We start from the raw sequence: 115343 nt of genomic DNA, 5'->3' as shown, positions 1-115343 counted from the left end.
ATTGAACAATTTAAGCAAGAGGTAGACGTCACCAAGGGGAAAAACCAGGGATTAAAAGATGAGTTAATCGTGAGGTTTGTAGCATCCGCATTCGTCGGGGTAGTGGAATGGTGGTTTACTAATAATAAGCCGATCCCGCATCATGTCTTGGCTGAACATCTCGGGTTATTGTTTGAGAGGAATTTGTAAGGGATCTAACAACATCAGGGGGCTTGGAGGTTCATAATGTTGGTTAGTGTGTTTAGATCAGCAATTATTCTGTGAGGTGTGGAGTTTGCTTAACTGTCCATATTGCAATATTTTCGATGATAACAGTCATGAAGTCATATTGAGCAATGAAAGATGTATTTATACTTTGCTTAAAGAACAAGAAATTAAAGGTGCCGGTATTATTGTCCCTAAAGAACATAGGGAAACTGTTTTTGACTTAACTCAAGATGAATGGAATGAAACATATCAGTTACTACATGAAGTTAAGCTGTATTTGGATCGGAATTACAAACCAGATGGTTACAATGTTGGATGGAATTGTGGTCATGTGGGAGGACAACATGTTTTTCATTCACATTTACATGTAATTCCTCGATATGCTGACGAACCAATGGCGGGAAAAGGGATTCGGTACTTATTTAAAAACAATCAGAAAGTTAATGGCGAAACGCAGTACTAGCGGCTGAAAATGTTAGCAATTGCCTGCGAGAAGCAAATGATGGCGGTTAATATGCTTGCGGGGAGATTCAATTCTATCGGTACTTTCATTCGTACATGTCCGAATTACGGCGAGGAAGATTATACCGGCTGGGCTATCATTGATGAGTTAAAAGATAACGAAATAGAGAACCAGGTCGGAATAACTTCGACCTGGCTTTTTTATGTTTCGGTACAATGACTATTTTCATGTTGACAGCTTCAAAGAATCGTATTATATTTCATATTGTTAGAATAAATAATTTTAGGATATATAATTCTAGCTAATATTATACGGAGGAGTGGTTGTAGGATGCATATTTTATCTATTATTCTACAGAGTGTTTTGGGGCTTGGGTTTGTTTTATTTGGCCTCATGAAATTTGGCAAGCAGATGGTTGAGGAATTTAAGCGATACAGGCTGTCATCAGGAACAAGGATTTTTACAGGCATGGTCGAAATCATTTCAGCCGTTATTATTATTGTTGGCATTTGGGTTGATCCATATGCTCTGGTAGGAGGAATATTGATCGCAGTAACGATGGTTGTTGCAGTCCTTATCCATTTAGTTCGTGTTAATGATCCAGCGGCAAAAGCAATGATGCCTTTCATCTTGTTGATACTGGCCTTAGTTGTCATCAGCTTGAACTGGAATACTCTATAAAGGTGGTAGACGAATGACTGAAAGCGATGCTGAAGGGAAAGCTCTTGATTTAAGATCCCAAGCGGAAGCATCACGTACGTTATCGATAAATTAGAGAAAAAGGGGCTCGTAGAACGGCTTTTGAAAGCCACGGCAATCTGTTTAATAAAAAGTACTACTATTTCGCGTAAGGGGGAAATGAAAATGGAGATTGGTGTAGATACGTTTGTTGAAACCACACCGGATGCTCAAACAGGCGAAACGATAAGCCATGCACAGCGTTTGCGTGAGGTTGTGGAAGAGATCGTGCTCGCGGATCAAGTTGGGTTGGATGTCTTTGGCGTCGGTGAGCATCATAGGAAGGAATTTGCGGATTCCGCTACGGCTGTAATTTTGGCGGCAGGCGCGGCCTTGACGAAAAGAATTCGGCTTACGAGCTCGGTAACGGTACTCTCTGCTGTTGATCCTGTTCGGTTGTTTCAGCAATTCGCTACACTCGATGGGATTTCAAACGGCCGCGCGGAAATAATCGCGGGTAGAGGCTCGATGGTCGATGCCTTCCCATTGTTTGGGTATGATTTGAAAGACTATGAAGAACTTTTCGAGGAAAAACTGGAACTGTTATTAAAGTTAAGGGAGTCGGAGAAAGTGTCATGGCGAGGAGGACATCGTCCGGCCTTTACGAATCTTGGCGTGTACCCTCGTCCAGTTCAGGATCAAATGCCGATCTGGCTGGGCAGCGGGGGGAATACAGGCTCCGCTATAAGAGCCGGTATGCTTGGATTGCCTCTAGTATTGGCCATTATTGGTGGTAGTCCTATGCATTTTGCACCATTGATTCCAATCTATAAAAAAGCGGCCGCTCAAGCAGGACACGATCCAGCCAAATTAAAAATAGCTGTACACTCGCTAGGATTCGTTGCTGATAGTACTTCACTTGCAGTGGATCAGTTTTTTCCTCCCACTCAGGCATCGTTTAATTATTTTGCGAGAGAGCGCGGCTGGTCTCAATATACGCGTGCAGGTTTCGATGCCTCACGCACGCTAGAAGGTGCGTTATACGTCGGCGATTCCGAAACGGTGGCGAAGAAAATCATTTATATGCGCCAGCATTTAGGCTTCTCCCGTTTCTTCTTGCACTTACCTGTGGGCACCATGCCGCATGAGCAAGTGATGAGAGCCATTGAACTGTTGGGGACAGAAGTAGCCCCTCGCGTTCGGGAAGAGGTTGCAAGATTGGAAGCAATGGAGCAAAACGTCAGATAAAAATAACCATATGCTGAGTTTTTACAACAAAGGAGGATTCAACATGGGCATACTTGACAATAAAGTTGTATTGGTTACTGGTACCGGCGGTGGCTTAGGACGCGTAGCGGCACTTGCCTTTGCTCGAGAAGGGGCCAAGGTAGTTGGATCTGATATCAATGTGAATGCCAACAATGAGACTGTTGAACTTGTTCGTCAAGCCGATGGTGAGATGACGGCTGTTGCACCTATTGACCTTACGGATCCTGAACAGGCTCGGAAAATGGTGGAAGAAGCCGTGGCAGTTTATGGTGGGCTCGATGTCGTCTATAACAATGCGGCGATCCAATACTTCGGACCGATGCCAGATTTCTCTGTTGAAGATTGGCGGAAAACGATCGCCGGCGAACTCGACATTCCTTTCTTCGTCTCGAAATTCGCATGGCCGCATCTGGTTGAGCGCGGTGGTGGCGTCATTATTAATGTCGCGTCCATCTCAGGGATCATCGCCGGGGAAATTCCTCCGATGATCGGACACAGCGCAGCGAAAGCCGGCGTCATTGCCATGACGCGACAATTGGCACTTGAAGGCGCCCCCCACGGTATCCGTGCCGTGACGATCAGCCCGGGGCCATTTCTAACCCCGGCTAGTGATCGCGATCTTGGAGACAACCAAGAGGCCAGAGATGCGATAACGAAGAAGACGCTTCTCAAACGTTTTGGTAAACCGGAAGAGCTTGTAGAATTAGCAGTATTTCTGGCATCTGATCGGGCGTCGTACATCACAGGAGCTAACTACGTCGTCGACGGTGGAGCAACCGCTTGGTAAAGTTGAATATAAAGTTTACTCTCTAAAGACGCGATTTTTGCGTCTTTTTTTTATTGGGTTTTGGTGTAAGGCGAAATTCGTCTTTCGAAGTATCGGGCTGGATAGTTTAATGCATGATTTTTTTGAAAACATCTATGGGTGTATTTTTTCTTGTTTCCATGTTGTTCTTTCTATCACTGTTTGCTTTTACTGGTGAGGAATTTAAATAAGATGGATATCGGATATGAGCGAAGGGGAATTATAAAATATTGGATGTCACACATTCAAGTCGCCAATTGTCTTTATAGTATTAAACAAATAAGAAGAGAAAACATGACAAACCTTTATTAATAAATATAAACAAGGAGGCATCAATATGAAAATTGTAGTTATCGGCGGTAGTGGACTCATCGGGAAAAAACTTGTAAACAACCTGCGTCAGCTTGGTCACGAGGTATTGGCAGCTTCACCTTCTTTGGGTGTTAATACAATTACGGGTGAGGGGCTGGCCGAAGCGCTTAGCGGCGCGCAGGTTGTTGTCGACGTGTCAAACGCACCTTCCTGGGAAGACCAAGCCGTTTTGGATTTCTTCGTTACGTCAAATACGAACCTTCTTGCTGCTGAAGCAACTGCTGGCGTAAGTCATCATGTTGCGTTGTCAGTTGTTGGTACTGAACGCCTTCTTCAAAGTGGTTATTTCCGTGCTAAAATGGCTCAAGAAGAACTCATTCAGAATTCCAAGGTTCCTTATACAATCGTGCGCGCTACGCAGTTCTTCGAGTTCATCGGCGGTATCGCGGATGTGGCTACAGTAGGAGACACCGTTCGTTTGCCTTCTGCTCTTATGCAGCCTATCGTTTCGGATGATGTTGCAGCCGCGCTAGCCGATTTCACACTTGCTTCACCAGTGAATGGCATTGTCGATGTGGCTGGACCCGATCAGATTCGTATGGACGAACTTGTTCGACAATATTTTAAAGCAACGCAAGACAAACGCCAGGTTGTCACAGACCCCAATGCGGTTTACTACGGCTCCGTAGAAGTGAATGATCAATCCCTTGTTCCAACTGGTAGCAACCCGCGCATTACCACGACGCACTTAAACGATTGGCTTAAGCGTACTATAGTCCATGCGTAATCATCCAAAACAATAGCTGTGTGAAAAGAGAAGGAACCCCGAGTACTATGGGTTTCCTTCTCTTTGATTTTAAATAATCTTCCCTTTGAAGAGACACAATGAACTAGAAATTATGAGTAGAAAAGGTGATTAGAAGTGAATTCAGTCCCTCCATTATGGAAGGAGCTTAGTGATTCAGACGACTTCGTGTCCAAATAACTGACGATAAGGTTGAAATTATAAACTGTTAGTGATAATTTGATTTGCCTTTTATTCCATTTTTTATGCGTCTGGTGATTGCAGGCATCGGCTTTGTAGTTGCTGTTATATTGGGTATTATATTCTTACAAGATCGTTGGGCAAATAGTTAGACAAATAAACCAACAAATTATTACGCTAAGAATTATAGTTTAGGATCTGCTTTGCGGCAGATAGTCGAATTTTTCAATTCGAGACAAAAGTCGGAATGTAAATGGTTCGGTTTACTATCCACCATAGTCGTTTAATAATTTGCATTTCATAAATTGGACTTGATCCTGGAAGTTGTAGTTGAGGTCTTCGGCAAAGGTTGGGATGTCAGGAGATCAAACATCGGAAAGGTGATAAGATGAGAAAACTTATTCTGTCATTATTATTTATAAGTTCGTTGTTCCATTTTGTATGGAATGAACCTGTCCGTGCACTTTCATGCGTACCTCCAAAATCACTTAATGAAGAGTTAGCGAATAGTGAGGTTGTATTCATGGGTACAGCTCTTAATTCGAATACGTTAAATTACAATTTTACTGTAGCTTTTAGCGTGAAGACACTTTGGAAAGGAAGCGCAGATCGTATCGAAAAAGGGATTTTGGTAGGTAATATGTGGAAGGATATTAAGACAGGTCAAGATTACTTAATTTTCGCGAGTCAACGTGATGGTCATTTAGAAGCTAATATATGTGGTAATTCAAAGGAGTGGTCTGAGGTAAGCCAGAAACAAGTTAATGGGCTCGGAACAGGGAAACCCATATTTGAACTGTCTGGGAAAAATAAAAATCTATTCCAATGGTTTGTGTTCGTTACCTTCTTATTAGCAATTGGAGGTTATTTATTAATTCGATATTATCGTGAACGGAGAATGCGAAGATAGTTGATATCAGCAGCTTGCTCAAATGGGTTATATAGGGGTTGATAGAGATGATTCGTGGACAAGTGCTTTTAAACGAGAAGAATATGATGTGTCAGTTAGTAAGGGTTTTAAGATATATTTTTAATTTGAGGGGCTGCCGCGTGCAGCCCTTCGCTTGCTAAGGGGAGTAAACGGATTATTAGAATAGTAATAGCGGTCCTTTTTACCTTTAGTACCCTATGTATCCATCGGGATGTGGTCCCACTCCTCCTTGGTGCAACCAACCACCCAGAACAATCCCCTGCGTCTCTCCATCACGATGCTCTCATTCATGCCTGAGGAGGCTTCCTGCCCTTGGAGGCGACTGTTGACACACGCCCAATGTAGACGATAAGTTTTATCTGCCTCATCCAAAATCTCCTCCCGGCTGCGTAAGGAGGTCTGTTGATAAAAATTTCCGAATGATTCGCATCTTGAGACGACCTCAATTGCAAAGTTGCAGTTGCAGGTATGATCAGGGAAATCAAGAGTATCCACCAGATGCAGTGCCCAGATTAGAGTCCAATATGCTTCGTACTGCCATGTAATAGTAATGGCCTCTTGTGGCGACGGTTCCACTGCTTCCAAAAAGCGACGTTCTTCCACTGTAAGTCGGTTTTCTACGCAGAATTTGCGAAGCATATTTGTAACAAATTCTTTCGACGCAACTAGATCGCCTCCTTGGGCGACATCACATGCGTACTGGATTAGGATTAAAAGGGAAATTGCTCTCTCGGCAATCTCTTGCTGCGTTTTCCATTGACACATTGCTGCGGGGGGCAACTGCGGCAGCGTATCCAGATGCAGAATACCGCGTTGCTTAATATAGTCGATGGAAGCGTATTTTCTTCGTTCACCTTCCTCGGACGAAGCTACCTCCGCTCCCAATACTTTGTTTGTGCAAGCTCGTGGGCGGAAGTCGGCCGGACCTGATGTTCCGTCTGGATGTACAATGATTTGACCGTCATAATCAAGTAATGTTCCATTTTGAATAAAACCTATTCCTTCAATTTTGGACATAAGTTCCAGACACAGTTGCATTTGCTCTTCACTAAGCTCTTTCTCCGCCTCAAATGAAATCAGCATATTGAAAACAGAGATTTGAGTTAGAACAAGCTCCTTGAGCTTCGGATCCGCAAAAAGTATACGGTTATAAAAACCTATCATCCCAGGAATATTTGTTTCAAAATAAGCGGGATCTGTAATCTCAGTGGAGACCCGAATTGTAGTTTTCCTTTTGTTGAAAAACGATTTAGTTTTAACCATATAAATATTTTCGTTTTTCTCAACAGTATGGCCATAATTATATAGGTTTACAATGATATTACTGATATCGTCACTAGAATTTCTAGATGCAAAAATAGTGAAAAACTTCAAGCTCTAACCTCCTTTGTATGCGATAATTATGGCAAAAGTTATTCAGATTTGGCAAGGGGGGAATTATGTTAGGGGCAGTTATAGGGGATGTAATCGGATCCGTGTATGAGTGGCATAATACTAAATCTACTGAGTTTAAGCTCTATGATAGGTTTACGAGATTTACAGATGATACAGTTCTAACGGTAGCAATAGCTGATGCTATTCTAAACAAGAAAGAACAAAGTAAGCTGTTCGATCATTACGCAAGCAAGCGATTATATGCTAATAAATTAAGGCAATACGCTAGATGGTATCCCGACGCTGGGTATGGTCAAAAGTTTGAGGAATGGGTTTTGAGTAGCAATCCTAAGCCATACAGAAGTTATGGAAATGGATCGGCAATGAGAGTATGTCCAGTAGGATTTGCCTTTAGCTCTTTAGACGAAGTGATGACGGAATCCAGAAGAACAGCAATAGTAACCCATAATCATAGGCATGGTATCATGGGTGCTCAAGCAGTAGCTCAATTGGTGGTGACAGTGACACGATAGCTTGTATTACAGGAGGTATAGCACATGCGTACTATAAAGAAATTCCAAAGGAAATTGTATCGGAAGTCATGTTAAGACTCGATTTCAAGTTAAAGCAAATCATCGGACTATTCAATGACAAGTACAACATTGTAATATGATTGTTCAACTAAGTGGAAACGATAATTGAGGGGCTTGCTTCGCGGCAAGCTCCTCTTTCGTTATTGAAGTAAAAGCCAGAATTTTATTAGGGAATTTTATGAAAAGATCCGTTTGAAAGCGGAATTAATTAAATAACAAAAATCATACAGAAACACCTAAAGATTCTTAAGGCCTGGAATGGAGGAATCAAAGTACAGTGAAAGCATCCATGGAGCGAAGCTTTTAGCGGAAATGAAAGCGATTTATTTATGAGCGATCATTCCCTGTCAGCAATAAACTCCAAATAAAATTCCTGAAGGAGGAAATTGTTGCAATGAGGAGGATTGGACTGTTTGCTGTACCCCTGGTGGTAGTGATCGTAATGATGTTGACAAATATCGCTTATGCGGATGTCTCATCTCATTATCTTAACCCGCTGATGAAAGGCGCCGACCCTACCATTGAACGGCAAGAGGATGGATACTATTATTCCGCCGCAGGCGATGGCAATGTTGTATTGAAACGGCATGAAACCATTTTGGGCGTTTCCACCGCAAAGAGCAAAGAAGTATGGAAGTTACCTGAGAACCTGGAATTTATATGGGGGCCAGATGCACACAGAATTGATGGCAAATGGTACATCTATTTCGCATCCGGTCCGAAGAATAGTGATCAAGCGGGGCGCTTTGCTTATGGTCATCCCAGCTCTTATGTTCTGGAGAATAGCTCGCCCGACCCATTTGAAGGGACCTGGGAACTGAAGGGAAACTATGATAATGGAGACGGACTTACACCCCAGCAGGGGTTGTTGAATACGCAAAGCTATGGACTGCCTACCGGCTTTGTAACCATCAATGGACAGAGGTACCTTACCTATACCAAATATTTTTATTATACAGATCCAAAAACGGGGAACGAGAAATTTGATGAGTGTCCCACAATAGTAAAGATGAAAAACCCGTGGACACTGGAAGGCGAAGAGTTTACTTTAGCCAGGCCGACCTATGACTGGGAGAAGTATGTTGATAATGTTAATGAAGGCGCAGCCGTGGTGGAGCGGAATGGTAAAGTTTATTTTGCCTATTCCGCCAGCAGTTACACGCATGATAATTATGCGGTGGGCCTGTCCTGGGCTGACTTGGCCCAAAGTGTGGAGAATGAAGCGGCATGGAATAAACATCCCGAGCCGATCATGAAACGTTCGGATGAAAATGGTTCTTATTCGACTGGCTCGCCGTTATTTCTGAAATCCGAAGATGGCACAGAGGACTGGATTACATACCATGGCATACCGACCCATAGTCAAGGCGGTAAGAATAGAGAGGTTCGCGCCCAGCGGATCAATTGGGACGATAATGACTTCATCAATCTGGGCATTCCGTCCAACCCCGGCACCGTGCTTAGCCGCCCCTCCGGGGAGGAAAAGAGCGAAGTCTATGAAGCGGAAGACGCGCAACTATCAGGGGCTGCAAGAGCAACAATGAATAGTATCTATGCCTCGTCAGGCCGATATGCTAGGTATATCAATGGCAATGACAGCGACTATGTAGAATTTACAATCAACACGAATTCAGGGGGGACATATGCGCTGGACTTCCGCTACAACAATAATACGACAGAATCGATCACCATGAAGTTGGGCGTGAACCAGGAGGCTCCGGCTGCGCTTGTATTCCCGTCTAATGCCGGACCGGAGAACAAGCTGAACTTTGACTTAAAAACCGTTCACAACATCCGGCTGAATACAGGCAGCAACATCGTGCGTCTTTCCGGTAAAAGCGCATTGGGGCTGGACGCGATCATTGCCAAGAAAAGCGTCTTGTATGAAGCGGAGAGCGCGGAGCTGTCAGGCGGCGCGGGCATCGCTCAAAATCATGAGGGATATAGCGGTTCAGGTTTTGCCAGCGGATTCACGGAGCCGAACGCGGCGATCAGCTTTACCGTAAACGCTCCTCACGCGGGCAGCTATTCGGTCAAGGTGGCTTATGGCGCGGGAGGCGAGGACGATCGAACTTTGACCATGTATGTGAATGGCGTGAAGATCAAACAAGCGAATTACTTCGGTCTGAAGGAATGGGCTAAGTGGGCCGACCGCTATGACAACTTATTCCTGAAAGAAGGAAGCAATGTCATCACCTATAGGTATGAACATGGCGATACGGCGAATGTGAATCTCGATTATATCACCGTTACCGAAGCGGCGACCTGGACGTATGAGGCGGAATCCGCCACAACGACAGGCGGGGCGGATGCCGGAATCGTTCAGGCTCAGGATGGCAATACGGGAATCGGGTATGTGAGCGGCCTGACCCAGGTGAACTCGTCCTTGGAATTTACTGTAGAGGCCGAATATGCAGCCAGCTATGATCTCAAGCTGCGGTACGCCACTGAGCAGGTTGGCAAAACATTGTCGCTGGAGGTGAACGGCGCGCCTGTGCAGGACATCGTCCTTCCCCACGCTGGAGGCGCCGTGATGTGGAAGGAATATACGGTGACGGTTCCTCTGAAGAAAGGGAAAAACAGCATCGCCTATAGGAGCGCAGCCGAAGATTCAGGGGTTATCCAGATCGATCATATTCATCTGAATAAGCGCACGCCTTGGAAATATCAGGCGGAAGCGGCAACCCTCTCGGGCACGCCGGGGATCGGCAGAGACCGTCTATGGTTTGAAGGCAACGGTTATGTCGGCTTATTCCAGAAAAAAGGGGATGCTGTCCGATTTGAAGTGAATGTCCCCTATACGGCGGCCTATACGTCAACCTTGCGTTATTCGGGCGTACAGTCGTCGAATCGAACGATGACCCTGTATGTAAACGGCAACCAGGTTAAGCAAGTTTCCATGCCGCCGACAGTGAATTGGGATACCTGGATGGATGCGACCGAGACTGTCAATCTGCAGGCCGGAAAAAACATCATTGAATTTCGCCGTGAGGAAGCGGATACGGGCCAGCTCAATATAGACAGCCTGATCCTGGATAAATTCAGCGGTGGATTCATGAGCACGACGGCCAGGGAGCTTACCCCCGAGAAGATGGTGAAGATCCAGCCGAAGCATAGCGGCAAAGCGCTGAGCGTGGCAGGTGAGAAATACAATCAGGGAGCGGCAGTCATCCAATTTTCCAATGGCGATACCAATAGTCAATTGATGCGATTCGTGGATCTGGGAACAGGCTATTACCGGATTCTTATTATGCGTGGAGCACGTTTCCTCGATATCAAGCCGGAGTCGGGTATTCAGGAGCTTATTCTAAATCAGACTATTGAGGAAGCTCCGATTCCCTCCGATACCGAACAGTGGCGTCTGGAGAAGGATGGCGATTATTACAAAATCATCAACAAAAGCAATGGAAAAGTGATTACGGTCAATGAAGCATCCAAAGGAAACAACGCTGTTATACGGTTGGCCGATGACGAGGGGAAAGATCACCAGCGGTTTAAGATTGAGCTGCGCAACCTATATGACAATACCTTCTACGGAGTATCAGACATTACTGCTGTCCCGGAGGCGGTGCAGGCAGGCCAGGAGCTAACTCTCTTCGGAACAGTCTCACCGGATTGGACCACGCACAAAAGTATCGCCTGGAGCATCAAGGATGCCGGGCAAACAAGAGCTATCCTGGATGGGAATGTGCTGTCCGCCACAAGAGCGGGAACAGTCATTGTCACCGCTACGATAGAAGATGGAAGCGACATCGGCGTGAACTACTCTAAGTACTTCACCATTACCGTTACCAAGAAGGACGCGGATGTTAGTCCTGAAAAGGCCACCTTCGATCTTTATGTTCCTGGGGATATAAGCGCTAGCATCATATGGAATGAAGCCAAGACTGTTACCGGGGTGGTGTACGCAGCAACAGTAACAGGTGTCGTATATAATGGCACATTGGGAACAGACGGTTATACGGTCAATGGGGATATGTTGACCATCAAGCGCGAGACTATGGCCGGGCTGGAGTTGCAGAGCGGTGATAAGGCGGACTTCTCTATCCTGTTTAATCAGGGGAATCCGGCTGTGTTAAGTGTCAATGTGGTGGACAGCTATGCTTTGGCTAACCATAGTATTACAGTGACAACCGAGGGGCATGGCACTGCTAGCGCCAATGTATCGTCAGCGGTCAAAGATACGGCGATTACCTTGACCGCTACACCAGATTCTGGCCAGTTCTTCAAGGGCTGGCAGGTGAATAGTCCGAGTGGACTAAATGTGACTGGCAATACCTTCACCATGCCAGACGAGGTGGTGATGATCACTGCGATATTCGAAACGCAGTCCTACAGCGTTACCTATAACGGCAACGGCGCAGCAAGCGGTCTTGCGCCGGTAGATGACAGCAGCTATGGGCAGGGCGTCACGGTATCAGTCTATGGCAATACCGGCAATCTGAAGAAGCCGGGCTATTTCTTTGCTGGCTGGAATGTACGGGCGGATGGCAGCGGAACCAGCTACACGGAAGGCCAGGTATTCACAATAGACGGGGCGGACCTGACTCTGTATGCGCAATGGAAGGTTGAAAATTCGGGTGGTTCTTCTGGGGGAGGTTCGTATGATGGGGATTTTTCTGAAGATAGTTCACCAGCAACACCAACGAGCGAAGGCGTTATTCCAGCGAATAACAGCCAATTTACGGTTCAAGCAGATAAGAATGGCAAATTCGGCATAGGTGATGAGATTAAGATCGAGATCCCTGCAGGCGCTTCTCGAAAGGAGTTCCAACTTATCATCAGTAAGGTAACAGACACACAAAAGCTGCTTGCAGTCAAAGATGCAATGCTCAGTCCGGTGTTCGAGATTAGGAAGGACTTCCCAGGGAATTTCGATAAGGAGATCACTTTGTCCATTATTTTCGATCCGACCAAATTAAAGATGGGTCAAAAGCCGACTGTATTCTCCTATGACGAAATACGAAAAAACTGGATGGAAATTGGCGGACAGGTCAGTGAGACCACTTCCATTACCGTGAAGGTGAACAACGTTGCCAAGTTTGCGGTATTCGGCGTCGATCAGGCACCAAGCCTGATCGATCCGAAAGTGACGGTCAACTTGAGTGACATGGCGGCACATTGGGCGGAGTCCGATGTCAAACAAGCGATTGATCTAGGAATCGTCAGCGGTTATCCGGACGGTACGTTCAAGCCGGATCGAGCCGTAACACGCGCCGAGTTTGCCGCCATGCTCATTAATGCGCTCAAGTTGCAAGGGAACCCCCTTTACAGCGCACAGCTAACGTTCACCGATAAGGAGAAGATAGGCGTGTGGGCGCTGAATGCCGTGGCGCAAGCGGTGCAAAGAGGGATCATTACCGGTTACGAGGATGGTTCTTTCCGTCCGGATGCTGAGATTACCCGCAGTGAGATGGCTAAGATGATTGCCAATGCCCTGGATCAGTCTGACGAAAAGGTAACAACAGAGTTTGCGGATGACACGGCTATTCCTGACTGGGCGAAAGGTGCCGTTGCAAACTTGAGCAAGCAGGGCATTATTGAAGGTGAAGAAGGAAACCGATTCGCCCCAGGCGATCAAACAACAAGAGCAGAGGCAATCAGAGTGATGCTGAACATGCTGCACAACAGACAATAGAAGACGGAACGCCATTGACAACAGGATAATAGGATTCCAAGGAGGATTGTACATGGTCAAAAAACAATTCAGACATCTGTTGATTTGTCTTGCAGTGCTTCTGATGCTGCCGCAATGGAGCGGTTTGGCTGCGGCGGCAGAACCGAAGATAGCCAATACAGATTCGGCATTTGCGCAGGAGGGAAAGAATGTGTCGGATTTCTACAATGTAATCATGCAGACAGGAGCCGATCCCTGGGTTTACAAGCACACCGACGGCTACTATTACAACGTATTTGCCAACTCCAGTGGCATCGTGATCCGCAGAGCGAAAACGATCACCGGCATTGAGGCTGGCGAGAGGGGCCTTGCCTGGACGCCAGTTAAGGGCACCATGTACAGCTCCAATGTTTGGGCGCCTGAAATGCATTATCTCAAAGATACCGACGGCAAATCCAAATGGTATATTTACTTTGCGGCTGACAACGGAACTAACGCAAACCACCGCATGTACGTGCTGGAGAACGAAAGTGAAAATCCGTTGACCGGCACCTGGGAGTTCAAAGGGAAGATAACTGATTCTACCGACCGTTGGGCAATTGACGGCACTGTGCTGACTGTAAATGAGAAACACTATTTCATCTGGTCCGGTTGGGAAGAAACGGACGGAAGCTTCCAAAATTTATATATCGCGGAGATGAGTGACCCACGGACCATCAGTTCAGAACGGGTATTGCTCTCGACGTCTGAATATGATTGGGAATCGTCCCCGGCCAGAATCAATGAAGGTCCAGAAGTGACGATCAAGGGCGATACGATTAATCTAGTCTATTCTGCAAACGGAAGCTGGACAGACAGTTATTGCCTCGGGCTGATCACGGCCAAGATCGGCGATGATTTGATGAATCCCGACTCCTGGGTGAAAAAAGACACGCCGATCTTCTCCGGAGCCAATGGCGTTTATGGCCCTGGTCACCACAGCATCGTCACGTCTCCTGATGGCACAGAGGACTGGATCATCTACCATGCCGCCCGCTGGTCGGGAGCGGGTTGGACTCGAAAAGTCCAAGCGCAGAAATTTACTTGGAAAGCAGACAATACGCCGAACCTAGGAGAGCCCGCCGATCCGAACATACCGATTGCTCTGCCTTCGGGCGAGCCAGTACGGAAGCGCTATGAAGCGGAAAACGCGCTGTTGGTGAAAGCTCCGGGCGGTGAAACTTCTCCTGCTGTTCGGTTGGAAAGCACCGCTTCCGGCGGAAAGAAGATTGCCAATATCAAGAACGCCAATGATTATGCCCAGTTTACCGTAAACGTGCCGGAAACGGGATTTTATATGCTGTCTGTGCGCAATGCCAACGGTTCACCCAATGCGGCAGACGCTTCCCATATCTTGTCGATTAATGGGAGCTCTGGCGTCAATTTGAACATCGTTTATTCCGGCTTGAATCGTTGGGGGCTCTCCTCGGCGAAAGTATATCTTAGAGAAGGCAACAATGTCCTTCGTTTCTCGAAGGGGAACAATCTTGCCGAAATCGACAGCATGGATATATTTAAACTGGATGCAACGGAAATGTTATTCGATGCCCCGGGATACACGTTGGGGTTGAGTGAAACCCGCAGCTTGCCCCTGTATACCGTAACAGGCACTACCTATACCGCTGTTGACACAGGAGCAATCTTCAGTTCTTCGGATACGAAGGTCGCCGTTATTGACGGAGGCGTTAGGGTAAAGGCTGTAAGTGCGGGCAGTGCAACAATCACCGCTACAACTAATGGAAGAACGGCTACAACCACGGTTTCCGTTGCTGCAGAGCCTAAAGCTGTGCAGTCCGTTGCCATCAGTGGATTGGACAGTATCCTGACCAGTGGTCAGTCAAGCGGGTCATTGCAGGTAATGGCAGGCTATAACAACTACGAGGTTCATAATGTGACAGCGGCAGCCCAATTTACCAGCAGCGATCCTGAAGTGGCAAGGATTAATTCGGATTCTGTGACCCAATCGGTTTATGCGATTAAACCGGGAACAGCGCTTCTTACAGCCGAATACAACGGCAAGAAAGCAGCGCTCAACTTGACCGTTATTGCAGCTTCTGATGTGGTTCAGGTTGCTACCGTAGTAAAGGTTCCTTCCGGGGCGACTCCTAAGTTGCCTAGCATTGTTGATGTTGTCTACAACAACCAGTCGAAGAAGGCCGAGGTTGCCAACTGGGAGCGGGAGGGGCTTGATTTCAGCTCGCTTGGTACTGTTCAGGTGCCTGTCACCCTGAGGCTGGATGGTCGTGATGTTCCTTCCACCATTGCCGTAAACGTCATTCCGGGATGGGGCCTTGACGAGATTGTGATTCAACTCCGCAACAAGTTGGCTAACTTCTCTTATCCTTTGGGCGATGGGCTGGGCAACTATAGCCAATCCAAGTTTGATTCCTTAGTGACCGAAGTCAAAAAGGCGGAAGAGATGGCCGTAAACGCTGATCTGAGCAAAGAACAGTTTGATGAGGAACTGAATAAGCTTGCTCAAGAGGAAGCAGCTTTGTTAAATTCGCTGAACAGTATTCAGGACGGCGTCATCTATAACGCTTACCGTGATTTCTCCGGGGATACGGTTGGCAAGTACCCTTATGGCATTACCACCGAAGATCTGACCAATGGGGCTACTGCAACTGTGCAGGAAGAGGCCGGGAATAAATTCCTCAGGCTCACCACATCCGCTACTTCGGGCAAGGCAAACTTGTTCCTGCCGTATGCAGGCGAGGTAAAGGCTGAGGGGGATCAGCGCATCGTCATTGAATATCGTGCCAGACTAAACACTAGTTTCCAGTACGCCAATGGCGCCATGATGCGAAATGACAGCGGTACGGGCAATTATTCCATGGTCACGGCTTTTGATACGGGTAAAATTATAGTCCAAAACGGGCCATCTACGAAGGTCAAAGTCAAAGACTTTCAGTATAATACATGGTATAAAATTAAAATGGTGGCAAATGGAGACGCCAAGACTTATACCGTCTACATAGACGATGTCGAAGTGGCCACTGACTACAACTTCCGCCATACAGGCGGCGACAAGCTGACTGGGCAGCGGTTCGGCGTCGATGGCTATGCCAATGCCTCCATCGATTTTGACGATTTTAAAGCGATGGTTACCGGAGGACAGAAGGCTGCGCCCGGGGGGGTCAAGCACACCAATGAATCAGCGGTTGGGGCCAATGATGGATCCATCACCGGGGTCACCTCCTCCATGGAGTGGTCCTCCGACAATGGGAGCACCTGGTCAAGTGTCGAAGCGGATACCATCGCGAATCTCTCACCCGGGACGTATTGGGTTCGTTACTCGGAGACGGTTACCCATAAAGCCAGCCCTCATGTGGTTTTGACCATTATGGTCTATACTCAGCCGGTGCAAGTGACCGGGGTGAGCCTGAGTCAGACCATCGCTCAACTGTATACCAACCATGGAGACTCGTATGTCCAGCTCACCGCAAATGTGGAGCCCATTGACGCAGCCAACAAGACGGTGAGCTGGAGCAGTTCCAATCCAACTGTAGCTACCGTGGATGGACAGGGGCTTGTGACGGTTCATGCCGCAGGTATAGCCGTTATTAAGGTAACCACTGAAGACGAAGGCTTGACAGCTTCTTGTGTTGTAACTGTAGGTGTATATGATAACGACAGTGGTGGAAGCGGCGGAGGAGAGTCCCCAATTGACGGCAGCAATCCCATCGCCCCAACTGTGCCGACTACTGGAGTCACAAACGCGGATGGCAGCATGACCACCAGTATCACCGATCAAACGACCGGTACGGTGACGGAGACAACGGTCTGGCTGAATGGCGACCGTGAAGTTATAACGAAAGAACGCAATGGCACAATTACCGAGGTTGTCACCAAGCAGAATGGGAGCAAGCGCGAGACCGTGAACATGCCCGATGGAAGCAGCCGTTCTGTCACCACGGATAAACAGGGAGTCAAGGTTGAGACTGACACGACTTCTTTGGGTGTTGTAACTGCGTCTGTCCATCTGCCTGAAGGCGTAACGCAAGCGCGGGTCACAATTCCGTTTAAGAATGCTTCTGCTTCTACGGTGGCTTTTGCGATTCGGGAAAACGGAACCAAGGAAGTTATCGGAACGGTTATCACCGAAGCTGGATTGAGCTTTACAGCTAAGGGCAATATGACGGTGAAGCTGGTCGACAATAAGGTTGTTTTCCGGGATGTGCTTAACAGCCATTGGGCTGCGGAGGCGATTGCCTTCACAGCAAGCCGGGGATGGCTGCTCGGCATGGAGCAGGGAGTTTTCGCCCCCGACGCATCCTTGAGCCGGGCCATGTTATTTACCGTGCTGGCCCGCTTGCATGGAGTAGAGACCGAAGGTGGGGAGAATTGGTACAGCAAGGCGAAAGACTGGGCTACTACATCCGGGATTAGCGATGGTAATACCCCCGAAGCTTCGATCACTCGGGAACAACTGATTACTGTTCTGTACCGTTACGCTGGACAGCCGGCTGATAAGAACACTGTCAAGAGCTTTGCCGACAGCGAGGAAGTGTCCACCTGGGCAAATGATGCCATCGATTGGGCTGTATCGGCAGCTATTCTTAACGGCAAGCTGGGGAACCTTGTGGAGCCTGCCGCTGTTGTCTCACGGGCGGAGTTATCCGCCATGCTCGCACGGTTTATATCGTGGCGCAATAACTAGAGTGGTTGAGTAGTTAACAGGAAACCATGGAGCTAAGCGGGAACACCTGCTCGGCCCCTTGGTTTTTTTCGTAGATTTATTACTGTTCGGCAAAGAAGGACTACCAACGAGGATCTTGCCCATTTCGGGGAGACTTCTGCTCGTTGGAAGGAGAAACAAAAATCGCACAGAAAGACCTAAAGATTCTTAAGGCTCGGAATAGCCGAACCGCGGTACATTATAAACATCACATCCAATAAAAACTTTCAGCAGGAAGAAGGGGGAGCCATGAAAACAACGCCTGCCGTCGTAAGAACGGATAGGGCACCGGCAGCCAAAGAGGCTTTTTATCAGACAAAGCGGTTTCGGCAAAATATTCCGCTATTTGTCATGCTTATACCGGGAGTGCTTTATTATTTGATATTCCGTTACTTGCCAATGGGCGGTCTTGTAATTGCTTTCAAGAACTACAATTTTCACGATGGCATATGGTCAAGTCCGTGGGTCGGGTGGAAATATTTCGAGATACTATTCCAATCCCGCGTTACGCTGCAAATTATTTGGAATACCCTTACCCTGAGCGTTCTGAATCTGGTCTTCGGTTTCCCTGCGCCGATTATTATCGCCATTGCCTTGAATGAGGTCCGGAAGAGCTGGTTAAAGCGCTGGATTCAAACCATTATTTATTTGCCTCATTTTTTGTCATGGGTTATCGTTGCAGGTATTATTCTGACCCTGTTCTCCATCGATGGCGGTACCATCAACAAGTTGTTGGGCCATTGGGGGATGGAGAAGGTACCTTTCCTGTACCGTGCAAACTCGTGGATTGCCATCTTTGTCGGCTCCGGCATGTGGAAGGAGATGGGTTTCGGCGCTATTATCTATCTCGCCGCTCTCTCCGGTATTGACCCCAGCTTATATGAATCCGCGGGGCTTGACGGTGCAGGCAAGCTTAGGCAAATTTGGCATATTACCCTTCCGGGCATTCGTCCTACGATTATCCTACTTCTGATTCTTGGAATGGGACGTCTGATGGAAGTTGGGTTTGACCAGGTTTACAACTTGCAGAATCCCACTGTCATGCAGAATGCGGAAGTCATCAGTACCTATGTGTACAAAGTGGGGCTGCAGCAGGCGCAGTTTGGTCTGACCACAGCCATGGGCTTGTTTGAATCCTTTGTCGGCTTGGTACTTGTGTTGTCGGCCAATGCATTGGCCCGTAAATTCGATCAGGGATTATTCTGAAGAAAGGAGGGAATTCCTCTTGAGGGAATCCACAGGCGGTAAAATTTTCGTAAGCTTTATTCATGTGGTACTGATTATTATTTCGCTCACTTGCATCCTGCCTTTCCTGCATTTGATTGCGCTGTCCGTAAGCTCGGGGCATGCAGTTGACTTGGGTCAGGTTTGGTTCTGGCCGGTGGGGCTTGACTTCACCGTTTATAAATACTTTTTTGAGAATACACCGGCCTTGCGCGCCTTTAGCAACAGCGTGATCATTACCTTATGCGGAACGGCCTTGAGCATGCTTGCCACCGTGCTGACGGCCTATCCCTTATCCCGCCGTTACCTCTACGCTCGCAAGCCGATCACAACGGCCGCATTGTTCACCATGCTCTTTAGCGGAGGCATGATCCCGACTTATCTGGTCATCAATAGCCTGCATTTGACCAATACATACTGGTCGCTTTGGCTTGGTGGGCTGATTAGCACCTATAACATGCTGATTATGAAAAGCTATTTTGAGAGCACTCCGGGAGAAGTGGTGGATTCCGCCCAAATTGACGGCTGCGGCGAGGTCCAACTGCTGTTGCGTATCATATTGCCCTTGTCTCTTCCCATGCTGGCTACGCTGACGTTATTCTACGGAGTGGGTTACTGGAACATGTTCATGAGCGTTATTCTTTATATCAGTAAAACGAATTTGCAAAATCTTACTGTTATTGTTCAGGGAATGCTGCAAATTCAAGGGAACTTTAATATGTCGGCCATGGATATGATGCAGCAGCAGGAAATGGTATCCGAAAAGCTGAAAGCAGTTGGGGTCATGGTTATGGTTGTACCCATGCTGGTGGTATACCCGTTCCTGCAGAAGTATTTTGTCAAAGGTATTATGCTCGGCTCTATCAAAGGTTAGCGGCATTAACGAAATTAATTATAGATTGAGGAGGGTTCCACATGTTGAGACAAACATCCGCACCAAGAATGAAGATCACGTTGGCACTTGGACTATCTGCGGTTATGGCAGCAGGGTCAGTTGGTTGCAGTCAAAAGGAAGAGGGGACAAAGGGACAAGCCAAAGCGATAATTACCGTTTCCAACTACGACAGGGGCAATATTCCCGCAACGGAGGGAACGGTGGAGGAGAACCGTTGGACCAAGTGGATCAATGAACATTCTCCCGTTACGGCCAAGTATGTGCCTGTTGCCCGGGCAGAGTCAGTCAAGAAGCTGAATGTGCTGTTCGCATCGGGCAGTGCGCCGGATATTGTCAATGATTTTGATACGGGTTTTCGGAATTCCCTGTACCAGCAGAAGCAATTGATGCCTTTGGACGATTACTTGCAATATGCACCAGAATACCAAAAGCTGCTGGAAAAGTACCCCCAACTTCGCAAAATAGGCACCAAGGCAGACGGCAAGCTTTACGAGATCGGTAAAATTAATGAGCCACATTTGCAGAGTGTAGCCTTTATCCGGATGGATTGGCTGAAAAAGCTGAAGCTGGAGGTTCCGAAAACCACCGAGGAATTGCTTGTCGTTCTGAAAGCATTCGTTGAGCAGGACCCTGACGGCAACGGGAAAAAGGATACGTATGGAACCAATATGAGCTACACCTCGGACGGCATGGTGGATTCCATGTTCGGATCTTACGGCTGGAAAATATCCAGTGATGACAAGATTATCAGGACTTGGGACAATACGCTGGAGTCTCTTAAATTCAAGAAAAGGTTATTTGAGGAAGGCCTGATCGATAAGGATTACTTGGCGGACAAGAATGGGGCCAAAGCCAAGCAGGATTATCTGAACGGAAAAATAGGCATTTATCTTCCTCCTGTTGTCAGCTCCTGGTTTGAGAGTACTGTAACAGACCTCCAAACGCTTCGAAAGGTGGTTCCAGAGGCGGAGATTGCGCCGATGGCGCAGCCCAAGTCTCCCATGGGGCAATTCGTTCATCATGTCGTCAATCCGATTCAGATGACCACGGTGATCAATGCTGCTGCCAAAAATCCCAAGGCAGCTATGGAATATATCAACTTCATAATCAAGCCGGAGAACGGTTTGATTCTGAGAAAAGGCGTGGAGGGAGAGCATTGGAAAAAAGGTGCGGACGGCTTTCCTAAGGTCATTGATCCAGCAAAGAATGCCAAGGAACTGGACTGGGCCATGGACTACACCATGTTCTACTCGTTCCCCGAGAATCCGCTTCTGACTTCCATCACTGCGTTCGACGTGAGTGATCCTATTCAGAAGGCAGGACTGGAAATGCTGAAGAAAGCTGACGAATTTCTGCTTAATCCCGATGCCCAGTATCCCGCACTAAGTCATTACGAGCATATGCCTAACCTGCCGAGCGATTTGGTTGTAATCAATACCAATGTCGACAAGGAAATGAAGGACATCTACGCTAAAGGCATTATCGGCGGGGCCAAATATACTCCTGAGCAGGCCCTTGCAGATACCAAAGCTGCCTGGGAGAGAGGCGGCGGCAAACAGATTGAGGAGTTCATGAATACCTGGTACAAAGAAAATAAGGACAGAGCTTTCCTAGGTAAGGATATCCTGGAGATGGTTCGCTCCCAACACAAGTAAAGGTTGAAGGGCGTAGAATAGTAGGATGAATGAGGACTTGGTTCGGCAGAGGCTGGGCCAAGTTTGCTTTAGGGCCATTTAATACGAGAAGGAGTATATGAATCATGACAAATGAGATGTTGCTTCAAAAAATCGAACTAGTCGTGGACAAGCTTTTGAATTTGGGCGGCAGCGACTATGAAAAGGATAAGACCGTAGTCCAGGCTGATACAAGGAAAGGAATTGTCCAACGGGATTTCGGAATTGAAGAATGGGACTGGCCCCAGGGGGTTGGCCTTTACGGTCTGTACAAGCTGCAGAAGCATTACAGCGATCACCGATTTATGGCATTTTTTATGAACTGGTATTCCCGAAATTTGGAAGTGGGATTGCCGTCCAAAAACATTAATACGACCGCGCCTTACCTAGCTTTGGTTATGCTCTTGGATCAGTTGGAGCCTTCCAATCAGTTGGAACAACTATGCCGGGATCACGCGGATTGGCTCGTTCATGAGCTGCCCAAAACCAAAGAAGGCGGCTTCCAGCATACAGTCACTGCAATTGGCAACCGGAATGGCGTCCACTTGCACAATGGGCAGTTATGGATTGATACGCTCTTCATGGCGGTTTTGTTTCTAAACCAGGCTGGGCGAAAGTTTAACCGGCCGGAGTGGGAGCAAGAAGCCGTACACCAGATTCTGCTTCATATCAAGTACTTGTTTGACAAACATACCGGACTGTTCTTCCACGGCTGGAGTTTCGAGCGCAATGATAATTTTGGCAGCATCTTCTGGTGCCGGGGCAATTCCTGGTTCACCTACGGCATCGCGGATTACCTGGAAACTTGTCAGGATACGATTAACCCTGGCGTCCGTCAATTTCTAGTTGATACGTATAAAGCTCAGATCAATGCTCTCGTTCCGCTCCAGGCCGCTTCCGGTCTCTGGCACACAGTCCTGCAAGACATTACCAGCTATGAAGAGGTATCGGGATCGGCCGCAATTGCTGCGGGTATCCTTAAAGGCATAAAAGCCGGTATTCTGGATTCCTCCTATCAGACTGTTGCAGATAAGGCCATCCAGGCGGTTTGTCAACATATTAGCGGGGATGGAACTGTGCTGAATGTGTCAGCTGGAACCGGTATGGGAATGGATAAAGATCATTATAAAAATATTACCATCATGCCGATGGCATACGGGCAGTCCCTTGCTCTTATCGCCTTGTATGAAGCTTTAACATAATAGGAGTAAACCGGATTGGGGCATGATGCGCTTTCTTCTTACGTAGACAGGTAAAATGAAACCTTGTTTACTTGGAAGAAAGCGTTTTATAATACAGTATGAAAATCAAGGGGGGAGGGGAGCTGACTGTATCCCACACGCTGGCCGGGGAATATAGCTGGAAAGATTAAGGGCAGCTTTAAGATCAAACTGATCGTGCTGCTCTCGTGTATGGTAACACTTGCCTTTGCCTTAGCAGGCTGGATGGTTTACCGGTCAAATATCCAGTTAATGGAGGGTGAAATCAGCAGGCAGTTCTCCATCGCCAACGAACAGGCTTTGGCCCGACTGGAGATGTCCTTCCAGGAAATCAACCGGGTATCCCAATCGATTATCCTGAATCCGAACATCGAACAGTTCCTCAGGGAGAACACTGTTCCCGTAAGCGATTCCTACACTCAATTCAAGAACCGTAAGTATGTGGAAGAGCAATTGAATATGCTGCTGGTGGATGCGCCGTCTATCCGTTCTGTTTTCTTATACAATGAAAACGGGGAAATGACGGTTCTTTCTAAGAACGGAGCGTCGGGAGAGCCGGGAACAGATGACTTGACCAGGATGATGGATAAGCTTAAGCCCCATCGGGGGAATATGGTCTGGGGCCGGGCCGAGGCGGCAAGCACCATTGATCCCGACGGTCGCAGAACGGTTCTGGTTGCTGCTAGACGGATGCTCAATGAGAAGCTTATCCCATATGGCACCATGGTGTTGGTGATGGAGGAAAGCTTGATATCTAAGGTGCTGCGAGATCTTACGGAGAACGGCAGTGGCAAGGTGCTGCTACTGGAGCCTATGGGCGGTATGCTTTACTCCAATACTGACCAGAGCGAGATGGAGCAACTCTTGGAACTGACAGAAGCAAATTATCCCCGTTACGTCAAAATGAATGGCATCTCCTATTTGTTTGTCCGCCACGAGCTGATTCCGGCAGGATTTACCCTATATGGAGGAGCTTCCTTGCAAGAGATAAAGAGGAAAAATAAAGACATCATTCAGGTATTGGCATTTGCCGGAATCGGCGTGATTCTGCTAAGTGCACTCCTTATTACGATTTCCACCCGGACACTCCTGAAGCCTCTGGCCCATCTGATGCAGGGACTGCGTTTGCTGCGTTCCGGCGATTTCACGGTCCGTGTCAGAGTGGATTCCGGCGATGAGTTGGGCTACATCGGAGATAGCTTCAACAGCATGGCGGAGCAAGTGAGCGAGCTGATCAATAAGGTATATTTGGCGCAAATCAGCCAGAGGGAGTCGGAGTTGAAGGCTATCCAGGCGCAGCTGAACCCTCATTTCCTTCACAACCTGTTCAATGAGCTGTATTGGAAGCTGTATAGCGACGACCAAGAGGAGACGGCGCTTCTGATCAACGCCATCTCGGAGATGTTGAAGTATTCCCTGAAATCAGTTCAGACGGATACGACTCTTGGTGAAGAGCTGCATCAGATCCGCAATTACATCAAGATCCAGACAGAGCTGTTCACTGGCGAGATTGAAACCATAATTCAAGCTGAGGAGTCTCTGCTAAATCTGCGGATGATGCGATCCCTCTTGCTGCCGGTGGTGGAAAATGTTTTTGTGCACGCTTTCAGTGATATGGAGAGTGATCGAGTGCTGCGGATTAAAGCGTTCCTATTCAATGAAGCGCTGCATGTTCAGGTAGCCGACAATGGATGTGGCATGGATAAAGAAACCCTGCGAATTTTGACTGAGGAGGATGCTGTGCTGCCAGACTGCAATAAGACGGGAATCGGCTACAAAAGTGTGTTGAGGCGCATTCAACTTGTATACGGACCCTCTTATGGAGTGGAAATTATCAGCAGTATAGGAAAAGGAACGGTTGTTCACATGACGCTTCCTATTAAGTCCGGGACACTGGGGAGTCATGAGGAGGGGACGGATGAAGGGTAAGATGTTTATTGCAGAAGACCAGCCACACTTCCGTAAGGGGTTGAGGAGGCTGGTAGGGAAGCGGTCCGCCGAGTGGGTGGTCATGGGGGAAGCGGGAAATGGCAGGGACGCCTTGTTAATGATGGAGAAATGTGTCCCGGATCTCTTGTTGACCGATATCCGGATGCCCCATATTGATGGTCTGCGGCTGGCAGAAGAAATCAGAAAGCGCGGTTGGCTAACTAAAATTGTGCTCGTAACCGGATTTAAGGATTTTACATATGCCCAGTCTGCCGTCAAGTTCGGGGTGCTGGACTTTATCACGAAGCCTTGTGTGGAATCGGATATCTTATGTGTACTCGATCGGATTTATGTGCAGCTGATTAAAGAAAGCCAGTCCCAGCTCTTGGTAGAGGGCTGGAAGCGCCAGCATGAAGACAGCGAGCTACGCTCGGCGATCATGGGCATGCCCTGCAACGGTGAAGTGGTGGACGCTCTGCTAAAACGGATGAATCAATGCGAACTGCATTTTCTCCGTGTTCCTACCTATTTCCCGCCGGAGAAGCATTATTCAGACCAGGATGTCCCGCTTTTGCAGTTTGCTTTCTCCAATATAGTCGGGGAGCAGTTGAATAAATGGTTTCCCGGCGGCTTTCGTCTGTTTCCGTTGAACGCTTCGGAGTGGGCTTTATTGGTGGATCGGAGTGCTTCCCGGCAGGATACTTCCTCTTCATGGCTGCAGTTACTCACTGATTCTGTCCATCATTATCTAAGGTTAGTTCTTGAATATAATGGACAAGGGCAATGTACTAGTACAGAGGATTTACACCAAGGCTACAAACGGTATTGCAGGGAAGGGTATAAGCAACACGGTTCTGCGAATGAAGCACTACTCAACCAGACAGCGTTATACGAGAAGGAGAAGGAGATTGTAAGCTGGCTTATGTCGGAGGATAACAGTTTGCTGAGCCGGGAGATGCAGGGGCAAGCTCTCCGGATATGCTATTTACCTCCGCAATCCGCAAAGATCGAAGCGCTGCTGCTGGCTGCTGCCATTCTCCGGCTGGTTCAGGTCCAGTTTCCCGAATGGCAAATGACCGTTCGCCCTATAGAGTGGGATTCTATCTACAAATGTACAACGTCTGAGGAAATTGTAGAATGGCTGAAGGGATACATTCATGAATTCCTGCAGTCCCACAATAACTGGCTTGCTAGTAAGAATGATAATCCCGTCAAGCAGGCCATTCGGTTTATCGAAGAATCATACATGGGGGTATGCGGCTTGGCTGAGGTGGCAGCCCATGTTCATCTCAACCCCAGCTATTTCAGCAATTTGTTTAAAAAGGAGATCGGGGAAAGTGTAACCGTGTACGTCCAAAACCTGCGCGTACAGAAAGCGAAGCTTCTGCTGAAAAGCACGGAAATGAAAATATTCGAAATTTCCGAGGCTACCGGATTCAACGATTCTAATTATTTCACGCATATGTTCAACAAAATAGCGGGAGTCTCCCCGAAGGAATACCGCAAGCAAATGGCTGGACAGTGACTCTTCCAAGAAACCAGCAATCAAACAAACACACTCGTTCCCAATAGGCGGGTGTGTTTGTTTGATTTTGAAATTTTTCGCTCGCGGCAACTCTTCTTTAGTTTCAAGTCAGACTACTCCGAATCCCCCATCCCCCCTGTAGGAATTTGGTCCACCGTCTGCAGTAAGCGGTACTGTCCAGGCGTAGTCCCCATGCGAGATTTGAACAGCTTGCTGAAGTAGCTGACGTTGGCATAGCCGATTTCACGGCAGATATCCTCGAGCGAATACTTGGGCTGCCGCAGCAGTTCGCAGGCTCGTTTGATACGCAGATGAATCAAATGGTCGTTGATCGTTGTACCTGTTGTTTCCTTGAAAATACGGCTCAAAAAGGATGTGCTTCGCTGCACGTGCCCAGCAACCGTCTCGATGGTGATGTTGTTATTATAATTATTTTCCATAAATTCGGTAGCAAGCTGCAGGGTCATATCGTTGAGTTTCAACCGTTTCTCTCGATTGTGCGTGATAATTTGGACGCACATGTCCATCAAGCGTGCCTCCATATCGCGCAGCGTCTGGATACCAGACAGCACGAACGGTCGATCGCCGAGTACGGCGGTCATATCTCCTCCGGTTTGCACCAGCGTTTTGACGATCTCCCCGCTCAATTGGAAGAAAAGTTGCTGCACATTGGCTTTCCTCAGCCTGCGGGCAGTCACTTCTTGCGTGATGCGGCTGATCGTTTCCGCACATTCTTCCTCATGCAACTGAAGCAGCGCCTGAAGCAGCTTGGTCTCTAGCTCGTAGGGATAGTAATAGGTCTCCTCATCCTGCTTCCAAGAGCTGACGATGGAATAGGGCACGATTTCGCCCTTGCCGACATACATTTTCAGGCTGAGCGCTTCGACCGATTCTTCATAGGCGGTTTGGGCCGAATAAGCACCTGAGTGGGTACGACTAACGCCGATCGTAGCCATGATGCTGTAACGGCTCTCCATAGTACGCTGGAGCTTTCTCGCAAGCTCGGTTGGATAATCGTCTTGATTGGTTGGCACAGCAAGAATGATGATCATGATGCGTTCATCGTCTCTAGCGAAGATTTCGCCGTCAATTTCGGGTCCTAGCTCTTCAATCAAACCATATTGAAAGAGATGAAAGTGAAGATTGCCAGTCGAGTCACTCAGCAGAGATTGTTCCTCCAACTCGATCGTCAGGATGGCAAACCGTTCGAAATCCAATTGGAGTCCCAGTAGCTCCGCTGCATCTTTCTCCTGCCCATTGCCCTGATTAGAAATAGCCCTCCCCTTGATAAGATCGCTCAAATATTTCTCCTTAATCGCTGAACGGTTATCCCCAAGTAATGTTTCTACCCGTTCCTTCTCGCTGAGAATCGTCTCCCGGCTATGACGAAGCCGTTCGAAAGCCATCTGAATGAAGCTCGCTTCATCAGCGGCTGGCTGAGGAGCTTCTTGACTCGCACTCTCACCCGTAGAGGGCACAGCAGCCGCATTGGCTCCGCTTATATAGGCGACAACGCTTTTAAGCGGTCGATATAGTCGCTGAGAAATGTAGATCAGCAGCAATATAGCAATGCTAACGTAAATCGCAGATATGGCAGCCACAATCATTTTGATACGGTTAAGGCCCTGAAGCAGAACGGAACGTTTGGTCAAATTAACAAACTTCCACCCTGTCACACTAGAGGTGGTGTAGGTCACGATCCACTGGCGATCGTCAACGTAGGAACCGCTCCCTGGAGCGGATAGCGCGCTTTGATTAAATTTCCCAATGAGGGCTGCTGCCTCTTCCGTTTCACTATAGAGCGGTTCTCCATTGGATCCGAGAACAAGCGTCAGTCCCTTTTTATTATGATAATGGCTCAAATATTCTTTGAAGAGAAGGTCGAGCTTCAAATTGATTACAATAGCTCCATCAACGGGACCGATGAGCGGCATTTTCTGCATTAAACTGGTGGCTAATGTTCCTTTGGCCGCAATACCAGGACGATTGGTTAGCCAAACAGTCCGGTTCGCGGTGTCTTCACTCATTGTCGTTATCCAAGAACGGTCGGTGAAGGAAGAGAGTGGAGACATTTTCATATCGGAACGAGAGGTCAGTACGAGATCAAGCTTATTGTAGACGAGATAAATGGAGTCAATATAAGGATTTAGCTTCTGCTGCTCCTCCAGAAACCGCGTTAAGTCAATAAGTGAAGAGACACTGAGCTTATCATTTATTTTATGAAACAGGTAGGATTGGGTCATGACCATGCTCGAGGCGATATTCTGTATCGCAGTAAGTTCTTTATGAATCAATTCTCGCTGCTGCTCCATGATGGATTGATTATATTCAATGGAATTCTGAATGCTGGTATCGGCAGAAATCGTATAGGTGACCGAGGAAATAAGAATGACCGTGACAACGACGATCGCTGTCATGGACAACAGCAGTTTGACGAAGAGAGATCGGTTGCGAATGAGTTGAAGACTAGGCATCCAAACCCTCCTTTCGTAGTGTTAGCGTTTTCAAGATTAGGTGGATAACGTACTCAGCACCATGCAAATTATAGCACAGAATGAGGGAAGGGGAAGGCGAGAGGCGAAAAACATACGAAAAATCGGATAACATAAGGGGATAAAAACAGCCTCAGAAAGGAAAAACATAAAGAAAATCGAATGAGATCATTGTGTAGTTGTCTGCCACGGGATATCGTAAAGGATGTAACCGTTCCCAATTCCCGGCCGGGGTAGAGCGCGTTAAGGAACGGAAATCATGATGTGAAGCAGGGGGAGATTATTGTGCCTAACTATAAAATGAAACCAGTCGCACTCACCGTATTAGCAGCTAGTATGGCTGCAAGCGTACTTAGCGGATGTGCCGCAGATAAGAAAACAACTTCCGAATCGAGTCAACCGAGTAGCACTGCTGCTGCAAAACCAATTGAAATTACGTGGGGCATTCAATTCCAAGCACCGGCCGTTGTGGCTGATACGCCAGTACAGAAGTGGCTTGAACAGAAATTCAATATCAAAATCAAACCGGTCAAAGTGACCGATGCCAGTATCGCTTCAGGTGACGTACCGGATGTGTTCATGCTGGGAGATCCATCCAATGTATCTGCTTACCAAGCGCAAGGTGTTCTGATGGACTTAGATCCGAATATGGTGAAAGACAAAATGCCGGAATACTATAAAGATGTGATGCAGTCGAAGGCGCTTTTCCAGACGGTAACGTTTAGCGATAAGCTCTGGGCAGTTCCAATGTTTATCGATTTGAAACCATACGACCTCACGATGTTATGGCGCAAAGATTGGCTCGACAAAGTAGGCATCACGAAGCTTCCAGAGACATTAGATGAATTCGAACAGGCGGCTTATGCGTTTGCGAAGAAAGACCCAGACGGCAATGGCAAGAACGATACCTACGGATTAACTGGTACGGCGACGTCAACGTGGTCAACGGGCTTCTACTCGATATTTGGCGCATTTGGCGTACAACCAACGATGTGGCACGAGAAACAAGGAGCGATTATGAACGGTTCCATCATGCCTGAAGCCAAGGCAGCTCTTGAGAAACTGCGCAAATGGTATGCAGACGGCGTGATCGATCCTGAATATATTACGGATACACAAGATTCATACCGCAAGAAGCTGTATAACAGTCGAATTGGTGTGATTGAGGAGCAAGTCGGCAAAGCAGCGCTCGCTGATGGAGCGACAAATATAGCGATGAAAGACATCAATCCGAATGCCAAGCTCCAACTGGGTAAAAATCCGAAAGGACCTGGCGGCAGCGGCAGCTGGGATTGGGGCGTGAAAAGTAATTACATCGTGCTGGGCAACAAGGTGAAGAATGATCCAGCTAAGCTGAATAAGATTTTTGAAATATTGCGAGCAGAGAGCAGTGACGAAGAAACAATCAATATGACGAGTTTGGGTGTCAAAGGGACACAGTGGGATTTTGCAGCGAGCGGAGCGACTTCTGGCGCAACGAAAATCTTAACGGGTTTCGAAAAGCAGGAACAACGTGATGCAGTTGGCATCCGGTTGTTCTCCCTTGGCAATATCACGACTCGGGCTTATCGGGATAAATATTCTAACCCGCAGTTGAACGAAGCGGTTCGTACCTATTCTTCCGCACCGAATCAGACAGATGCGCTATTATTCGCTGCGCTTCCATCCGATGGCAAATATAAGAAGGATTTGACAGCGCTGACGCAAAAATATTTTGCACAAATCATCAGTGGAGAAGTGCCGCTTAGCGATTTCGATAAGTATGTGACAGAGTGGAAAGCCAAGGGTGGAGACGAACTGACCAAGGAAGCTAATGAGATGTACCAGAAGCAGTTCAAAAAATAATCAGCTTGAGAAGCGATTCGTATCCTCGGTAGTACATCGTTAAACGCTGCCGGGGAGGCATCGCAACTGGCCCTGAGGAAGTGCACAAGATATGAAGACGATAATGAAAAATAGGGAGCTGTTTGCGCTCTATTTGTTTGCCTTTGCCTTTTTTCTCATATTCAAATATGGCCCGATCTACGGGGTACTGATCGCTTTCAAAGATTTTCGCGTTGTCGATGGCATCTGGGGCAGCCCCTGGGTGGGCTTTAAGCATTTTGAAGCGCTCTTTCATTCATCCGATTTCTACCGATTGCTAAGTAATACACTGCTGCTGAATCTCTACTTGCTGCTGTTCGCCTTTCCTGCACCGATTGTGCTGGCGCTTCTGCTGAATGAAATTAGATCCCGCTTTTTTCAGCGCTTCGTACAGATGACGATGTATCTGCCGCATTTCGTTTCGTGGGTCATTATGTCCGGCCTTGTCATCTACTTCCTGTCGCCGACCACGGGCATTGTGGCTGAGATCGTGAGTTGGTTCGGTGGGAAACCGGTATTTTATATGGGACATAAGGAATATTTTCGCTCTATAGTGGTGGGTTCAGCCATATTGAAGGATATCGGCTGGGGATCGATTATTTATTTTGCTGCCCTATCGGGCATTAATCCCGAGCTTCATGAATCAGCAACGATGGATGGGGCGAATCGCTGGCAGCGTTTGTTTCATATTAATATTCCGTCGATTATGCCAACCATTGCAATTATGTTCATTCTCAGCCTAGGGGGCTTCTTGAGCGCAAACTTTGAACAAATTATCAACTTGCTCAATCCTGTCACCTTTGATACGGGAGATGTCATTGACACTTACGTCTATCGCGTTGGACTACAACAATTCCAATACAGTTATACAGCTGCGATTGGCTTGTTCAAGTCTTTAGTAGGTTTGCTGCTAATTCTGGGGGCTAACTTCACGGTGCGCAGATTAAGCAAGGGAGAGAGCGGCTTATGGTAGGAGGATTCGCAACATGAGAACTGGAAACTGGCAAGATCGATTAAGCGTTAGTCTTATTTATATTGTACTTGGCATACTTGCCATTATTGTCGTCTACCCTTTTATTCACGTGCTGTCGGTATCGCTAAGCGGGAGGGGAGAGGCGCTTCGCAGCGGCTTTCACTGGATTCCGAGGGATCTCACGCTGACGCCATACAAGGAATTGTTGACGTACCCATTCATCTGGAAAGGATACAGCAATACGCTATTCCGGATGGTTGTTGGCACAGCGCTTACCTTGATCGTTACCGTGTGCGCAGCGTATCCGCTGTCTCGCAATGAAATGCCATGGAAGCGGGTATTGGTACTGCTCCTGCTCTTTACCATGATTTTCGATGGTGGGATCGTGCCGAACTATTTGCTAATCAAGGAGCTTCATCTATTGAATACGCGGTGGGTCTATGTGCTTCCGCATGCGGCGAACGCATTCCAAGTGTTGGTGATGATTTCGTTCTTCCGCTCGATTCCGGATGCGCTAATTGAAGCGGCGAAGATTGACGGAGCGCGTGATCTGCGAATTCTTATTCGTATTATTTTGCCACTGTCTGTCCCTGTTCTAGTTACGATTGGACTATGGTCGCTTGTGTATCACATTAATGCCTTTATGGACAATTTGCTGTATGTGACAGATCAATCCAAGTTCGTGCTGCAGCAGATTGTTCGGCAAATTCTGATCGAGAATAGGCTCGATCCGTTTACAACGGCTGTGAATGAGGTTCCCCCTGCTCCAGAGAGTTTGAAGATGGCAGCGGTTATTGTATCCGCTCTTCCCGTGTTGATCATGTATCCATTTCTGCTGCGCTACTTTGAGAAAGGTACAATGATTGGATCGGTAAAGGGTTGACGCTGTCCTTAATTCGTCTCTCCTGTGAGGAGTAAAAATTTCTTTACGAAGGGATGTAGAGCTATGTTTAGAAATAAAGCAATCATTCTCGCAATCACAGCTATGATGTCGAATTTGTTTATGTTACCTGCCATACAGGCCGAATCCGGATTACCGGAAACGGCTTTCTATGTGGCCACTAATGGAAGCGATTTCAATTCAGGAGGGATCAATGAGCCTTTTCAAACGATAGAAAAAGCCCGCGATGCCGTTCGTCAGTTGAAGGTCACTTCCGGCTTGCCCGATGGGGGTGTGACCGTTTATTTGCGTGGCGGTACGTATAATAGAACAGCTAGCTTCCAGATTGAGGGGCAAGATTCCGGTACGGCTGACAGTCCGATTATCTACAAAGCTTATCCGAATGAGAAGGTAAGTTTATCCGGCGGTCAATCGCTCGATAAGAATTGGTTTACACCAGTTACCGATTCAGCCATTCAGCAGCGGATTATTAGTCCGGATGCACGTACCAAAGTGCTGCAGGTGGATCTGAGTAGTCACGGCATTTCGGATTACGGCGTGATGAGCCGACATGGTTACTATAAGGCAAACGATGTCAGTCAGGTTCCTCCCATGGAGCTGTACGTGGCTGGCGAGGGCATGACGCTTGCGCGCTGGCCGAATAACGGTACCGTGCAAATGGGCGACATCATCGATGCGGGTCCGACACGTAAGGATGGGGATCTGCAGGATCGGGGAGGGACGTTCAGCTATACGTACGACCGGCCGCAATACTGGACGAATGCCAACGACGTTTGGTTGGACGGTATTTTCGGTTACAGCTGGGAATGGTCGTATAACCAAATCGCTTCGATTGATGCCGTGAATAAGCAGATCACATTGCGCTACGGCGAAATGAGCGGCTTATTCAAGAACTGGTATCCGGATTTCCATTTTGCACAAAATTTACTTGAAGAAATCGATATGCCTGGCGAATATTACATCGACCGTACGCAGGGCGTCTTATATTTCATGCCGACCGCAGCGTTTGAAGCGGCGCATCCCGAGATTACCGTTACGATGCTGAAAACACCCATGATTAATGCGGTCGGCGCTTCCTATGTCACGTTCGAAGATCTAACGTTGGAGAATGGACGCGATTCCGCCGTGGTGATTATGGGTGGCAATCATGTGCTGCTATCCCATTGCGAAATCCGTAACTTTACAAATGGCGGCGTGCAGATCAATACACAAAGCCGATGGTTATACAATGATTTTGCGACAGCAACGGGGGTGAATCACGGAATAACGAATAGTCACATCCATCATATCGGTGGGACAGCGGTCACGTTGAACGGAGGCAGCCGCGTCACCCTGGAGCCTGGCAACAACTATGTGGAAAATTCGCACATTCACGACTTCGCCTATTATCACAAGGCGTACAATCCGAGTGTCATTCTGACCGGTGTCGGCAACCGTGTGTCGCACAACGAAATTCATGATGCTCCGCATCCTGGCATTCTGATCTTCGGCAACGATCACCTCGTAGAATACAACAACATTTATGATGTATGCAAAATGTTCTCCGACCTCGGAGCCATCTATATGAACGCAGGCGAAACACCGCAACAGCGGGGGACCGTTATTCGGGGAAATTATTTCCACAACATTGGCGAATCCAAAGCTGGGGTTGAGGGCGTTTATCCAGACAATTTCACGATGGGGCTGACGATTGAAGATAATATTTTCTACAAAATGGGCAATTCCGCTATTAAGAATAACGGTGGTGCACATATTAAGACCCAGAATAATCTGTTTATCGATAGCGAAGTACCCTATGATTATGCCGACATCTATCTAGGTGATGCACCAGATAAGCAGATTCCGAAGAACTACATGCCGAAATGGCAGGCATTGTTTGCCCAAAATAATAACTTTGTAGGGACGCCGTATTTGGTCAAATATCCTGAGCTTGCAGACTTCTTTACGGAAAATCGGTATTATCCGACCACGAATACGTTACAGAACAATGTGATATACAACCCTACCATGGCTCGCAGCTCCATCACTAACGCGCAAGGGGCGTACGATAAGTTTAATTTGCTGCAGTATGCGAACAACTGGGTAACGAACAGTGATCCTGGCTTTGTTAATCTAGCGGGCGGCGATCTCAATCTGAAAAGCGATGCAGCAGTGTTCCAGCAGATACCTGGCTTTCATCCGATTCCTTTTGACGATATCGGGATTATTGGCAAAGCAGGACCTTATCTGGCGCCAGATACCATACCCGTACAAGGAATTCGAGCTTATGACGCAACCGTGACGATTGGAATTGGCAAATCGTATGAGCTTCACACCGCTGTGTTACCGTGGGATGCGACGAATCCAAAGCTGCTATTCACCTCCAGTGATCCAAGCGTGGTCAAAGTGGATAGCAAAGGAACGCTGAAGGGAGCGGGTATCGGGCAGGCCGTCATCACGGTTACTTCTGCAGAAAATCCGCTGCTTCAGGATGAAGTCATGATTAACATTGAGCTGGGGGACGGTATTTATGAATACACCGATTTCGAGACGGGGCGGAACAGTTGGCCCGTGGATCCGAATCGTTCCGTCGTAGATATGGGCGGCAATCATATGTATAAAGTGTTGAAAGGCGCTACGGCGGTTTCGCCGAACGATTATGCCAACTACGAACTAACCTTCAAGATGAAGACACCGCCAACGATGCCGAGTCTTGGCACGATTTATTTCTTCGATCGATTAGGTTCGAGTGGCGGGGGCCGCATCGGCTACCGCAAGATTGAGGACGGCACCTCCAAGTGGCTCCTCTATAATAAGGCCTGGGGGACTGTGAAGGAAGTGAACCTGCCATACTCCGATTTGGCAGCTGATACCGAGTACAGCGTTAAGCTGATTGTAAAAGGTGCTGACATCAGCCTCTATGTGAACGGCGTGCTGAAGTTGAAGGCAACGGATGCAACGCATAATCCGTCTGGAACGGTTGGCTTTTATGCAGGCGGCTTCGACTACCTGCTGTTCGATGACATCAAGCTGTCGGTGCCGACGACGAAGGTAGCAGGGCTGCTGCTGGATCGAACCAGCGCAAATCTAGGGGCAGATGAAGGGCTGAATTTACATGTGAGTTTCGATCCTTCAGATAGCGTTAATCATGCTGTTACTTGGACATCAAGTAATCCCGCCGCAGCTGTTGTCGATGGGAATGGTTTAGTCACCGCCGTCGGACCAGGCGAGACGGACATTACCGTGACTTCGGTCGAGACGCCAGAGGCGTCAGCAACCAGCCACATCATCGTGTCGGACGTTCTGCTGAAGACTGATTTTGAATCGGGTGGAGGCGGTTGGCCGGTAGATCCGAATCGCAGTATTATCACGGTGAACGGTGACCATAAGTATCGGCTGTTAAAAGGGGCGTCTGCCACATCTCCACGGTCATTCACAAACTACAATTTGACGTTCAAGATGAAGACACCAGCTACGATTCCGAGCGCAGCGACGTTATATATCTTCGATCGCTTGGTTGCTGGCAGCGGTGATCGAATTGGGTATCGGAAGACGGTGGACGGAGCGTCGCAATGGATTCTGTACAACGGTGCATGGGGGACTGTGAAACAGTCCAGCCTGAACTATGAGGACTTAGCTCCGAATACGGAGTACACCTTTGAACTGATTGTGAATGGCGCAGATATTTCCCTATTGGTCAATGGTGCCCTCAAGTTAAAAGCTTCAGATCCTGCACACAATTTGACCGGAACGATTGGGTTCTATGCAGGCGGTTTCGATAATCTAATCTTTGATGACATCATGGTTACACAGCTTCGTGAGCCGATAACAGCCCCATCCATTACCCCTACCGAGCCGGATGGAGCGAATAACTGGTATGCGAATCCGATTACGATTGGGTTAGGTCGGGACGAACAATCATCCACGCTGGCCCAAACCAACTATAGTTTGGATGGCGGAGTGACTTGGCAGCCTTATGTAACGCCAATTGTGATAGAGACAGACGGCGTCCATACGGTTTCTTATCGATCTACGGATTACGCTGGCAAAATAGAAGCCGTACAAACGAAAACTGTTCATCTCGATAGGACGGGGCCAAGTGTAACGATTTCCACGCCAAGCGTGAATCAGGCGTTGAAGAACAGCGAAGTGCTTACGCCCCAATTCATATTGTCTGATTCCTTGTCCGGTGTAGATCCGTCGAAGACCAAGGTATGGCTAGACGAGCAGCCAATCGTTGAGGGGGATCAGATTCCACTATACACGCTCCCTCTCGGGAACCATGAGCTTATCGTGACAGGGGTTGATGCAGCGGGGAACCAAGGAAGTCGCACGGTCACGTTCCAAACATATGCGGACACCGACTCGCTGCAAGCGCTCATCAGTCAGTTTACGACCATGTCGTGGATTACGAATAAGGGAATCGCCAATAGTCTGGTTGTCAAGCTGCAGCATAACAACTTGGATGCCTTTCTTCATGAAGTGGAAGCGCAAAAGGGTAAGCACATTACATTAGCTGCTGCTCAGATACTCCTGAGGGATGCGAGCAACTTGCAGATGACGACTAACCTGACGATGAACCAAAAAGGAGAATTCCATGATTCCGTTTCATCAATTAAGAGAAGCGATCATAGCCGTTCAACATCGGCCGACAACCCTGACCTCCGGAGCTTTGACCCCGGTGCAACGAAGGGCTCATCTTGAGGCTCCGCATCTCGCTCAATTAATGAAAGAAATACGTGAGGAAGCGGAGAGGGCCAGGCGTGAGCCTGTTCCTCTCCTGTCTTTCTCGGATTTCCAGATATTTCATTCCTCAGGCACGCGTAAGGAATTCGAAAAGCCATATTTTGAACGTAGAGGACGCTTACTTGCCCTTGCTTTGACGATGATCCTAGATGATAGCGATGCCTATAAGGAGACATTGGAGAATCTCATTTGGGAAATATGTAATGAGTATGCCTGGGCGGTACCGGCGCATTTACCTGAAACAATAGACCAAGTTTTGACGGCGCGTGTTTCTCCGAATCGTCATGTAGACTTGTTCGCCGCCGAAACGGCACATGCGTTGGCCGAAGTGTTGGATCTCGTAGGGAACCGTTTGAATGACTGGGTTACGCACCGAGTGAAGCAAGAAATTGAGCAGCGTGTGTTCCAGCCTGTGTTCGAAAGTGCCCATCATTTCATTTGGACGTCAAAGACGAATAATTGGTCTGCCGTATGTGGTGGTGCCGTTGGGATGGCAGCGTTATTGCTCGTTGATGATCGGGAACGGCTGGCAGGCATGCAAGACCGGGTTGTCAGCGCGATGGATAGCTTTCTTGCTGGATATGGAGAGGATGGCTGCTGTTCGGAAGGCCTTTCCTATTGGAGGTACGGATTTGGGTATTTCGTTTATTGGGCTGAAATGCTCTATGAATTTACTGGCGGAGCCATAGATGTGTTAAAGCAAGACAAAATCAAGCGGATTGCCCAGTTCCCAGCAGCCATTGCACTCAGCGATTCTGCGTGCATCAATTACTCGGATTGCAGGCCAAGCTTTAGGCCGGCAACTGGCCTAATCAGCCGTTTGTGCAGCAGACTAAACATGGCTCCGCCGGTAATGACATCTGTACCTTCGTTTCATGAAGATCATTGCTACCGCTGGCCGTTCGTCCTCCGCAACATCATATGGACAGAACCCAAATGGTTGCATTCGCAAGGTGCAGATGGAACATTCTACTTCCCGAGTACGGATTGGCTAGTGGATAAACGCGTAACTTCCAAAGGTTTGCTCGCTTTTTCGGCCAAAGGAGGACACAACAACGAGCCGCACAATCATAACGACCTTGGACATTTTATTCTTCATGTCGAGGGAGATACGTTGTTGGCGGATCTTGGCATGGGTGTATACACGCGAGAGTACTTCGGGGAAGAACGCTATAACCACCTGCATGCCTCGTCTGGGGGGCACTCGGTTCCTATCATTAATGGCGAGCATCAGGCGGCCGGTGAAGCTCATAGGGCAATCGTCACAAGATACGAAACGGATCAAGACGCTATCAGGTTTGAACTGGATTTGACGCATGCTTATAGACCAGAGGCGCGAATCCGCTCCTTCCAACGTTCCTTCGAGTGGAAGATCCTCCAAGAGGAAGGGAGCGCGGAGCTCACAGTAACGGATCATTTCATTTTTGATGAGGGAACTAGGGAGACAGAACGGAGCGTAACGGAGCATTTCATCAGTTTCCATAAACCAGGCATCCGCGATGGTGAGGTAACTTGGTCGGGTGAGAAGGGATATGTGCATTTACGATTTGAACCATCTATGTGGTCGGCGTATGTAGAACCAGTAGAGATACCTACTCGCGATCCCCAGCCATTGACGGTATACCGACTACATCTTCACGCCAAGCAGTTGGCTCAAGCCTTCACGTGTAGGTTAGTCATGACATGCTGTATACACTGAACCGGTTATGCGAGCTAGTTAGGAATAACGGGAACAGGTTCATGCGAACCTGTTCTTCTTCATGCTCATACGGCTATCCATGCAACAAGTGACCAATAGGCACATGAGCACATACAATGGTTAAGAGCTGGAAGGGAGTGGCCGGAGCATGCCAGCAATTATTAACGGTGGAATCAAAATTCTAAATGTCGCCCAGGGCTCCAATGTCCAGATTGGCGATACCTTGGCAATCAACCTTACAAGCTCTTCCAAAATTTTTGCGGGAGCCAACTCATTTTCGCCAGGGGATAGCTTTGGAAGTGTGCAGAATGTGCTGAATGGCAGCACGAATACCGTGGATCCTGATGTCGTGGATACGCCAAATAATACGATATAATAACTGTTCGTCTATTTCCATAAATTGGACGGAATTAGAGTGGGAATTGACGGTCCTAAAGGGATAAGGTGCTGCGAAAGATATACGGAACGCGAATCCATTTTAGGGGATAGAGAAGCTTGTTAAAACGAAAAGTGCTTCGGATATATATTGGAAATTTGATTTGGTTCCTTCCTATCCTTATTTTGATCATAGGGGTCAATCCTTCTGTTTTGGGTAGTTTCTGGTGGAAGGTGCTGGGTTTGCTGCTCTTTGCTGGCATTGTTGTCGTATGCATCTGTTCCTGGCTTCAAGTGCATCGTGAACAACGAGAACTAGATAAAAAACAGCTCGACTATGATTCTGTTGTTTACCGTCAATTTTAATAAGAATGACTAACCGTCGATGCGATCCGCATGGGCGGTTTTTTCGTACACCTAAAGATCGTATCCATTTATCGATAATAAATAGATGTCAGGGAGTAAGGGGATGTATTACACTAGGAGGTATTATTACAGAGAGAAGATATGGCACAATTCAGGAGGCCATCTGTAGATGAAGCATCGGCAAGTGCTGCAGTACATTAATCAGCATTTTAAAGTGAAATTAATTATGACATTGTCGATTATCATTATTCTGTGTTCCCTCATTACAGGGTACATTTCGTATCGTATTTATTTGAATCTATTCGAGAGTGAGATCAGCAAGCAATATTTAACAACCAGTGAGCAGACGATCGAGCAGATTGGTTTTAAAATCCAAGATATGTATCGGATTACCGATTTTATTATTTTTCACCCCCGTGTTGAGCAAATTGTACAAGGAATCCGTTCGGAGCCGCCAGCGGGAGAGACCAAGGCCTATCGCCGATTTATTCTGGAACGGGAATTGTCGGAAATTTTGCTGCCGTTGAAGAATGAAACGCCGCAAATTCGCGCCTTATATATTGTTGATCTAGAAGGGAATAATTACTACTTCAGTCATACGAACCCGTCGATGCAGATTACGTTTCCTGATTTCTATCATAGGGTGAAAACAGGTGTGAACCAGACGTCAGCGGAAATCGTATGGCGGCGAATGAACATTCCAGATAGTTCCGATCCTACTGGACAGAAGAGCAATCTTGTCGCCACCCGTCTGCTCAAATCGACGAAGCAGCAAGCTGTCTATGGAACGCTGGTCATGATTATTGACGAGTCTTTTCTAACAAGTCCCCTAGACAAACTAATGGCTGGCAGGACGACCGGCGCGTATATCTTTGACCAATACAATCAATTGCTGTATAGTCGAGTGCCGCAAGACAGGATGGGGATTATCCCCGCATGGGAACATCAGGAGCGCTCATTTACCGAGCGGAATGGAAATGAAGATTATTTGTTTGTGAAAAGCACCTACGAAGCCCGTTCTTTCAAGCTGGTTAGCGGTATTTCTTTAGCAGATATCGAAGAGAAGGGCAGGATGGTGTATCAGGTTGCCGTCATTTCGGGCCTCGTCAGTGTGTTGCTGATGGCGGTCTGTGTCTCGATTTTCAGCGGTAGGATGTTGAAGCCCCTACACGGATTAGTGTCCGCCATGCATCAATTGCGTAGGGGTAATTTGCAAGTTGAGATTCCTAGGACGTCCAATGATGAATTTGCTTTTCTTGCGGAAAGTTTCAATCGGATGGTCGAGAATATCCAATCCTTGATTAAGGAAGTATACGTCAGCAAGCTGAGCGAACAGGAAGCAGAGCTTAAAGCGCTGCAGGCGCAGCTTAATCCACATTTTCTATACAACTCACTCAATTCGATTTATTGGAAAATCATGCTCTTGTACGACGATGTGGAGACAGCTTCCTTGGTGACAAGTTTATCTGATCTCTTGCGATATTCCTTGGAATCGGTCTCTACGCCTAGTACGTTGCAAGAGGAGCTTACGCAGATTCGTAACTATATGACGATCCAAGAGGCACGACACGGGGAAGGGCTGCATGTCGCCATTGAAGCTGACGAAGCGTTGTTGGCCTGCGGCATGCAGAGGTTGATCCTGCAACCGTTAGTAGAGAATGTCTTCGTTCATGCATTTCGTAATCAGCCGGACAACAAGAGATTATGGATTCGAGCTTACCGCAAAGAGGGAGATTTACAGATTGAAATTGAGGATAATGGAAGCGGCATTGATGAAGCAACGTTGGTACGACTAACGAAAGAGCAGTCGGTGTATGATCATCAGGGGGAACGGGAAAGTATTGGTGTTCGGAATGTTGTACGTCGTATTCACTTGGTCTATGGTGAACCCTATCGCCTAGAAATTGAACGATTGCCGCAAGGCACGTTAATGCGCTTGATTCTTCCATGTGATGGGATGATGTCTCTCGAAGGGGGAAAGGTTGATGCACCACATCTTATTAGTTGAGGATGAACCGTTATTTCGCAAAGGGCTTGCCAAAATGATTACAGGATCTGAGACCAATTGGCATGTCTGTGGTGAGGCTGAGAATGGGCAAGAGGCAGAAATGCTCATTGCTGAGAGGATGCCGGAGCTTGTTATTACAGATATTCGCATGCCGTTGATGGATGGCTTAGAGCTGCTGAAACGGAGCAAACTCAAGTTCCCGCATATCGAGTTCATCGTCATAACGGGATTCCAAGATTTCCAATATGCGCAAGCCGCCTTGCGATATGGAGCCATGGATTTGCTCATTAAACCCTGTGGGAAACAAGATATTAATGATGCGTTGGACAAAGCTGAGATTCGGGTATTAGAGAAGCATGCCAATTTGCGCAAAGCGGAAACCGAACATGCCTTGTTGCTGGAGAACACGCTGAGAGGGCTTTTGATGCGCTTCCCCTACCGGGCTGAATTAGCAGCGGAGTTAGCGAAGAGCTTAGCTCCTTGCAAATTGATTCTATTCCAGATTGCAGACTTCATGCCTTCACACAAACAGTATGCGAAGCGGGATATGCCGTTACTGCAGTTTGCCGTGCTGAATATGATCAGTGAATTGCTCGATATGTATGACATGAATGGCAGGTTGCTCTTGATCGAAAACGGACAGTTTGCTTTGCTATGTGAGGATTCATTCGAGGAGAATCTTGTTTGTGAAGCGGCGTGTGAAACGGTGTATCGGTTACTTGGCTTACAGATGTCCTCTTATTGTGCAGGGGTAGCAGCTAGTTTACAGGATCTTGCTGATCTATATGAAGCGGGGCGCAGCATGTTGGGGGCAACGGTAGTTGCGGTTCAGGATATAACCGCTGCACAGGCCGATAAACCGTTATCGACGAATCGTGCGCAGCAGCAGCTCATTAGTACGCAGACGATTGCCTTTATTTTAGCTGGACAAATCGAGTCGATGAAGCTGTACCTAGCCCAACTGATGAAGGAGATCTATGGATTGTCCTTGGAAGATGGGAAAGTCGCGGCTTTGTCGTTCAGCTTTGCCTTACAGGATACAGCGCGCAAGCAATTCGAGATAGCGTATGACCCGCAGGTAAGGACAGAGCGCATCACGCGACTGAACGCTTGTTGCACGAATGACGAGATATCGCATTGGACGGGTATGGAATTGGACCATTTCATGAGCAGCTTTACGGCGTGGCAGGAGAAATATAGCGAGAATGTCGTGTGGAAGGCAGCGCGATACATGGAGGAGCATTATGCGGAACAGTTGCCGCTTCAATTGGTGGCCTCACAGGTGCATTTGAATGCAACGTACTTCAGTCATTTGTTTAAAAAAGAGACGGGACGCAGCTTCGTTGATTATTTAATTGAACTGCGGATGGAGAAAGCGAAGGGCCTGCTGGCTAACACGGATATGAAAATCACCGAGGTGTCAGGCGTTGTCGGGTACGATTTGCCGAACTATTTTGCCAAACTATTCAAGCAAACAACTGGCCTATCGCCGAAAGATTATCGTAAGATGGTTCGCCCAGAGCCAGGCAGCGGCGTGAGGAATTGATTCTTGCTTCATACCGTTCCCTTTTGCGCCTCCAGTAATTTCCTATGTGTACGAACAACGTCCCCAATACGTCCCCCATTGTCTAATTTAGGCGATGAGGGATTTTTCTTTGCGCGGAGGAGTAGGGTAGCTAGTATACGTCTCGAACACCTATTGGAGCTTGGTGAACAACGACTTGTTTGGGATAAATGTGAATTCCATTTGATTTGTGAAAAAATAGATGGAGTTTTTCCAGTTAAAGTTGGGTGGATGCCTGCGATTTCCACAAGGAAGTCCTTATGTACACCTATGCTTATTACAGACGATCTACTCTCGTGCCTCCAACAAGACAATAAGACTCCATTGCTTAACAACAATCCAAAAATCGTATCCGTTTTCCCATAAATCGTAGATGTCCCATCATCCCAATTTACTTACAATTAACTACATAATGGTATGATAAACACAATGACAACGAGAGGGGGAAGTACGCTGCGTAAGATAATCCAACGAGCTTGCCTTCCAAGACTGATGACCACTGTGGTGATCATATCCATTATATCTGGCTGCTCTACCCATTCTGAGAACGCTCAAGAAACCGCCACGCAGAAGTCTGCGAAACGGGGTAATATTTCGGTCACCATCTATGATCGTGGCAACATTCCTTCTGGTCAAGGAACGATTGAAAACAATGTGATGACGAAATGGATCAATCAAGCGGGTCCTGTGGATGTTACCTTCGTATCTGTGCCACGGACACAGTCCGAGCAGAAGCTCAACACGCTATTTGCAGGTGGAGGTGCGCCTGATCTTATTCTGGAGTATGCGCCGCAAATTAAGAATCCCCTGATCGATCAAGGACAGCTTCGCCCCCTCGACGATATGATTGAGAGGTACAGTACGACGTACAAGGCACTGTTGGCGAAATTCCCAGCATTGCGCAAAGCAGGGACGGGCACGGACGGCAAGTTGTACCAATTCGGCCGCATTAACGAAACCATTCCGCAACGCGGTGTGTTTATTCGCAAGGACTGGCTCGATAAACTGCATCTGAACATTCCACAAACGACCGAGGAGATGTACCAGGTTGCCAAAGCTTTTACCGAGCAGGATCCCGATGGAAACGGGATGAATGACACTTACGGTCTCGCACTAGCCTATAACTCAGTCGCTATACTGAACGAAATGTTCGGTGTTACTTATCCGAATTTCGTCGTTCAGGGTAATGAGCTTATTCATGGATGGGACCATATACAAGCCGTAACAGCATTCAAGAAAAGACTGTACAATGAGGGATTGGTTGATAAGGAGTTTTATATCGATAAGTACGGAGCTAAGGCGAAGCGAGATTTCTTGAATGGGAAAATCGGCATCTATATGGACCAGTTTAATGTTCCAATCACCTTCTACAATGACTTCTATCTAGGTCTCAAAAAGAGTGTGCCAGAGGCGGAACTGGCTATCATGCCTTACCCGGCAACCCCAGTGGGACGCTTTAATCCGATTCTCGTTAACCCGGTCCAAATGACAGGTCTCGTAAATGCTGAAGCGAAGGATCCTGAATCGGTCATGAAATACGTGGATTTCGCAGCTTCAGAGACGTTTATGAAAACGATGTACTATGGGTTCGAGGGTGTTCACAGTAAGACACTGCCAGGTCAATGCCCACAGGTGACGGACTTGAGTAAATGGCAGAAGGAATTCAACTATGCATCAGGCGATTTCGCGATGTTATCCTCACCAACGCTTGCAGGGAAATGCTATTTCGGTGTGGAGAAAATGGATACGAAAGACCCCTTGCAGCAGGAAGTTAAGAAGATGTTCGAAGCGAACGCTTCCTTCGTTGATTTTGATTTGCAGATGGCAGGACCTACGCATTCTGAACAAATGCCGCAGCTGACCAAAGATCTTCAGCAGATTCTCACAGACACGATGAAGCAAGTGGATGTAGGCGAGGGCGACATTTGGATGAAGAGCATTCTGACACCGAATTATTCGCCAGAGCAAGCCAAGCAGGACGCCATTGCGGTTTGGGAGAAGGCGGGAGGCGCGCAAGTGGACGCTTGGTATAAAGCCTTTTATGAGAAGGACAAGGATAGGATTATTTTGAGCAGAGATATTTATGATATTTTCAAGCAACAACGTGCGCTTCAGAACAAATGAGGGACGTACGGGACACTCAGTTAGGTGGTGACGAATCGGTATGGCATCTGAGACGGCTAGGCGTAAAACGCAGCTTGCACTGCGCTACATCAATAAGAAAAAATATTTGTACATCCTTTTGATTCCAGCTGTTGTCTACTTTCTCATTTTCAATTATGTGCCGATGTACGGCATTATCATTGCATTTAAGGATTTCAATTTCTCCAAAGGGATTGTCGGAAGTCCATGGATTGGCTTCGAGAATTTCCGATACATGTTCGGGCTGAGTGATTTCTACACGGTGTTCTGGAACTCCTTGTACTTAAGTTTTCTACGGCTTGTATTTGGATTTCCGTTCCCGATTCTACTGGCATTGCTGCTCAATGAGATGCGTAACCGTACCTATCAACGCATTACGCAGACGATCATCTATCTGCCGCATTTTATTTCTTGGGTTGTCATTGGGGGCATTCTGGTCAACTTTCTGTCTCCATCATGGGGCGTCGTGAATATTTTCTTGAAGCAATTTGGTTTCGAGCCTGTGTTCTTCCTAGCGGATACGAATTACTTCCGACCTTTGGTGATTCTAAGCAGCATGTGGAAAGAATCGGGATGGGAAAGCATTTTGTACCTAGCCGCAATGGTTGGGATCAATACGGAACTATATGAGGCTGCCAGTATAGATGGGGCGAATCGTTTCCAAAGGATTCTATACGTCACGCTGCCAGGGATCAAATCGACGATTATTATCCTGCTGATCCTAAGGTTGGGTCATATTATGGGCAATGGTTTTGAACAGATATTCGTCCTGCAAAATCCGTTGAACCTCAGTGTTTCCGAAGTGTTTGAGACCTATGTGTACCGCGTCGGTTTAATTGGCGGAAGATTCTCTTTCGGAACAACCGTTGGGCTGTTCACCTCTGTGATCGGGTTAATATTCCTGCTAGCGAGCAATGGGATCGCCAAGTGGATGAAAGAAGATGGGATTTGGTAAGAGGAGGTTACAGTTGTGGGGATTCGATCGTTTGGTGATAAAGTTTTTGATGGTGTGAATTATGGTATTGTGACGCTGTTTGCAATCGCTTGCTTATTTCCATTCTTCTATGTGGCTGCGTTCTCAATTACACCTTACTCGGAGTATTTGGCAAATCCCTTGAAGCTCATCCCGTATCACATAGAGTTAGCGGCATATAAACAGATTCTGCAGATGCCCCTCATGTGGACTGGGTATAAGAATACGCTGATTATCACGATTGTCGGGGTAGTACTGAACATATCCCTACTTCTCATATCGGCTTACCCGCTTTCAAAAACAGATTTGAAGGGCAGAAATACGATCATGGTTCTGATCACCTTCACGATGTTCTTCAATGGCGGCTTGATTCCTAACTTTTACTTAATTAAATCGTTGCATTTATACAACACTTTATGGGCAATGATCCTGCCTGGCGTCTTAGGTGCCTACAATTTGATCCTAATGAAGAACTTTGTTAGCGCGATACCGGCGAGCTTGGAAGAATCGGCTTTTATCGATGGGGCGAATGAAATCAAGGTTTTATATAAAATTATCGTGCCACTTTCTAAGCCGGCTATCGCAACCTTCGTTATTTTCCATGCTGTGACCCAGTGGAATACCTTCTTTTCCGCGATTATTTACACCTCCAAGCGAGGCCTGTGGCCATTGATGTTGATATTGCGAGAGATGGTTGTCGATGACGGAGGCGTTGCCAAAGATGCCATGGATATGAACAACAGTGGGATTACGGTGTTTACGATCAAAATGGCGATCATCATCTTTGCAACACTGCCAATTCTGCTTGTGTACCCTTTTATGCAAAAGTATTTCATGAAGGGTGTACTGGTCGGCTCCATTAAAGGTTAATCCATAGTGCTTGTAGTGCCATACCTCGATTAAATCTGCCTTCCGCAGTTTAATAATAGCGATTATAAAGGAGTTGTTGGTATTGAAAGGGTCAGTCAAAAGCATTGCAAGCAGTCTAATTTGCATCGGGTTAATGTCATCCATCGTCATGGCTTGTAGTACGAACACAGATAAAGCAGCTAGCACAACTGCCGTATCGGCAGCACCGAGCACCAGTGCAGCGTCAGCCGCACCAGCCAAAGCAACGCCTGTCAGCATCAAAATGTTTAACCGGGTCAATGCGAACGTCGTCATTGATAACAATCCCGTCATTACGGAAGCTGAGAAGTTGGCGAATGTGAAGCTGTCTGTCGAAGCGCCTCCCATTAACAACTATGTCGAGAAACTTCAGGTGCTGATGGCCTCCGGCGATTTGCCAGATCTCGTCTACAACTGGGGCGGAGCTGACGCGAATCTGGAGAAATGGTCCAAAGACGGTCTACTGACGCCGCTTGATGACAAGATTGCCAAATATCCGAATCTGACGAAAAATATTACGAAAGAAATGTGGGATGCCGTTAAATCCATTAACGACGGCAAAACTTACCTTATCCCGAGAACGAACGTTGTGAATCATTGGGGATATATGGTCAACCAGCAGTGGCTCAACAAGCTGAATTTGAAAGCGCCAACAACATTGGATGAGTTTACGAATGTGTGTAAAGCTTTTACGAATAATGATCCAGATGGCAACGGTAAGGCCGATACCTACTGTCTAAGTTTGTCCAATCCTAGCCTTGGCAGCAATACAGTGTGGAATTCAACATTCTTCCTAGCTTCTGCTTTTAACCTTCCGATTATCAATGGGGTCAAGGATACCGATGGTGCGTATAAAATCAGAGAGAAAATGTCGGGCTATATTCCTTTCTTAACGTATTTGAAAGGGTTAAATGATCAGAAGCTTATCGATCCGGAGTACCTGATTAACAAGATTTATGTGGATCAAGAGAAAATGAATCAGAATCGCGTCGGGATTATTTATTCCCACCAATATGCGGTGATGGCCAACTTGTCCAAGGATAAGGAATCTGACAAGAAGTATTCCTATCAACCTGTGTTAAAAGACAGCAAAGGTGTGGCTACTGATCTTGTATTACCAGCTACATGGGGCGGCTGGATGATTCCGAAATCATCCAAAAATGTGGACGGTGTATTAAAATTCCTAGATTGGGGGAATACAACGGAAGCGAACACCTTGTTCCAGTTAGGTATGAAAGGGCTAACCTTCGATAGCTATGACCCTGCGACGAAAAATATTTCCCGTACAGCCGATCAAGCAACCAAACTTGCTGCAACAACGAGCACATATATGACGCTTGCGAACGCGATTGATGGCAACCCCGCTATTATCGAGGGAGCAGACACGATCGATAGATTGAATACGTACAAATCACAATTGGATGCAGCGATGAAGCAAGTGACGGTAGTCAACGTGCCTGCCGTTCGCTCACCTAAAATTTTGAACTTGAATACAGCACTTCCTGATCTTGTGAAGAAAAAAGACGATCAAGAATTGAAGTACTTGATGGGTACCCTGACGCTTCAACAGTTTAAGGACTTCTTGGAGAAGGAATGGTATCCAGCTACAGCGGATGCAGAGAAAGAATATGTGGACTACATGAACAAACTAGGAAAATAAAAAAAACGTAAAGTACCCTGACAATATGTTGTCAGGGTACTTCTTTTATAATAAGGGCATAACTGAAAATAACTAATTGAATTGAAGGAGTGTATGGGAATGACACACACGGCTTTAGGAATGTATGATTATCACGCATGGGCGAATCAAACACTGATTAATAGGTTAAAGGAGCTTCCGACAGAGGTGTTCAGGCAAGAGGTTACGAGTGTGTTTCCGACGGTTGCCAAAGTGATTGCGCATATTTACCTTGTTGATCGCACGTGGTATGAGATTCTTGGAGGCATGAGTATGAACGCGGCTATGGCGATCTTTAGGGACATTACTGAAGCAACGGAGAGCAAAAGTTTGGAGGAGCTAGAGGCCATGTATACCGAGTTGTCGCAGCAGTTTAAGGCATTTCTGCGGGAACAGCCGGATTTGGAAAAGGTAATTAATCTCGACAATCCCTATGCAGGAATCCGAGATACCAGTATGGCGGAAATGGTGTTACAGGTCGTTAATCATGCTACGTATCACCGCGGAAATGTAACGGCGATGCTGCGCCAAATGGGCCATGCCTCCGTTATGACGGAATACGCATTGTTCTGGTATGCGGGCGAAGCATCTGCAGATCTAGCGCCCGCGCAGACGTAAATTAGATGGATTTTCTGATGTTAATTTGAATGATATCAGCTGTAAAATCGTTTTAGATGGATTTTCTGTAGCTAATTTGGGGGATATACTTCGAGTTGGCGAAAAGTGGGAGGATTAACTGTAGATTTTCCATTTAATTGGTATATTTTCCAATGAATGAGGTCAAATAGATGGATAATTTCCATTTAATTGCTTCGTCGGTCAATCGGTCGGTCAATCGGAAGGTCGGTTGAGCAGTCAGTTAGGCAGTTATGCGGCTGGTCAATCGGTTGGCTGAGCAATAATCCCCCTCAGAATCTCTAACAAAGGCCCTATCGCCTCAAGCGACAGGGCCTTTACTATGTATTAATTCATCGATTCGCCTTCGGTGAATAGATGGAAGGTCACGCCATATTTATCCCTTACTTGTCCGTAGGCTGGGCTGAAAAATGCTTCGTGCAGGTCCAGAATGACGGTGCCGCCTTCTTTGAGCCCCTCGAAATACTTCTTCGATAGACTAGCATCCTTCGTTGTGATACAAATCGTTACCTGATTTCCTTGGGGAATAGGTTTGCCTTCGTCGGAGTCCGAGAACATCAGCTGGCTTTCGCCGACTTGCACCATGGCATGGGAAATAAGCCCTTTTTGTTCATCAACAAGCGGGTAATCAGGGTTGGCCGGCATTTCACCATAGGACTGTTTAAAAAGGACTTGAGCATCGAGCGCTTTCTCATAAAAGGCAATCGCTTCACCAGCAGTACCAGGGAATACTAAATACGGAGTTAGACGAACAGACATCAATGAACAGCTCCTTAGATTAAAGTAGTTAAAGAGGGAAAAAGTCTACCTCTTATTATTACCACATTTACCCGAAAAAATAAAGAACATATGTTCGAATTATATATTCGTATAACGAAATACCTGCCCTCGATCTTAAATTTCCCCCATGCCTTCGGAAAGTGACCTATATTATAATAGAGTAGAGAAAGACTATCTTCCCAAAAACACACACATCCAGGAAAGAAAGGTGCCGAGTCGCCTATGAATAAACATGCAATCTGGTCGTGGATGCCGCGCCTGTTCCATTCCTTTTCACTCAAACAACGCATTTGGTTTACCTTTGTCATACTCATCACCGCAGGTCTAGTAGCTACCGGGAGCATTGCCTACCTGATTGCATCCAAGGAAATTCAGCGCAATACGATGCAATCGAGCCAAGATACCGTGAATCAATCCGCGCAAATCGTCAATGAACGATTGAAAAATATCGGCACGGCCGTCCGTGCATTAATGTTCAGTGATGCCTTCAAACAGCTGATGAAGGATGTCCAGAATAAGGATAGCTCCAGCTACTTTAAGTCATTAACCTCTTTGCAATACGTGTTTTCGCAAGTGAAATTCAATGATTCCATGATCGAAAGCATTCTGATCGCAACCCCCATCGGGGATTTCTACCCGACCTCCAGTGTAAGGAATAACGCCAATTCCTTCTATCAATCCGATATGTTTAAGCAATTTCAGCTATTGAAGCGGGGATTCTGGAGCAAGGGGCATGTGGATCCTTTCTTTACGGGGAATCAGAGAGTCATCTCGCTTGTTGCGGAAGGCGTGAGCGAAGATTCATACATACGCAATGAGCCGACGAATGTGTATGTAGTCATCAATGTGAAAGAAGATGATATTCGCGATCTTTTTATGGAGAACTTAACGGATCCCAACAAGCACTATTATTTCGTTGATTCGCAAGGTGAAGATATTAATTATGCGGATCGTACCCAAGATAGAGCATTCATGCAGCGTCCCGATTTCGTGGAACAATTAACTGACGATAGCAAGGGCTCCTTTTTCTACAGGGATTCCGATCGCAAAGACTATCTCGTGAACTATGCGCGACTAGACGTGAAGGATGACTGGATGATCGTCGGCGTTCAAGCGAAGGATAAACTATTGGCCAAATTGAATGGCATTAAGCAAGCTACGACGTATGTCACGATCGGCTTTATCGTCGTTTCCCTTTTTATCACGAATAATTTGACGCTCTTGCTGCTTAAACCTCTGTTTCGACTGCAGAAACTGATGAAGCGAGTAGAGGAGAATGATCTGGAAGTACGTTTTGAAAGTGTGTATAAGGATGAAGTTTCACAGGTTGGATTCCGTTTCAATCGGATGCTGGACGAGATTAAACAGCTTATTGCGGATGTCACCAATCGGGAACGGGATAAACGAAAGGCAGAAATTAAGGCATTGACAGCGCAAATGGATCCGCATTTTTTCTATAACACACTCAATACGATCTACTGTAAATCGGTTCTGGGTGAGAACGACGACGTGAATGAAATGATTTTGGCATTATCGAATATGTTCCAATTGAGCTTAAGCGGGGGCAGAGATGTGATTCCACTGGCAGATGAGCTCGATCATGTTCGTCAATATTTGGCGATTCAGCAAAGGTCCTATGAGAATTTATTCGTCTTTCAGATGAATGTTGAACCTGATTTGCTAGCTTGCCTTGTACCTAAAATTATCATTCAGCCTCTCATTGAAAATAGTATCCTGCATGGCTTCAAGGACATGAAATCCGGTGGTGAGATCGGGCTCACAGCGCGAGCGGATGGGGATTGGCTGCATATTACAGTGGAGGATAATGGGCACGGACTCGTTCCCGAACTGCTGCGCCAAAGCCTACTGCATCCTACTACCTCGAAGCATGGCTACGCACTGCGAAATATTTACACGCGACTTCAACTGTACTATGGGACTGAGCAACGGATGGAGATAACGACGAACGAATGGGACGGAGCCCGCATCGAATTGTGGTTGCCACGGTATGAAAAAGAGGAGGATTTCCATGGATCAACGAGTTAAGTTATGTGTGGTGGACGACATTCGAAGTGTTGTGGATATGATTACGAAAAAAATACCGTGGGAAGAACATGGGATCGAAATCGTGGGCAGCGCCACAGATGGCGAGGAGGGCTTTGCCGTGATTCGTGAAACGAAGCCCGATCTGATTCTAACGGATATTCGTATGCCCAAAATGGATGGCTTGGAAATGACCCGCAATATTATGGAGATTCTGCCGACGAGTAAAGTCATTATTTTAAGTGCCTATACGGACTTTGATTATGCGCAGAAGGCGATCCAATATGGAGCACTCGACTATGTGAAGAAGCCTTTCTCCATTGACCAAATCGTCAAGGCAGTCGTCAAGGCCAAGGAAGTCTGGGAACAAGAGAACCTGAGTCGCAAGCAGCTCATCGGGCTTCAGCAGAAGATTAAGGAAAGTATGCCGGCACTCCGTCAGGAGTACTTATCGCTCCTCGTTAATCATCAAACCAATGATTCCGAATTGGCGCGTCTATCGGATTTTCTGGATATTAATGAGTTGAAGCCGCCTTTTGCCGTGATGACGATTCAAATTGATCAATTTACCGATAAATATGGCGAAGTGCCTGTGAAAGAGCTGGAGCTAGTCCGCTTTTCCTTGCAAAATATCGTCGAAGAGACGATAGCCTTTCATGGGGCGGCTGTCGTGTTTCGCGAGGGGCTCAATCGTTATATTTGCATCCTCAATGTTGTGAATCGGGAGATGCCGATGAATATCGCCGATCAATGCTGCGCGAACATTGCACGTCATACCAAATTCACGATATCCATTGGGATTGGCAGTCGTGTAGAGACCGTGCAGGAGCTGCCGAAGAGCTATCAGCAGTCGCTTAGTGCGTTATCTTATCATTTTTATACAGGCGGTAATGGCGCTTTCAGCTTCACTACGGATGGAGCGGCGCTTCCTGTAGAGTGGATTTATACCGAGGATAGCGAGAATGAGTTTCTATTCGCTTTCCGTTCGGGTAATAAGGAAGCTTGTGTCGAGTGGGCAATGACCATTTTTACGGAGATGGGAAAAGTAGCCGTTCTCCCGGAACCAGGTGTGGTGGACCGATTGCTGCAAGGTCTTGCCCTGCGCATGCTGCGAGTGCTGTTGGAGAAATTTCCACGTCCCAGCCTCACGGAGTTTGAAGCCAAGACGATTGAAATCCGAGACAGTGGTGCCGCCATTCTGGAATATCGCGCATGGTTTATAGAGCTGTGCGAAATAGGCTGCCGCCTCATTCATCAGGAACGGGCTAGTGAGTCACAGAAGATTATTCACCGTTCAGCTGATTACATCAAAGCGAATTTGAATCTTGATTTGACGCTAGAGCACTGTGCGAAGCAGGTGAACTTGAGCTGGGGCTACTACTCGAACCTGTTCAAAAAAGTGACAGGGTCGACTTTCCAGCAATTCGTGACGCAAGCCAAAATGGAACGGGCCAAGTCGATGCTGATCGAGGATTATCAAGTACAGGAAATCGCGCAGGAGCTAGGCTATGAGCATCGGCGTTATTTCAGCGAAGTATTCAAAAAGCAGACGGGACTCACACCGACCGAATTTAAAGAAATGTCGCTGGGCAAGCCCTCCAAGCCGTGAGGGTTTGCCTGTTTTATTACCCTAGGGTAGGGGAACATATAGAAATATCTGCCCTCATTCAAGAGTTGACCTCATTATCAGGGCATCGGAATTCTTTTAGTATTAGAAGTGTAAACAACAGATTTAAGGGAGGCTTATCCATGATTAGAAAATTAGGGACGGTCACATTAGCAGTAGCACTCGCGGGTAGCTTAGCAGCTTGCAGCTCCACCAAAACCGATACAGGGGCAAGCCCAGCGGCGTCCGCCAAAGCATCCGATCAACCGGCAAGCGCGGCTCCTGCCAAGGGAAAGACGAAGCTCGCTTATTGGACGAATGATCGTCACGATATGGACTACATTAAGAGCGTTGTACAGAAATTCAATGAAACGAATGGCGAAAATATTGAAGTCGAAATTGTTGTCAAAACCGAGGATTTCAATCAAGCGATTGACCTGGCTTTCGCATCGGGACAAGCGCCGGACATTATCCGCGTGAAAGAGAATACGATCCAGCCATTTGTTGCCAAAGGATACCTCAAACCGATCGATACCTATGTCGATGATACGATGAAGAAGAAATTCCCGATTATTGATGATTTCAACCGCATCGGTGGCAAATTGTACAGTCTTCCAAACTACGGCTCGACCCTGCGTCTCGTTTATAACAAAGATCTGTTCGCCAAAGCGGGTATTACTGCGCCTCCCAAAACATTGAAAGAAATGGTTGAGGATGCGAAGAAAATTACTGCCGTTGGTAAGGCAAGTGGCTCTTATGGCTTTGCGCTGAACTTCAAGAGTCCAGACAGCGCACTTGGTCGTTCGGCAAGGGTAATCGCGGAAGCTAACGGTGTTGGCGGGTTTGGGTTTGATTTCAAAACAGCGAAGTTCGATTTCACAGGGTTTAAAGATATCATTCAATCCTTCAAGCAAATGGTTGATGATGGCAGCACATTGCCAGGGATGGAATCGCTTGATATTGATCCGCTTCGCGCCCAATTCGCAGAAGGCAAAATCGGAATGTACATCTCCTATTCCTCGGAGCCAGGGGTGTACGCTAATCAGTTCCCAGCTAAGATTGAATGGGCAGCAGCGCCTGTTCCAACCACGGACGGTACGATTAAAGGGGCAACTTCATTCGTCGGCGGCCAATGGTTAGCAATAAGCAACACAACCAAGAACGCGGATCAAGCTTGGAAATTTATGCAGTTCATGTATGCTGATGATGTGTTGAAAACGTATCATGAGAAAGGTTTCGGCCTATCCATGGTGCCAGCGATTTCTTCCACAGCGAAGAAGCCTGAGATTAAAGGCATTGATGGCTTCTTGCCAAGCGGCAATGACGGCACGTGGCCGCTGCAGCCAACTGTTACGGTTGAAGGTATGAAATACAATGACGCCTTCTTCAAATATATGATCAGCGGCGGCAACTTGGATCAAATTATTCAAGAATTGAACAAACGCTATAACGATGCGTTGGATAAAGCTGTTGCGAAAGGCGATGTCAAAGTAGCGCCAAATGCAAGCTTTGATCCAATGAAACTGATGATGAAATAAGAGCTAATTGAAGAGATTGGAAGCGAGAGTGGAGCTGAAACTCCACTCTCGCGCTCTTCTTCATAGATTTATGGGGTCCCTGGAAAGTAATAGGACTATGCGTTCCAAGCTTAGCTTCACTTTCTGGGGAAATATTGGAGGGAATAGGATGAACAGAACACGCCAGATCGGGTTTTCCTACTTATTTTTATTTCCAAGCTATCTGCTGACCTTAGTGCTGGGTGTCTATCCGATTGCTTGGGCGATTCGCTACATGTTCTATGATTACAAGGGCTTCGGGGCACCGACTTTTATTGGGATTGATAATTTCAGACGACTTTTCCGGGATACGCAGTATTGGGATTCTGTCATCAATACTTTCGTGTATGCAGGTGGCAAGCTCATCATAACACTTCCGTTATGCTTACTTCTTGCCGTGATATTAAATTCGAAGCTGCGTGGACGCAACTGGTTAAGAGCCATCTATTTCATGCCTACGATCATTAGCTCAGCTGTCATGGCTGTCGTATTTTTCGTCATTTTCAACTCTTACAATGGCATTCTGAATCAATATTTATTAAAGTTTCATATCATTTCTGAAAGAATCGATTGGCTTGGACCCAAGCATGCGATGCTGACAACGATCCTCATTGCAGTTTGGGGGGCGGTAGGGAATTATATGCTGTTATTTCTAGCTGGTCTTCAAAATATCCCGAATGATGTGTACGAAAGCTCCTCCCTGGATGGAGCGAACAAATGGCAGCAGTTCTGGTATTTAACGATTCCGATGCTAGGTCCAGTGCTTCAGATCGTGATCATGCTCGCCATTATCAATTCCCTCAAAGGGTATGAGAGCATCATGGTTCTTACAGAAGGTGGACCGGTAGGGAAGACGGAAGTCATGTATCTCTATGTGTATAAGCTCTTTTTCCCAACGCCATCGCACGCATTAACCGAGCAGCAATTCGGCTACGGCAGTGCAGTTGGCTTCGTGACCGCGGTAATTGTCGGCATCATCACGCTGGTTTATCATGGGATGTCGAAGCGCCTAAACAAACTTCAATAGGAAGGAGACTCAGGAATCATGGCAGTGACTAATTCGATACGGGCTGTTCAAATAAAGAAACCAACACGGTCATTTTCAGTAGGGAGATGGGGTGGAAGAGCGCTGCTCTGGCTGTTTTTACTGATTACTGCTTTACTCATCGTTTTCCCTGTCGTTGTGACTTTTTTAGGCTCCTTTATGTCCAACATGGAGATTACCAAGGGGGGCAAAATATTCCCGTCTTCCTGGCACTTCGAAAATTATAAGGAAGCTTGGGTACAAGCTAATTTTGCCAGATTTACTTGGAATAGCTTGTTCCTGAGTGGAGCGACGACGATCGGCGTACTGATCGTAGCCTCCATGGCCGCATATGTCGTAGATCGTCTCAAATTCCCAGGAAAAGCGATTTATGTGGCGATTCAAGCGTCCACGATGTTTATTTCCATTGGCGCTGTTGTTATTAGACCTCAGTTCGAACTGATGGTCAAACTGCACCTGAATACGAATTTATGGGGCGTAGTCCTTATTCTCATCAGCGGTCACGCGTATATATTCTTTATTTTACTGAGCTTCCTAAAAGGTATTTCCCGGGAATTAGACGAGGCTGCGCGGATCGACGGCTGTTCTAACAGCGGCATTTTCTGGCGGATTATTTTGCCGCTGATGCGTCCAGGGCTTGGCGTAGGCGCACTGTTTACCTTTTGCGGAGCGTGGAATGAATACTTGCGGCCGTTAGTATTTACGATGACGAATCCGGATTTGCAAACGCTGACGGTTGGCTTATCTTACTTGCGGTACGGGGCATCTGCTGCGGTACAAACGCATTATATGATGGCTGGAGCTTGTCTATCGATTCTGCCGCTGTTACTTGTCTATATGATTGCCAATCGTCAGTTCATGCAAATGACGGCAGGTTCATTGAAAGGCTAGGAGGACATCTCACCATGGATATCAAGCGCATAGAGATATTGCGTAGGAACGCAGGGAAAGCGGAATTTCAAGCAGCGATAGAGCTGCTAAGATGGGATGCGGAAGAAGCGGCGAAGATTACCTTCGCCGTCCGCGCCAACGAGCAAGGCGAATGGACGCACGATTATCATTGTGAAGAAGATGGGACTCGGCTCACTTTCCAGTGGGGCGAGCCCTTTCTTCATCGTTGTTCGACTTGTGGCAAGGAACGGCGCAATCAACTGCTTGATGGATGCTGGACGTCGATCGCTCATAGCCAGATCGGTCAAGCCGTGTATCGTGTAGCATTACTCTATGCACTAGAGCCTGATGAGAAACGACTGCAATTCGTCCAATCATATCTCATGGCATATGCCGATCACTACGAAACGTACGCCATTCACGGCAACGTTCCCTATAACGGGCCTGGCAAACTATTTGCCCAAACGCTGGATGAAGCGCATTGGATTACGGACTTGGCGCTTGCTTTCGATATGATTCAGGAGCATCTCCCCCCTGAAGAGCTCGCTCATATACAGGCGGGGCTGCTTGAGCCCTGTGCCCGGTTTCTTATTGCGCATAAAGAAAAGCAAATCCATAACCACTCCGTATTGATTACATCAGCTATTGCCGCGCTGGGGCTTCTATTACATGATAGGACGGTGCTGGCTGCTGCTCTAGAAGGTGAATACGGCCTGCATGACCAGTTGAATCGCGGAATTATGGAGGACGGTTTATGGTACGAGGGGAATGTTCAATATCATTTCTATGCGTTTAAATCGCTGCTGCACTACGCCTTAATTGCTGAAGGAACGACTTGGGATGTATGGACAAAGAAAGCGCTGAAAGCGATGTTCGATTATCCCTTGCAGTTGGTTTTGCCAAACGGGGTGATGCAAACGCTCAATGACGCAGGGCTAGGTCATCATATCGGCACCTATGTGCCGTACTACGAGATTGCCTATGATATTTATGGTGATGGCAAATATCGTTCGCTTTTGAATACGGCTTATGGCACGGCAGAAGATGATCCACGCATCAAGATCGCGAAACCAACGCAGCGAGATTCAATCTACGCATTGATGTTTGGCCAGGATTTAGATGGAGAGACAACGGAGCTGGATTCGCTCGGAGCTGAAGTACAGCGGACACGCTCTTTGCCCGCGAGCGGACTGACCAAGCTAGTGAACTCAGCGGGCTGGCATGTGATTGTGAAGCACAGCCGTTTTGGCGGGGAACATGATCACATGGATCGCCTAGGTCTATCCGTCATGCACAGCGGCATCCCTTTGCTTGTGGACCCTGGCACGACAGCGTACGGCGTGCCTGCGCATTACGGTTGGTTTAAACATACGTACTCGCATAATACCGTGAGTATCGATGGGGCAGACCAGCCGCCACGGGATGGACGGTTGATTCAAATGCACGAAGAGTCATGGGGCGCATGGCTGGAAACAGCCGTGGATTGGCTGGCTGAGGAGTATGAGATGAAAGATCGCATCATCTTGCCTGCAGAGCTCAATCCATGGGACAGCGATGCGTATCGAGGGGCTCAAATTCGGAGAATAAATATCTTAGTTGAGGATCATCTCCTTGATCTTGTGCAAGTCACTGTCCCCGAACCGCGCGTGGTTCATTGGACGAATCATTGGAGCGGTAAGCTGCAAGACAATGATGCTCATGATCTTTGGTCCGCCACGGAGGATCAGTTAAGCCGATTGGATCAGCAATGGTTCAAGGAGAAGCGGAAGCTGATAGCGGACGAATCCGCCTTCAGTTACCAGATGCGTGAAGGAACATTGGAGCAGCACGTCTGGTGCTCGCTGCCAACCCATATCTATACCGCGTTGACGCCAGACAATCCACCAAGTGGGCAGCGAACATCTAATACGATAACGGCTTCTGTGGAGAAGCGAGTGATATTTGTGCAAGCTCTGCATTATGATGCCGACTTGGGAAATCGACGATTAGGTCGACTCGAAGTGGCTGAATTGACTACCGATACCCTTCAAATATCGTGGAATCACGCGGAATCACAGGCAACTTATCACATACATCTATTAGACGGAAAAGTGTATATTGAGAAGCTGATCTGATGTCATTATGATACCCATGTGAAACAATTCGATATAACCCCTAATTAGGGGAAAAGGGTGTGTAAAAAAAATGAGAAATAAATTGTCATTCCTCAGTTTTTGGTCAATCAACGATGAATTAATTCTAGAACAGCTGCAAGATCAGTTAGACGAAATCCGTTTAGCCGGACTGGAGGGCGTTGTTTTTCATCCTCGTTTTTACCCGAACAAACCTGTTTATATGAGTGAAGCGTATCTGGCCATTCTTTCAGACTTGATTATATATGCCAAATCGACGGGCATGATCTTCTGGATTTACGATGAAAATGGTTGGCCTTCTGGCACAGCCGGTGGTGAAGTGTTCCGAAGGTTGCCGGAATCCACATGCAAGCATGTGAATTGGATCTCGGATGAGCAAGGTGGCAAGCTTGTTTTTGGAGAAAGTGCAGCCGTCTCCTCCCTAGACCCAGAGGCTGTACAACTATTTATAGCATTCACGCATGAGGGCTATCGTAAAGGCCTGCTTCCTGAAGCCTTCGATTATGTGACCGGTTTTTTCTCTGACGAAGTCGCGTTCCTGGATGGACATGGGATTACCGTCAAAACAGGTGCCATCCCTTGGGATGATCGATTCCCAGCGCTCTATGAGAGGAAGTACGGTGAAGATTTGTTCCTGCAATTGCCGCTTATGTTCACAACGGGGGACGGCTACGAAGAGTTCCGTGTGCGCTACTGGGAAATGTTAACGGATGTGATTGTTGCGAGTTTCTATAAACCTGTAGCCGATTGGTGTGAGAAACATGGCAAAAAATTCACGGCCCACGTGAAAGCGGAGGAAAGTCCATTTTTCCAATTATCGTATAGCGGTTCAGCGTTTCAAGTTTTAAAAACAGTTGAAACACCAGCGATTGACGCCTTGGAGCGACTCCCAGGGAATAACTTTTACCCGCGTATTGCTCATTCTGTTGCAATGCAGCAAGGACGAGATTGTGCGCTGGTTGAAGCTATGGGGGGAAGCGGTTGGGGTGTCTCGCCCGAGTCCTTCACCAATTATGTGATGTGGCTGGCAAGTCATGGCGTGGAACATTTCGTATTCCACTTGAACCAGCTGAGGCTTACCACACAAGCGGTACAAGACTGGCCGCCTTCCATGCCGAGCCATCTTACTTGGAAGGATGCCTTTCCTGCGCTGTTGGTATCACTGCAGGAGCAATCTGCACAACTGCCTGATTTGAGGGCGAAGCCAGATGTGCTTATTGTAGTGCCCACCCGTGGGATTATGGCGCATTTCGATACGCGTGACGCGATGCCAATGAATGAGCATGACGGGACGAACATTCCAGCCAGTACGGCAGGGACTCTCAATGCGAAGCTGCTTGCGCTCGTAGAAGCTTGCTTCGACGCAGGCGTTCATTATGAGTTAACCGAGGAGCGGGCAATTGAGGAATCGGGTGCGATCATGGACGGCACGCTGCGGATTGGTCAGCGTGACTACACGGATGTGCTTCTAGCAGATGGCTGCCGTTGGCAGGACCCAGCGATTATAGAGCGGATGCGTGCAGTGGGAGTTACGCTTTGTGATTCGGAGGACTGGCAGCGTGTGCTGCAGGCGAAACATACTGCTCTACTACCGACTCGGGAGATTACACACTTAGAGCAGACTTCGTGGACCGCAGAAGTGCCGGAAGAGAATCAAATTTATATAGAGCTGCAGCCCCAAGACAATGGCAAGCTGACAGCAGAAATCAACATGAATCAGGCGGAGTCCTATGGCGGAATGACACTCTTTGTACATGATGAGGTGCATGCGGTTTGGTTGAACGATGTGAAACTAGAAGTGCTGCCAACGGCACTCGGTTTCGAGGCGGCTGTTCCTGCATCGTTAATTGTGAAGGTGTCGAAGCTGCATTTCGAGGTCACGCCGCTGCCAGGGGGAGAAGCATGTCCGATTGCTTTCCTGCGTGGTTCGTTCATTGTCAGGAGTGAAGCTCCTCTGATTGAGAAGGACGAGCATCAATGGCTGTTGGAAGGGCCATTTACGTTAGCTCCATTGCCTACTAAGATCCAGAGTGAGGACTTAATTACGGCTGGGTTCCCATATGCTGGCTTGCCAATAATGGTGAGAAAAACGATCTTACTCGACGATGCAGAGAACGCTGCCCTTGGGTTTTCCGATCTATGGGCAGATGCCGCATTGGTGAAACTGAATGGGGATGAGCTGGGTTGGTGCTGGGGACCCAATTGGTCTGTACCGCTTCCGCAAGTGATCCGGAAAGGCGCGTATGTAATGGAGGTCCTGTTATATCCGAGTACTTTCAATGTGTACGGACCTCATCGGCATATCGACGGCGACCGTTATTTAACGAGTCCAGATCAATATAAAGGTGTTAAAAACTTTGCCGACCGTCCAGATGCTCCTGAACAAACGAAGGTGGATGGTGCCCATTTCGTCAAATGGGGGATAGCTGGCGAGGTACGATTGGTTCAATAACTAAAAACATTAAGAAAGCTGCCCTCGATATGGAAGTTCCCGCATTACTGGAACCAGGGCAGCTTTTTTATACTTATTTATGTAAGCGCTTTAAGCGTTTAATTATCTCGTCTTAGCGAGAACATCAGAAGGAGGGAATTTATTTGCGCAAAATGAAGGCTTGGCTGATTGGATTATTTTCATTTATTTTTATCCTTGGGGGTTTAGGGGCTGTGCCTGTTCAGGTTCATGCGGCGACCATCTCTTCTTATGGATTGCCTTCGATCTACACCGCATCCACGGTGTACGGGCTTAAGGTAGATGCCACAACGATTCCAGTGGTTAGTTACACAAGCGATTACGATTATGCTCATTTCTCCATGTCAGGGGCCGCAACCATTGAGATTACGGCTATTGGGCAAGCGAGCATTACGTCCTACTCCATCTCCCCGAAGAAGCTGAATGTAACGGGAACAACGAGTGGCAACAAGCTGACTTTTACAGTCAGTGGCGACGAATATTTGATTGTCAAAATCAACGGACAACGCGCGCTCGTCATCGCAGCTGACCCGGCGGAGACGAACAAACCGGCATCATCGGGGACGGGGATTTATAATGTGAAGAACGCACCGTACAACGCGGATAGCACAGGTTCGGGTATGGCGACAACCGCCATCCAGAATGCTATTAACGATGCAGCCAACTATACAGGTGGCCAAGGAATTGTCTATGTGCCTGCAGGGATCTACAAGGCAGGGAATCTGCAACTGAAAAGCGACGTTGCCTTGTACTTGGAAGGCGGAGCTGTGCTTCGTTTTACAGGAGTGGCGAGTGATTACACGGTGAATTGGCACAAGGATTCACAGAATCGAGACGTCACTTGGTGGCTGTACACCCAGAATGGCGCAGACAATGTCAAAATTTACGGTCGAGGCACCATCGACGGCAACGGCAAATACGCGACCACGACGAACAATTTTGCCAGTAATATCATTGTGCCGATCGGGACTACCAACTTTACCTTCGATGGACCGTTAATCCGCGATTCGGGGTCATGGGCTGTAACGCCAGCGAGATCGAATGATTTGACTTTTAAAAATCTGAAAATCCTTAACCGCTTTGATATGGGAGAAAACGACGGCATTGATGTGAATGAATCGCAGAACGTGCTCGTTCAGCATGGCATCGGCATTGGTTTGGACGATCCTTACACCACAAAATCATGGGATCAGACGACAGATATTAGTCTAAGCTGGCCTGGAAGCCCTGAGCCTGTCAGCAATGTCGTTTTTGACGATCTGATTTCTTGGACAGTGTGCTTCGGATATAAAGTAGGTCAAGGTATGCGACAAAATCAAAGCGACGTTACATTCAAAAATAGTGTGGTGTACGACGCATCTGTCGGTATCGGTGTTGATCATAAATATGGTGTTGGTGATCTCACGAATGTTACCTTCGATAATATCGATATTGAGCGAATAACGTATACCAATGACAGCACGCGGACATGGGCCTCCTTTATTATTCGAAATGCTGATGGTTTTGGCGGCGGTACAATCAATACCTTGATCGTTAAGGATATTCTAGTCCGCGATGCCGGAACGACGTTGGGGACGCTGAAAGGATACAGCAGCACCAAAAACATCAGTAATATCACGTTTAATAACGTGGTAATGCCTGGCAGTTCGACGCCTGCGCAGAACTTAGCGCAAATGAACATACTGAATCGCGCTAATCACACACCTGTGACGATCCTGCCGACGCAAATTGCTGAACCTGTACAACGCGTGAATTTAGCTTTGAATAAGGGGGCAATAGCTTCTTCGGGCACGGCTGCGCCGAGTCTTTCTTTTGATGGCAACTTCGGTTCACGTTGGGGGTCTAGCTATACAGATAATGAGTGGATCTATGTCGATCTGGGGTCACCGGTGTATGTCGATGGTGCGAAGCTTTATTGGGAAGCGGCTTATGGCAAAAACTATCAAATCCAAGTTTCTAATGACGGCAGCACATGGACGAATGTATTCAGTACAACTACGGGAAATGGCGGTGTTGATGACATCAGTTTTACGCCAACGTTGGCTAGATATGTGAAAATGAATGGGACTCTGCGAGGTACCGTGTACGGCTACTCTCTATGGGAGTTTGAAGTATATGGATCTGTGGGTAACTTAGCAATGGGGGCAGGTGTGTCAGCGACCAGCTCGGTGGAGAATACGAATTTTGGGGCGGCCAAAATACATGACGGACAACGCAGCAGCGTGACAGGCTCCATGGGTTGGAGCAGCAACAACAGCTTAACTTCGAACCATATAGAGTCGGTGACGCTGGATATGGGCTCAAGCAAGACGATCTCGAAGGTGGATCTGTTTCCGCGTAATGACGCAGGCAATGTTGGGCAGAACTTCCCGATCGATTTCACGATTAAAACCTCTGTCGATAATGCGAATTGGACGACTGTTGTAGCGCGTACGGGGTATGCGCAGCCAGGGAATGCCGTTCAGAGTTTTGCGTTTTCTGCGGTATCTGCAAGATATGTGAAAATAGATGGGACCAATCTGCGCCCGAATCCAAGCGATGCGAATCGGTATCGGATGGCGTTTGCAGAGGTAGAAATTTACTAGCATCGAGCTTTCCAGATAATGTCCCTAAAAAATCAGTTAACGTCCACAAAAACGGATGTTAACTGATTTTTTTCATTGTTGGCTTGTTGGCAATCGAATGCCTTCCCGGTATTGGCTTGGTGAGATGCCATACAACTTCTTGAACATTCGACTAAGATGTAATTGATCCGTATATCCAACGGAGTAGGCGATTTCCTTTATGGAAAGTGACGTGTTCGTCAGCAGTTCACACGCTTTGCTCAGTCGGATTTCGCCTAAATAGTGCTGCGGCGGTGTGCCGATGGCTGCTTTGAAAAGGCTCGTGATGTATTTCCGGCTTAGTCCCAATGTGTGGGCCATTTCCTCAATCGTAAGGTGGCGGGCATAGTTGTTCCTCATAAAAGAGATCGCTTGAGCTACGTACATGTCTTTCATGGTCTTCTGCTGCTGGAACGGGGGCTCCTGTTGAGAGGATTCCAGTAACAAGGCTAAGAAGGCATATAGCGCCGAGGTCAGCTGCAATGGCTTGCTGTAAAACTGCTGGTTCGCGTCAAACAGTTTATTGAAGCACTGCCGGATTTCCAACTCCCGATCGCAGGAAATGACAGGATTGTCTGGCGTGAAGCCAGCTTGCCGCAAATAATCTTGGACGATGCCGCCACCGAAAGCGACCCACGAAAAGTTCCACGGATTCACTTCGTCCGCTGCAAAAAAAGAAAGGACATAGGGAGATATCAGAAAAACATGTCCCTGAGATAAGTGATACGTCTCCTTGCCGACACGATAGATCCCCTTGCCACTATGAATATAGAAAATTTTATAGTTCTGTTTAATCGCTGGTCCCCAAGATTGACCAGGCACGCATTGTTCTGTCCCCGTGTAATAGAATTGGATGTCCTGCTGAGCTTCAATTGAGTACTGAGCAATTGTATGGTTAACCATCGACGGCTCCCCCTGTAAGGTTTGAAAGAGTAATAGGTCATTATGCTATATAGTGCATCCATTTTATTATAGCAGTGACTCCCAATATGGACTAGAATGAACTCAATTCACATGTAATCGTTGCGAAGCGAGGTCAATCAACGTGACGACTATCGAACCCTTGCTGAAAAAAGTACGCCGTATCGATCAGCTGGAAGCTTTCGCGGAAGATGTGCAGCGAGCTAGGCGAAAAACCCGCTCACGTCGCGTTAGCTTGGCTGCTTACGAACCCATTCGTGACAGCGCCGATTATTGGGCCTCGTACCGTGAACCAACTGATAGATAAGCTCCGAGCGGTGGAGCTTAAGCTGGATGAAGCGACGTTGAAGGAGCTGGTTCGCATTTTCCCAGGTCCAGGCGGAGCGGCTCCTGCGGTTTATGCTTGGTAAAGCATTCATTCATTCATTACATAAGAGGGGAGCTGCTTGCGGCTATGAAAAACAATCGTTGGGCCTTGGTCACCGGAGCTGACCGAGGGCTTGGTCTTGCATTGGCCAAAGGACTATTGGCGCGAGGTTATGATGTATGGGCAGGGCAGTATGCGGAGGAATGTCAGGCATTGCAGGAGTTGGAGGCAGCTTACGGTAAGCGGCTGCGTCCTATTCGTCTGGATATCAGCGATGCGACGCGTGTAGCGGAAGCGCTGCGTATCGTAGTTGCCGAAACGGAACGGCTTGATCTGCTCATCAATAATGGTGCTATCCTGGGGGATACGACCTCGAACATTCAGGATGAGTTGGATTTTGAAGACATTGAGCAGGCCTTCCGGGTGAATACACTTGGTGCATTGCGTATGACGAATGGGTTGATTAATCCTATTTTAAAAAGCACCGACAAAATCATTATGAACATCTCGTCCGAAGCGGGCAGCATCGGGGCTTGTAAGCGAACTGCTTGGTATGCCTACTGCATGTCCAAATCTGCGCTCAATATGCAATCACAACTCGTTCATAACCAAATTTCACCGCAAGGCGGCAAAGTGATGGTCGTGCATCCCGGGCATGTGCAGTCTTATATGAAAGGCGAGCTAGATGCGACAGCCAAGCTGACGCCTGAGCAATCTGCTCAACACATTCTCAGCCTCCTCGAGCAGCGACTCGGACCCGATTGGCCGGATCAAGCACTGGCACTAACTGACTATCAAGGCGGACAATGGCCGTGGTAAGTCATGGCGACATGGAGAAAAGGAGATGAATTCGAATGGCAAGTATAAGTATTCCTACCTTGCTTCTTGGCAATAACGACGATGCACCATACCATAAATTGCGGGCGGTGCAGCAGCTTATCATCGATAACTTAGGGTCATCTTTTCAAGTCACATCAGTTGAAGGCACTGCTCATCTGAAAGTGGACGTCCTCCGGCCCTATCCATTAGTCGTTTCCTACTTAGACATATGGGGGGGAGTGCCTGAGGCTGAAGAAACAGCTGGCCTCCTTCAATATGTTGCTGGCGGAGGGGGTCTACTCATTATCCATAACGGCATCTCCATCCAGGGCAGCCCGGAGCTTAGCCAGCTGATCGGTGCAAGATTTACAGGTCACCCAGCCTACACGAGACTCCCTTTCGAGAAGATAGAGAGCGATCATTCATTAACGAACGGACTGGAGCCATTCGAGATGGACGAAGAGCCGTACCGCTTCGAACTAGACCCACTCGCGCAGATCGAGCTCCTCCTGACGTACGTACATGAAGGCAAACAATGGCCTGCAGCATGGACGCGCACATATGGGTTGGGCAGAGTCGTTTACCTGATGCCTGGCCATCATCCGCCATCCTTTCAGTCGGAGACATATGGGAAGTGGATCCGTTCTGCCGGTTTCTGGGCAGCAGGCTTGCCGGTTAACTAAGCTGACAATGGGCTCGAACCAATTGACACGAACCAGTGCCTTGAGGCGCTGGTTTTTTGTTTTATTATTTGGGGGCGTTGGGCTTGAAGCAGGAGCAGAGCTACTGCTGGCGTGAACGCGAGCAGGGTTTATACGCTTTTCATTTTCACCCAACACTTATCTACTTCAATTCACTCATCACCTTATCTACTCCAATTCACTCATCACCTTATCTACTCCAATTCTCGCATCCCCCTTCTACTTCAACTCTCCCATCACTCCATCAACCCCAACTCTCCCCCTCACCCCATCTACCCCAACTCTCCCCTCACCCTTCCCCAAAAATGTAAAAATACAACCTTTTAGACTAATTTAGGGCCAAAATTGACAAATACGTGCAAAAAGGCATCAATTTTAATATATTTCGTGATAATGACCTGAAAATACCTGAAATTGATGCCTTTTTGCATCCATTTCCAAGGAACCGTGGGGAAAACCAGTCGAAAAGTGCCTTTATGCATTTTTGACAAGGGGAAGGGGAGGGACTTGAGGATCTAAGCGTTCTCTGAAGAGCAACTAGCGTACTAGCGTATGCCACGGCACCGAGTTGCCGCCTTCACTCCATTGAATAAAGCTTCAAGATGGCGCGAAAAATATTTTATTTAGTCAATTTAAAGACTTGTCTTTTATATGTCCCCTTTCATACAATAGGAGAAGATAGTAAGTAACACCTTAGGATAGGAGCGCTGTGTGATGCGTTTTAAAGATGTTTTTTCCATCATCGGCCCCTCGATGATCGGTCCCTCCTCCTCGCATACCGCGGGTGCAATTCGATTGGGACGCGTTGCCAGGCAACTGCTAGGCGAACAGCCGCTCCAAGCAGAGATCACGTTGTACGGATCTTTCGCAGATACGTATCGAGGGCATGGCACGGATCTCGCGCTGATCGGTGGAATTATGGATTGGGAGACGGATGATCCACGTATTCCGGGAGCGGCAGATGAAGCGGAAGCGTTAGGCGTCGCTGTAGCTTTTCATATTAGCAAAGATAAGGCTGATCACCCGAACACGGTGGGTATTGTACTTACCTCAGAATCGCGGAAAATCAGCATGAGAGGGGCTTCGATCGGCGGAGGCAATGTTGAGATTATCAATGTTAATCAATTTGATGTGAAATTCACAGCGAATTACCCTACATTGGTGGTATCCCATCATGATCGGCCAGGAATGATTGCAGATATTACTACGCTGCTAGGGAGCAATCAGATCAATATTGGATTTATGGATTTGGACCGAAAAGGGCGCAATCGCGAAGCGATGACGGTCATTGAGACGGATGCGTCAATTCCAGCTCCTTTAGTAGAACAAATTCTGCGTCTAAACATGATCACTGACGTTAGAAAAGTGGATCTGGCAGAAAGAGGCGACGAATGAGGTTTCGGACATTAAAGCAGCTAGCCGATCTATGTGCGGCGGAAGGCTTGACGATAGCAGAAGTGATGCTGGCTGATCAAAGTGAAGAATCAGGCAAATCGCCCGAATATGTATTTGATAAAATGCGTGCCTATTATCAAATCATGAAAGAAGCAGTAAGCAAAGGTCTAACCGAGGATACGACCTCGCGAAGCGGGTTAACGGGGAAGGATGCGCAGCGTGTGGCTACCTACCTCACGACAACGGAGGCATCGCTGGGCGAAGAGGCTTGCAAAGCGATGGCCTATGCTTTAGCGGTATCCGAAGTTAACGCATCCATGGGCCGAATTATTGCGACACCGACGGCTGGTTCATGCGGAATTATTCCAGGGGTATTTATTAGTTCTCAGCAGCGTTTTGGCTGGGAAGATGATCACTTGGTCAAAGGGTTGCTATGTGCAGGTGCGATCGGCTATGTGATCGCCAACAATTCATTCGTTTCCGGCGCAGAAGGCGGATGTCAGGCCGAAGTTGGCTCGGCAATCGGGATGGCAGCTGGCGCACTCGTTGAGCTGCGCGGCGGTACGCCTGAGCAAGCGATGCATGCGGTCGGACTTGCGCTGAAGAATACGCTCGGACTGATTTGCGATCCCGTTGGTGGATTAGTAGAAATCCCTTGTATCGTTCGCAATGGCTTCGGCGCAGTAAACGCGATGGCGGCAGCTGATATGGCACTCGCAGGAGTCCGTTCGGTGATCCCTTCCGATGAAGTCGTCCAAGTGATGTATGAGGTAGGCACAGCCATGCCGGAGAAACATCGGGAAACGGCCAAAGGCGGTTTAGCGCAGACACCGACAGGGCGTAAAATTATGAAGGAATTGAACCTAAAAAAGAAAGAATAGCAGGCGTACAAATAACCGCCCCCTCAGGATATTCCATATCGTGAGGGGGCGGTTATTTTCATGGACTAAGAGGCATTTGGCGTTGCCCGATTATCCACCTCACGGCATCGCCTGGCGTTTAAGCTGCTAGTGCGAGGTTTCACTTCCATTCCTTTTCGGTATATAGTAAAGAAATGATGTATGTGAAAGGAGCTAGGAAGAGTCCATGCGCACAACAATGTCTACAACCATGACTGAAGAACAACAAGGTATTTTTCCAGCTGTCTGCCCTCTGGATTGCCCGGATCAGTGCGGATTGCTGCTTCATAAAGAAGACGGGAAGATTGTTAAAATCGAAGGAGACCCTGAACACCCCGTGACACAGGGAGCTATTTGCAATAAAGTTCGCAACATGACGGCACGTATTTATGATGATAAAAGATTGCAGTATCCCTTGAAACGTGTCGGCCCCAAGGGGGAGGAGGCCTCGTTCGAGCAGATTTCCTGGGATGAGGCGTTGAACACGATCACGAGTCGCTGGAAGGAACTGATTGCCTCGGAAGGCCCAGAATCCATATTGCCCTATAGTTTCTATGGCAATATGGGGAGAATCGGAACGGAAGGCATGGATCGCCGCTTCTTCCACCGGATGGGAGCGAGCCGTCTGATGTATTCGATTTGCGAATCAGCCGGCACGGAAGGCTACAAATACACGATGGGCGGCAGCTACGGGACCGATCCAGAGGATACGGTGAACGCGAAGCTGATCATCATGTGGGGAATCAATGCGGTCAGCACGAATATGCATCAGGTGATGCTGGCTGAGAAAGCCCGCAAGAATGGCGCGCAAATCATCGTAATTGATGCGCATAAGAACCAAACAGGCCGCTGGGCGGACTGGTTCATTCCCATTTTGCCAGGTACGGATGCGGCTCTGGCCCTTGGCATGATGCATATCCTGTTCAATGAGGGGATGACGGATGAGGATTTCCTACAGCAATACACGCTAGGGTACGAAGAGCTTAGGGAGCATGTAAAGCAATACGATCCTGCCAGTGTATCTGCAATTACAGGTGTGCCTGTGGTAGACATTTATCGCCTTGCTCGCTTATATGGCGAGACTTCACCAGCTTTCATTCGTATTGGGAATGGAATCCAACATCACGATAATGGCGGTATGTGCGTGCGGACGATCGCTTGCTTACCGGCGTTAACAGGACAATGGCTGCACCCTGGCGGCGGTGCAATTAAAGGAAATGGCGCTTATCTAGAGCATAATTTGCCGGCCTTGCAACGGCCGGATTTGCGAACGAAGAGTGCGCGTCTCATCAATATGAACTTGCTTGGCAGCGCCTTGCTCGAGCTGGACCCGCCTATCCACGCTTTGTATGTGTATAATTCGAATCCAGCGCTGGTCGCTCCTCATGCGAATAAAGTGAAAGCGGGGCTGGTGCGAGAAGATCTATTCACTGTCGTGCATGATTTGTTCCTAACGGAGACAGCCAAGTATGCGGATATTGTGCTCCCAGCGACCTCCTCTTTTGAAAATACAGATTTCTATCGCTCCTATTGGCATCACTACGTGCATCTTCAGTTGCCTGTAATTGCGCCTTATGGGGAGAGCAAAGCGAATGTGGATGTGTTCCGATTGCTCGCAGCGAAGATGGGCTATGAAGATGAAGCGCTGCGGGACAGCGATGAAGACATGGTACGTCAGGCATTGGATCATCCTGGAAACCCAGCATTAGCCGACATTTCATATGATGCTTTGTTGGAAACCGGATTCATGAAGGCAGCGACTCTGCCCTTATTTCCCGGGAAACTGCGGACGCCTAGCGGCAAAATTGAACTCTACTCGGCCGACATGGCAAGTAAGGGGTTTCCAGCACTTCCAACGTATGTGCCGCTTGCTGAAACCAGTGATTTGCCATTTATGTTCATTCCAGCGCCGAATCATAACTTCTTGAATTCAACATTTGCACATAACGAGAAGCATGTCCGTATGGAGAAAATGCCAAAGCTGCATATGCATAACAACGATGCATCGGCATTAGGTTTGGCTAGCGGCGATACCGCACGGGTGTGGAATGAGCGCGGCGAGTGTGAGCTGGTAGTTATGGCGGGCCGCGATGTACAGCGCGGGGTGGTCGTCAGTCAAGGGCTATGGGCCGATACCCAAGGGGGCAAAACGCGCGTCAATGTCCTGACACCTGATCGTGTGGCCGATATGGGTGGTGGAGCTACCTTTTTCTCGGGAAGGGTAGGCGTGGAAAAGTTGAGCGGAGCTTGAACATTTGGGCGGTTGGCGGCATAGGGTACATCAGGAGATGATGATTTATGCCCATACAGCAGAAAGCTTACGCTTTAATCGGAAGACCTGTTGGTATTTCCTTGATGGATGGTACTGGCGTATCCGGTATTCTGTGCAGTGTACAAGATGGATCGATCTACGTCATTGAATATTTATATCATACGCAATTCGCTACGAAGCACTATACGTTCAATCAAGTGAGAGATATCATGCCGTATCCGCAATGTCCGCAGCCTGTGTATACGCCACAGCCGTTGTACTAATATAACTGGACTTGCGCACCTAACCGATCCTTATGGATCGGTTTTTTTGCCGCGAGATCCTAAATTTATCCACTCCCTAACCTAAATAAATGACAATTCAATTTGCAAGAAAGGAAGTATGATCATTTTTGTATACGCTTACAATGGGCGAAATCTAAACGATAAGGAGTTTTGTCGGAATGAAATATCATCTTGTCAAAAGTAAGATAAGCATCATGCTGATTTTCTCATTGATAGTCTCGCTTTTACTGCTTCCTGTAACTAGTATGGCGGCAGATGTTGAAGTGGATGTGGGTACTCCGCTACTTGCTAGCGAGGACGCAGCTCTCCTTAAGGATACGGGAAATGCTAGCGTTGAAACAACGAATTATAACACCAAGACGGATACTGCTGAAGGTGTATTTAGTATCTCGACGAGCAGCACCAAGAAGAAACAAGCCTATTTTAAATTTAATGTGACCTCTGTGGCAGATGCTACCTACAAATTTTATTTGGAAGTTTCGGCCAAGCGAGGCAGTAGTGAAATTAATACCGATCTGCAAGTTTATGCCCTAGATAACTTCGCCTGGGAAGAAAACACGATAACTTGGCAGACATCGCCTTATACGGATTTGACGCAACTTACGCAGCTTGGCCAATTCACGGTAACTCAGCCTAATAAGATTAATGGTAGCAGCCAAAATCCAGCGCTGTATAAGGTTGACGTGACCGAATATGTTAGACAACATGTAGCTGATGGAGCTGTATCCTTTGTTGTTGCCAACAGTTCAAGCAACTCGGTTAATGTCTATTCCAAAGAAGCTACAGGGTTGAATGCGAAGTCACAGCTTCGTGTGACGCGTGTTGTACAAAGTGACACCACGCCACCCACTTGGCCATCCAACGCTGCACTAAAGTCATCTAATCTCGGAACCGACTTTGTCGAATTAAATTGGCCAGCAGCAACAGATGATAGCTCTGTATCTAATTATATGATCTATCAAGATGACACCCTCGTCAAAACGATGACAGGGAATACCTATACAGCTCAAGGCTTGTCGCCTAACACAAGTGTTACTTATCACGTGTATGCGGGAGATCCCGTTGGTAATTATTCGACGCCATTGACATACCATGTAACGACGTTAGCTGCACCCGTTACACCGTTACAAGTCGTAGAAGTTAACGCTAGCAGCAGCGATGGCAATGTAGAGAGTAACACATTGGATAACAACTTATTCAGCCGTTGGTCAGCATCTGGTGATGGCCAATATATCATGTTTGATCTAGGAGAAACGAAACGGATCGGATATGTCGGGATTTCCTTTTACAAGGGAGATCAACGTTATGCGCCAATTGACATTCAAACGTCCAACGATGCACTAACATGGACAAATGTATTCAGTGGCAACAGCCGCTCAGATACCGCCAATATGCAGGCATTCGATATTGCGGATACGGATGCTCGTTTTGTCAAAATTATTGGTCATGGTACATCTGATGGCAAAACGTTCATCAGCCTAACCGAAGTTATGATTTATCCGCCTTTCCTGAACGGAGATACACCGGTTGCAGTTGTTCCGAATACGATACCGGAAGCGCCTCCGGGTACCCTTCCTTTTACGAAAGCTGGCTTGACTAAACAAGATGGTTCAGCACATCCTTTGCACACGCCTAATCCTGTAACGGGTACAACACATAATGTTGTCAATTATGGCGCTGACCCTATAGACAATGGGCATGATGATAGGGTTGCTATTCAAAATGCGATTGATGCCTCCTCACCTGGGGATGAAGTGTATATACCGAATGGTGTTTACAATCTAATCTCTTCACCGGATGGTTTCGTGAACATCAAACTCAAATCAGGTGTAAACTTGCGAGGGGAAAGCCAGTCCGATACGATCTTGAAATCAAGCATTGATAACATTAAGAATAGCTCTGTGGTCAAGTCATCGAATCAACATGATATTGTTGTCTCCAATTTAACGGTAACTTCAACATGGAATCGTAACTTCTCGTTAGAACACGCTACCAATAATCCAGATGCAGGGGGACCTGACAGCTCTATCGCCATTGCTAATTATGGGGAATCTCCATCCTATAACGTGACCATTGATCATGTAACTGTGGAACGATTCAGCCGTATGGCTATTCGAATCGAGAATAGTCATGATGTCGTTGTTCGCCGCAGTACCTTCCGTAATGCAACAGATCTAGGCGGAGGCGGAGCCGGATACGGGACTTCCATTCAAGGTATGCCGAAGGTGGATCGACTTGGTTTTGACAATGATACGTATTGGAATGTGGTTGAGGACTCAATCTTTCAAGGACCGTATTTGCGACATGGATCTCTTATTCAGAATGTTGCACACAACAACACGTTACGAAACAATCATTACATTAACACCAAACTAGACGCGATTGACCTGCACGGTGAATTGGAGTACTTGAACGAAGTGTATGGGAATACGATCGAGAATATTTGGACTGGCGGAGGAGTAGGCCTTGGGAATACCGGGGGAACGGCACCGACGAATCATAGCAAATCTGGTCCTAAGAACCATATCCACGACAACGCCATTCGCAATTCGCGGGAAGGTATTGTTGTCACCATGGGTACACCAGAAACGTTGATTGAGAACAATGTGATTGAGAATACGACAACGGTAAGTAATGCGGTTGGCATAAATATTTTAAATGGACCAGGAACGCGCATTATCAATAACATCATTCGTAATAACACGGCGACGAACTACTGGGGAATTATGCTAGAACACGATAATGGTGATAAGAACGCAAACTTTGTAGGAGCGGGCGATCCTCAAGACGTACAAATTATAGGCAATACCATTACCGGGAATACGTATGGGATTCAATTGCAGGCGGGGACGAACATTGTATTAACGAACAATTATTTGAACAACTTGGGAACGAACTATGAAAGGGCGGATGGGGTAACGACGACGGAAATTTGGCCGACGCCTACACTGGACAACAGTTCATCAACTCCATCGTCAACTGGCGGCAGTCCGCTAAGCAACAATTCGGAAATTCTGAATGCCAAAGTAACCGAAGAGAATGGAAAAGCGGTAGCCACAGCAACATTAGATGAGAAAACATTAGATACGATTATTAAAGCACAAGGAAACGGTCCGATTACTATCGTGGTGGATGCGCCAAGTGTTGTAGGGCAGATACAGCTTACGTTGAACCAGTCCTCTCTTCAGAAGCTGAAAGACATCCCATTCGCAACGATTAAAACCGACATGGGAAGCGTGAAACTCCCTCTACACCAATTGGATATGTCTCAATTAGCTGGGATCCAAGTCAATATTGGTAGGAACGAGAATGCTTCAGCACAAGCAAATGCTGCAGGAATCAAAGTCGTGAACGCGATCGATTTCACTATGCAGGCAGTCATGGGGGATGGGAAATCTGCAACGATATCCAGTTTCAGCTCCTATGTACCGTATACCGTACAGGTAGATCGGGCGATTAATGAACGTTATCTTGCAGCCGTTAGAGTCGTCAAGGATGCGCAAGGGAAACCGACCTATGAACCTGTGCCGCTTACGGTGAAATCAGGAGAGGCGACGCTGTATAGTCATTCCAATGAGACGTTTCTGCTAATTGAAAATGATATTTCTTTTATCGATACGAATGGGCATTGGGCACAAGATGGCATTGAGCGAATGGCCAATAAATGGCTCGTTCAAGGTGTATCCAAAGAAGAGTTCCGTCCAGATCAACCGATCACACGTGCAGAGTTGGCAACGCTTCTCACTCGCGCGTTGGGCATCAAGTCATCCAATGAGACTAGGGCTTTCAAAGATCTGAGTCCTACAGATTGGTTTAATGATTCTATACATGCTGCGGTTGAGGGTGGCATTATCACGGGCTATGGAGATGGTACGTTCCGACCTAATCAGACGATAACACGTGAGGAAATGGCGGTCATGATCGATCGGGCGCTTCAGTCCGCTGGCTATGATAATCAACAACTAACAGGTGATTCAACAATATTTACGGATCAAAAGCATATTCAATCCTGGTCAACGGACGCGGTTCGACGTTTAGTTCAACTCCACTTAATGGAGGGCATGACTCCGACATCCTTCGATCCGGAGAAGGAAGCAACGCGTGCACAAAGTGCTGTACTTCTACAGCGCTTAATTCAAATCTTAACATTTACGAATTAGGTACAAAAAAGCTTGATCGAACCCCGTTCACTACTGGGGATTGATCAAGCTTTTCTCATTCCGCCGCTGGTATCCTAGCGGTTATCGATTTTCTCTGGATACATATCATGATTCATCAAGCGATGTTCAGCCATCGTCTCGTACTTCGTGCCAGGTTGACCCCAGTTGCAGTAAGGATCAATGGAGATGCCGCCGCGTGGCGTGAACTTGCCCCAAACCTCGATATAACGCGGATTCATCAATTCGATGAGATCATTCATAATAATATTGACACAATCCTCGTGGAAATCACCGTGATTGCGGAAGCTGAATAGGTAAAGTTTCAGGGACTTGCTCTCTACCATTTTGATCGTAGGAATATACGAAATATAGAGGGTTGCGAAATCCGGTTGTCCAGTTACAGGACACAAACTAGTGAACTCAGGGAAGTTAAATTTGACGAAATAGGCCCGATCTGGGTGTTTATTGTCAAATGCTTCTAAGAGTGTAGGGTCATAATTGAACACATACTTCGTGCCTTGATTGCCCAGTAGGGTAATCTCTTTCAAGTCTTCATTACTTCTTCCTGCCATGGGTAAATCCTCATTTCATAGTTTTTTAGAGAGGGAGTTTGCGAACCTCTTTATATTCTGTACAAAATGTATCATACTCCGCAGGAAAAAGCATCTTGCTGAGAGGTGGCAATTATTACAGTCTTGTGTAGATCTTCTAGTTTTATGCCTACAGCATAACGGGTTGTCCCAGTGCCACGGATTTGTAACCCGCTAGGGCCACGATGGTAGAACGTAATCCATCTTCACCCGTAATCGGCACTTCTTCGCCATTCAGCAACGCTTGAACAAAGGCTTTCACTAAGTAAGCATCCATAGAGTCGCCCCAGAAATTCCATTGGCCTTTTCCATTGTCTAAGCTATATAATTCGTTGTTTTGAGCAAAAGCATCAATAGATAGTGTTCCCTTCGTTCCCACAATCGTCATCGTCACGTCGCCCCATGTGGGGAAAGCGGCATTCCGCGACCAGCTTGTGTCCAAGACGCCGACGACGCCATTCGCGAACTTGACATGAATCATACCCGCATCATCGATCGCCAAGTTTTCATTGAATAATGTAGCGGCATAAGCATAGACTTCTTTCACTTCGGATTGGGTCATCCAATTCATCAAGTCCATGACGTGCACGGTATGATCCAATAAGGCGCCGCCGCCGGATAAGTCGGATTGAAGGAACCAGCCAGAAGGGAGTGAGCCGCGATTGGTTCCCTTAATAGCAATGATCTCGCCGATTTCCCCCTGTTCGATAGCCTCTTTCGCTTTAACCACAGAGGCCAAATAGCGGCATGGGAAGGCCGTCATCAACTGAACGCCATGTTCTTTGCAAGATGCAATCATGGCCTCCATTTCGGAGAGCGAAACGCCGAGCGGCTTCTCACAAAGCACGTGCTTGCCGGCTTTCGCCGCGGCTATCGTAATGTCTGCATGATGCACGTTTTCAGAACAAATGACGACAGCATCTACGTTCGTAGCGAGCAAATCCTGATAATGTTCATAGTAGGGCAGATTGTACGTAGTGACTACTCGTTCCACGCGGCTGTAGCTCTCGTCTGCAATACCAATCACTTCTACCTGAGGGATAGCTCGTAGTGAATCCAAGTAAGAGTATGCATGGCCGTGCGCGAAACTGATCATACCTACTTTTAATTTCTTCATACAGTTTCCTCCTCGAACGTCGAGTTCGTCTTCAGTTGGACCGATTTCCCCGTGCGAACAGATTCCAACGCAGCCATCGTAATTTCTAAAGCTTTATAAGCATCGTTTGCAGTAACGATGGGCTCACTTCCATCACGGATACACTGAATGAAATGTGCAATCTCTCGCTCGTAAGGACTCCTGTATCCCGGACTTTGCGGAACTTCTGCGAAACGTCTGCCTTCTGAGTCGGAAGGGGATTTGCAGATGTGAAGTGAACTGCTTTTTTGACTGTCGCTGCGAATGATGCCCTTGCTGCCTGCGATTTCCACGGCGGTTTGGAAGGGGCCTTGATACCCCCAGAAGGCTTCCACATTGGCAACGGCACCGTTGTCAAAAAGAAGCGTAACTAGCGCATAATCCAAGTCATTGACGCGTTGGTTCAAGCCATAGACGGACTTCACTTCGCCGATGGCCCAACGTAGAAAGTCAATATCATGAATCATGAGATCGGCAATGACGCCGCCGCTTTTGTCGAAATCGTTGAACCATGGTCTGACATCACCAGGATGTGAACCGATCCGTTTGGCATGAATGACGCCGACGCGTCCTAACTTGCCCTCATCGATGGCTTGTTTCATTTGTACATATTCGGGGAAGAAACGAACGACGTGTCCGACGAACAAGCGGACGCCGTAGTGTTCACAACCTTGAATCATGGCTGCTGCATCTTCTAAATTAAGAGCAAGTGGTTTCTCGCATATCACATGTTTGCCGGCTTGTGCCGCTTTTAACGTATATTCCTTATGTAAGTAGCTTGGCAGTGTCACACTGAGGACATCGAAATCCGCTTCACTCAGCATGGATTCAAAAGAAGTATAAGCAGGCGCTCCTGTCTTAAGGGAGAGAGCTTCTGCTAGCTCGATATCCAGATCGCACACACCTGTTAACTCCACATCAGGCATATGGACATAGCTAGAGGCGTGTACATTCCCCATCCCACCGCAACCTACGATCGCTATTTTCATGCCAAATTCACTCCTCATATTATCGTATGAAAATAAGTTACTACGTAATATGATATAGCTATTGGTAGTTAGCGTATATGCGGGCATTTATTCAGTTTATATCCAAATTTGTCATCTGTGAAAGTGCGGTGGTTGAAAGTCATGGACATTTATAAAGAACCGATCCCTTATCAGAACCCCTCGTTATGCATGAAGGTGTGGCGTTTCGCTCAATCAGGAGCAGAAAGAGAATACGGCAATACTTGGCACTATCATAAAGAAGTTGAATTCATTTTAGTTGAGGAAGGCACGCACGAGATACAGACGCAGAATCATGTCTACTCGCTCGAAGCTGGGGATATCCTGCTGATCGGTTCCTCTCAACTGCATAGAGGACGCAAGGTGGGCGATAAGGATCTGGTTTACATCGTACTTCACATAGACCTCCAACCTTATTTCGATCCTGCGATGATGAGGTATTACCGCGACTTCTTGGAGATATTTCATCCGTTGGAAGCGCTCAATTACATTTTTCAAGAGAACGAACACGTGAAGAAAGAAATCGCGAGGATTATTACGGATACCCATGATGAAGTTATGGAAGCTAAGAAGGGGTATGAAATTGCCGTTAGCATGCACATTAAGCATCTGCTCTTAATGCTGCTTCGTCATGACCATCGGGATCTATTAACGACACAGGGGAATGTGGATGGTGATGCGGATATGATTCGGTCACTTGTTGTCTACGTGGACGAGCATTTGACGGAGAAGATCGATATGGGGGCAGTCAGTCGAATAGCTGGCATGAGTTACTCGTATTTTTCGAAATATTTCAAGAGGAAGATGGGGACTTCATTTATTGATTATGTCAACATGAAACGTATTGCAAAAGCAGAGCGGTTGCTCGTTACGGAAAAACGCAGTGTGAATGATATTGCAGAGTCGGTCGGTATAGGGAATATGGCGCATTTCTATGAGCTGTTCAAACGATTCAACGGCTGTACGCCTAAACAATATTTGCACAAAATGAGTGTAAGTGAGCTCCAATCTAAATCGGACGATGATGTAGAAAAAGATTGACAACGTAGTTGAATTATTGAATTATGAACTTGAAAACAAATCTGATACAAACCAGAAGTGATTGAGATGGCAGGGAATAGTATATAAAAGTGAACTAGATGAGAATCAGAATGGAGTTTGACAAATTCGCTTTGCAGCAAAGTCAAATAAACGGAGGCCATATGATGATCCAACTATCAAATCTGGCAGAGTTATTAGCGTTTCAAGTTCATGCGATTCAAGATGGGCAGCTTGTTTATGTGGATGGATATTATCAACAAGGGGACGGCGGTTCGAAGCTTGTTCGTTGGATGAGTGGCAGCACCGAAACCGACAATGGCGGTACGATTCATGATCCTAGGCATGGCGGGAGTGGCAGATGGAAAACCGTGCATAATGGGGTGGGTGATTATCGCTGGTTCGGCATTCTGGACGCTGCTAAAGATGCCGACGACGCTATGGATGCCATGGTGAACGATGTATCGATTCATCGGGTTGAGTCGCATTCCGATCTTAACTTTGCTCGACGCCATAGGTACGACCGCAGCGGTATCGAACTCGATTTTGGCGGTCATCGTGTCACGACGACGGGGATTGAGCTAAATACGCCAAGCAATCCATTCGGCGCCGTTATTTTTTTTCAAGGGAGGGCGACGGGCGAAACGCAGAGCCTGACTCTCTCTGCTGATCTGCCAGAGCTATCCGATGTGTTGGAGGTGCTGGGTGCGAGATCTTTTGAAGTAGGGGACTGGTGGGTCGTTAGGATTCAGAACCATCCTGAAGGCTATGCGCAGCGTGAACTGGATTATATGCTGCAGGTTACAGAAATCATAGATGATAGACATATTCGTGTGAATTATAAGCTAGGGTGGACGCTCGAAGCGGGAAGGGAAATCACATTTAAGAAAATGCAGCCTGTCCTACGCAGTCACATTAGGAATATGCATTTTATCGGTGTTTCTGTGCCTGACAATGGATCTACGAGCGTAAAACCGTCAGAAGATTGGGATCAAATAGGCTCACATCCCATTGCATATGAGTTCGCCGTTGCTTGCGATGTTAGTGACGTAACAGCCACGAGGGTTTTCTGGCCAGTCATCGAGCGGCGGTACTGCACCCATTTTGTGACGGAGCGTTGTAGGCTAATGAACCCAGAGGAAGTTATTTGGGGAGGAACTGGCTACCTGACGCAGCAGCTCAATGTGTTGTACGGTCATGTTCGTGATTGCCACGCAAGTAATGCTCGACACTTGAATGATTTCACATGCGGCGCTTACTGTTTGGTTGAGAACTGTCATGGTGACGGGGATGAACATGGTTCTTATGTCACGCATGGCCAATACGAGCATGATCTCACGTTTATCGGGAATTCGGGTTTGTTGTCCTTTGCCAACAGTGGTACGACGTGGGGGGATAGTGCGAAACGAATCACCGTGAAGAAACATGTGGCCTCGCGTGTAGTAGCGCACAAACGAATTACGGATTTGACGTTGGAGGACGTTCACGCGGTCTGGAAAGAAGGATTGGTGGATTCCGGGACGATCTGGGCCAATGCAGATGGGTTGCAAATGCGAGGCTGCACGGCAGACACGATGCTTACACTTTCGCAGAGTTCATCACGTTCAAAGCGAAGCAATCTTGCGGATGGTTGTTGCTTTGGAATGTCGAAGGGGGCTGAAATCGCTCGCAATACCTCTAATGCCCAAGTAGGTTTTCGTCCAGTTACGACGAATTTCACGATGCAACATTGCCAATTTCACAACGTTGATGATAATGCCTTTGGCAGTATTAACAAGTTAGTTTTGATCAATACCTGGTTTAGAGGCGCTTCTCCAGGAGCTAAACCCCTTCAGGTTTGGTGTCCGGAAGTGGTTATGCAAGGTGGCGGCTGTGAGGATAGCGGGATCGTGTTAATGGGCGCATTTCAGTCTGATGAGATTGGTGCGGCTGAACAAACCATTACGGTTGATGGTGGCACGGTGTTCAGCGGGACGAATGCAGATAAAGCTTATTTCTTACGTAAAAATATGTCAGGAATCATGACGTGGATATTGGGTGATTACAGAAGCGCAGCTGGGGATGTTGAGACCTCACATTTCAGCCTATCTAGCGGCCCTAATCGGATGAGAGTGATAGGCTCTCGATTCTATGGAGGCAAGTATGAGATTGCGGAAAATGCCTTCAACCATGGCTCGTACCTACTGATGACGGCATGTATAGAAGAAGGCGTTGATCGGTGCTCTCTTCCAATGGAATCAGATCGGGTGAAACATACAGAGGGGAATATTATCATGCCAAAATAATAGAGGGGGGCCTGTCTTTTATAGATAGGTCCCTTGTTTATGTCAATTATATGTTATGTATTTAAAAATATATGTAATATTATATAACATTGAAAGCGATTCCAATTCCAAAAAGTTATTGACAATGTATGTGTTAGCTATTTATAATAAAAACATCAGAAACAAACCACAAACTGAAAAAATACTCATTGTGGTGTACTTTACAAATTAGAAATAAACCAGAAAAGAGGTAGGGGTTATGAAAGCAGTAAAGGGCATCAATGGGTCAGCACAAGTGTTGGAGCTTCCGAGCCCGGAAATGATTCCTCAATTTGTCAAAGTGAAAACGGAATATTCCGTCGTTAGCGTAGGCACCGAGCTAATGATGATAACGAATAATGGGGACGCCAATTTAGGCTACAGTGCCAGCGGCATCGTAATGGAAGTAGGGGAAGGTGTTACACATGTCGTCCCCGGACAACGAGTGGCCTGTTACGGGGTACCCGCTCATAGGGAACTCTTGCTAGTACCTAAGCATCTGGTCGTGCCTGTACCAGAAGGAGTGCCCCAGGAAGAAGCGGCATTTGTCGGTATTGGTGCGATTGCTATACATGCTTTGCGTCAGGCGCAACTGAGCTTCGGAGAAACGATTATCATTGCAGGGCTTGGCATACTTGGGCAAGTCATCGCCCGTATTGCGTATGCCGCATCTTATAGAGTGATAGGCTTGGAGTTGCTCGAGGAGCGCTGCCGAACGCTTGAGGCGATTGGCGCGGTAGCCTGCCGCACCCAGGAAGAGCTTCAGAAAGCAGTTGAATCCGATCCTTCTTGTAAAGGTGCAGATGCTGTCATGCTTTGTGCGAGCAATAGGAAGTTTAGTATGATAGATGATGCGTTAGGTTGGCTGCGAGATCGCGGTCGCGTAGTCATCGTCGGAGATACAGGAACGGAATTTGATCGGGACCTGCTTTTTATGAAAGAAGCAAGTGTTCATATTTCTCGTGCGGGGGGTCCTGGGCGCTATGAGGAAACCTATGAAAAGCAAGGTGTCGATTACCCGATTGGCTATGTACGTTGGACGGAAGGCAGGAATATGGGGGAATTCTTACGATTGATCGCACAGAAAAGGATTGATATTCAATCGTTGATTACCAATGAATGCTCGCTCGAAGAGTTGCCGACTATGTATCAAAGCTGTTTTGAAAAGCCTCAGAAATCCATGGGTATTGTCGTGCGATACCAACAACCCAATCCCGCCGGAGCAGCAGATTCCTTTAACAATTAATAAAGGAGGTGATGGGGTATGCGAGCCAGTGTGAAGTCGATTACCGATGAACGCGTAGGTAAGAAACGATTAACCACCCATGTGTGGAAAACATTTCTTCGATACAAATGGTTGTATTTACTTATGGTTCCGGGAATTGTGTATTACTTAATTTATCACTATGTCCCGATGTTCGGACTTGTGATTGCGTTCAAGAAGTATAACCTCATGAAGGGGTTATGGGGGAGTGAATGGGTTGGCTTCGATAATTTTCGAACGATATTCGCATCGCCAGAATTTCCTAGTCTAGTTCGCAATACACTTCTGATCAGCGTGTATCGTATTTTGTTCAACATGCTCCCAGACGTGATGCTGGCACTCATTTTAAATGAAATTCGTGCCCCTTGGTTCAAAAAAATTGTACAGACAATCACCTACGGACCTCATTTCTTATCATGGATTATCGTGTATGGTCTTGTATTTTCATTCTTTGCTCCTGGTGCGGGGCTAGTTACAACTTTCTTTCGAGATATGGGATGGGGAGAACTTGATGTCTTAACCAACTCAGACTACTTCCGTTCGCTGTTAGTGACCTCCGATATTTGGAAGAGCACTGGCTTCGGAGCCATCATCTATTTGGCAGCATTGGCTTCAATCAACCATGAATTATATGAAGCGGCTGTTGTTGATGGTGCAGGTCGTTGGCGGCAATTGTGGCATATTACCCTCCCAGGTATTCGCGAAGTGTTCATCTTACTGCTAATCTTGCGAATCGGACATATTATGGATGCTGGTTTCGAACAGGTTTACATATTCCTGAATGCCCGCGTTTATGATGTGGGGGATATTCTTGACACCTGGATCTTCCGCCGAGGTATTGAACAGATGGAATTCAGTGTTCCAGCGGCAATGGGTGTATTCAAATCAGTCATCGGTCTGATACTTGTGATTGGAGCGAATAAACTGGCCAAAAAAGTCGGCGGGTCCGGCATCTGGTAAAGGAGGCATCGTTATGCCATTCATGCTTAAGAAAACCAAATCAGACCGCATTGTAGATGCCGTTCTTTACACCGTACTCGGACTTTTCTGCATAGCAACGCTGTTTCCCATCTACTTTGTCTTCATAATGTCGATTACACCTTATACGGAAGTGCTTAAGAATGGTGGATTTGTCATCGTACCGCATGCCATCACCTTCGAAGCGTTCAAAACGATTTTCTCCAGCAATACCGTGCCCAAAGCTCTGCAAGTCTCGATATTCGTTACGGTCGTAGGTACAGCGTGCAATCTAGCTATTACGACGATGCTGGCTTATCCGTTATCGAAGAAATTTCTTCCGGGACGCAATATTGTCCTGATGGGCATCGTGTTTACGATGTTGTTCTCAGGGGGGATCATCCCCATGTACCTGACTGTGAAAGCCACCGGCTTGATGGATTCGCTGTGGGCGCTTATCATTCCAGGTCTTGTGTCTTCCTTTAATATTCTGATTATGAAGACCTTCTTCGAAGGTCTCCCATACGAAATTGAAGAGGCAGCGAAAGTGGATGGCTGCAGTGACATTGGTACGCTGATGCGAATAGTTCTGCCGCTCTCGATGCCGATCATGGCAACGCTAGGATTGTTCTATGGTGTGAATCACTGGAATGCGTACTTCGGCGGGGTCATGTATTTGAATGATCGCAGCCTATATCCGATTCAGGTTGTGCTGCGGAACATGATTGTATCACCGGCCATTAGTCAGGAGCTAGCCATTTCGCAATCTTCATTAAATACCATGCCTCCGGAAACCATCAAGATGGCAACCGTTGTGGTGGCAATCGTCCCTGTACTCGTCGTGTATCCGTTTCTACAAAAATATTTCGTCAAAGGCATGCTGTTAGGTGCAGTCAAAGGTTAAATCTATAGGCGGTCTTGCCTCAAATGGTTGTATGCGAAATGACGTATTAAGTATGAGGAGGTGGCAAGGGGAATGAGGTCTATATTGGTGTGCTAGCAACGTTTCGTATGCAATGATTGGTGCAAGTAATGGCTTAATAGTAGTTTCATACGCGTTCTCATTCTTCTAAAACGAACAGGGGGGTCTTTCAATTGAAAACGTTATCAAAAGTAACAACGATTTTATTAGCTTCTTCACTGGCGCTTGTCGCATGTACGAGTTCCAAAGAGGAAGCGACTACTTCCCCGGCGAGCACGTCGACAACGACGTCAAGCCCAGATGCCAAGAAGGAAAAACTAAACCTAAGTTGGATGGTTATCGCAGATGCAAGCGCCCAACTTCCTTCGGCGGATAAAGACTTCGTGAAGAAAGCGATTGAAGAGAAATTCAATGTCTCACTGAAACTGACCTACTTGCCATTTGGCCAAGACTATACCAATAAATTAAATACGATGATCGCTTCCGGCGACATTCCCGATGTTTTCTACGCAGACGGTGTACCATCTAATAACTACATTCGAGATGGCGTTGCAAGAGATTTGACGGGGATCATTACACCAGCCAAAATGCCGAACTATTTCAAAAATTGGGTGTCGGAAGCAACATTGAAGTCGTATCAGGTGCAAGGTGCGTTCAAGCGTGCCCCCGTTCCGTATGAAACAAGTTACTATCGTACCTTCTATATTCGGAAAGATTGGCTCGATAAACTTAATCTGAAAATGCCGACGAACTACGATGAGCTTGTAAGTGTCATGAAAGCTTTTACCTTCAATGATCCAGATGGCAATGGCAAGAACGATACGTATGGTTTTACAGCGGCAGGCGGCGGCGCAAGCATATCCATGGACTTCCCGGAATTCCTCAAAAACGGCTTTGCTGGTGATACGTATGTGGAAAATGATCAGTTCATCGATGTTCGTACCGATATTCGCATGCAGAATGTGCTTACCGATATCAAAGCGCTACTGGACATGAAAGTAGTCGATCCGGACTGGTTCCTGAACAAATACGGCCAACATTTTGATAAAGCGGCACAAGGTAAAGCGGGTATTGTAATCGGCCAAGGCAGAGATCTTGCATTCGATAACAATCCAGCTGGTTTGCAAATGAAGGCGAAGGCTGCGGGTCAAACGACAGCAGATTGGGAGCCGTTCCATCCGTGGGAGAAAACAGGTACTTGGGTTGAAACGATTCCACAAAATCCGTTCTTGATCAGCTCCAAAAGCTCTGATGCCAAAGTACAGCGTTCGATTGAAATTCTCGATTGGCTTGCTGGAGAAGAAGGCTTCTTGTTGACACGTTACGGGCAAGAAAACGTCGATTACAAACGCAATGGCAAAGACATCGAAGTGAATCAAGATGCCTACAAAAAAGACGTTATCGACAATAACAACTTCATTGAAGTTTATGGTTGGTTTACACCACGTAAACCGGAAGTGTTCGGATTGAATATCATTGACCCTAAAGTAACTGAGCGCGATAAGAAAATCGTTGAAAAAATTAACTCATACAAGATTCTTCCGTCTGTCGGTACGGCCCTTACGGTCAAAGAAGGCATGGATATCGGGGCTATGCGCAAACGTATGAATGAGCTTCATGTTCAAATTTTGTATAAAGAGAAGGACGCTGCGAACTGGCCGCAATATCGCCAAGAAGTGATGACGAAATTCGGCGGCAAAGCGATTTTTGATAACTATGCGGAACTTACATCCACGGCCAAAGGTAAACCGATTAAATTTAAATCGGACAACTAAATCGTAGTCGTTCTTCGGATCAAGCAACTCAGACTGGCGAATGCATGGCTGTGTCTGTCAGTCTGAGTTACTTGCTGAATAAACGACCTATGGAATGGAGTGCTTCTTGCGTGCGATTGCAAGGGAAACGTGCATTAATTACAGGCAGTGCCCGAGGCATTGGTCAAGGAATTGCGGCTAAATTCGTGCAAGAAGGAGCAAGTGTCGTATTGCTTGATTACAGGGAGGATCAGCTTGAAGCATCGGCTGAGGCAATCCGGAAGCAAGCCATAGATAGAGGGCAAAGCGCTCACGTTGCAACTGTCGTCTGCGACTTGAGTGTGCCAGAGCAAGTGGACGAGGCAGCCCAACGAGCATGGGCTTACTGGGATGGCATCGACATTCTGGTTAATAACGCTGGCATTGCAACGCGCGAATTCTTCATCGACATCCCGCTCTCTCGTTGGCAGCAGGTGATCAACATTAATCTCAATGCGACATTCCAACTGAGCCAATGGGTAGCGAAGTGGATGATCGCTGGTGAGATTCACGGTTCGATCGTCAATATGGCATCCAAGAATGGCTTAGCGGGAAGTGCCCTATTGGCTCATTACAATGCATCCAAGGGTGGCGTTGTTCTGCTAACACAGTCGATGGCTGTTGACTTGGCCCAGCATCATATTCGTGTCAATAGTGTTGCGCCTGGCTTCATCGATACACCGCTTGATCGCGAACTGAAGGAGATATCAGACATAACACTTTCACTGACGGAACGAACACCTATGCGCAGGCTCGGTACCATTGAGGAAGTGGCGAATGCGTTTCTATTCTTGGCATCAGACGAAGCGTCTTACATAACGGGTACGACACTTGTTGTGGATGGCGGGCATCTTGCCAATGCTTGCGATCTGTAAACATGTGTAACCATACATCAGGATTGCGTGCAAGGAGGATAGACTAACATGGCAGATGAGGACAACAAGCGTGGGGGAAATTCGGCAGATCAACTTCGTGGTGAAAAATATTTTAACGACACAGGACTATGGGGATTTATCCACCGTTCATTTACCAAATCCATGGGCTACACGGACGATGATTTGAAAAAGCCGGTCATCGGCATTTGCAACACATTCAGCGAGTTGAATAAATGCCACTCTCACTTTAGGGAATTGACAGACTATGTGAAGCGAGGTGTGTGGCAAGCCGGGGGCATGCCGATGGAATTCCCGACTATTTCAATCGGTGAACCCTACGTAAAGCCGACGACGATGCTGCTACGTAATCTAATGGCCATGGACACGGAAGAAATGGTCAAAGCCCACCCGATCGATGGCGTAGTTCTTCTTGGTGGATGTGATAAAACTGTACCTGCCCAGCTCATGGCTGCGGTGAGCGCTAACATCCCAGCAATTGTCCTTACCGGCGGACCGATGCTGAACGGCAAATTAAATGGCCAGACGCTTGGCGCCTGCACCGACTGCTATCAGTTTACGCTGGAGCACAAGGCGGGCAACATCACCGACGAGCAGCTTACTGTTGCTGAGAATGCCATTTGCCGCAGTGATGGTCACTGCATGGTGATGGGGACAGCCAGCACGATGGCAGCGATCGCTGAGGGGCTTGGCATGGCACTTCCAGGTTGTGCGGCAATTCCTGCCCCAGATTCGAGGCGGCGCCATATGTCTGAACAGACGGGCAAACAGATCGTGGAGCTTGTCCGACGCAATATTCGACCACGTGACATTATTACGCCGGAATCACTGGATAACGCGATTCGCGTTACGATGGCCTGCGCTGGCTCAACCAACGCCATCATCCATTTGGTCGCTATCGCTGGGCGACTTGGCTACAGATTGCCGCTGGAGCGATTCGACGAAATTAGCGCAACGACGCCATTTATCCTGAACGTTCGCCCATCTGGCAAATATCAGATGGAAGAGTTCTTCGAAGCAGGCGGCGTGCCGTCCCTGATGAAGGAAATTGAACCGCTGCTGAACGGCCATTGTTTGACCGTTACAGGTCAAACCGTTACCGAGAACCTGCGCGGTGTGCAGGTCACTGATCGCGAGTTGATCTATCCGCTTGAGCAGCCGATTGCTCCGCAAGGCGGGATTGCGGTACTGCGCGGGAATCTCTCTCCGAACGGTGCGCTGATCAAGCAAACGGCAGTTTCACCGCATCTCAAAAAACATCGTGGACGCGCCGTCGTCTTCAAATCGCCGGCTGATCTGAATGCACGGATTGACGACCCGGATTTGGACGTCGATGAGAACAGTGTCCTCGTGTTGAAAAACGCTGGACCCAAAGGCGCACCAGCGATGCCGGAAATCGGTCAAATCCCGATTCCGAAGAAGCTGCTCGTCCAAGGGGTACGGGATATGGTACGAATTTCTGATGCCCGCATCAGCGGAACGTCATACGGTACATTGATTGTACACGTCGCACCTGAAGCGGCCATCGGTGGACCTCTGGGGCTCGTGGAGAACGGCGATGAAATTGAGTTGGATATCGACATGCGCAAGCTGGAATTACATGTCGATGAAGACACCCTTCGCGAACGCAAAGCGAAGTGGGAGGCGCCTCCCCCTGCCTATGATCGTGGGTATGGCCTTTTGTTTCTAGAACGTGTGCTGCAAGCGGATGAGGGTTGCGATTTCGACTTCTTACTGCCGCCTGAACTTCGCAAGTAGCGATTGACGCAGTTGTCTTACCTATCCCCCTTACGAAGAGGAGTTGTTCAACGTTGTTCTTCCTACATGATAAAAAGGGAAAATCGCAAGCGACGAACCTAAGCAACGAGGAGAATCACACAAACGATAAGTCGAATGAGGCCATTAGTAGACGTAAAGTTTTGGCAACAATAGGTCTAGGCAGTGTCATGTTAGCTGGCAGTGTCTTGGGCCCACGACTCGCCTCGGCGGATAATGGGGCATCCACTGGCAAGGATGGTAAAGACAGTAAAGAAGGAAAGGATAGTGAGAATCGCGTACAGCAAGTTAACAATGTCGCTGAATTAAAGTCGCTTCCGCCCGGTCAGTTGAAGGATGGTCTCCTTGTGTACGTTGGCGGTTATAACAAGAACGGTGACGGGGGCGGTAAGCTGGTTCGCTTTGCAGCGGACAGTAGCAAAGCTGACAATGGGGGGACCGTGCATAGGCCGACGACTGGCGGCAATGGACGCGAGTCGAACGATGCAGGCAAGGGAAATAAGCCGCCCAAAGGTGAAGGTTGCTTTGAAGTCGTTCATCAGGGTGTGGGCGATTTCCGGTGGTTTGGTATTTTTGACAAGAGTCGAAATGCCGATGAAGCGTTGGATGCGTTAATCAACGACCTATCCATCCATCGTGTTGAAGCGCACTCCGATCTTAATTTCGTGAAGCGTCATGTGTACCACCGCAGCGACATCGAAATTGATTTCCATGGTCACACCGTCACGACCGAAGGAATCGAACTGAACACGTTGGATAACCCGTTCGGGGCCGTTATGTTTTTCCAAGGTGTTGTAACTGGCGTGACGCAAACGGTCACAATAACCGATGATATGTCTGAATATTCAGATATATTTGAAGTGGCTGATTCATCGATCTTCGAAGTGGATAGCTGGTGGCATGCCCAGATTAAGAACAATGCGGCTGGTGGTGCCCAGCGAGAGCTCGATTACTTGATCAAAGTGACGGAAGTCTTCGATGCTACTCACGTTAGATTTAACTATAAGCTCGGTTGGCTGCTGGCCAAGGGGCGTCCGATCACATACAAAAAAGTGAACCCAGCCTTCCGCTGCCATGTGCGCAACATGAGTTTTATCGGCATCCCTGTGCCGCCTAACGGTACTAGTCTTAGGCCATTTCCGACATGGGATCAGATCGGTTCGAATCCGGTCGCCTATGAATTCGCTGTCGAATGCGATGCATCGGGCATCAAGGCTAGCAAAGTATTCTGGCCGGTCGTGATGCGGAGATACAATACGCATTATGTGACAGAACGCTGTCAGTTGATGAACCCAGAGGAGCGGGATTGGGGCGGTACCGGCTATTTGACACAGCAAATCAACGTGCTATATGGGCATATCAGAGATTGCAATACGAGCAATGCGCGTCACTTGAATGATTTTACCTGCGCTGCTTATTGTATGGTTGAGAACTGTCATGGGGACGGCGATGAGTACGGTCCGTTCGTCACGCATGGTCAATACGAACACGATCTGACTTATATCAATAACTCTGGACTATTATCATTTGCAAATAGTGGTACAACCTGGGGGGATAGCGCCAAACGTGTGACTGTTAAGAAGCATATCGCATCACGGATTGTCGCAAGCAAGCGTTTAACTGACTTGACACTGGAAGATTGCCATGCTGTTGTTACGTACACCAAGCCTGGTGTGAAAATGGCCAATTCCGGTTCATTCTGGGTGAACATGGATGGTTTGCAAATGAGAGGATGTACAGCGCAAGAGATGGTGACGATATCCAAAGGCTCCTCGCGTGCCAAAAGGAAAAACATCATCGACAGCTGCTCCTTCGGCATGCTGAAGGGCTATGAAATTGCCCGCCCGATCCGCAGCGGGACGACGCAAGTGGGGTACACACCGAGCAACGGAGAACTGACGATCCTGAATAGCGAATTCTACAATATTGAAGAGGTCACGCTAGGAAGCATTAATAAACTTACACTCATTAATACGTGGTTTAAAGGCCTACCACAGGTAGGTGGTACTGTGAAAGTTGGTACGCGCGAAATCATTATGCAAGGTGGCGGGCTCGTGGATTGCTGCTTCTTGTTCACCGGTGCTTGGGATAAGGTGGGGGATGTCAACAACCCTAAGAATAAACCTGACCAATGGATCACCGTGGATGGCAGCGCGACGCTTAGCGGCGTGAACAGCGAGAAGGCGTTTCTGAAGAGCGTGGATCCAACGAATGCGATTACTTGGAACTTGGGGAATTACACGAGTATGGCCTCGGATGCTAATACTGCCCATTACTCCATTCAAGGGGGTTCCAATAAATTGAAAGTTGTCGGTTCCCAATTTATTGGAGGGAAATATGATGTTTCTGCTGATGCAGTTGGTAACGGTACCTACTTCTTCATGACATCTTGTGTGGAAGAAAACGTGAATCGGTCGGCACTTCCAGCGGAGAGTAATACGATCAAACATAGCGCAGGTAATTTTACGATAACTTACTGATTGGCATTCGTCATGAAACCTTATGTACATTGACATGTGATGGTGGGTCGTTGCTATAATATGACTAACAATGCGGATACAGGAAGTGCCCATTCTCCTGATCTTGTCAGTGTATCGGATGGAAATGAGGTTTATAGGATGGAAAAACGGACAACTCGCAGCTCCTCTCGCACGCGCTTAAGCGAACTCGTCAACACATTGAGAGAAGACATTTTGACAGGAAAGCGTTCGGTTGGGGAATATTTACCTTCTGAGAAAACGTTCGCCGCGGAATTCAATTTAAGCAATCAATCGGTTCGTAAAGGGCTGGATGTTCTTGTTGGAGAAGGCCTTATTGAGAAAATTCCACGTGTTGGAACCAAAGTTGTCGGGGCTCCTGAAGGCGCTTTCGTAACAGTGAAGCTTGGCTTCCATAGTTCCGTTACGGATGAGGCGGATATTCATCGGCTGCTATCCAGTTTTCAGAAGGAAAACCCGCATATCCGCGTACAAGCGGTGCCTACATCCAGCAATAACTATAGTTATATGAGCGAGTACTTGTCCAGCGGTCTTCTCGACGTGGTCATGATGAATTTTAAGGATTTCCAGGAGTGTATAGAGACTGGTGAAGAAGGCATGCTGGAGCCGACGGAACGGAATCCAGAACTGTATTCCTTTTTATCAGATGCCTTTGTGGCAGATGGTCGTCAACTCGTGCAGCCTTTTATTTATTCGCCACTTATTCTGTGTTACAACCGGGAACATTTCCGCGAGGCGAACTTGCCTGAACCCGATAGCTCCTGGCAGTGGAAAGATTTGATTGAATATTCTTCCAGACTGGCTATTCCGAATGAACGCCTCGGCTTTCATTGCGACTTGTATTCGTCCAATCGTTGGCCGTTGCTTCTGTTGCAAAAAGGTGGAAAGTTCGAGCGGCATGAAGATGGCAGGCTTAAACTAGCTGGTACAGCCATGATGGAGGCGCTTCGCTATTGCGGCGAAATGAAGCACAGTATTCCGTCTTTATCAGAAGGGATTACAACGGGCGAATCAGAGTTGCTCCTGGCCAAAGGCAAAGCATCCATCATCATGACCAGTTACTTCTATTTAAATTACTTGCTCGGTGAGCGATTATCCTTTGATATTGCGCCTGTACCGCATTTTGGTACACCCATGACGATGCTGCTGAATACAGGACTTGCTGTTAATCGGAAATCACAGGTGAAGGACGCAGCGGTCAAGTTAGTCGACTATTTAACAAGTTATAAGGCTCAACTTTTCGTTCGTCAGCACACTTACAGTCTTCCCGCTAGAAAGTCCGCCGCAGAATGGGTAGGGGAAGAGAAACGCTATCTGCCATCCCGATTTTCGCTATTTCGCGAGACGATCCCTGGTTTTCGCTACTTCACGGATTTAGCGATTAGCGCAAGAGAGTTATCAGAAATCAATCAAGAACTCAAAATGTATTGGGCAGGCTTGGAAACGGAAGAAGTCTTGTGCGCTCATATCGAAGAACGGTTAACCATCAGTTCTGTATGAGATCGGTTTCCAACCACGAACATTAACGTTCATAAGTTGTCTAACCAGAACCAGAGGGAGTGAGTGCTGTGCCGCATTTTAGTGCTTCAACGTTGATGTTGCTAATCATAACTGCACTGGTATTGTTCGGTCCCAAGAAACTGCCTGAATTAGGTCGTGCATTTGGCAAGACCTTGCGGGAGTTTAAGAAAGGAACCAAGGGCTTCATGGAAGAAGAGGAGTCACCACCTTCCCTGCAGTCACGTAAGGATTCCCGTATGGATGAGGCCAATAAACCTTAAACTAGCTCCTTTGAAATATAACCATGAAACAGATCGACTCTATAGGGCAATTGCCGGATGGAGTACGGTCTCTTTCCAATGCCTTAAAATTCTAACAATTTAACATAATGCTAGATAATTCCATATAAAAGAAGGTGCACAAGATGATTTTTGATTGTCATACGCATTTATTTCTTCCCGGCCAAACCGACGGCCCCTTCCTAGCTGCGGTAAAGCGCAGTTGGGGGGAGCATATGGATATCCTTGCAACGCCAGAGATGCATGAAGAGAATATCCGATCTTTTGATGGGGCTATTGTGCTTGCTTTCGACGCTCCTGCTACTGGCATTCAAGTGCCTAATCAGGTTGTAGCTGAGTATGTCGCTAAGCATCGTGGACGATTATTCGGCTTTGCAAGCATTGATCCGAACAGGCCAGCTGCGGCCCGGCTGCTAGAGGAGGCTATCAAGGAATATGGTCTTAGGGGACTTAAGCTAGGTCCCATTTATCAGAATTTTTACCCTGGTGAGCAGCGTCATTATGACTTGTATGCCAAAGCAGATGAGTTGGGATTGCCAATCATGTGGCATCAAGGTACGTCATTCGTACCTGAAGGGTACCTCGACGCGTCGAGGCCAGCAGCATTAGATCCAATCGCCCGCGCATTTCCTTCTCTGAAAATGGTAATTGCTCATATGGGTCACCCTTGGGTAGATGAGTGTATTGCCGTCGTTCGCAAAAATGCCAATATGTATATGGACTTGTCGGCATTAGGTTCACGACCCTGGCAGTTCTATAACGCACTCGTTTCAGCTATGGAGTATGGGGTCACGCATAAGATTTTATTCGGTTCGGACTATCCTTTCTTCTCAACGCAACAAACCATCGACACCTTTCGGAATATTAATCATCTGGTTGAAGGCACGAAGATGCCGCACATTCCAGAAGAGATTATCGAAGATATCATTCACCGCAACACGCCAGAGATACTCGGCCTAACCGCGTCCAACTAAAACAATTTTCAGGAGGTAAGAGATATGTCCAACAATGCAGAACTATATGAGCAATCGAAACTATACGCGCCAGGCGGCGTACATACGTCCATTCGTAACGTAAATCCTATGAAGGTGTTTACCAAAGGCGAGGGCGCTTATATTTATGATGCGGATGGCAAAAAGTATATCGATTATCAAGGTGCATTCGGCCCAATTATTCTGGGGCACAGTCATCCTTACGTCAATCGCAAGGTGATTGAAGCCATTGAGCGAACGGATTTGTACGGCGTCGGGTGTACAGATCTTGAAGTGGAATTGGCTCGCAAAATTTGTACGCACGTCCCTTCATCAGAGCAAGTGCTTTTTTGTAATTCAGGCTCGGAGGCTACCTATCATGCAATTCGTTTGACGCGTGCGATTACCGGTCGCAACAAGCTGATCAAATTTCAAGGCTGTTATCACGGTTGGCACGATTATGTCGCGCGTAACATGCTTAGTTCTTGGGATATGATTGGCAAAAGGGATCCGGGATCTGCCGGTATGCTAGATGAAGCCATCGACAATACTTTGGTCTGTACCTTTAATGATCTGGATGATATAGAAAGAACATTCCGTGAAAATAAAGGGCAAATTGCCTCGCTGATCGTCGAGCCGATTCCCCATAATATCGGCTGCGTGATGCCGCAGCCTGGTTTCTTGGAAGGACTCCGTGAACTTTGCACAGCACATGGTGCGCTGCTTATTTTTGATGAAGTGATTACAGGCTTCCGTCATGATATCGGCGGTTATCAGAAGGTTGCTGGGGTAACCCCTGATTTGACAACGATGGGCAAAGCGATGGCGAACGGCTATCCAATCGCTGCTGTTGCGGGTAAGCGTGAATACATGCAGCGTTTCAATACGTATCCAGGTGGAGACGTATGGTTTGCAGGCACTTATAACGGGCATGCCGTTGGAACGGCCGCTTCGATTGCAACACTCGAAATGATGGAGAACGAACCGGTTCATGAGCATATTTTCCGATTAGGTGAGAAGATGCGTTCCGGCATTCGGGGCATTCATGAACGACTTGGAATCGAGGCGTATGTGGCAGGATTCGGTTCCGTATGGACGACGTATTTCATGAAGAGCGAGCCGAAGAATTACTCCGATTTGCAGCAGAATGATGCTGAACTGTATGTAGACTATCGCAAGAAGTTGATCGAGAAGGGCATTTTCAAAATGCCCATGAATATTAAACGCAATCATATTAGTTATTCCCATACAGATCAGGATGTCGACACAACCCTTACGATTATCGAGTCCGTGTTGCAGGAACTGGTTCATCCATAATTTAAAGTTAGGAGTTAACGACAGATGAAATTAGTTACATTTCTTCATAATGAGACTTATCGATTAGGTGTTAAAAGGGAGCAAGGTGTGGTCGATGTTCTGGCGGCACTCTCCGCAGTGATGGAAGAGAAGGCCATTCCGACAACCATCCATGAGGTGATTCATGGCGGTGCCGAAGCTTTGAACGACTTACATTCATTTATAGATCGCGTTCTAAGTACTGATACGGATACAACGGCTTATGTGTTAGACGAAGCTGCATTAACGCTTGGACCTTGCGTCACGCATCCGAACAAAATCATTTGCGTGGGACTTAATTATCGCCGACATGCAGAGGAAACGAATGCACCGATTCCGCAATATCCCATATTGTTCAACAAGTTCAATAATGCTTTAGCGGGTCATGGCGAAGAGATTTCGTTACCCAACGTTTCAGTCAAAGTTGATTTTGAGGCCGAGTTAGCCATTGTCATTGGGAAAAGGGCGAAATCGATTTCGAAGGAACATGCGCTTTCTCACGTCTTCGGGTACTGCAATGCGAATGATTTGTCTGCCCGTGACCTACAACTAAGGACCGCGCAATGGCTATTAGGTAAAACGTGTGATCAATTTGCCCCGATTGGTCCCTATGTTGTGACCGTTGATGAGGTAGGCAACCCGAATGATCTCGCGATTACAACGATTGTAAATGGTGATGTGAGACAGCATTCGAACACGTCGGATATGATTTTCCATTGCGATGAAATCATCAGTTACATTTCACAGCATATGACGCTGATGCCGGGAGATCTCATTTTGACAGGGACGCCAGAGGGTGTTGTATTAGGATATCCGCGAGAGAAGCAGGTGTATTTAAAAGATGGGGATGTCGTCACGATTGAGATTGAAAAGCTCGGAGCGCTGACCAATCGGATGGTGGCGGAGTAAAGAGGATAGGGGAAAACGGGACTGTCTCGCAAGTAGTTAAACTACTTAGGAGATGGTCCCGTTTATTTGTTAGCATTTATGTAGTTTTGGATTAGGCCAATAATTTCAAAAACTCACGCATAAACCCTGGTAAATCCGGCCATGCATGACCGCTTACGAGTTTCCCATCGACATGAAGCGTATCGGTTGTATAGGTAGCACCAAGCGCTTCGACATCCAACCGGCATGCATTATACGCCGTCAATGTGCGCCCTTCGAAAAGAGATTTGTCTTTCAGCGCGGCGAATACTTGTGCTCCATGGCAGATGGCACCAATAGGCTTATCCGCTTCTAGGAAATGACGAAGAATACGTGGAACATCTTCACTTGAACGGATGTATTCTGGCGCTCTGCCGCCGGGAATGATGAGCCCATCATACTTACTAGGGTCAACATCGGCGAAAGCGACGTGGGAAGGAAGCAGATGTCCTGGTTTCTCGGTATACGTTTCCCAATCCTCTACGAAATCGTGAACCACTGTTCGAAGAACTTTCTTCGCAGGCGAAGCGATAACGGCGTCATAGCCTTCCTCTAACACTCGGTAATAAGGATAGTACACTTCTAATACTTCAACAGCATCACCAGTTAGAAATAAAATGCTTTTGGACACGAGATCACTCCTTGGAAATGGATGGTAATTCATATTTAATTATGAACAAACCTGGTTTTCTTGTATACGGGTGTAATTTGGGAGGAATTGTCGAATTGGCGGATTGCATGTTAAATAATGATGTTTAAAAGATGTTCAACGGAAAGGATAGTGTTTATAATAGAACAATAAATGTTGATAAGAGCTAATCTATGAGGTGAATAACTAAATTATGAAAGCATATTTAGAACTGCTTACAGATGTATTGGAGCAAGGTGTGGAAAAAGGTGATCGTACAGGAACAGGAACGATTTCTGTTTTCGGTCGTCAGATACGAATTAACTTGAGCGAAGGTTTTCCTCTTTTAACAACGAAGAAGCTACACATCAAATCCATTGTTCATGAACTGCTATGGTTCATAAGCGGCAGCACGAATGTCCAATATTTGCGCGATAATGGTGTTTCGATCTGGGACGAGTGGGCGGACGAAGACGGAAATCTTGGCCGCGTATACGGTGCACAATGGCGTACATGGCTCGCACCAAATGGGCAAATTATCGATCAAATCGAGAAACTGATTCATCAAATCAAGACGAATCCGGATTCCCGCAGACACTTAGTCAGCGCTTGGAACCCTGCGGAAGTGGATAACATGGCACTGCCGCCTTGCCACTATGCGTTTCAATTTTATGTAGCGAACGGTCGTTTATCCTGCATGTTCCAAATGCGATCCGTGGACACGTTCTTGGGTCTGCCTTTTAATCTGGCGTCGTATGCGCTGTTAACCCATATGATTGCTCAACAATGTGATCTCGAAGTAGGGGATTTAATCTGGAACGGCGGGGATGTCCACATCTATCAGAATCATGTTGAACAAGTGAATAAACAGCTAACGAGAGAGCCTCAAGAGCTGCCAACGCTTCATATTAAAAGGAAGCCAGCTTCCATCTTCGACTATCAATTCGATGATTTTGAATTTCTGAACTACACACCGCTGCCGGGCATCAAGGCACCGATTGCGATCTAAGAAAGCTGTTGTAACGAAAGGAGTGTTCGCCGTATGAGTATTTCATTTATTTTTGCGATGGATCGTAACCGCGCCATTGGCGTCAATAATAAGCTGCCTTGGCATCTGCCAGGCGATTTGAAATTTTTCAAGAACGTGACGATGGGGCATCCCATCCTGATGGGGCGCAAAACGTACGAGTCCATCGGCAAGCCGCTTCCTGGCAGACGGAACATCATTCTCACGCAAAATACGGCGTATCAAGCAGAGGGTTGCGAAGTGATTCACTCGGTAGACGAAGTGTTGAGCGCGTTCCAGGAGCAGGAACTGTTCGTCATCGGCGGAGCAGAGATTTTCAAACTCTTTGCCTCCCATGTGAACCGGATGTACGTCACTTACATCGAGGACGAGTTCGAAGCAGACACTTATATGTCTGACCTCGATTTGGCGAATTGGACCCTCGTATCGTCTGAGCAAGGTGAGCGAAACGAGAAGAATCCGTATGAGTATTATTTCCGGATTTACGAGCGATGAACTTATGGGGATTTGTCCGCAGGTGCTGTTGGACGAGGGACTGAATGAGCTGAATGAGCTGTTAGATGGAAAAAGTACAGTTAATATCAGCGTTTTCCTTGAATAAAGCCTATTAACTGGAAAACATGCAGCTATTTCTAGGAAAATCAGCCCTTTAGGCAGTTATAACCGGAATTAGCATCATATTTTCCATCTAATTGGAATAATTTGTGGGTATGAGCCGGATTAGATGTACTTTTTACAGCTAAATTTGAAACGGTTCTGCGGCGCACGCGCAGTAGGAGCCGTGTGCATCATGTGCCGCCCCAAAAAAAAGGGCTCTCCAATAAGTCCCCAAAATAAAAAGGATGGGCGAGAAACCGTAAGGTTTTCCGTCCATCCTTTTTATGTACCTGCTTTTGCAGGAATGCAGCGAGGCGGATGCCTTATTCCAGATACGAAAAGATCGTGCCAATAAAGAAGCGACGGTTGTCGGTCGTCCGATGACGATTGAAACTAACATGCAGAACGGCCGTGTCAAATTAATTATGCCTTTGAAAGACGTAATTTTAACTCCGAATGAAATGAAAGATTTAATTGAAACACCACACAGCGTATATGAATGGTTATGAAGACTATACTCAAGCTTATATCTTAAAATCACAAGGCATGAGTCTGGTATTCTGCCAGGCTCATGCCTTTTCATTAACTTTAATGGCGTTTTCCTCACATTTCCATTATTTTTAGTCGATATATACAATAGGACAAAGGAGGCGATGAACATGACAAAACCGGATATTTTTGTATTTACAGGGACGGCTGGTTCTGGCAGGAAAACGATGGCTCATCGATTAGGCATTGAGATCAATCTAATGCACGTTGTGTCTTGTACAACTCGTCTGCCTCGTGGTAAAGAAAGGCTAGATTTGGACTATCACTATATATCCAGAGATGAATTTGAAGAGATGCAGCGCAATGGTAACTTTGTTCAGTCAGTGGAAATTGACAACGAAAAGTATGGGGTACGTACTCGGGACTTAGAGAATGCTTTACTAAGTGGCAAGGCTGTATATTTGATTTTGAACCGTGAAGGTGCTTCGGTCATCAAACAATTATACGGAGACCGGGTTATCCGTCTATTCCTTTATGTAGATAAACCAACGGTCAAGGAACGGCTTGAAAGTAAGGGCACCGAACCAGAAGTGATTGATCATATTTTGAATCATTACACTGAAGAAGTAGGTTACCGTAAATTGTGTGAGCACATCTTTCAGAATCTGGACATTACCGAGACACGTAATCAAATTAAAGAAGTTATCCGTACGTATCGACCTGAAATATGCTAAATGCAACGTTTCAACCCTTAATCTATCATGCACCCGTTGTACTCCCTCCAATACTGCACCAGCAATAACATTCAAAGAAGTACATCTGCCCTAGTGGCCCTTCAAATAAACAAAGGGACTGTCCTTTGCTTTTAGTTCTTCCCAGATTTCATTAAACAAAAACGGGGCTACCAGTAGTCAGTTTTCACTGACTTTCTGGACAGCCCCCTTTGAAACCATGGAAATTGGTTTTATTTACGTTTTCTAACTAACGCTACGATCAACGCTAACGCGCCAAGTACCACGGCAGCGATGGACAGGTACAGCGATGTGTTCGATTCCGAACTATCTCCGGCAGATGCAGTTCCGGCTGTTACATTCCCGTGACTATCTGTCGTCGCACCAGCGGCAGCTTTCGTTTTAACGGTAGTGACAGAAGCTGGTTTGTCGGAGCCATTCGCCCCAACCCATTCAACAACTGAACCGTCTTTGTAAGTTTGGTAAGCTTTCCAAATGATTTGCGTAGCGGTATCAGCGACTTTACCCTGCATGCTGAAATCACCGAATTCAGTTGCGCCTAATCCATCACCTGTTGCTGTCCAAGTAACGCCAATAATTTTGCCAGCAGCGTCCTTGGCGATGTCGTATTTCCAACCTGCTTTAGGTTCAAAACGTGAAACAGCTACAGAATCAATTGGGAACTTGACTTCGACTTTCGTAGTCGCACTGTCCTTCTCCGAAGGTACACGAACGGTGAAAACTTCATAGCTGCCTTGCGTAGCTTCTTTTGGATATACAGTGACGTGAGCGCTTGCGATCCCTACTAGGAGCATGGATGCGATCATCATCGAGCTCGCGGTTAACATAAACTTTTTAAACATGGAATGTATTTCCCCTTTCAATTTCAACTCTTACCATGTTGTCCATAATACCTGATGGACAAGCAGATGAGTATGACTCGACTGGGCTATTTTTTCGACTAGTTTTGTCTAAATCGTAGCATTTATGTGTTTTACGTCAGAAGTTGTCTCAATTCTTGGATAAAGGTGTAATGGTGCGTGACTTGCTGGTTGTGGAGATGAGTGGGAAAAGAAGAAGTGGGGGTAGGGGGAGAAATTAGGTGAAGGTAGAGGTAGAGGTAGAGGTTGAGGGGGAAGTTGAGTAGCTGGATTTTCAAATAACTGTAAAACATACAGGTAATTGGCCGTTTTTCGCGATATATAGCCAATAGATGGAAAAGGTACATCTAATTGTAGTGAAATTGGCTGTCTGGTGGATATTAGCAGAAATTAGATGTAGAAAATCCAGTTATCTCTCTCGAAGGGAGAAAATCATCCAAAATAACAACATAAAATCCATTTAATTAGTTTCTGGCGGCGAAGGAAGGGTGGTCAGTAGCAGTTGAGATAGAAGTAGAAGTAGAAGTAGAAGTAGAAGTAGAAGTAGAAGTAGAAGTAGAAGTTGACACACATCAGAAAAGACCAGTTAGCATCCGCAGGATCGAATGTTAACTGGTCTATGTTATTTCCGCGTCAGACCATGCTTAATAGCGAAAGCTGTGAGCTGCACACGATTCTCTAAGGATAGTTTTACGAGAATGTTTTTCATGTGATTTTTTACCGTATGCTCGGAGATGAGCAGCTTCTCGGCAATCACCCGATTATTATCTCCTTGTGCAACATAGGCGGTGATTTCTTGTTCACGGGACGTAAGCATGTGAGGGCTCGGGCCTTCCGTGTGTGCGCCAACCGGTGAGCGGAAACGTCCGAATAGCTTGTCCGCCATGCCGCGCGCCACCTCCGAATTATCATCAAGGAGGGCACGCAGATAGCTGAGCCATTCATCGGGATCCATGTTTTTGAGCAGATATCCTTGTGCTCCGAATTGCAAGGCTGTGAATAGGTCAGCAACATCATCGGATACGGTGAGCATAACGATGCGTATCCCGCCATAAGCTTGCTTAATGTGCCGTGTAGCTTGTAGTCCGTCCATCGGCGACATATGAATGTCCATTAAGACGACTTCTGGCGCGAGCTCGGCACAGAGGCGAATCGCCTCTTCGCCGCTGCTAGCTTCGCCAACGATGAAGAAATCGGGGCAGGGTGCCAGCATACTTTGTATGGCTTTGCGCGCTAAGGGATGATCATCAACAATAAGAACGCGAAAGGGCATTTGTTCCATCATCAGCTGTTCACCGTTCTTTCAGCTTGCACGATCAGTTCCGTGCCAGCATCTTGCTCACTCCGAAGCTCAAGCGTAGCACCGAGCTCGGAAGTTCGTTTGTGCATGAGATCAATGCCGTAAGTCGTGTTTTTACCACTAGCCTTCGTATCAGGCTGCATGCCGCAACCGTTGTCTGTAATGTGCATTCGCCAGTGATTGTGACTATCCTCCAAATGGAAGGTAGCATCGGTTGCCATCGAATGCTTGCGGATATTGGTGAAAGCCTCCTGCATAATGCCGAAGAGGAGGATTTCTTCATTGGGTGAGAAGCTGTTTTCGGTGATTTTTACCGTCTCATGGAGTTCAATGCCTGTGACTAACCGCCAATTGTCCAAATAAGTATGAATGCGTTGCCCGAACGAAGTTCCTTCTTCTGGCGGTGTTCTCAGATTGAATATAGCCTGACGCAGAGAATTGTCAATTTCAGAAACAGCCGCTTTCGCTTCTTCGATGTCGCCTTGACGCAACTTCACATTCAAGAAGAAGAGGGTCTGCGCCAAATCGTCGTGCAGCTCTCTAGCCAGGCGTTCTCGCTCCTCGAAGACCGCTCTGCGGGCTTCACTGAGCAGGATTTTCTCGTTGCTGCGTTCCATGCTGGTGAACATCCAAGAAGCGAAGAGATAAGATAGAAGCAACGTAATTACTGTAATCGTGAAATTGCCGGCTTCCATCGTCAAATAGCGCAGTAAAAATTCATGACGAATATATTCAAATCCGCCAATAATAAAGACAGGCACTAGCACCGTAAAAAGCTTGTATTTACGCATAGACATGCAGGGAATCAGCTCCTTTTTATAATAAAAGCATGGCATGTGTTCCTTGAGATAAGATAGCCGTAGAATTGGAACGGTTTCCATTATATCATCTTTCAATTAGAATTCTTCACAAAATATAGATGAGGCACTTCTCAATTCCCGCACGCTTGTGCTACATTATTAGTAAATCGTAACACGGATGAGAAAGGTGTGGTTGAATTATTATGTGGAAATCTTTGCTGCAGGAAAGGAAGAATTGGGCTGGATACGTTGGCTTTATTATCCTCCTTCATGTAGTGGGACTGATCGGTTTATACACCGTTGCCCAATCATCTCCTGCGTTCTGGGGAATTGGACTTCTGGCGTATACCTTAGGGATGCGTCATGCGTTCGATGTTGATCATATTGCGGCTATCGACAATACGGTGCGGAAGCTTGTGCAACAGAAGAAGAATCCACTTGGTGTCGGTTTCTACTTCTCATTAGGTCACTCGTCCGTCGTGTTCGTTATGGCGATTGTAACGGCCTTCTCGGTACAATGGGCAGCTCGTGAGCTCCCGTGGATGCAGCGTTTTGGCGGCGTGATTGGCGCGTCAGTGTCGGGACTATTCCTCGTCATTATTGGTATCATTAATCTGTTAATCCTGATAAGCCTCTACAAAATGTTCTTGAAGTTTCGCGGCGGTCAACATGATGACAACGAGTTTGAAGAGCTGTTAGAATCACGTGGGTTCATCGCGCGACTCATTAAACCGCTATTCTCGTTCATCACCAAAAGCTGGCATGTGTATCCGCTAGGCTTCCTTTTTGGTTTAGGCTTTGATACGGCAAGCGAAATCGCCTTACTGGCCATATCCGCGCATGCGGCGAAAGATGCAATTCCATTTATCGGCGTCATTTCACTGCCGCTTTTGTTCGCAGCTGGGATGAGCCTATTCGATACGGCAGACGGTATGTTCATGACCAAAGCGTACAAATGGGCTTTCCATACGCCAGTGCGCAAGCTTTATTACAATTTGACCGTTACCGCACTTGCAGTTGTAGCTGCGTTAATTATTGGTGTAATTGAGCTCGGACAGGTGCTTTCCGAAGAATTCAGCATGGAAGGTACGTTCTGGACGTGGCTGCAAGAGATTGATTTCGGTACGTTAGGCTTTATTCTGGTTGGGATGTTCGTCATCGCGTGGATCGTTTCGATTGCCGTATGGAGAGGTATGAAGATTGAGGAACGCTGGGGTGCAAAGTACAATCCATGAGAGTAAATGGCCTCTGCGGGTACGCATGGGGTCATTTTTTTGTGCATGGTGAACAATGGAATATGAATTTTTTCTAAAGGTAATGCTAGAAAAAAGGATTTTTCAATTATTCGTTGAAAGTAGTCTGTCTAGCACTTGAAATTGTGTAAAGAAAGTAGGACGAATCATGATCGAGTTTAAACATCTTTCAAAAGTATATCCGAATGGTACTGTTGGCCTAAATGACATTAACCTTACCATACACCCTGGGGAGTTCGTTGTTATCGTAGGATTATCAGGCGCTGGTAAATCTACGCTGCTTCGTTCGATTAATCGTCTGCATGAGACGACAAGCGGAGAGATTCTAATCGATGGGAAATCCATTACCAAAGCGAATGGCGCAGGCTTGCGCCTTATGCGTAGAGATATCGGGATGATTTTCCAAACCTTTAATCTAGTCAAAAGATCCACAGTTATCCGTAACGTCCTCTCCGGTCGCGTAGGCTACCATTCCACACTTCGCACGATGTTTGGTTTGTTCCCTAAAGCGGACCTTGAGCTTTCGCTCAAAGCGTTGGAGCGGGTTAATATCCGTGAAAAAGCGTATTCGCGCGCCGATGAATTGTCCGGCGGTCAACAGCAGCGTGTTTCCATTGCTAGAGCGCTCGCACAGGAAGCTAAGATCATCTTAGCGGACGAGCCCGTGGCATCGTTGGATCCGCTCACGACACGTCAGGTTATGGATGACCTGAAACGGATTAACAAAGATCTCGGGATCACTACCGTCGTCAACCTTCACTTTATCGATTTGGCTCGGGAGTACGCGACGCGCATTATCGGACTTCGTGCAGGAAAGGTCGTATACGATGGACCTGTTGCGGATGCGACGGATGATGTGTTCTCCGAGATTTACGGCCGCGCCATCAAGAAAGATGAGCTGCTGGGGGTGCAGGAGGAATGAGTGTAGCAACCGTCAAAAAGCCTCCGCGCACGAAGTTCTATATGATCATCGCGATCATGGTGCTTTTCCTGATCGGCAGCATTTATCAGACAGATGCGACGCTGACTCGATTAGCTACAGGTACGCCGGAGATCATGAAATTCATCGCCGAAATGTTTCCGCCAGATTGGCTGTTCTTCGCGGATATTTGGAAGCCGATGGCACAGACGATACAAATGTCCATTCTGGGCACGATTGTTGGCGCCTTATTCGCATTCCCAATGGCGCTTCTCGCTGCTCGCAACGTAACATCGTCGGCATGGTTGTCCTATCCAGCGCGATTTATTATGAATTTCGTTCGTACCATACCTGATTTGCTCTATGCCGCCCTTTTTGCCGTATTAGTAGGCTTTGGGCCAACAGCAGGTACGTTAGCATTAATTTTCTTTACCTTTGGTATTATTTCCAAGCTTTCTTATGAGTCGACGGAAGCTATTGATCCAGGACCGCTTGAAGCGATGACGGCCGTTGGTGCTAATAAGTTGAAGCTGATTCGTTTCGGCGTTCTGCCACAAGTTGCTCCTACGTATTTAGCGCATTTCCTGTACACGTTTGAAGTAAGTATTCGTGCATCTGCCATTCTTGGTCTCGTTGGTGCGGGTGGGATCGGCTTATTGCTCAAAAACACACTGGATCTGTTCCGATATGATCAGTCTTGTGCCATTGTTATTTACACGTTGCTGATCGTTGTTATCATTGACTTAGTGAGTACACGATTCCGTACGTATTTGTTAAAAGGCAGTGCCAAACCGATGTCCGAGACACAAGCTAACACGTATAAAATTATTGGTGTAGTGGCTGTGATTGGCCTTCTTATTTGGGCGTTAACAGGTTTGGAGTTGACGGGCTTCCAACCAACCACGTGGATTCTGACAAAAGCGATGATCAGCGGCTTATTCCATCCAGATTGGGCTTACGTCTACATCCCTGAGGGTGAAGATTTGCTGCGTTCCCTGCTTGAAACATTGTCGATCTCTTATTTAGGAAACTTCGTATCTGCAATCGTTTGTCTTCCTTTTGCTTTCTGGGCTGCGGCCAATATGAGCAAGTACCGTGCTGTTTCTGGTACAGGGAAGCTGTTCCTGAGCATCGTTCGAACGATTCCGGAAATTATTATGGCTTTGATCTTTATTAAAGCTGTTGGACCGAACGCTTATGCGGGCGTAATGGCTCTTGGTTTGCATTCTGTGGGGATGCTCGGCAAACTGTATGCTGAGGCCATTGAGAACATGGACATGGGGCCTACAGAGGCTATGACAGCTGTTGGAGCAAACTTCTGGCAGCGGATGTCATTCGCCGTTATTCCTCAGGTCATACCGGATTTCATTTCATATACGCTATACCGTTTTGAAATTAACGTGCGCTCCGCGACCTTGCTTGGGGTCATCGGTGCCGGAGGGATCGGGACACCGCTGATCTTCGCACTGAATGCTCGGCAGTGGCCGCGTGTAGGTATTATCTTAATCGGGATTATTGTCACTGTATCCATCATCGATTATATCTCCGGAACATTACGGAAACGAATCGTATAAAATGTTCGAACCCAAAAAGGCAGTTCCTGAAGGTTGTAACCTTCAAGAACTGCCTTTTTGAAAATTTCAGAATTTATAAGATTTACGCTGAATTTCTAGATAAACGCTTCTGTCCTTCAAAGACGGCGTAGCCGTTTATTTGGGTTTAGGATCTATGTAACGTACTGATGGCCCCACCTTGTGCAACCAAGTAAAGGATACGAGGCTCACGCAGTCGATGAGAAACGTGAGAGAGGGGTTCATTTGGCCCTATAATTTCAATTTGATCAATTAAGGTGATCGGGATCATAATGTTGTTTATTTTTAAAAGCTGAAATTCTGGGTAATACTGCGAAATAGCGCCTCGAACTTCATCGGTGCCGCATCGAATAATCACTTCTGTTTTACGCATGATCAGCATTTCGTACATCCTGTTTTTCACCCCACAATGAGTTATGACACGACCGACTTTGTAAACGTTTGATAGCTATAAGTAAACGATGAGCTTGGACGGGCGTGCCACATTCATAATATGCAAGGAAAGTCTGGTATAGAATGTAAATTTTAGAAGGGAAAAACCACCGCGTCATGGATGTTAGACACATGCTGCGGTGGTTTGTTCTGTCGTGTGTAATTTAATTTACAATTTTTTTGGAATTATTTCAAGCCCATTGCTTTATTTGCTTCACGAACGATGTTGAATTTGTCATCTGTTGTAGCTGCATACCCTTGGTGCGTGTATACATCGATGATCACTTTTTTACCTTCTGGATCGTTACCGATCGCGATGAAAGCATCTTGAATTTTCTTCTTCCAAGCCGCATCCATATCGGAACGAACAGCGATTGTATCATTTGGAATTTTATCGGAGAAAGCAAGAACTTTCGTTTGTTTGAAAATATCTGGGTAATCTTTAATCATGTTCGTACGGATATCTTGGAACACGCCTACTGCATCAACTTGGCCGTTAAGAAGTGCGATAATCGCTTTATCGTGGCCTTGGAATTGAACGCCTGTTACATCTTTAACTGGATCTACACCAGCGGTTTTCAAAACAAGACCAGGGTAGATGTAACCAGCTGCAGAAGTAACACCTTGCCAGCCCATCTTCTTGCCTTTCAAATCAGCTACGGATTTAATTGGGGAATCGGCTTTGACAACAATCATCGATTTGTAGAAATCTACAAGTTCTTTCGTTGGTTGACCTGTTGCATCATCAACACCAAAACGCTGTGCTTGTACAAGAAGATCAGCAGCTTTACGGTTATCGTGAGCAACAACATAGTTACTTGGCGGTAAGAAACCAACATCTACTTGTTTGGAGGACATAGCTTCGATAACAACGTTGTAATCTGTGGAAACGGAAACCTTAACTGGGATTCCTAATTTATCTCCAAGCAATTTTTCAAGCGGCTTAGCTTTTGCTTCAAGTGTCTCTGCATTTTGAGAAGGGACGAATTGTACTTTAAGTTCCTTTGGAACGAAACCTGCCGCTGCTGCTGGAGTTGCTGATGCAGCCGTTGTTGCTGCAGCAGTCGCTTTAGCAGTTGATGAAGCAGCTGGAGTCTCGTCTTTTTTGGCACATCCAACAAGTGCACCTGCAGCTACAATCATGGACAAACTAAGCACGACTAATTTTTTCATGGTTTTTTGACCTCCGTTTAAATATTTACTTTTTATCTATGTTGTACTATAACATTATCATAAGAGATATGGAAGATAGTGTGAAGTATTTGTTAAACTGACAAATGATATGTAAAACTTTACAAAAATTATGAATAGGGTGAATCGCTTGACGAAGATTGGACAAGCACGAACAAGTCATATTACGATTTTAGAAACGAGCGACCTCCATGGGAATATGTTTCCCATTCATTATGCAAATAATCAACCCAATAATGTGGGATTATCGAAAATCGCGTCCTTAATTGTTAAGGAACGTGCGAAAGATGCTCACGTCATTGTGTTGGATAATGGTGACCTGATTCAGGGAACGCCGCTTGCTTATCACCATGCGCGTTTGGCTAATGAACCAATGAATCCTATGGTGCTTGGGCTTAACTATTTGAAATATGATGGGGCCGTGCTCGGGAATCATGAGTTCAATTATGGCATGGACGTGCTCCAAAAGGCCGTTCAGGAATCTAATTTCCCTTGGTTATGTGCGAATATCGTGAGTGATGAGACGGGAGAGCCATTCTTTGGCCAACCGTATGTAGTCAAGCAATTTACGGATGGCGTGCGTGTAGGGATTCTTGGTCTAACAACGCCTTATATTCCGAATTGGGAAGATCCGAAGCACATTGTTGGTCTGCGTTTCGAAGATCCGATTGCTGCAGCCCGTACATGGATCCAATTTCTCAAAGAGCAGGAACACGTGGATGTCGTTGTCGTTTCCTACCATGGTGGTTTTGAAAGAGATATTGCAACGGGTGAGCCTACAGAACCACTGACAGGTGAGAATCAAGGATATCAACTGTGTATGGAAGTAGAAGGAATCGACGTTCTGCTTACAGGTCATCAGCATCGAAGTATTGCTGGCGCTCAAATTAACGGTGTAACAATCGTTCAACCAGGAACAGCCGGTGTGACCCTTGGGAAGGTAGATATTGCATTAGAGTTGGTCGAAGGCAAGTGGCGGATTGCTTCTAAGCAATCGGAACTGCTATCTGTTGCAGGTGTGGAGGCAGATTCGGAGCTGCTCGCACGAATCGGTTCCTATGAGGCGAAGACACAGCAATGGCTAGATCAGCCAATCGGGAAGCTTACTGGGGACATGCTCGTGAGAGATCCTATGCGGATTCGTACGGAAGATAATGCACTAATCGAGTTTATTAACAAAGTTCAGATGGAGCTGTCGGGTGCACAAATTTCAAACACAGCGTTATTCGATAACGTTTCTCCCGGATTTCCTTCGGACATTACGATGCGGGATATCGTTTCCAACTACATTTACCCGAACACGCTGAAAGTCATTCGAATCTCGGGTCAAGATATTAAGGATGCGCTTGAGCAGTCTGCGGAGTATTTTGAACTAGGTGAAAATGGAGAGTTGAACGTAAGTAAGTCCTTCATGGAACCGAAGCCTGCCCATTATAATTACGATATGTGGGAGGGTATTTCTTACACGATTAATGCTTCTCGTCCAGTTGGGGATCGGGTTGTTCAGCTGGATTATGAAGGGGAACCAATTGATCTCGACGCCTCATTCGATGTGGTTATGAACAATTACCGCGCTGCTGGCGGGGGCAACTATGCCATGTTTCAGAATAAGCCAGTCGTGAAAGATATTCCCACAGATGTCGCAGAGCTTCTGGCAGGCTATATTATGCAACGGGGAACAATCGAGGCGAGCGTGAACCACAACTGGAAAGTGATTTGGAATTAGTTAAAAAGCCTGACAAGAGCATGAGAGTCGCAAGATGCGTTACTTTTGTCAGGCTTTTCGTTATTTGTGAAGATTATTTCTCACGAATATAGGCACGTTCTCCTGTTCGAGGATTGTAGTATACCCGATATGTGAATCCGTCTTTGGGATCTATGAAAACTTCAGGTGTACTTAGAAAGCCGTTTGGTGGGGATTGTGGTGTTGCGGCACCGTTTGTTTTGTAGCGTTTGTCATAAACGAGATAACCTAGAAGAAGTAGTATAAGGAAGCCGACAATCCACAAGCCGTATATGAACAAAATAGAGAAATACCCGCTCATAGCCTTCGCGTCCGAACGACAGTGCCATACGCGACGATTTCACTCATATTTTGACCAATATCCCCACTGTCGAAGCGCATCATGACAATCGCATCCCCGCCCATGGCAGCCGCATTCTTGACCAGTCTGTCCATCGCTTGCTTACGTCCGTCTTCCACCATTTGCGTATACTGCGTGACTTCTCCGCCGATTAACCCCTTCAGTGAGGCCATGATATCACCGCCAATGCCTCTGGCCCGAACAACAACGCCAAAGGTGCTGCCCAGAACTTCCGTAACCTCATATCCAGCAATGTTTTCTGTCGTAACTACAATCATGTCGAATCGCTCCTTCTGAGTTGAAATATATGCTTTTCTACTGGGTAAGGATTAGCTATTATTAACGTAGTACGTTAATCACATGAGGGGGTTTCACAATGAACACAGGGACAACGATTGAATTATGGCCAGGAGCTACATTAGATAGTCAAGGCGAGGAGAACCAAGGCTGCCCAAGCTTAACCCTATATCCAGCAGAGGGAGATGGTTTGCGCGCGGCAGTTATTGTATGTCCAGGCGGCGGTTACAGCAGACGTGCCCCTCATGAAGGCGAGCCCATTGCCAAGTGGCTGAATGGGTTAGGCATTTCCGCATATGTGGTGAACTATCGCGTAGCACCCTATAAACATCCGATTCCTTTGCAAGATGCGCAACGGGCTATTCGCACGGTGAGACATCATGCCGAAGCATGGGGCGTCGATGCGAATCGCGTCGGCATTCTTGGTTTTTCTGCTGGCGGACATTTGGCAGCAACAGCGGGTACACACTACGACGCAGGAGATCAGTCTTCAGCGGATCCGATTGAGCACCAGAGCTCGCGTCCTAATCTCATGGTGCTGTGTTATCCGGTTATTTCATTTGGCATGGATGGGCACCAAGGTTCACGCATCAATTTATTAGGCGAAGATGCGAGTGGAGAGTTAGTCGAACATTTAAGCAACGAACTTCAAGTAACATCAGATACGCCGCCAACTTTCCTATGGCACACGGCAGATGATGCAGCGGTTCCGGTTGAAAATAGTTTGCTTTTTGCAAGTAGCCTTAGCCGCAATAAAATTCCTTTCGACCTGCATGTCTTCGAATCGGGAAAACACGGCATTGGAATCGCAGCCGATCATCCAGAGGCACATGTCTGGCCTGATGTTTGTGCGAATTGGTTGAAAAAGCAACATTTCGCATGACCAAGCTCCCCTACGAATGCTATCCGCTTGGAGACTCGGCGATTGTGATTCGATTAGGTGAAGACATATCGGCAGCGAATCTTCATAAGGTCAGGCAGGTCGTGAATTACTTGGAAAATAACTGGAAGGATGGCTTCATTGAGCTAGTCGCCGCTTTTACAACGATTACAATTTATTATGATGCATTCCGCATTTATAACTATTCTTCTGGAGCCGTGTTAAAAAGTGGACAAATGCTTGGACATGCCGACCGGCTTCCCTATGACTACGTTTTGATATACATCGAGCAGTTACTTGATGCGTATGTAGTTGATGATAGCGAGGAATTAACAGGGAAATTAGGGGCTATTATAGAAATTCCAGTCTGCTATGAGGAGGGATTCGGCCCCGATTTGGCAGAAGTAGCGGATTATCATCGCGTCAGCTCAGATGAAATCGTCTCTTGGCATACTGCTCGCGTGTATCCCGTTTATATGATTGGTTTCGCCCCTGGTTTTCCTTATTTAGGCGGGATGGATGAACGGCTTGCTACACCGCGCAAATCCGTGCCGCGCACACAAATTCCAGCAGGTTCAGTGGGGATAGGCGGGGCGCAGACGGGAATTTACCCTTTTGAAACACCAGGCGGTTGGCAGCTTATCGGTCGAACGCCATTACGATTGTTTCGCCCGGACATCGTTCCCCCATCCCTACTCCAAGTTGGCGATCAAGTGAGATTTGTGACAATTACATCTGAGCAGTTTCATGCATTAGAGGAAGGGAATGCTAGTCATGAGCTTTGATGTCATTACGCCTGGCCTATTGTCCACTATTCAGGATGATGGGCGCTATGGTCATCGAAAACATGGTGTCATTGTGTCGGGACCCATGGATCGATTTGCTCACAGGGCAGCCAATTTATTGGTTGGAAATGGTTTGAAAGCGGCTGCCTTGGAAATGACCCTTCAGGGAGCCACGTTAGTAGCACAGAGCGATATGCTGGTAGCCATTTGCGGTGCTGATATGCGGGCAGAGTTGGATGGATATTCAGCGCCAATGTGGCAGCCATTCGTCCTTCATAAGGGAAGCAAGTTGTCTGTTGGATACGCTGTAGAGGGATGCCGATCTTATTTGGCTGTTCATGGAGGATTCAGGTCAAGTAACGTACTCGGAAGTCGCAGTACCTATCAGAGAGCTGCCATTGGTGGATATGAGGGAAGAGCACTACGTAACGGGGATGTACTGGGAGTAGAGAAGGAAGGGCTGGCTGCTGAGATTGTTAAAGAGGTTGAATTACGAAGTAAAATCGTAAGTTCAATGATACGCCCTGATTATCGCGACAATCCAGTCATCAGGTTTGTTCGAGGCAAGGAAGCTTCACGATTTACACCAGACAGCTGGTCGCGATTCGTATCGCATCGTTTTCTAGTTACCTCACAATCCGATCGCATGGGATATCGGTTATCCATTGAGCCTCCTCTGGAGCTCGAAGCTGGCCTACCCTACGAAATGATTTCAGAAGCCGTCGTTGCTGGCACAATTCAAGTCCCCTTAAGTGGACAACCCATTCTCCTGCTGGCAGATTGCCAAACGACCGGCGGATACCCGCGCATCGGCCACGTAATTACGGCAGATTTACCATTAGTGGCGCAGGTCAAGCCAGGAGGCTTTCTGCGGTTTCAGGAGGTTTCCCATAGCGAAGCACAGGAGTTGTTGCTCATGCAAGCGATGGATTTGAAGCTGCTGGAGGCGGGAGTTAGGGCTTGGTTGAGGTGAGATGAGAAGGGATGAGTACAAGGGCTACTGGCCGCAGGCCGCATCTGTGGTACCGTACTTAGAAAGCGGGATCTCCGTCACAGTGCTTAGCGTGCCGGATCTAAGGCACGCTAGGCATGTTACATCACTTTACCTCACCAGCAGGCTGCATTTATGCACCGTACCCTAGCAGGTCACATCTATTTTACCGTATTAGTATTCTGCATCACGTCACCTTACCCTTCGACCGCATCCATGCACCCTAAAGAGCAACTTTAACTGGAAAAACTCCAGTTATTTTTGTTGTTTTGCAATGATTTTGGCAATTAGATGGAAAAACTCCAGTTATTTTCGCCTAATTATCTTCATTCGAAGGAAATGGCTACTTTTAACTGGAGAAAATACAGTTAATTCATAAATTTGTCCAAAAGATCCTTGATTAGATGGAGAAAATACAGTTATTTGTCTACGTGAGTAGTGAGTGGGTTGAGTAGGGAATTAAGTTGTGTGTTGGATGAAGTGAGTAAGCGTAAGAGTAGTGAAAAGTAGTAGCATTAGCAGTAGTAGTAGTAGTAGTAAAGAGTAAAGAGTAAAGAGTAAAGAGTAAAGAGTAAAGAGTAAAGAGTAAAGAGTAAAGAGTAAAGAGTAAAGAG

87 protein-coding genes, 1 pseudogene and 1 riboswitch (1 of these 89 cut by a window edge) are annotated in these 115343 nt (G+C 47.1%); of the genes and pseudogenes, 73 read left to right on the top strand and 15 right to left on the bottom strand.

Annotated elements, in window-relative coordinates; all coding sequences use genetic code 11:
• From A8708_RS19230 to A8708_RS19195, 8 genes are all read left to right on the top strand, one after another.
• Positions 1-189: the final stretch of a TetR/AcrR family transcriptional regulator gene (locus A8708_RS19230; protein ID WP_068666713.1), read on the top strand. The gene continues 357 nt to the left of window position 1, outside the view; the window shows 189 of its 546 coding nt (coding positions 358-546); its start codon lies beyond the left edge, outside the window; its stop codon occupies positions 187-189.
• Positions 190-235: 46 nt separating this feature from the next.
• Complete coding sequence (locus A8708_RS19225) at positions 236-670, top strand: HIT family protein (protein ID WP_338044212.1); 435 nt, start codon at positions 236-238, stop codon at positions 668-670.
• A 9-nt stretch (positions 671-679) separates the two neighbouring features.
• A complete protein-coding gene (locus tag A8708_RS36190; RefSeq protein ID WP_068666344.1) occupies positions 680-889 on the top strand; it encodes a hypothetical protein in 210 nt (69 codons plus the stop codon).
• 111 nt (positions 890-1000) lie between these two features.
• On the top strand, positions 1001-1351 hold the full coding sequence (locus tag A8708_RS19215) for a DoxX family protein (protein ID WP_082927635.1): 351 nt from the start codon (positions 1001-1003) through the stop codon (positions 1349-1351).
• Positions 1352-1534: 183 nt separating this feature from the next.
• Positions 1535-2596, top strand: coding sequence for an LLM class flavin-dependent oxidoreductase (locus A8708_RS19210; protein WP_068666343.1), 1062 nt, complete (start codon positions 1535-1537; stop codon positions 2594-2596).
• Between the two features lie 43 nt (positions 2597-2639).
• On the top strand, positions 2640-3404 hold the full coding sequence (locus A8708_RS19205) for an SDR family NAD(P)-dependent oxidoreductase (RefSeq protein WP_068666341.1): 765 nt from the start codon (positions 2640-2642) through the stop codon (positions 3402-3404).
• 355 nt (positions 3405-3759) lie between these two features.
• Positions 3760-4521, top strand: a complete 762-nt coding sequence (locus tag A8708_RS19200) for an SDR family oxidoreductase (protein ID WP_068666339.1) — start codon at positions 3760-3762, stop codon at positions 4519-4521.
• 721 nt (positions 4522-5242) lie between these two features.
• The gene (locus tag A8708_RS19195; protein WP_068666337.1) at positions 5243-5629 is read left to right on the top strand and encodes a hypothetical protein; all 387 of its coding nucleotides are present in this window, start codon (positions 5243-5245) and stop codon (positions 5627-5629) included.
• A 216-nt stretch (positions 5630-5845) separates the two neighbouring features.
• Here A8708_RS19195 and A8708_RS19190 read toward each other — a convergent pair whose 3' ends face one another.
• Positions 5846-7024, bottom strand: coding sequence for a DUF4272 domain-containing protein (locus tag A8708_RS19190; RefSeq protein ID WP_068666335.1), 1179 nt, complete (start codon positions 7022-7024; stop codon positions 5846-5848).
• Between the two features lie 65 nt (positions 7025-7089).
• Between A8708_RS19190 and A8708_RS19185 the strand changes: the two genes are divergently transcribed.
• The 9 genes from A8708_RS19185 to A8708_RS19145 all read left to right on the top strand — a co-directional run bounded on the left by A8708_RS19185 (position 7090) and on the right by A8708_RS19145 (position 26417).
• On the top strand, positions 7090-7557 hold the full coding sequence (locus A8708_RS19185) for an ADP-ribosylglycohydrolase family protein (protein ID WP_204787595.1): 468 nt from the start codon (positions 7090-7092) through the stop codon (positions 7555-7557).
• A gap of 454 nt (positions 7558-8011) precedes the next feature.
• Positions 8012-13255, top strand: coding sequence for an S-layer homology domain-containing protein (locus A8708_RS19180; protein WP_068666333.1), 5244 nt, complete (start codon positions 8012-8014; stop codon positions 13253-13255).
• A gap of 52 nt (positions 13256-13307) precedes the next feature.
• Positions 13308-17933, top strand: a complete 4626-nt coding sequence (locus A8708_RS19175) for a family 43 glycosylhydrolase (RefSeq protein ID WP_068666331.1) — start codon at positions 13308-13310, stop codon at positions 17931-17933.
• A gap of 267 nt (positions 17934-18200) precedes the next feature.
• Positions 18201-19157, top strand: a complete 957-nt coding sequence (locus tag A8708_RS19170) for an ABC transporter permease (RefSeq protein WP_068666329.1) — start codon at positions 18201-18203, stop codon at positions 19155-19157.
• Positions 19158-19176: 19 nt separating this feature from the next.
• A complete protein-coding gene (locus A8708_RS19165; protein WP_068666327.1) occupies positions 19177-20049 on the top strand; it encodes a carbohydrate ABC transporter permease in 873 nt (290 codons plus the stop codon).
• 41 nt (positions 20050-20090) lie between these two features.
• Positions 20091-21725: an extracellular solute-binding protein gene (locus A8708_RS19160; RefSeq protein WP_068666325.1), complete on the top strand. Its 1635-nt coding sequence runs from the start codon at positions 20091-20093 to the stop codon at positions 21723-21725.
• 104 nt (positions 21726-21829) lie between these two features.
• Positions 21830-22945, top strand: coding sequence for a glycoside hydrolase family 88/105 protein (locus A8708_RS19155; protein ID WP_068666323.1), 1116 nt, complete (start codon positions 21830-21832; stop codon positions 22943-22945).
• A gap of 210 nt (positions 22946-23155) precedes the next feature.
• On the top strand, positions 23156-24892 hold the full coding sequence (locus A8708_RS19150; RefSeq protein WP_082927634.1) for a cache domain-containing sensor histidine kinase: 1737 nt from the start codon (positions 23156-23158) through the stop codon (positions 24890-24892).
• Positions 24882-26417: a response regulator transcription factor gene (locus A8708_RS19145; RefSeq protein WP_068666319.1), complete on the top strand. Its 1536-nt coding sequence runs from the start codon at positions 24882-24884 to the stop codon at positions 26415-26417. Before A8708_RS19150 ends, A8708_RS19145 begins: the two co-directional genes overlap by 11 nt.
• Before the next feature lie 113 nt (positions 26418-26530).
• Here the strand turns inward: A8708_RS19145 and A8708_RS19140 are convergent, their stop codons facing one another.
• Entirely contained in the window at positions 26531-28891 is a 2361-nt protein-coding gene (locus tag A8708_RS19140) for a helix-turn-helix domain-containing protein (protein WP_068666317.1), read from the bottom strand.
• Positions 28892-29194: 303 nt separating this feature from the next.
• Here A8708_RS19140 and A8708_RS19135 point away from each other — a divergent pair, with 303 nt between their 5' ends.
• The 14 genes from A8708_RS19135 (at position 29195) to A8708_RS19070 (ending at position 49682) form a co-directional block, all read left to right on the top strand.
• On the top strand, positions 29195-30754 hold the full coding sequence (locus tag A8708_RS19135) for an extracellular solute-binding protein (protein WP_068666315.1): 1560 nt from the start codon (positions 29195-29197) through the stop codon (positions 30752-30754).
• Between the two features lie 91 nt (positions 30755-30845).
• The gene (locus A8708_RS19130; protein WP_068666313.1) at positions 30846-31745 is read left to right on the top strand and encodes an ABC transporter permease; all 900 of its coding nucleotides are present in this window, start codon (positions 30846-30848) and stop codon (positions 31743-31745) included.
• Between the two features lie 13 nt (positions 31746-31758).
• Positions 31759-32628 carry a carbohydrate ABC transporter permease gene (locus tag A8708_RS19125; protein ID WP_068666311.1) on the top strand — a complete coding sequence of 290 codons (870 nt, stop codon included), beginning with the start codon at positions 31759-31761 and terminating at the stop codon, positions 32626-32628.
• A 63-nt stretch (positions 32629-32691) separates the two neighbouring features.
• Positions 32692-37329, top strand: a complete 4638-nt coding sequence (locus tag A8708_RS19120; RefSeq protein ID WP_068666309.1) for an Ig-like domain-containing protein — start codon at positions 32692-32694, stop codon at positions 37327-37329.
• Positions 37223-39070 (top strand): heparinase II/III domain-containing protein, encoded by a 1848-nt coding sequence (locus tag A8708_RS19115; RefSeq protein WP_068666307.1) that lies wholly within the window; start codon positions 37223-37225, stop codon positions 39068-39070. The genes A8708_RS19120 and A8708_RS19115 overlap by 107 nt, the downstream gene beginning before the upstream one ends.
• A gap of 148 nt (positions 39071-39218) precedes the next feature.
• A complete protein-coding gene (locus A8708_RS19110) occupies positions 39219-39446 on the top strand; it encodes a spore germination protein (protein ID WP_057309976.1) in 228 nt (75 codons plus the stop codon).
• A gap of 119 nt (positions 39447-39565) precedes the next feature.
• Positions 39566-39811: a hypothetical protein gene (locus A8708_RS19105; protein WP_068666305.1), complete on the top strand. Its 246-nt coding sequence runs from the start codon at positions 39566-39568 to the stop codon at positions 39809-39811.
• 169 nt (positions 39812-39980) lie between these two features.
• Entirely contained in the window at positions 39981-41819 is a 1839-nt protein-coding gene (locus A8708_RS19100) for a sensor histidine kinase (protein ID WP_068666303.1), read from the top strand.
• Positions 41797-43365, top strand: a complete 1569-nt coding sequence (locus tag A8708_RS19095; protein WP_068666301.1) for a response regulator transcription factor — start codon at positions 41797-41799, stop codon at positions 43363-43365. The genes A8708_RS19100 and A8708_RS19095 overlap by 23 nt, the downstream gene beginning before the upstream one ends.
• A gap of 510 nt (positions 43366-43875) precedes the next feature.
• The gene (locus tag A8708_RS19090) at positions 43876-45507 is read left to right on the top strand and encodes an extracellular solute-binding protein (RefSeq protein WP_204787594.1); all 1632 of its coding nucleotides are present in this window, start codon (positions 43876-43878) and stop codon (positions 45505-45507) included.
• Positions 45508-45547: 40 nt separating this feature from the next.
• A complete protein-coding gene (locus A8708_RS19085) occupies positions 45548-46480 on the top strand; it encodes an ABC transporter permease (protein ID WP_068666297.1) in 933 nt (310 codons plus the stop codon).
• 15 nt (positions 46481-46495) lie between these two features.
• Entirely contained in the window at positions 46496-47368 is an 873-nt protein-coding gene (locus tag A8708_RS19080) for a carbohydrate ABC transporter permease (protein WP_068666295.1), read from the top strand.
• An 82-nt stretch (positions 47369-47450) separates the two neighbouring features.
• Positions 47451-49046 carry an extracellular solute-binding protein gene (locus tag A8708_RS19075; protein ID WP_068666294.1) on the top strand — a complete coding sequence of 532 codons (1596 nt, stop codon included), beginning with the start codon at positions 47451-47453 and terminating at the stop codon, positions 49044-49046.
• Between the two features lie 99 nt (positions 49047-49145).
• The gene (locus tag A8708_RS19070; RefSeq protein WP_068666292.1) at positions 49146-49682 is read left to right on the top strand and encodes a DinB family protein; all 537 of its coding nucleotides are present in this window, start codon (positions 49146-49148) and stop codon (positions 49680-49682) included.
• Positions 49683-50027: 345 nt separating this feature from the next.
• Here the strand turns inward: A8708_RS19070 and A8708_RS19065 are convergent, their stop codons facing one another.
• A complete protein-coding gene (locus tag A8708_RS19065) occupies positions 50028-50459 on the bottom strand; it encodes a VOC family protein (protein ID WP_068666290.1) in 432 nt (143 codons plus the stop codon).
• A gap of 243 nt (positions 50460-50702) precedes the next feature.
• On the opposite strand from A8708_RS19065, the gene A8708_RS19060 reads away from it, so the two are divergent.
• The 8 genes from A8708_RS19060 to A8708_RS19025 all read left to right on the top strand — a co-directional run bounded on the left by A8708_RS19060 (position 50703) and on the right by A8708_RS19025 (position 64808).
• Positions 50703-52526, top strand: a complete 1824-nt coding sequence (locus A8708_RS19060) for a cache domain-containing sensor histidine kinase (RefSeq protein WP_068666288.1) — start codon at positions 50703-50705, stop codon at positions 52524-52526.
• A complete protein-coding gene (locus A8708_RS19055) occupies positions 52510-54132 on the top strand; it encodes a response regulator (RefSeq protein ID WP_068666286.1) in 1623 nt (540 codons plus the stop codon). The genes A8708_RS19060 and A8708_RS19055 overlap by 17 nt, the downstream gene beginning before the upstream one ends.
• Positions 54133-54272: 140 nt before the next feature.
• Complete coding sequence (locus A8708_RS19050) at positions 54273-55667, top strand: ABC transporter substrate-binding protein (RefSeq protein ID WP_068666283.1); 1395 nt, start codon at positions 54273-54275, stop codon at positions 55665-55667.
• Positions 55668-55815: 148 nt separating this feature from the next.
• Positions 55816-56712, top strand: coding sequence for a carbohydrate ABC transporter permease (locus A8708_RS19045; RefSeq protein ID WP_068666281.1), 897 nt, complete (start codon positions 55816-55818; stop codon positions 56710-56712).
• Between the two features lie 18 nt (positions 56713-56730).
• Positions 56731-57621: a carbohydrate ABC transporter permease gene (locus A8708_RS19040; RefSeq protein ID WP_082927631.1), complete on the top strand. Its 891-nt coding sequence runs from the start codon at positions 56731-56733 to the stop codon at positions 57619-57621.
• Positions 57622-57635: 14 nt separating this feature from the next.
• On the top strand, positions 57636-59735 hold the full coding sequence (locus A8708_RS19035; RefSeq protein ID WP_068666279.1) for a heparinase II/III domain-containing protein: 2100 nt from the start codon (positions 57636-57638) through the stop codon (positions 59733-59735).
• A gap of 70 nt (positions 59736-59805) precedes the next feature.
• Positions 59806-62205: a hypothetical protein gene (locus A8708_RS19030; RefSeq protein WP_068666277.1), complete on the top strand. Its 2400-nt coding sequence runs from the start codon at positions 59806-59808 to the stop codon at positions 62203-62205.
• Between the two features lie 152 nt (positions 62206-62357).
• Positions 62358-64808 carry a discoidin domain-containing protein gene (locus tag A8708_RS19025; protein ID WP_239696778.1) on the top strand — a complete coding sequence of 817 codons (2451 nt, stop codon included), beginning with the start codon at positions 62358-62360 and terminating at the stop codon, positions 64806-64808.
• 72 nt (positions 64809-64880) lie between these two features.
• On the opposite strand, the gene A8708_RS19020 is transcribed toward A8708_RS19025, so the two are convergent.
• Complete coding sequence (locus tag A8708_RS19020; RefSeq protein ID WP_068666273.1) at positions 64881-65729, bottom strand: AraC family transcriptional regulator; 849 nt, start codon at positions 65727-65729, stop codon at positions 64881-64883.
• Between the two features lie 209 nt (positions 65730-65938).
• On the opposite strand from A8708_RS19020, the pseudogene A8708_RS19015 reads away from it, so the two are divergent.
• From A8708_RS19015 to A8708_RS18980, 8 genes and pseudogenes are all read left to right on the top strand, one after another.
• Positions 65939-66157, top strand: a pseudogene (locus tag A8708_RS19015) (aldo/keto reductase); the annotation flags it as partial.
• Between the two features lie 44 nt (positions 66158-66201).
• On the top strand, positions 66202-66933 hold the full coding sequence (locus tag A8708_RS19010) for an SDR family NAD(P)-dependent oxidoreductase (RefSeq protein WP_068666269.1): 732 nt from the start codon (positions 66202-66204) through the stop codon (positions 66931-66933).
• Between the two features lie 35 nt (positions 66934-66968).
• Entirely contained in the window at positions 66969-67616 is a 648-nt protein-coding gene (locus A8708_RS19005; RefSeq protein WP_068666267.1) for a ThuA domain-containing protein, read from the top strand.
• A 732-nt stretch (positions 67617-68348) separates the two neighbouring features.
• Entirely contained in the window at positions 68349-69029 is a 681-nt protein-coding gene (gene sdaAB, locus A8708_RS19000; protein WP_068666265.1) for an L-serine ammonia-lyase, iron-sulfur-dependent subunit beta, read from the top strand.
• Entirely contained in the window at positions 69026-69910 is an 885-nt protein-coding gene (gene sdaAA / locus A8708_RS18995; protein WP_068666263.1) for an L-serine ammonia-lyase, iron-sulfur-dependent, subunit alpha, read from the top strand. Before sdaAB ends, sdaAA begins: the two co-directional genes overlap by 4 nt.
• A gap of 205 nt (positions 69911-70115) precedes the next feature.
• A complete protein-coding gene (locus A8708_RS18990) occupies positions 70116-72179 on the top strand; it encodes a molybdopterin-dependent oxidoreductase (RefSeq protein ID WP_239696771.1) in 2064 nt (687 codons plus the stop codon).
• Positions 72180-72226: 47 nt separating this feature from the next.
• Positions 72227-72463 carry a hypothetical protein gene (locus tag A8708_RS18985; RefSeq protein ID WP_068666261.1) on the top strand — a complete coding sequence of 79 codons (237 nt, stop codon included), beginning with the start codon at positions 72227-72229 and terminating at the stop codon, positions 72461-72463.
• 179 nt (positions 72464-72642) lie between these two features.
• The gene (locus A8708_RS18980) at positions 72643-76644 is read left to right on the top strand and encodes an S-layer homology domain-containing protein (protein ID WP_068666259.1); all 4002 of its coding nucleotides are present in this window, start codon (positions 72643-72645) and stop codon (positions 76642-76644) included.
• 74 nt (positions 76645-76718) lie between these two features.
• On the opposite strand, the gene queF is transcribed toward A8708_RS18980, so the two are convergent.
• From queF to A8708_RS18965, 3 genes are all read right to left on the bottom strand, one after another.
• Positions 76719-77216: a preQ(1) synthase gene (gene queF, locus A8708_RS18975; protein ID WP_068666257.1), complete on the bottom strand. Its 498-nt coding sequence runs from the start codon at positions 77214-77216 to the stop codon at positions 76719-76721.
• 11 nt (positions 77217-77227) lie between these two features.
• Positions 77228-77271, bottom strand: a riboswitch (PreQ1 riboswitch).
• Between the two features lie 93 nt (positions 77272-77364).
• Positions 77365-78351: a Gfo/Idh/MocA family protein gene (locus A8708_RS18970; protein WP_068666255.1), complete on the bottom strand. Its 987-nt coding sequence runs from the start codon at positions 78349-78351 to the stop codon at positions 77365-77367.
• Positions 78348-79358, bottom strand: a complete 1011-nt coding sequence (locus A8708_RS18965) for a Gfo/Idh/MocA family protein (protein WP_068666253.1) — start codon at positions 79356-79358, stop codon at positions 78348-78350. The genes A8708_RS18970 and A8708_RS18965 overlap by 4 nt, the downstream gene beginning before the upstream one ends.
• 141 nt (positions 79359-79499) lie before the next feature.
• Here A8708_RS18965 and A8708_RS18960 point away from each other — a divergent pair, with 141 nt between their 5' ends.
• The 14 genes from A8708_RS18960 (at position 79500) to A8708_RS18895 (ending at position 97834) form a co-directional block, all read left to right on the top strand.
• The gene (locus tag A8708_RS18960) at positions 79500-80417 is read left to right on the top strand and encodes a helix-turn-helix domain-containing protein (protein WP_068666251.1); all 918 of its coding nucleotides are present in this window, start codon (positions 79500-79502) and stop codon (positions 80415-80417) included.
• Between the two features lie 98 nt (positions 80418-80515).
• Entirely contained in the window at positions 80516-82699 is a 2184-nt protein-coding gene (locus A8708_RS18955) for a hypothetical protein (protein WP_204787593.1), read from the top strand.
• Positions 82700-82937: 238 nt separating this feature from the next.
• The gene (locus A8708_RS18950; protein WP_068666249.1) at positions 82938-83963 is read left to right on the top strand and encodes a zinc-dependent alcohol dehydrogenase; all 1026 of its coding nucleotides are present in this window, start codon (positions 82938-82940) and stop codon (positions 83961-83963) included.
• 18 nt (positions 83964-83981) lie between these two features.
• A complete protein-coding gene (locus A8708_RS18945; protein ID WP_068666247.1) occupies positions 83982-84941 on the top strand; it encodes an ABC transporter permease in 960 nt (319 codons plus the stop codon).
• Positions 84942-84954: 13 nt separating this feature from the next.
• Positions 84955-85842, top strand: a complete 888-nt coding sequence (locus A8708_RS18940; RefSeq protein WP_068666245.1) for a carbohydrate ABC transporter permease — start codon at positions 84955-84957, stop codon at positions 85840-85842.
• Between the two features lie 191 nt (positions 85843-86033).
• Positions 86034-87635 (top strand): type 2 periplasmic-binding domain-containing protein, encoded by a 1602-nt coding sequence (locus A8708_RS18935; protein ID WP_068666243.1) that lies wholly within the window; start codon positions 86034-86036, stop codon positions 87633-87635.
• Between the two features lie 110 nt (positions 87636-87745).
• On the top strand, positions 87746-88528 hold the full coding sequence (locus A8708_RS18930; RefSeq protein ID WP_167355904.1) for an SDR family NAD(P)-dependent oxidoreductase: 783 nt from the start codon (positions 87746-87748) through the stop codon (positions 88526-88528).
• A gap of 48 nt (positions 88529-88576) precedes the next feature.
• Complete coding sequence (locus A8708_RS18925; protein ID WP_068666241.1) at positions 88577-90304, top strand: IlvD/Edd family dehydratase; 1728 nt, start codon at positions 88577-88579, stop codon at positions 90302-90304.
• A 53-nt stretch (positions 90305-90357) separates the two neighbouring features.
• The gene (locus A8708_RS18920) at positions 90358-92802 is read left to right on the top strand and encodes a hypothetical protein (RefSeq protein WP_082927629.1); all 2445 of its coding nucleotides are present in this window, start codon (positions 90358-90360) and stop codon (positions 92800-92802) included.
• Positions 92803-92940: 138 nt separating this feature from the next.
• Positions 92941-94320 (top strand): extracellular solute-binding protein, encoded by a 1380-nt coding sequence (locus A8708_RS18915; protein WP_068666239.1) that lies wholly within the window; start codon positions 92941-92943, stop codon positions 94318-94320.
• A gap of 59 nt (positions 94321-94379) precedes the next feature.
• Entirely contained in the window at positions 94380-94601 is a 222-nt protein-coding gene (locus A8708_RS18910) for a twin-arginine translocase TatA/TatE family subunit (protein WP_338044211.1), read from the top strand.
• Positions 94602-94744: 143 nt separating this feature from the next.
• On the top strand, positions 94745-95593 hold the full coding sequence (locus tag A8708_RS18905) for an amidohydrolase family protein (protein WP_068666237.1): 849 nt from the start codon (positions 94745-94747) through the stop codon (positions 95591-95593).
• A 24-nt stretch (positions 95594-95617) separates the two neighbouring features.
• Positions 95618-96907 (top strand): aspartate aminotransferase family protein, encoded by a 1290-nt coding sequence (locus A8708_RS18900; RefSeq protein ID WP_068666235.1) that lies wholly within the window; start codon positions 95618-95620, stop codon positions 96905-96907.
• A gap of 24 nt (positions 96908-96931) precedes the next feature.
• Positions 96932-97834: a fumarylacetoacetate hydrolase family protein gene (locus A8708_RS18895; RefSeq protein ID WP_068666233.1), complete on the top strand. Its 903-nt coding sequence runs from the start codon at positions 96932-96934 to the stop codon at positions 97832-97834.
• A 91-nt stretch (positions 97835-97925) separates the two neighbouring features.
• Here A8708_RS18895 and A8708_RS18890 read toward each other — a convergent pair whose 3' ends face one another.
• Positions 97926-98483 carry a DJ-1/PfpI family protein gene (locus A8708_RS18890; RefSeq protein WP_068666231.1) on the bottom strand — a complete coding sequence of 186 codons (558 nt, stop codon included), beginning with the start codon at positions 98481-98483 and terminating at the stop codon, positions 97926-97928.
• A gap of 211 nt (positions 98484-98694) precedes the next feature.
• Between A8708_RS18890 and thyA the strand changes: the two genes are divergently transcribed.
• The 5 genes from thyA to A8708_RS18870 all read left to right on the top strand — a co-directional run bounded on the left by thyA (position 98695) and on the right by A8708_RS18870 (position 101327).
• Positions 98695-99489: a thymidylate synthase gene (thyA, locus tag A8708_RS18885; protein WP_068666229.1), complete on the top strand. Its 795-nt coding sequence runs from the start codon at positions 98695-98697 to the stop codon at positions 99487-99489.
• Positions 99490-99522: 33 nt separating this feature from the next.
• Complete coding sequence (locus A8708_RS18880) at positions 99523-100002, top strand: dihydrofolate reductase (RefSeq protein ID WP_068666227.1); 480 nt, start codon at positions 99523-99525, stop codon at positions 100000-100002.
• Positions 99971-100108, top strand: a complete 138-nt coding sequence (locus A8708_RS35525; RefSeq protein ID WP_157264885.1) for a hypothetical protein — start codon at positions 99971-99973, stop codon at positions 100106-100108. The genes A8708_RS18880 and A8708_RS35525 overlap by 32 nt, the downstream gene beginning before the upstream one ends.
• Before the next feature lie 280 nt (positions 100109-100388).
• Positions 100389-100613, top strand: coding sequence for a hypothetical protein (locus tag A8708_RS18875; protein WP_068666225.1), 225 nt, complete (start codon positions 100389-100391; stop codon positions 100611-100613).
• A gap of 150 nt (positions 100614-100763) precedes the next feature.
• Positions 100764-101327 carry a guanylate kinase gene (locus tag A8708_RS18870; protein WP_068666224.1) on the top strand — a complete coding sequence of 188 codons (564 nt, stop codon included), beginning with the start codon at positions 100764-100766 and terminating at the stop codon, positions 101325-101327.
• A 230-nt stretch (positions 101328-101557) separates the two neighbouring features.
• On the opposite strand, the gene A8708_RS18865 is transcribed toward A8708_RS18870, so the two are convergent.
• The 3 genes from A8708_RS18865 to A8708_RS18855 form a co-directional block, all read right to left on the bottom strand.
• A complete protein-coding gene (locus A8708_RS18865; protein WP_068666222.1) occupies positions 101558-102187 on the bottom strand; it encodes a YcnI family copper-binding membrane protein in 630 nt (209 codons plus the stop codon).
• Positions 102188-102827: 640 nt separating this feature from the next.
• A complete protein-coding gene (locus A8708_RS18860) occupies positions 102828-103490 on the bottom strand; it encodes a response regulator (protein WP_420848583.1) in 663 nt (220 codons plus the stop codon).
• A complete protein-coding gene (locus A8708_RS18855; protein WP_068666220.1) occupies positions 103490-104302 on the bottom strand; it encodes a sensor histidine kinase in 813 nt (270 codons plus the stop codon). The genes A8708_RS18860 and A8708_RS18855 overlap by 1 nt, the downstream gene beginning before the upstream one ends.
• A 206-nt stretch (positions 104303-104508) precedes the next feature.
• Here A8708_RS18855 and A8708_RS18850 point away from each other — a divergent pair, with 206 nt between their 5' ends.
• The 3 genes from A8708_RS18850 (at position 104509) to phnE (ending at position 108051) form a co-directional block, all read left to right on the top strand.
• Positions 104509-105540 (top strand): HoxN/HupN/NixA family nickel/cobalt transporter, encoded by a 1032-nt coding sequence (locus A8708_RS18850; RefSeq protein WP_068666218.1) that lies wholly within the window; start codon positions 104509-104511, stop codon positions 105538-105540.
• A gap of 166 nt (positions 105541-105706) precedes the next feature.
• Complete coding sequence (gene phnC / locus A8708_RS18845) at positions 105707-106480, top strand: phosphonate ABC transporter ATP-binding protein (RefSeq protein WP_068666216.1); 774 nt, start codon at positions 105707-105709, stop codon at positions 106478-106480.
• Positions 106477-108051 (top strand): phosphonate ABC transporter, permease protein PhnE, encoded by a 1575-nt coding sequence (phnE, locus tag A8708_RS37105; RefSeq protein WP_082927627.1) that lies wholly within the window; start codon positions 106477-106479, stop codon positions 108049-108051. The genes phnC and phnE overlap by 4 nt, the downstream gene beginning before the upstream one ends.
• A 145-nt stretch (positions 108052-108196) precedes the next feature.
• Here phnE and A8708_RS18835 read toward each other — a convergent pair whose 3' ends face one another.
• Both A8708_RS18835 and A8708_RS18830 read right to left on the bottom strand, forming a co-directional pair.
• Entirely contained in the window at positions 108197-108460 is a 264-nt protein-coding gene (locus A8708_RS18835; protein ID WP_068666214.1) for a hypothetical protein, read from the bottom strand.
• A gap of 227 nt (positions 108461-108687) precedes the next feature.
• A complete protein-coding gene (locus tag A8708_RS18830; RefSeq protein ID WP_068666212.1) occupies positions 108688-109674 on the bottom strand; it encodes a phosphate/phosphite/phosphonate ABC transporter substrate-binding protein in 987 nt (328 codons plus the stop codon).
• 130 nt (positions 109675-109804) lie between these two features.
• Here A8708_RS18830 and A8708_RS18825 point away from each other — a divergent pair, with 130 nt between their 5' ends.
• On the top strand, positions 109805-111418 hold the full coding sequence (locus A8708_RS18825) for a bifunctional metallophosphatase/5'-nucleotidase (RefSeq protein WP_068666210.1): 1614 nt from the start codon (positions 109805-109807) through the stop codon (positions 111416-111418).
• Between the two features lie 73 nt (positions 111419-111491).
• Here A8708_RS18825 and A8708_RS34935 read toward each other — a convergent pair whose 3' ends face one another.
• Positions 111492-111737: a hypothetical protein gene (locus A8708_RS34935; protein WP_082927626.1), complete on the bottom strand. Its 246-nt coding sequence runs from the start codon at positions 111735-111737 to the stop codon at positions 111492-111494.
• Positions 111734-112054, bottom strand: coding sequence for a heavy metal-binding domain-containing protein (locus tag A8708_RS18820; RefSeq protein ID WP_068666208.1), 321 nt, complete (start codon positions 112052-112054; stop codon positions 111734-111736). The genes A8708_RS34935 and A8708_RS18820 overlap by 4 nt, the downstream gene beginning before the upstream one ends.
• A 98-nt stretch (positions 112055-112152) precedes the next feature.
• On the opposite strand from A8708_RS18820, the gene A8708_RS18815 reads away from it, so the two are divergent.
• The 3 genes from A8708_RS18815 to A8708_RS18805 are packed head-to-tail and all read left to right on the top strand — an operon-like array spanning position 112153 to position 114711.
• On the top strand, positions 112153-112956 hold the full coding sequence (locus A8708_RS18815) for an alpha/beta hydrolase (protein WP_068666206.1): 804 nt from the start codon (positions 112153-112155) through the stop codon (positions 112954-112956).
• Positions 112953-113738 (top strand): 5-oxoprolinase subunit PxpB, encoded by a 786-nt coding sequence (pxpB, locus tag A8708_RS18810; protein WP_068666204.1) that lies wholly within the window; start codon positions 112953-112955, stop codon positions 113736-113738. The genes A8708_RS18815 and pxpB overlap by 4 nt, the downstream gene beginning before the upstream one ends.
• Positions 113728-114711, top strand: a complete 984-nt coding sequence (locus tag A8708_RS18805) for a 5-oxoprolinase subunit C family protein (protein WP_068666202.1) — start codon at positions 113728-113730, stop codon at positions 114709-114711. The genes pxpB and A8708_RS18805 overlap by 11 nt, the downstream gene beginning before the upstream one ends.
• Positions 114712-115343 lie beyond the last annotated feature (632 nt).

The organism is Paenibacillus oryzisoli (genome assembly GCF_001653565.1).
Taxonomy (GTDB): Bacteria; Bacillota; Bacilli; order Paenibacillales; family NBRC-103111; genus Paenibacillus_E; species Paenibacillus_E oryzisoli.
The sequence above is the reverse complement of the archived record's forward strand: the minus strand, read 5'-3'. Positions and strand labels throughout refer to the sequence as shown.

Coding starts and splice junctions, on each gene's coding strand:
- A8708_RS36190 (WP_068666344.1), top strand. CDS start 680: ATGTTAGCAATTGCCTGCGAGAAGCAAATGATGGCGGTTAATATGCTT.
- A8708_RS19215 (WP_082927635.1), top strand. CDS start 1,001: ATGCATATTTTATCTATTATTCTACAGAGTGTTTTGGGGCTTGGGTTT.
- A8708_RS19210 (WP_068666343.1), top strand. CDS start 1,535: ATGGAGATTGGTGTAGATACGTTTGTTGAAACCACACCGGATGCTCAA.
- A8708_RS19205 (WP_068666341.1), top strand. CDS start 2,640: ATGGGCATACTTGACAATAAAGTTGTATTGGTTACTGGTACCGGCGGT.
- A8708_RS19200 (WP_068666339.1), top strand. CDS start 3,760: ATGAAAATTGTAGTTATCGGCGGTAGTGGACTCATCGGGAAAAAACTT.
- A8708_RS19195 (WP_068666337.1), top strand. CDS start 5,243: ATGGGTACAGCTCTTAATTCGAATACGTTAAATTACAATTTTACTGTA.
- A8708_RS19185 (WP_204787595.1), top strand. CDS start 7,090: ATGTTAGGGGCAGTTATAGGGGATGTAATCGGATCCGTGTATGAGTGG.
- A8708_RS19180 (WP_068666333.1), top strand. CDS start 8,012: ATGAGGAGGATTGGACTGTTTGCTGTACCCCTGGTGGTAGTGATCGTA.
- A8708_RS19175 (WP_068666331.1), top strand. CDS start 13,308: ATGGTCAAAAAACAATTCAGACATCTGTTGATTTGTCTTGCAGTGCTT.
- A8708_RS19170 (WP_068666329.1), top strand. CDS start 18,201: ATGAAAACAACGCCTGCCGTCGTAAGAACGGATAGGGCACCGGCAGCC.
- A8708_RS19160 (WP_068666325.1), top strand. CDS start 20,091: ATGTTGAGACAAACATCCGCACCAAGAATGAAGATCACGTTGGCACTT.
- A8708_RS19155 (WP_068666323.1), top strand. CDS start 21,830: ATGACAAATGAGATGTTGCTTCAAAAAATCGAACTAGTCGTGGACAAG.
- A8708_RS19150 (WP_082927634.1), top strand. CDS start 23,156: ATGGTAACACTTGCCTTTGCCTTAGCAGGCTGGATGGTTTACCGGTCA.
- A8708_RS19145 (WP_068666319.1), top strand. CDS start 24,882: ATGAAGGGTAAGATGTTTATTGCAGAAGACCAGCCACACTTCCGTAAG.
- A8708_RS19140 (WP_068666317.1), bottom strand. CDS start 28,891: ATGCCTAGTCTTCAACTCATTCGCAACCGATCTCTCTTCGTCAAACTG.
- A8708_RS19130 (WP_068666313.1), top strand. CDS start 30,846: ATGAAGACGATAATGAAAAATAGGGAGCTGTTTGCGCTCTATTTGTTT.
- A8708_RS19125 (WP_068666311.1), top strand. CDS start 31,759: ATGAGAACTGGAAACTGGCAAGATCGATTAAGCGTTAGTCTTATTTAT.
- A8708_RS19120 (WP_068666309.1), top strand. CDS start 32,692: ATGTTTAGAAATAAAGCAATCATTCTCGCAATCACAGCTATGATGTCG.
- A8708_RS19115 (WP_068666307.1), top strand. CDS start 37,223: ATGATTCCGTTTCATCAATTAAGAGAAGCGATCATAGCCGTTCAACAT.
- A8708_RS19110 (WP_057309976.1), top strand. CDS start 39,219: ATGCCAGCAATTATTAACGGTGGAATCAAAATTCTAAATGTCGCCCAG.
- A8708_RS19100 (WP_068666303.1), top strand. CDS start 39,981: ATGAAGCATCGGCAAGTGCTGCAGTACATTAATCAGCATTTTAAAGTG.
- A8708_RS19095 (WP_068666301.1), top strand. CDS start 41,797: ATGCACCACATCTTATTAGTTGAGGATGAACCGTTATTTCGCAAAGGG.
- A8708_RS19090 (WP_204787594.1), top strand. CDS start 43,876: ATGACCACTGTGGTGATCATATCCATTATATCTGGCTGCTCTACCCAT.
- A8708_RS19085 (WP_068666297.1), top strand. CDS start 45,548: ATGGCATCTGAGACGGCTAGGCGTAAAACGCAGCTTGCACTGCGCTAC.
- A8708_RS19070 (WP_068666292.1), top strand. CDS start 49,146: ATGACACACACGGCTTTAGGAATGTATGATTATCACGCATGGGCGAAT.
- A8708_RS19065 (WP_068666290.1), bottom strand. CDS start 50,459: ATGTCTGTTCGTCTAACTCCGTATTTAGTATTCCCTGGTACTGCTGGT.
- A8708_RS19060 (WP_068666288.1), top strand. CDS start 50,703: ATGAATAAACATGCAATCTGGTCGTGGATGCCGCGCCTGTTCCATTCC.
- A8708_RS19055 (WP_068666286.1), top strand. CDS start 52,510: ATGGATCAACGAGTTAAGTTATGTGTGGTGGACGACATTCGAAGTGTT.
- A8708_RS19050 (WP_068666283.1), top strand. CDS start 54,273: ATGATTAGAAAATTAGGGACGGTCACATTAGCAGTAGCACTCGCGGGT.
- A8708_RS19045 (WP_068666281.1), top strand. CDS start 55,816: ATGAACAGAACACGCCAGATCGGGTTTTCCTACTTATTTTTATTTCCA.
- A8708_RS19040 (WP_082927631.1), top strand. CDS start 56,731: ATGGCAGTGACTAATTCGATACGGGCTGTTCAAATAAAGAAACCAACA.
- A8708_RS19035 (WP_068666279.1), top strand. CDS start 57,636: ATGGATATCAAGCGCATAGAGATATTGCGTAGGAACGCAGGGAAAGCG.
- A8708_RS19030 (WP_068666277.1), top strand. CDS start 59,806: ATGAGAAATAAATTGTCATTCCTCAGTTTTTGGTCAATCAACGATGAA.
- A8708_RS19025 (WP_239696778.1), top strand. CDS start 62,358: ATGAAGGCTTGGCTGATTGGATTATTTTCATTTATTTTTATCCTTGGG.
- A8708_RS19020 (WP_068666273.1), bottom strand. CDS start 65,729: ATGGTTAACCATACAATTGCTCAGTACTCAATTGAAGCTCAGCAGGAC.
- A8708_RS19010 (WP_068666269.1), top strand. CDS start 66,202: ATGAAAAACAATCGTTGGGCCTTGGTCACCGGAGCTGACCGAGGGCTT.
- A8708_RS19005 (WP_068666267.1), top strand. CDS start 66,969: ATGGCAAGTATAAGTATTCCTACCTTGCTTCTTGGCAATAACGACGAT.
- sdaAB (WP_068666265.1), top strand. CDS start 68,349: ATGCGTTTTAAAGATGTTTTTTCCATCATCGGCCCCTCGATGATCGGT.
- sdaAA (WP_068666263.1), top strand. CDS start 69,026: ATGAGGTTTCGGACATTAAAGCAGCTAGCCGATCTATGTGCGGCGGAA.
- A8708_RS18990 (WP_239696771.1), top strand. CDS start 70,116: ATGCGCACAACAATGTCTACAACCATGACTGAAGAACAACAAGGTATT.
- A8708_RS18985 (WP_068666261.1), top strand. CDS start 72,227: ATGCCCATACAGCAGAAAGCTTACGCTTTAATCGGAAGACCTGTTGGT.
- A8708_RS18980 (WP_068666259.1), top strand. CDS start 72,643: ATGAAATATCATCTTGTCAAAAGTAAGATAAGCATCATGCTGATTTTC.
- queF (WP_068666257.1), bottom strand. CDS start 77,216: ATGGCAGGAAGAAGTAATGAAGACTTGAAAGAGATTACCCTACTGGGC.
- A8708_RS18970 (WP_068666255.1), bottom strand. CDS start 78,351: ATGAAGAAATTAAAAGTAGGTATGATCAGTTTCGCGCACGGCCATGCA.
- A8708_RS18965 (WP_068666253.1), bottom strand. CDS start 79,358: ATGAAAATAGCGATCGTAGGTTGCGGTGGGATGGGGAATGTACACGCC.
- A8708_RS18960 (WP_068666251.1), top strand. CDS start 79,500: ATGGACATTTATAAAGAACCGATCCCTTATCAGAACCCCTCGTTATGC.
- A8708_RS18955 (WP_204787593.1), top strand. CDS start 80,516: ATGAGAATCAGAATGGAGTTTGACAAATTCGCTTTGCAGCAAAGTCAA.
- A8708_RS18950 (WP_068666249.1), top strand. CDS start 82,938: ATGAAAGCAGTAAAGGGCATCAATGGGTCAGCACAAGTGTTGGAGCTT.
- A8708_RS18945 (WP_068666247.1), top strand. CDS start 83,982: ATGCGAGCCAGTGTGAAGTCGATTACCGATGAACGCGTAGGTAAGAAA.
- A8708_RS18940 (WP_068666245.1), top strand. CDS start 84,955: ATGCCATTCATGCTTAAGAAAACCAAATCAGACCGCATTGTAGATGCC.
- A8708_RS18925 (WP_068666241.1), top strand. CDS start 88,577: ATGGCAGATGAGGACAACAAGCGTGGGGGAAATTCGGCAGATCAACTT.
- A8708_RS18915 (WP_068666239.1), top strand. CDS start 92,941: ATGGAAAAACGGACAACTCGCAGCTCCTCTCGCACGCGCTTAAGCGAA.
- A8708_RS18905 (WP_068666237.1), top strand. CDS start 94,745: ATGATTTTTGATTGTCATACGCATTTATTTCTTCCCGGCCAAACCGAC.
- A8708_RS18900 (WP_068666235.1), top strand. CDS start 95,618: ATGTCCAACAATGCAGAACTATATGAGCAATCGAAACTATACGCGCCA.
- A8708_RS18895 (WP_068666233.1), top strand. CDS start 96,932: ATGAAATTAGTTACATTTCTTCATAATGAGACTTATCGATTAGGTGTT.
- thyA (WP_068666229.1), top strand. CDS start 98,695: ATGAAAGCATATTTAGAACTGCTTACAGATGTATTGGAGCAAGGTGTG.
- A8708_RS18880 (WP_068666227.1), top strand. CDS start 99,523: ATGAGTATTTCATTTATTTTTGCGATGGATCGTAACCGCGCCATTGGC.
- A8708_RS35525 (WP_157264885.1), top strand. CDS start 99,971: ATGAGTATTATTTCCGGATTTACGAGCGATGAACTTATGGGGATTTGT.
- A8708_RS18875 (WP_068666225.1), top strand. CDS start 100,389: ATGTACCTGCTTTTGCAGGAATGCAGCGAGGCGGATGCCTTATTCCAG.
- A8708_RS18870 (WP_068666224.1), top strand. CDS start 100,764: ATGACAAAACCGGATATTTTTGTATTTACAGGGACGGCTGGTTCTGGC.
- A8708_RS18865 (WP_068666222.1), bottom strand. CDS start 102,187: ATGTTTAAAAAGTTTATGTTAACCGCGAGCTCGATGATGATCGCATCC.
- A8708_RS18860 (WP_420848583.1), bottom strand. CDS start 103,490: ATGATGGAACAAATGCCCTTTCGCGTTCTTATTGTTGATGATCATCCC.
- A8708_RS18855 (WP_068666220.1), bottom strand. CDS start 104,302: ATGTCTATGCGTAAATACAAGCTTTTTACGGTGCTAGTGCCTGTCTTT.
- A8708_RS18850 (WP_068666218.1), top strand. CDS start 104,509: ATGTGGAAATCTTTGCTGCAGGAAAGGAAGAATTGGGCTGGATACGTT.
- phnC (WP_068666216.1), top strand. CDS start 105,707: ATGATCGAGTTTAAACATCTTTCAAAAGTATATCCGAATGGTACTGTT.
- phnE (WP_082927627.1), top strand. CDS start 106,477: ATGAGTGTAGCAACCGTCAAAAAGCCTCCGCGCACGAAGTTCTATATG.
- A8708_RS18835 (WP_068666214.1), bottom strand. CDS start 108,460: ATGTACGAAATGCTGATCATGCGTAAAACAGAAGTGATTATTCGATGC.
- A8708_RS18830 (WP_068666212.1), bottom strand. CDS start 109,674: ATGAAAAAATTAGTCGTGCTTAGTTTGTCCATGATTGTAGCTGCAGGT.
- A8708_RS18825 (WP_068666210.1), top strand. CDS start 109,805: ATGAATAGGGTGAATCGCTTGACGAAGATTGGACAAGCACGAACAAGT.
- A8708_RS34935 (WP_082927626.1), bottom strand. CDS start 111,737: ATGAGCGGGTATTTCTCTATTTTGTTCATATACGGCTTGTGGATTGTC.
- A8708_RS18820 (WP_068666208.1), bottom strand. CDS start 112,054: ATGATTGTAGTTACGACAGAAAACATTGCTGGATATGAGGTTACGGAA.
- A8708_RS18815 (WP_068666206.1), top strand. CDS start 112,153: ATGAACACAGGGACAACGATTGAATTATGGCCAGGAGCTACATTAGAT.
- pxpB (WP_068666204.1), top strand. CDS start 112,953: ATGACCAAGCTCCCCTACGAATGCTATCCGCTTGGAGACTCGGCGATT.
- A8708_RS18805 (WP_068666202.1), top strand. CDS start 113,728: ATGAGCTTTGATGTCATTACGCCTGGCCTATTGTCCACTATTCAGGAT.